We start from the raw sequence: 99,869 nt of genomic DNA on the forward strand, positions 1-99,869 counted from the left end.
CGTTTTGGCACAGGCCATCGTCAAGGAAGGTCTGAAATCGGTTGCCGCCGGCATGAACCCGATGGATCTCAAGCGCGGCATCGATCTGGCAACAACGAAGGTCGTCGAAGCGATCAAGGCCGCGGCGCGCGACGTCAGCGACAGCGCCGAAGTCGCCCAGGTCGGCACCATCTCGGCCAACGGTGAAGCGGAAATCGGTCAGCAGATCGCCGACGCGATGCAGAAAGTCGGCAACGAAGGTGTCATCACTGTCGAGGAAAACAAGGGTCTGGAAACCGAGACCGACGTCGTCGAAGGTATGCAATTCGACCGTGGTTACCTGTCGCCCTACTTTGTCACCAATGCCGACAAGATGACCGCAGAGCTCGAAGACTGCATGATCCTGCTGCACGAGAAGAAACTGTCTTCGCTGCAGCCGATGGTTCCGCTGCTCGAGTCGGTCATCCAGTCGCAGAAGCCGCTGCTGATCATCGCAGAGGACGTCGAAGGTGAAGCGCTGGCAACCCTGGTTGTCAACAAGCTGCGTGGCGGCCTGAAAATCGCTGCTGTCAAGGCACCCGGATTTGGTGACCGCCGCAAGGCGATGTTGCAGGACCTCGCCATTCTGACCGGTGGCCAGGTGATCAGCGAAGACCTGGGCATGAAGCTGGAAAACGTCACTGTCGACATGCTGGGTTCCGCCAAGAAGGTGTCGATCACCAAGGACGAAACCACCGTTGTCGACGGCAATGGCGAAAAGGCCGAGATCGAGGCACGTGTTGCCCAGATCCGCACCCAGATCGAAGAAACCACCAGCGACTATGACCGTGAGAAGCTGCAGGAGCGCGTTGCCAAGCTGGCAGGCGGTGTTGCCGTGATCCGCGTTGGCGGCATGACCGAAGTCGAAGTGAAAGAGCGCAAAGACCGTGTTGACGATGCTCTGAACGCGACCCGTGCGGCCGTTCAGGAAGGGATCGTCGTCGGTGGCGGTGTTGCCCTGGTTCAGGCCGGCAAGGTGCTGGATGGGCTGGAAGGCGCAAATAACGACCAGAACATCGGTATCCGCATCGTTCGCAAGGCTCTGGAAGCACCGCTGCGCCAGATCGCCGAGAACGCCGGTGTCGACGGATCGGTTGTTGCCGGCAAAGTCCGCGAAAGCGACGATGCCAAGTTCGGTTTCAACGCTCAGACCGAAGAATACGGCGACATGTTCAGCTTTGGCGTCATCGACCCTGCCAAGGTTGTCCGCACCGCGCTGCAGGACGCAGCCTCGGTTGCCGGTCTGCTGATCACCACCGAAGCGATGGTCGCAGACCGTCCGCAGAAGGAAGGTGCTGGAGCGGGCGGCGGCATGCCCGACATGGGCGGCATGGGCGGCATGATGTAAGCCAACGCCGTTCGTCTTCTTGACGACTTTGAAAGGGGGGCCATCCGGTCCCCCTTTTTTGCGTCGCCGGGCGAGGGAGGGCCGCATTGGTCGGTCACGCCCGCAAACGGGAGTGTTGTTTTTTCGCGCGTTAAGGTTATGGGAGAGCCATGCGCCTGTTTCTTCTCACGACCATTACCATGATCGCCTTCGCGGCGAACTCCATCCTGAACCGGCTGGCGGTCGACAGTGGCGCCATCGACCCGGCGAGTTTCGCGATCCTGCGCATATTGTCCGGGGCAGTCGTCTTGACCGCGATGGTGCTGTTGCGCGGGCGGCGGGTGCCGATCCTGGCGCCACGTCGGCTGATCGGGGCCGGTTCGCTCACGCTCTATATGATCGGATTTTCATGGAGCTATTTGACACTCGAGGCCGGATTGGGGGCGCTGGTCTTGTTCGGGGTGGTGCAATTGTCGATCTTTGCGATTGCCGCGCTCACCGGCACTCCACCGCTTGGTCGGCAACTGGCGGGGGCGGCAATCGCTTTTGCCGGTCTCGTCTGGGTTCTCTGGCCTTCAGGGACTGTTGCGGTCGATTCCACGGGCCTGCTGCTGATGGTGCTTGCCGGTATCGGATGGGCGATCTACACGCTTGAGGGCCGCAATGAGAGGGATGCGCTCGCGGGGACGGCGGCGAATTTCTGCGTGGCGTCACCTCTGGTCGCCCTCGGAGCGCTGATGATTCCCGTCGCCACCACGATCACCGCACCGGGCATCGCGCTCGCCGTTCTCTCGGGCGCGGTGACGTCGGGGATGGGCTATGCGCTCTGGTACAGCCTGGTGCCGCGCTATGCGCCGTCTCTCGTGGCAATCATCCAGCTCGCGGTGCCGGTGATTGCGCTGATCGCAGGTGCGGTGCTGCTTGGCGAGCAGGCGAGCGTGAAACTGATTTTCGGAACGGTTCTGGTGCTTGGCGGTATCGCGCTTGCAGTCAGTACATCACACGCGACGCGGAGGAAACGTGCGACGTCACCGTGACATGATGCGATTGGCGGCGCTGTTGCTGCTGCTCGTGCTGGGCGCGCCGCTCAGGGCGGATTGCGTGGTGCTGCTGCATGGGTTGGCCCGCACCGAGACGTCGTTCGCGCTGATGGAAGATGTCCTCGTCAGGCGCGGCTATGACGTGGTGCGGCCTGGCTATCCCTCGACCGATCTGCCCATTCCGATGCTGGCGCAGGGGACGATCCCGGCGGCCATCGACCAATGCGGCCCGCAGACCGTGCATTTTATTGCGCATTCGATGGGCGGCATCCTGATCCGCTATGCGTTCCAGCGCGGCAAACCGGAGAACCTTGGGCGGGTCGTCATGCTCGGCCCACCGAACCAGGGCAGCGAACTGGTCGATGTGCTGGGTGATCTCGAGGTTTTCGGCCTGCTCAACGGCCCCGCAGGGATGCAACTGGGCACGGGTCCCGACAGTCTGCCGAGACGGTTGCCGCCGGTGAATTTCCCGCTCGGGGTGATCGCCGGCGACAGTTCCCTGAACCCGCTTTTCTCGTCGTTGATCGAGGGGCCGGACGATGGCAAGGTATCGGTCCGCTCGACCGAGGTCGCGGGAATGGCGGATCATATTGTATTGCCGGTGACGCATACTTTCATGATGAACAACCCGAGGGTCATTGCAGAGGCGCTTCATTTCATCGAACAGGGCCGTTTTGACTCGGACATCTCGTGGCTGGATGGTGTGTTCGGACTGATCGACGATATCTGCGGGGGCGGAACCTGCGAGGATACCGGGACAGGAGAACCGGACAGATGACCACCCTGACGCTGGACCTGACAGGGGCCGACGTGTTGTTTGCTGACGGCCTTCGCCGGGAACGGCTGTCGTTAGAAGATGGATTGATCACATCCGAACCGACCGGTCGCACGGTGGATCTTGACGGGTTTCTCGTGTTGCCCGGCATCATCGATCTGCATGGAGACGGGTTCGAACGGCATCTCGCTCCGCGCAGGGGCGCCATGAAAGAGATGACCGAGGGGGTCGTGGCGGCGGAAGCGGAACTGGCCGCCAACGGCATCACCACCGCGGTGATGGCACAGTTCTATAGCTGGGAGGGCGGACTTCGCGGTCCGGAATTCGCGGCCAGAGTGTTTGAGGCGATCCGCGATGTACGGGTCGAGGTCGTGACGGACCTGATCCCGCAATTGCGTTTTGAAATCAACCTGCTCGATCACTATGCTGGGCTCCCCGCCAAGGTGGCGGAATGGGGGGTCGATTACGTGGTCTTCAACGACCACCTGCCGCATGACCGGCTGGCGGAAGGAAAAAGGCCGCCCCGTCTGACCGGCCAGGCGCTGAAGGCCGGGCGCAATCCGGAACGTCATTGGGCGTTGCTGCGCGCGTTGCACGGGCGCAGCCGGGAGGTGCCCGCCGCGCTGAACGAACTGATCCCGGCATTGGCCGCAGCGGGCATCCGCATGGGCAGCCATGATGACCATTCGGCTGCCGATCGCGAGGCTTGGCGGGCGCGTGGCGTCACCATTTGCGAGTTCCCCGAGACACGTGAAGCCGCCGAAGCGGCACGTAACGCGCGTGATAGCGTTATCCTGGGCGCGCCGAACGTTGTGCGCGGCGGCTCGCATAAGGGAAACGCCAGCGCCGTGGAGCTCATTTCGATGGGGTTGGGAGACGCGGTGGCATCCGATTACCACTACCCAAGCCCGCGCCGTGCAGCACTCATGTTGGTTCGGAGCGGGATATGCGGTCTGCCTGACGCATGGGGATTGCTGTCGGATGGACCGGCGCGAATCCTCGGATTGACGGATCGGGGTCGCCTTGCGCCCGGGATGCGCGCAGATCTCGTGATCCTGGAAAAGCATACGCAGCGGGTCGCCGCCACCATCGCTGCGGGCCGGTTCAGCTACTTGCGCGGAGATATCGCAACGCGCCTGATCCGTTAGGCGACGGCGCCTTTCCTCGGGCTCGACGAGCCTTCGTCAAGCCGCGTGAACGCCCTTCGGACCCTCACCCCGCCACCTATCGAACCGCCGCTTCTATCTCGGAACCGAAAAATCCACTTTTTCCTGCTCAAAATATCCCGGGGAGCGCGAGGGGCAGAGCCCCTCGCATCAGGCGACGCCGAAGGCGGCGCAAACCCTTTCCCCATAGTCAGCTGAGCTCTCAGTCTTTCCGAACGATGCGATTGACATGCCCCATCTTGCGGCCTGGCTTGATCTCCGTCTTGCCGTAGAGGTGCAGCGCCGTCATCGGCTGGCGCGAGAGCACGGGCACCTGTTCCATGTCGTCACCGATCAGGTTTTCCATTACCACGTCTGCGTAGCGCTGACCGTCTCCGAGCGGCCAGCCGATGACGGCGCGGATATGTTGCTCGAATTGATCCACGGTGCAGCCGTTTTGTGTCCAGTGGCCGGAATTGTGCACGCGCGGGGCAATCTCGTTCACGATCAGCCCCTGAGACGTCACGAACAGTTCGACGCCGAGCACGCCGATATAATCGAGCGCATTCAGGATGTTGGCGGCCAGAAGGACCGCATCGGTGCGTTGCGCCGACGACAGTCGCGCGGGGACGGTTGTCGCGCGCAGGATGCCGTCGCGATGCAGGTTCTCGCCGGGATCGAAACAGGCGACCTGGCCATCGGTGCCACGTGCCGCGATGACGGAAACCTCGTGGCTGAAATCCACGAACCCTTCGAGTATCGCAGGCGCGCCAGCCATCTCGGCAAAGGCGGCTTCGGCGTCCGCCGGTGCGGCGATCCGGGATTGTCCCTTGCCGTCATATCCAAATCGCCGCGTCTTGAGGATCGCCGGGGTGCCGATCTCGTCGACGGCACGGGTCAGGTCTTCAAGGGATGCGATGTCCGCAAAGGGTGCGGTGCGCAATCCCAGACCCTGCAGACAGGTTTTCTCGGTCAGGCGATCCTGGCTGATCCGGAGCGCTTCTCGTCCGGGGCGGATCGGTCTCTTTGTTTCCAGTATGTCGAGCGCTTCGGTCGGAATATTCTCGAACTCGTAGGTGATGACATCGACCGAGGCGGCAAATGCGGTCAGGGCCTCGCGGTCGTCATAGGCGGCGGTGGTGACCCGGTCGGCGACCTGGCCCGCTGGCGGGTTTGCACCGGGCTCGTAGATATGTGTCAGGAAGCCGAGGCGGCTCGCCGCGACCGAGAGCATGCGGCCCAATTGTCCGCCGCCGAGGATTCCGATGGTTGCGCCGATCGGCAGGGGCCCGGGAGTTTCTACCATGACGACGAGGTCCTTTTTGATATGTGCGGGTCGGTACGCGGCCGGTTCGGATGGGTCAGTCGACCGGTCGTTCGGGAATCGAGGCAGAGAGCGCCGCGCGCCAGTCGTCCAACCGGGCGGCGAGGTCCGAATCCTGCAAGGCGAGGATGCCGGCAGCCATGAGACCCGCATTGGCCGCGCCCGCTGCGCCGATTGCCATTGTCGCCACCGGAAAGCCGCGCGGCATCTGAACGATGGAATAGAGCGAATCGACCCCCGAGAGCGCCCGTGTCTGGACCGGAACGCCGATGACCGGCACGCGTGTCTTGGACGCCATCATCCCGGGGAGGTGCGCTGCGCCGCCCGCGCCGGCAATGATCACGCGCAATCCACGGGCGACCGCGCTCTTGCCATAGTCCCACAGCCGGTCTGGGGTCCTGTGAGCGGAAACGATGCGGGTTTCGTGCGGGACATCAAGTTGCACGAGAATGTCGGCCGCTTCCTTCATGGTGTCCCAATCGGATTGGCTTCCCATGATGATGCCCACCTGAATGTCGGCCATTGCCTACCCCTGCCCAGCAAAAAGAGCGCGCACTATAGCCGGATCACCGGGCGAGGCAATGCGCTTGCCACCGGATTTCAGGCGATGATGTCCGGTGTAAGCCGATCTTCGATGAGCGCGATCATGTCCTTGAGCCGCAGTTTCTGTTTTTTCAGACGTTTGAGAGTCAGCTGGTCTGCCGTCCCGCGTTCGGTCAACGCGGTGATCGCTTCGTCAAGATCGCGATGTTCGCGGCGAAATACCTCGAGTTCGACGCGCAAGACGTCATCGGTTTTCATCGAGAGATCGGATTGGACGTTCATGTGTGCGATCCAGAATCGGGACAGTAATGCTGCCCAGAGTATGCGCAGAAGATGTTTTCGCCTAGACCTTGTTAATCTGCGTGTTTGAGCCCATGTATATCGGGCACGGTTGCCGAAACGGGACCGTGCGCACCGTCGCTTTTCATGTCAAAGGACGAAGTACGTGTCAAAACTCACTCTGGCTTCATACCCCCACCTGCTGGGGTTCGAGCAACTGGAACGCCTGCTTGAGCGGTCTTCGAAGACCGGCAACGAAGGGTATCCCCCATTCAATATCGAACAGACGTCCGAACGGTCCTACCGGATCACGCTGGCGGTTGCAGGCTTCGCCGAATCCGATCTTTCGATCACGGTCGAAGACAGGCAGCTGGTGATTCGCGGGCGGCAGTCCGATGACAGCGAAGGGCGCATATATCTGCACCGTGGCATCGCCGCGCGACAGTTTCAGCGCATGTTCGTGCTGGCGGACGGGGTCGAGGTCGGTGAGGCGATCATGGAGAACGGGCTGTTGCACGTGGATCTGACCCGTGCCGCCCCCGAGACCGTGGTTCAGACGATCAGTATCAGGAAAGGGTAAGTTATGAATACGCCATATGAATTCGACCAGTCCCGGAATCGCATCGTGTATGTCAAGACCGTGGACGTCACCGATCTGCCGCAGGAAGTGCGCGCAGAGGCCGGGGAACTCGAGCATCTCTATGCGGTCCACAGCGCCGATGGCCAGCAGCTTGCGCTGGTCTCCGATCGCAAGATGGCCTTTGTCCTGGCTCGACAGCATGATTATTCCCCTGTAGCGGTACACTAAGCCTGATGGCAGCCCAGGCTGCCATCAACGGGGGCCGCTATGGCAACTTATGAATTCGACTGGGTGGATGCGTTCACCGATACCCCGTTCTGCGGCAATGGCTGTGCCGTTGTGCATGGCGGGGCCGGTCTGAGCGACGCGACCTGCATGGCCTATGTGCGGGAGACATCGCTTGTCGAATGTACCTTCACCGGTCCCTTCGACGTCGCCGATATCCGCGTGCGTTATTTCCTTGCCAGTCGGGAAATCCCCTTTGCCGGGCACCCGACAATTGCCACCGTAGCGGCGATGCGGTCCCGCGGTCTGATCACTGGCGACAGTCTGCGGCTCGAGACCGGGGCCGGGGTGGTCGAGGTGCATCTCGATGGCGCGTTGATCGAGATGACGCAGGTTGCCCCCGTGTTCGGTGCCACCCCGAGCGCTGCGCGGGTGGCCCACACGATAGGATTGATGCCCGAGGCCATTGTCGCCCAGCCTCAGGTTGTTTCAACCGGCCTCCCTTTCTGCGTCACCGTCCTGCGAGACCACGGCGATCTGCGCGCCGCGCGGCTGAATATCGACGCGCTGCGAGACATGACGGCCGATCTCGGTTATAATGGCGCTGATTTTATGGAGCCATTTCTTGTGACATTGACCGGTGCAACAACCGCCGGAGATACATTTTCGCGCCTGCTGCTGGCCCCGCCCAGCCCGCCCGAAGATCCATTTACCGGGTCGGCGACCGGGGCGATGGCGGCCTATCTGTGGCATCACGGTCTGATGGACAAGGACAGTTTCGTCGCGCAGCAGGGGCACTGGATGGGACGCCCCGGACAGGCGCGGGTCACCCGCGTGGGACCGCGCGATGCGATGACCGGTATCCGGGTTGCCGGGCATGGGCATATACTGATGCGCGGCGAGGTTGACATGCCCCATGGCTGAGGCGCCGGCAATCGCGATCCTGCCCTACGGGAAGGCGCTTGGCCCCGGCCTTGCAGCGCGGCCCGTCACCGACCTGATCTGGCCGGAGGGATGCCCCGTGCGCTATGTCGGGGCCAGCATCGGGGAATTGCGGCCTGACGATCACCTGATCGCTTTTCCGCGCACGAGCATGCATTTCCGGCGCAACTGGGGCACGCGGGCGCGGGTCACGCTGCTGATGGGCGAACCATCCTTCATCCATGCCAAGCACATTCGCCTGCTGTGGCTGACCTATCGGCGGTTCTTTCGCGTTTTTACCTTCAGCCAGACCTTGCTCGACACGATCCCAAATGCGGTGATGTTCCCGCTGGGCGGAACATGGGTGCCCGATTGGCGCGCGCGCGACCTGACCAAGGTCAGGACATGTTCGCTGATCGCATCTGCAAAGAAAGACACGACGGGTCACAAACTGCGTCATGCGGTGGTCGATCAGGTCCGGGTGCGCCGTCTGGATGTTGATGTGATGGGCGGCGGCTATGCTCCGTTCCGCGACAAGGCGGATGGTCTTGCATCCTATCGCTATTCCGTCGTGATCGAGAACATGCGCGAGCGGAACTATTTTTCCGAGAAACTGCTGGATGCGGTGTTCTGCGGAGCGGTTCCGATTTACTGGGGGTGTCCGAACCTGCCCGATTTTCTCGACCCCGAAGGCATCATCCAATGCACGAGCGAGGCGGATATCCTCGCGGCTCTGAATGACATGTCTGAGGCGGATTACGAGTCGCGCGTGCCGCAGCTTGAGCGCCTCAAGGAGCAACTGATCCCCTATGCCGACATCCAGGCGCGCGCCGTCGCCACCCTGCGCCGGCAGATCGCGGCCCAGTGATCGGGTTTCCCTGCGCCACAAGGAAATTACACGCCGCGTGTCCCCCAAGGGTTTCCGCGCACCGGCACGCGCACTAACGTGCCATTCATGGAATCGGCAATCGATCATCACACCGCCCGCGCGCTTCTGGAGTGGCAGTTCGAACTCGGCGTGACCGACGCGATCGGTGACGATCCGGTCAATCGCTATGATTTGCCCGGCGCTGCTCCGTGGCAGCAGGAAAAACGGGTGGACAAGCCGGATGCCCCCGACATGCCCGTGGCCCGACCCGCGGAGGATCCGGTTGCGGTGGCCGAAGCGGCCGCGAAACGGGCGGACACGCTGGAGGCGCTGCGCGCGGCGCTGGCGAGGTTCGAGCATTGCGAACTGAAAAAGGGGGCGCGCAACCTCGTGTTCTGCGACGGAGTCGCGGGCGCACGGGTGATGATCATCGGCGAAGCGCCCGGACGCGACGAGGATCGCGAAGGGCGCCCCTTTGTCGGACGCGCGGGACAGTTGCTCGACCGGATGCTGGCGGCGGTGAACCTGAGCCGCGAAACATCGGTCTATATCACCAATGTGCTGCCGTGGCGGCCGCCGCAGAATCGCGATCCGAGACCTGACGAGATCGCGATGATGCGCCCGTTCCTGCGACGGCACGTGGAGCTCGCCGAACCCGATTTCATCATCGCGATGGGCAACATCAGCTGTGATGCGGTTCTGGGGCGGCGTGGCATCACCAGGTTGCGGGGCAACTGGGGGCAGGGCTTTGGGCGTCCGGTCCTGCCGATGTGCCATCCGGCCTATCTGTTGCGCCAGCCTCTTGCCAAGCGCGAAGCCTGGGCGGATTTGCTGAGCCTTCAGGCGCGATTGAAAGGAAATACATGAAGATTCTGGCCTTTTCCGACCTGCACGGGGCACGCAGCCGTGCGGCGTTGATCGTCGAGGCAAGTGCCGAGGCCGATCTCGTGATCGGGGCCGGGGATTTCTGCAACATGCGGCGGGGACTGCCAGAGGCGATGGCGATGCTGTCGGGGATCGCTGCGCCGCTGGTCCTTGTGCCGGGCAATTCCGAGAGCCGCGACGAATTGGCTGCCGCCGCGCCGGAGGGGGCGACTGTCCTGCACGGTCAGAGCGCCGAGATTGCGGGTCTGCGGTTGTTCGGCCTCGGCTATGCCGTGCCGGAAACGCCTTTTGGTGATTGGTCCTGCGACCTGTCGGAGACGCAGGCGGAAGACATGCTTGCGGCCTGTGATGCGGCGGACATACTGGTTTTGCATTCCCCGCCCAAGGGTATCGCCGATCTGACATCCAGGGGGCAATCCGTCGGGTCAGAGGCGATCCATGCCGCAATCGCCCGGATCCAGCCGCAACTGGCGGTTTGCGGCCATATTCATGACAGATGGGGCGAACGTGGGGTCATCGGTGCCAGCGCGGTGGCGAATCTCGGCCCCACGCCCAACTGGTTCGATATTGTACCGCGCGAGAGGTGAAACATGTCACGTATCGATGACAGCAGGGCATTCATCCCGGTGCGGATTGCGGTCCTCACGGTATCAGACACACGCAGCCCGTCGGATGACCGCTCCGGGCAGGTTCTCGTCGAGCGACTGACCGGTGCGGGCCACGTTCTTGCGGATCGCACGATCGTCCGCGACGACCGCGACGCCATCGCGGCGCAGCTGCGCAAATGGATCGCCGACCGTGCAATCGACGTGGTGATCAGCACCGGCGGCACCGGCCTGACCGGGCGGGACGTCACCGTCGAGGCCCATCGCGATGTCTATGAAAAAGAGATAGACGCCTTTGGCACGGTGTTCACCATGGTGTCGATGGCCAAGATCGGCACCAGCGCCGTGCAATCGCGCGCAACCGGCGGCGTTGCGGGGGGCACATACCTCTTCGCGTTGCCGGGAAGTCCGGGCGCTTGCAAGGATGCGTGGGACGAAATCCTGTCGCTGCAACTGGACTATCGTCACCGCCCCTGCAATTTCGTGGAAATCATGCCGCGACTGGACGAACATCAGCGACGGAAATAGCATCGCGCTGCGTAACACCCTTGTGGTTTGGTATTTTCCGGCGTCGCGCTACATTGGGGCGTGGGCGTGACAACCGCCCCAAGGATGTGTGTTGATGCGATTTTTGCGACAAAGCCTGGTTGGTCTGCTTCTGGCGTCCGTGACGCTGGCATTGATGATCTATGCCGCGGCCACCGTGTTGTCGGCGGTACAATCGCGGATGAACAACGACAGGACCCCTCCGCAGACGCAAGAGCGGGTTTTCGCGGTGAACGTGGTCACGGCCAAGACCGAAACGATTGCGCCGGTGTTGCAGGCGTTCGGACAGGTTCAGAGCCGCCGCCTTCTGGAACTGCGAACGGCAGTGAGCGGCCGGATCGTTTCATTGGCCGACAGCTTTGAAGAGGGGGGCGAGGTTCGCGCAGGCGATGTGCTGGTCGAGATCGACCCCGCCAATGCGCAGGCCGAACTGGACCGGTTGCAAAGCGACAGGCTCGATGCCGAGGCCGAGCAGCGCGATGCCGAGCGGGTGCTGGTGCTGGCGCGTGATGAGCTGGCCGCTGCCGCGGATCAGGCCGCGCTGCGCGAGCGGGCATTCGAGCGGCAAAGGGACCTGCAGGCGCGGGGCGTCGGCACCGCCGCGACGGTCGAGACGGCGGAATTGGCCGCCGCGTCCGCGCGCCAGGCCGTGTTGTCGCGGCGTCAGGCGGTGGCGCAGGCCGAGGCGCGGGTGGATCAGGCGGGCACCGCGCTGGCGCGGGTGCGCATCGCGATTGCCACGGCAGAGCGCGATCTCGCCGAAACCACGATGCGCGCGCCGTTCAAGGGCACGCTCAGCGAGGTCAGCCTCGTCGAAGGGCGGCTTGTCTCGGCGAATGAGAAACTTGCGATGCTGGTGGATCCCGATGCGCTCGAAGTGGCGTTCCGGGTGTCGACGGCGCAATATTCGCGGTTGCTGGACACGGATGGTGACTTGCTCACTGCGGATGTGACGGCAACGCTGGACGTGACCGGTGCAGAGTTGATGGCGCAGGGGCGGATAAGTCGTGACAGCGCCATTGCCGGCGAAGGGCAATCCGGTCGGATGATCTTTGCGCGGCTCTCGACGGCACCGGGTTTCAAGCCCGGCGATTTCGTCGCCGTCACGGTGCAGGAGCCACCGATTGCAGGGGTCACACGGCTGCCGGCCTCGTCGCTGGACGCTGCGCGGACGGTTCTGCTGCTCGGACCCGAGGACCGGCTCGAGACCCTTTCTGTCGAACTGGTGCGGCGGCAGGGAGACGATGTGCTGGTGCGCGCGCCCGCTCTTGAAGGGCGCGAGGTCGTGGTGGGGCGCACTCCGTTGCTTGGCGCGGGGATACGCGTGCGCCCCCTGCGCGAAGAGGCGCGCGCCGAACCGGAACAGGCCATGCTCGAACTGAGTGAGGACCACCGTGCGCGGCTGGTTGCGGTGGTGCGGGCCAATGACCGTATGCCGGCCGAGGCCAAGGCGCGGGTGCTGGCCCAGCTGTCAGAGGCGCGGGTGCCGTCCCGGCTGGTCGAACGCATCGAAGCCCGCAGCGGCGGGTAACCGGAGATGGCGCGCGAGATCCCCAAGGCGGCCGGCGGCGTGCTGTCCTATTTCACCCGGCATCGCACCGTCGCGAACCTGCTGCTGTTGCTCATGCTGGTTCTGGGCGCGGCATCCATCCCGAACATGCGTGCGCAGTTCTTTCCCGATGTGATCGTCGACGAGGTAACGGTCCGTGTCGAATGGGAAGGCGCCGGGCCCGAAGATGTCGACGGGGCAATCGTGCAGGTGCTTGAACCGACCCTGCTGGCGGTGGATGGCGTCGAAAGCGCGTCCTCCACATCGCGCGAGGGGATCGCGACCATCGTGCTGGAGTTCGAACCGGGCTGGGACATGGCGCGGGCCGCGGATGATACCCAGGCGGCTGTGGACGCGGTGACCACCCTGCCGGACGAGGCGGAAGAGCCCAGCGTGCGGCGCGGCGCCTGGCGCGATCGGGTGACGGATGTGGTGATCACGGGCCCGATTGCCGCAAAGCAACTGGCGCTGTTTGCCGACGAATTCGTCAATCGGCTCTTTGCGGCCGGAGTCACGCGCACGACGATCCGGGGCGTTGCCGCGCCGCAGACCCTGATCGAGGTGCCGTCGGTCAAGCTGATCCAGAACGACATCAGCCTGACCGAAATAGCCCAGGCCGTGGCCGCAGAGGTCGAGACCAGTCCGGCAGGCGATGTCTCCGGCGCCAATGCACGCGTGCGCACCGGCACGCAAAAGCGCGCGCCGGAGGATATTGCCGGGATTGTTCTGCGTACAAACGATGACGGCTCGAACCTGACGGTGGGCGATCTCGCGACGATCCGGGTCGAGGGCGTGGACCGCAATCGCAGCTATTTCGTCGGCGACAATCCTGCCATGTCGATCCGCGTCGACCGCTCGGACCAGGGTGATGCCATCCGCATCCAGCGCCAGGTCGAAGAGGTCGCCGCCGACATGCTGCTCAGCCTGCCCGCAGGGGTGACCATCGACCTGATCCGCACGCGCGCCGAAGCGATCAGCGGGCGGCTGAACATCCTTGTGGACAATGGTATCATGGGGCTCGCGCTGGTGGTCGCCCTGTTGTTCCTGTTTCTGAATGCGCGCACGGCCTTCTGGGTTGCGGCGGGCATACCGGTGGCGATGTTTGCCGCGATCGCGCTGATGTATGTCGGTGGCCTTACCATCAACATGATCAGCCTTTTTGGTCTGATCATCACGCTCGGCATCGTGGTGGATGATGCCATCGTTGTCGGTGAGCACGCGGATTTCAGGGCCCGGCGACTGGGCGAGCATCCGGTCGCTGCCGCAGAGAATGCTGCGCGGCGCATGTCGATGCCGGTCTTTGCCGCAACGCTGACGACGGTGATCGCCTTTTTCGGTCTGACGGCGGTTGGCGGACGGTTCGGCGATCTGATCAAGGATATCCCCTTTACCGTGATCGCCGTGCTTGCCGCGTCGCTTATCGAGTGTTTCCTGATCCTGCCCAATCATATGTCCCATGCCATTGCCCATTCCGCGAGGGACCATTGGTATGACTGGCCCAACCGGATGGTGAATCGCGGTTTCCGCTGGGTGCGGGACCGGTTGTTTGCGCCATTCATGGGCTGGGTGATCGCCGGGCGTTACGTGGTATTGGCAGCCGCCGTGGCGATCCTTGCCAGCCAGATTGCGGTGTTCATCCGGGGGGATGTGCAATGGCGGTTCTTCAATGCGCCGGAACACGGTTCCGTGACGGGAAATTTCGCGATGGTCGAGGGGGCGACGCGCGCCGATACCATGGCGATGATGCGCGAGATGCAGCGCGCGACCGAGGAACTGGGCAGGGAGTACGAGGAGCGATACGGCACGAACCCGCTGCAATATGTGATGGCCGAAACCGGTGGCAATTCCGGGCGCAACCTGCCCGGCGCGGACACCAAGGACAACGACCTGCTGGGCGGCATCGCCATTGAGCTGATCGATGCGGATCTGCGCCCCTATTCGAGTTTTGCCTTTGTCGCCGAGCTTCAGGACCGCGTTCGCCGGCATCCGCTTGCCGAGGTTGTATCGTTTCGCGGCTGGCGTTCCGGGCCGGGCGGCGATGCTCTGGACGTCCAGTTTCATGGCGCGGATGTGCAGACGCTGAAAACCGCGAGCGAGGATTTGCAGACGGCGTTGCTGCGTTATCCGGAAGTCTCTGCTGTCGAGGACAATCTGGCCTACGACAAGGAGGAACTGATCCTTGATTTGACGCCACAGGGACAGGCGTTGGGTTTTACCATCGACACGCTGGGGCGGGCGCTGCGCGCGCGGCTGAACGGGATCGAGGCGGCGACCTATCCGGATGGTCCGCGCAGCGCGACGATCCGGGTGGAACTGCCCGAGGGCGAACTGAGCGCCGATTTCCTTGAGCGCACCTATATGCGCACACCGGGGGGAGTCTATGTGCCCCTGTCCGATGTGGTCAGCGTCGAGCAGCGCACAGGTTTTTCCACCGTGCGTCGCGAAAATGGCCTCCGGCTGATTTCGGTCACCGGCGACATTGCCGAGGATGACCCGGCCCGCGCCGCCGAAATCCAGACAGCACTGGAAACCGAGATCCTGCCGAAAATCGCAAGTGAGCGGCAGGTCGACTGGCGCCTGTCCGGCCTGAGCGAGCAGGAAAGCGATTTTCTCACTGATGCGCGCAACGGTCTTATCCTGTGCCTGACCGGGATCTACCTTGTGCTGGCCTGGGTCTTTGCAAGCTGGACGCGCCCGCTCGTCGTCATGGCGATCATTCCCTTCGGCCTTGTCGGAACGATCTGGGGACATCACCAATGGGATGTTCCGCTCAGCATGTTCACCGTTGTCGGTCTGTTGGGGATGACGGGAATCATCATCAACGATTCCATTGTCCTGGTCACGACGATTGACCAATACGCTCGCGAACGCAATCTCAAGCAAGCGATCATCGAAGGCACGACCGACCGTCTGCGACCGGTGATGCTGACCACGCTGACAACGGTACTGGGGTTGGCGCCGCTGCTTTTTGAACAAAGCCAGCAGGCGCAATTCCTCAAGCCCACGGTAATCACGTTGGTTTACGGGCTGGCCGCCGGCATGGTGCTGGTGCTGCTCGTCGTGCCGGCCCTAGTGGCGGCGCAGCAGGATATTGCCCGACCACTCGCAGCGTTGCGCCGGGCCCTGCGTAGCCCAGCGCGCGGCCTGCGCGGCGTCATCTGGTCAACCGGCATCGTGCTGATCGCATGGCTGGCGGCCACGCTCGGAGCGACAGCGGTAACCGGCGCGTTGCCCGCACCTCTGGCGGTTCTCGTACCCGCGCTGCGAGACATGGTGGCGATGCGTGCCGCCTTCCTGGCCTTTTTGCCCGGAGCCATGGTGATCGTGAGCCTGGCCTGGCTGGGCGCGTTTCTGGTCTACCGACGCAGGGCGATGGCCTGATTAATCACCTCGATCACGCGGTCGCTCATCGGGATGTCGCCACGCCTGACATGGTCAAACGGAACCCACGCGGCCTCTTCGACGTCATCGGCCGGGCAGGGGGTCCCGCCGACATACTCACACAGCACCACAGCCAGCAGGTATTGCACGGCCGGGTTGCCATCCGCATCCCACAGGATCACGTCGATATTGGTGATATAATCAACGGGTGTGGCGACGATGCCCGTTTCTTCTTTCAATTCCCGTGCCGCAGCGGCAAGCGCGGTCTCGCCGTACTCGACATGGCCGCCGGGGAATCCCCACAGCCCGGCATCGGGCGGGTTCCTGCGCCGCGCCAACAGCACATGGCCGTCGGACATCACAACCGCGATCGCCCCAAGCCTTGGACCCGGCTTCGTCACCTCAACCCGGGGCGCAGCCACGGATATCCACCGCGTGCCGCTGGCCAAGGACGGTGATACGTATTGCCGACCGGTCAACCGCGAGCGGCCCGTTTGTGACCGGGATGAACTCGCTGGTGGCAACCAGCGTGCCGCCATCCCGCCGGCTGTCGGTCTGCGATGCCCAGATTCGCGGACTTCCGGGTTCGATCACCGCAATCTCGGGTCCACCGGCCGAGGGCATGGCAATATGCGCCTCGATCTGCATTCCGCCCGCAACCGGTGCCAGACGACATGTGGCCGAGGTCACTCCGGCCTCTTTGCGGCTGAACGGGCGTTGCGCCAGCGCCGCGACGATGGCAGGATTGCGGCCGGCCCCGGCATCAAGCTCGTGATCCACCACAAGCGTTCCGGGAACGCAGATGTCCTTGCAGATGCCCAGTTCGACCTTGCCCCGCAACCGGACGGGACGATCGGGATCGGCGGGCGTGATCTCGACGGGCAGGACCAGTTGGGTCTCGTAACCGATACTCTGCATGCCGTTCTGGTCGAACACGCGCGGCGTCGGCCAGGTAATCTGGATCTGCCCGAGATTCTGCGACCTGCCCCAGTCGAATTGCGGTGGAATGCCCGCATCCCCCGGTGCCCGCCAATAGGTCTTCCACCCGTCCGACAAGGTCAGTCGAAGCGCACTGATATAGGTGCCGCGCGGTGTCAGACCGCCATCCAGTACATCGGCCTGCACCAGATCATCCACTCTGACCTGCGCGGCAGGCGGCATGGCGACGAGCGCAAGCGCGGTGGCAAGGCCGAGGAGGGATGCAAAGCGTGGTCTCATGTGAGATAAATGCGCGTTCGCCACCAAAATGCCAAGTCACGTTCCGGTCAATAACGTGACAACCGGGCAATTCGATCAACTGACTCTTGCACCGCGCGGGGGCTGGGGCCATGTTGAAACCATGGGCACGTCTGACACCAAGGCTCGACATCATATGGACCTGACCGGAAAGCTGCTGATCGCGATGCCGGGCATGGGGGACATGCGGTTCGAGCATGCGGTGATTTTGATCTGCAGCCACGGTGTCCGGGGCGCGATGGGCCTGATCGTGAACAAACCGGCCCAGGACGTGCGGCTGTCGCACCTGCTGGAGCAGCTCGACATCACGCCGGACCCGCCCGCGCAGGACATGACCGTCTATTTCGGAGGCCCTGTCGAGGGCGCAAGGGGCTTTGTCCTGCACTCGCCGGATTACCGGTCTGATCTGCAATCGCTGTCGATTTCCGACGCATTCAGCATGACCGCGACGCTCGACATACTCGAAGACATCGCCACCGGCCAGGGTCCGGAACGCGCGCTCATGTTGCTTGGATATGCCGGTTGGGGCCCTGGCCAGCTCGAAGGCGAGATCTCCATGAACGGCTGGCTGACGGCGGACGCGGACGCAGACCTTGTCTTTGGCAGGGCGGATGACGAAAAATGGGGCGCCGCCCTGCATTCCTTCGGCGTCGATCCGCTCAGCCTGTCGGCAAGCGCGGGTCATGCCTGATCTTCATCTTTGGTCAAATACTCCGGGGAGTTTGAGGGGCAGCGCCCCTCATCCCTCAAAATCCTGCACATTCCGGGCATCGCGCGGCGCGGCTGCGCGTCTCAGCCGGTCATTGATCGCCACGCCAAGCCCGTGCTCCGGCACCGGTGCCACCGCGATGGGACGGTCGAGCTGGTCCAGTCGGTGCAGATGCCCAAAGAGATTTGCCGCGGCTTCCGCCATATCTCCATCCGGCGACAGGTTCAGGTCTCCACCGACAGCGCCGAAGCCGAGCATGACCTCGCCCGCGTGCGCGGTGTCGGCATTCAGCCTCAGAGAGGCCCGGGGCGCGTAATGCGACAGCAACTGGCCCGGCGCGACGGGCGCGTCGGCTGTCGCATGCTGTTGCAGGGCCTGGCCGATGACCTGCTCGATCCGTTCCGTCGCCAGGCCACCGGGGCGCAGCAGGCGCGGGATATCGTCGATGAGCCCGACGATTGTGGATTCCAGCCCCACCGCACAGGCTCCGTCATCGACCACGGCGGCGATATGCCCGTCCAGCCCCGCCAGCACGTGGGCGGCAGTGGTCGGGCTGATTCGGCCTGACGGGTTTGCCGACGGCGCGGCAAGCGGGCCGCCGAACCTGCGCAGCAGGGCCTGTGCCGTCGGGTGCGCCGGCACCCGTACCGCCAGGGTCTCAAGCCCCGCGGTCACCAGCGAGGCAATGCCGTGACCCGCGCGCAAGGGCAGAACCAGCGTCAGCGGCCCCGGCCAGAAGGCCTGCGCCAACCGCTCCGCAAGGGGGGACCAGATGACCAGCTTTCGTGCGGTTTCGACATCCGGAACATGTGCAATCAGGGGGTTGAAGGCCGGCCGGCCCTTGGCGGCATAGACCTGTGCCACCGCCGGACCCGAGCGCGCATCCGCGCCCAGCCCGTAGACCGTCTCGGTGGGAAAGGCGACCGGCTCGCCCCGGGCCAGCAGTTCGGCGGCACGCGCCAGATCCGCGGACGAGGGGGACAGCTTCAATGTGGATTTTTCGGACATTTCCGTGACGCGGCGTTTTGGTTGCGCCCGGAGGCGCGCTGGTTTGCAATAGGGTCTACCCCGTCCCATAGTGGCGACACCCGGCAATGCCAAGCCCGTCGCCCGCCATTCAAGAGGTTCTTCATGCCGTACCGAGCGCCTGTCCAAGACTACGAATTCCTGTTTCGCCATGTTGTCGGCTTTGACCGGGTCGCCGGAACCGGGCGCTTTGAAGAAGCCTCGCCCGATCTTGTCAGCGCGATCCTCACCGAGGCCGGCAAGATGTGCGAAGAGGTCATGGCGCCGCTGCAACGCAACGGCGACCTGCACCCGGCGCATCTCGAAAACGGGGTGTTGCGCACGTCGCCGGGTTTTGCCGAGGGCTGGCGCGCAATCGCTGAAGGCGGCTGGATCGGGATGAGCGGCAATCCGGAGTATGGCGGCATGGGCCTGCCGATGACGCTGACCACCAGCGTCAATGAAATGATGAGCGCGGCCTGCCTGTCGCTGCAACTCGCGCCGCTGATGACACAGGGGCAGATCGAGGCGCTGGAACACCATGCGAGCGCCGCGCTGCGTGACCTGTACCTGCCGAAACTGATCAGTGGCGAGTGGGCCGGCACCATGAACCTGACCGAGCCGCAGGCCGGATCCGATGTGGGCGCGCTGTCCTCAAAGGCCGTGCCCAACGACGACGGCACATATGCCATCACCGGACAGAAGATCTATATCAGCTGGGGCGACAACGACTTTACCGGGAATGTCTGTCACCTCGTGCTGGCCCGTCTGCCCGACGGGGCACCGGGCACCAAGGGGATCAGCCTGTTCCTCGTGCCCAAATACCTGCCGGACGACGCCGGAAATGCCGGGGTTGCGAACAGTCTCAAGGTGGTGAGCCTTGAGCACAAGATGGGCCTGCACGGCAGCCCGACCTGCGTCATGCAATATGACGGGGCCACCGGATGGCTCGTAGGCAAGGAACATGGCGGCATGGCGGCGATGTTCACGATGATGAACAATGCGCGTCTTGGCGTCGGTGGACAGGGTGTCGGAGTGGCCGAGGGGGCCTATCAGCACGCGCTGGCCTATGCTCTTGAGCGCAAGCAGGGAAAAACCCCGAGCGGCACCATCATCGACCATGCCGATGTGCGCCGGATGCTGACCACGATGAAAGCCGACCTGTTCGCGTCACGCGCCATTCTGCTGGCCTGTGCGGTGGCGATCGACATGCAGACGGCCACGGGAGATGCGGACTGGGCGGCGCGGGCGGCCCTGCTGACCCCGATTGCCAAGACCTTCGGCACCGAAGTCGGGATCGAAACCGCCCAGACCGGCGTGCAGGTTCATGGTGGCATGGGGTTCATCGAGGAAACCGGCGCGGCGCAATTCTATCGCGATGTGCGGGTGACGGCGATTTACGAGGGCACCAATGGCATTCAGGCGATGGATCTCGTGGCGCGCAAGATGATGGATGGCGGCGAGGCGGCATCACGCTTGCTCGATGAAATCGAGGCACATGCCGAGGCGGCGCGGGCAACCTTCCCCGAGATGGCCGAGGCGGTGTGGCAGGCGACCGAATCCCTGCGCGAAACAACCGAATGGCTGGTGTCGCAGACCGACATGAACGAACGCTTCGCCGGGGCGGTGCCGTATCTGCGGGCCTTCGCGCGGGTTCTGGGCGGTCATTTTCACCTGGCGGCGGCCCTGGCCGACCGTGGCGGCGCCCGCGAGAAACTGGCCCGGTTCTACATCACGCGGATGTTGCCGGAACATGTGGGTCTGTTGGAACACGCCCAGTCCGGCGCATCGGGTCTCTTTGCGCTGGATGCCGACGAGTTGAGTGCATGAGCATGGATGGCGCGTCCGCGCCCGTCATCCGCTATCCCTGGTCGACCCCGCCCGGACGCGGAGAGGCGATCGAGGTGGCGGATGGCGTGTTGTGGATGCGCCTGCCGTTGCCGATGAAACTTGACCACGTGAATGTCTATGCGCTGGACGACGGTGATGGCTGGACGATCATCGACACCGGGTTCGACTCCAGGCTGACGCGCTGCATATGGACGGAGCTGATGGCCGGGCCACTCGGCGGCAAGCCGGTACATCGCGTGGTTGTCACCCATCATCACCCGGATCACGTCGGGCTGGCAGGGTGGTTTCAGAGCGAATACCGGGCCGAACTGGTCTCGACGCGCACGTCATGGCTGTTTGCCCGGATGCTGCTGCTTGACGATCAGCAAAGGCCGCCGCCGGAGACGATCGAATTCTGGCGCAGTGCTGGGATGGACGCGGCGATCCTCGCCCAGAGAAGCGAGGAAAAACCCTTCAACTACGCGGATATCGTCGCCCCCATGCCCCTTGGATTCCGGCGGGTGAAACAGGATGACACGATCCGCATGGGCGGGCGCTGCTGGGACGTTCATATCGGCAACGGTCACGCGCCGGAACATGCCACATTCTGGAGCCGTGACGACAACCTGGTGATTTCGGGTGACCAGATCCTCTGTTCGATCAGCCCCAATATCGGTGTCTACGCAACCGAGCCCGAGGCCGATCCGCTCGAGGGCTGGCTCGAGGCCTGCGAACGCTTGTTGCTGCTGGCGCGCGAGGATCATCTGGTGCTTGGCGGACACAAGCTGCCGTTCACCGGTCTGCCGTTCCGGTTGCAGCAACTTATCGAGAATCACCACGGGGCGCTTCGCCGGTTGCAGGAGTTCCTGAGCACGCCGCAAACCGCCGCCGCCTGTTTTCCGACCCTCTTCAAGCGGCGCATCGGCGCTGGCGAATATGGTCTGGCGCTGGTTGAAGCCGTGGCGCATGTGAATCATCTTTTTCACGCGGGCCTTGTCAGTCGCAGCCGCAGCGACGATGGTGCATGGTTGTACCAGGCGCGAGGTGGTTCAGATGGATGACGATATCAAGACAACGGCCGAAGCCGTCGAGGGCGATGTCCTGCCCCGGATGCATGAGGTCCACGCCGACCCCGAGAATTGCAAGACAGCGGATTGTGTCCCCGAGCGCCTGAAGCAGCCGGTGGCGGGCAAGAGCGCCGCGCAATGGGCCTATGAGCGTCTGATCATGTACATCCGCAACTTCGAAGAACAGCTCGACAACGAGCATGAAGTGGCCATGGGCTTTGTCGGCGGCGGAGCCGGGGTGCTGAGGATCGAGGGGCTGGGCTTTTACGATCCTGATATCGTTACATTTTACGGTCGGGACGGCACCGGCGCCCGCACGCAGTTGATCCAGCATGTGAGCCAGCTCAGCGTCATGCTGCGCGCCCTGCCCAAACCGAGCGCGGACGTTCCGGCAAGCCGCATCGGGTTTCGGTTGGCGGCGGATCTGGAAAACGCCTGACACGCCCTTGCACCTTGGCGGGGGCCGGGATTCCATGGCGCAAGCCCCGCACATGACAGGAGCCCCGCACATTACAGGAGCATTGTGCACATGAGCGCATTGACCACGGTGATTTCCGCCTATCGGGCCGCGTGGTCGCGCGGGCTTGTCATTACCGGTCTTTACCTGGTCTTGCGGCTGGCCATCTATGCGCTGCTGGCGCCTCTGTTGGGGGTGCTTCTCAATCTTGGGGTGTCGTTGTCCGATCAATCGGCGTTGACCGATCAGGATATCGCCGCATTCTTCCTGACGCCGGTCGGGTTTGCCGCCGCAGTGGTGGTTTTGGCGCTGTTGCTGCTGGTCGAGGTTCTGGACTTTGCGCTGATGGCGGCGCTCTGGCGTGCCGACAGAGGGGATCGCCTTGCCAGGGTACGTGCGGCCCTGGTGGCCGTGGCGCGACGCATGCGGCCACTGATCGTCTTTGCGGTCCTGTTCGTGCTGCGCGTGTTGGCGATTGTCATGCCTTTCGTGCTGCTGGGGTTGGGCGTGGCGTGGCTGCTGCTGTCGGATTACGATATCAACTATTACCTGACCGAGATGCCGTCGGAGATCTGGATCGCCGGCGGACTGATTGGCGGCCTGGGCCTGATCGCCGCGATCATATTGCTGGTGAAATTCACCGGATGCGCGTTGTCCCTGCATCTCGTGCTGTTCGAGAATGCGCCCCCGCGTCGCGCCTTTTCCATGAGCGCGACGCGCATGGCGGGGCAACGGATGCGGTTGCAGCGCGACATCGTGATCTGGCTGGGCATTCGGGTGTCATGCATGGCGCTGGTCGGGGTCATCGCGACCGGTATTCTCAATCTGATGCCGCTGCCCGTGGATGGCGGGTTGCGATTGGTTCTGGTGCTGACTCTGGCGATGGCGAGCCTGTGGGGGTTCGTCAACATTGTGATAGCCGCCCTGTCGCTCGGGGCGCTGGCCCATGTGATCAACGGGTTCTTCACCTACGACGTCCATCTGCAACCTTTGGCCCGGAGCGAGACGGTCCGGTTAAGACATAGGTTGAAATGGATCGCCGCCGGTCTGCTGGTCTTCGTCCTGCTCGGGTTCTGGTCTGCCGCCGAACTGCTCGACGAGATCTCGGCGCAGAACGATGTCGAGATCATCGCGCATCGCGGTGCAGCGGGGAGCAGGCCGGAGAACACGCTGGCCTCGGTCGAAAAGGCGCTTGATGACGGGGCCGACTGGATCGAGATCGATGTTCAGGAAACTGCGGATGGTCAGGTCGTGGTGATCCATGACAGCGATTTCATGAAGCTGTCGAGTGTCGACCTCAAGATCTGGGACGCGACCGTGCAGCAGCTTGCCGATATCGACATCGGCGGATGGTTCGATCCTGCCTATACCGATCAGCGGACCCCCTTGCTGCGCGATGTGCTTGAATTGGCAAAGGGTCGCTCCAAGGTCTTGATCGAACTGAAATATTATGGCCACGACGAGGATCTTGAAAACCGCGTGATCGCGATCGTCAAGGAAACCGGGATGGTCGGCGATATCGCGACCATGTCGCTGAAATACCCGGCGGTTCAGAAGATGTTGAAACTCGAACCTGACTGGCCGGCGGGCGTGCTTGCGGCAACCGCCGTGGGGGACATGACACGGTTGCAAGGTGATTTTGTCGCGCTGAGCAAGGGGCGCGCCACCCCGTGGATGGCGAGCAGCATTCAGGAGGCCGGCAAGGATCTCTATGTGTGGACCGTCAATGATCCGTTGGAAATGTCCAAGATGATTTCGATGGGGGTGGACGGGCTGATCACTGACGAACCTGCCTTGGCGCGGCAGGTCGTCGAGTTGCGCGCCGAACTGAACACTGCGGAACGCCTTGTGCTCTGGATGTCCGAAGAGCTTGGCCTGTCGATCAATACCGGAGAGTATCGCGATGCCTCGCCTTGATGTCTGTGTCCTGGTCATGCTTCTGCCGGGCCAGGCCGCGCTTGGCCAGACCGCGCAGGATGCGAGCGGCGGGATCGGTCGGGCGCTCGAAATGCCGGCCCATCGCGCCCTGATCGACAGGATCGCCGGTGACGGGGCCGGATTGGCTCCGTTTGAGACCGATGGCTGCAGCGGGGGTCTGTCCGAGGTATGGCGGCTGGTGTCCGCACAACTGCCGGATTTTGCCGCCGCTCATGACGATGCTCCGCCGTGGGAAGCCTGCTGTGTCACCCATGACCGGGCCTATCACGGGATCGCGGGGGCGCAGGATGCCGCGACCAGCTTTGACGCCAGATTGCAGGCCGATGCGGACTTGCGCAGCTGCGTCGTGCAAACCGGAGAGAGCCGCAAGGCCCGGCTTGCGGCACATTACGACGTGGATGTCGCCACCGTCGAGCAAGCCTACGAGATCATCGCCGAGAGCATGTATCTGGCCGTGCGCTTCGGTGGTGGGCCGTGTTCCGGATTGCCCTGGCGATGGGGCTATGGCTGGCCTCACTGCTCGATCCTGCAACGAGGCGGGGCCGAATGACGCGTATTTGCGCAACCGTGTCTGGTTGACGCGGTGACAGGGATTTGCGAATGCAATAACAAGAGATAACGCAACGCGAACAGGATTTCTGAGATGGCGGAATACAAGCACGGAGAGATGGACATCGAAGTTCAGACCAGGACATTCGAAGGGTTCATCCGGTACACCACCTGGGCCGTTGTCGCTATTCTGGTGGTGTTGATACTCCTCGCGATCTTCGCGCGCTGACGCACCCGTATCCCAGATGAAAACCGTCTTTGTCTGCCTGGCCCTGGCCCTGATCCTGGCCGGTTGTAGCAAGCCGCGCGTCTATGCCCCGGATGACGTGGTTGCGCGCGCCTCCTATCGCCACCCCGGTCCGCCGTCACTGACGCTTTACACCATGGTCAACAACCGGACGGGCAGCGGCGCCCATAGCGGGTTGCTGATCAACGCGTCCGAACGGGTGATTTTCGATCCCGCCGGATCGTTCTATTCCGAAGCGACTCCCGAGCGCCATGACGTGTTGTTCGGCATCACGCCCGCCATGGAAAAGGGGTATCGCAGCGCCCACGCGCGCAGTACATACCATGTGGTGAGCCAGACCATCGACGTCACCGCCGAGCAGGCCCAGATCGCCTATCAACTGGCGTTGCAGGCCGGGCCGGTGATGGACGCGCTATGCACCTCGTCTTTGTCGGAACTGCTGTCGCAGGTGCCGGGTTTCGAGTCGATTCGGCGTGTGATGTACCCGAACAAGCTGATGGCACAGTTCGAACAGATTCCCGGCGTCACGACCACGCGCTATTACGAGGACGACGACCCGGACCTGCAAAAGGCGCTGGAAGAGGGCGTAACCCCGCTAGCCGAATAGGTATAACAACCCGTATAGCGTCGTAGCTCCCGCCGCGATGGCGGCAAGGACGTTCTTCGTCCACAGTCCGACTGCCAGTGTCGCCGCGCCCGCTGCCATGCGCGGCAGATCGGGCGTGCCACCGGTTGCCGCAGGCCAGATGACAAGCGGTGTGACCAGCGCGGGCAGGATCGCCACGGCGGTATAGCGCAAGTGGCGCAGAAGCCAGGGCGGCAGAGGACGGTCGCCAACCAGCCCGATGAACACGAATCGCAGGGCAAAGCTGCCGATGGCGAGCCCGATGATGACGGTCCAGAGTGTGACCGGATCAATGTTCATGTCCACGATCCCCGCCGCTGGAGCCAGAGTTCGGTACGCGCACCGGCCATCATGGCGATGATCCCCGCGACCAGCAGCCCGGAGTTGTAGGGCAGGCCGGCAGCGGCGATTGACACGACGATCGACACCAGCGCCGCAACGATATGCGCGGGGGTGCGCAACATCGGGCCGATCATCGCCAGAAAGGCAATCGGCAATGCAAAATCCAGCGCCCAGCTTTCGGGGATTCTCGCGCCCATGAGTGCGCCGAGCAGGGTCGCGGCATACCAGAACGGTGCGACCAACGCGCAGGTGCCGGCAAAATAGCGAAGCCGCTCGGACAGTGACATGTCATGGTGCGTTTCAAATTGAGAAACGGACAACGCATAGGATTGATCGACGGTGAAATAGGCCACCAGAACCCGCTGCCAGATCGGCGCTGCCCCCAGATACGGGGTGAGCGATGCGGAGTACATCGCAACCCGCAGATTCACCGCGAGCGCAGAGGCAAGAACGATCAGGGTCGGCGCGTTTTCCTGCATCAGTTGCAGCGCCGCGAACTGCGCGGCGCCGGCGAAAACCGTCATGGTAAAGATCATTGTCTCTGTGACGTTCAGCCCCGCTTCTGTCGCCAGCACGCCGAACAGGAGTCCGAAGGGTCCCGCGACGAAGACGAAGGGTGCGCTGTCTCTTACCCCTTTCCAGAAAAACGATTTCGCGGTGGTGGATGACATGCGTTGACCCTAGACTATGCCCGACTGGACTAGCGACGAACGCAGAGGTTTGCAATTGGCCAAAGAGCAGGACATCTCGGGCTACCTGATCGCCCCGGACCCGGCGGCGCCCCGCTTGACGCGGGCGGTCGAGGGTGTTGATCAGAATGGGGAAATCAGCCGCATCAACGTGGTCGAGGAACGCCCCCTGACGATTTTCCTGAATGCGCAGGAAATCGTGACGGCAATGACGATCGGCGATTACCCGGAATACCTTGCGCTGGGGTTTCTCAGGAATCAGGGGATGCTGTTGCCGGACGACCGGATCACCGGGGTCGATTACGACGATGATCTGGAAACCGTTGTCGTGCGTACCGAACGCCAGACCAGCTACGAGGAAAAGCTCCGGAAAAAGACCCGTACGTCGGGCTGTGCCGTCGGCACCGTGTTCGGCGACATGATGGAGGGGCTTGAGGATGTGAACCTGCCGCAGACGCCTGTGCGCAGCAGTTGGCTCTATGCCCTGGCGTCCAGCATAAACCGCACCCCGTCGCTGTATCTCGAGGCCGGGGCGATCCACGGTACGGTCTTGTGCAAGCAGGATCGGCCGCTGGTCTACATGGAAGATGTCGGCCGTCACAACGCGGTGGACAAGATTGCCGGCTGGATGTTGCAGAGCGGAACGGCGGCTGCCGACAAGATTCTTTATACCACGGGGCGGTTGACCTCGGAAATGGTGATCAAGACCGCGATGATGGGCATCCCGGTGCTGGCATCGCGCTCGGGATTCACCGCCTGGGGCGTGGAAATCGCCCGTCAGGTCGGTCTGACCCTGATCGGACGGATGCGGGGGCAACGATTCATCTGCCTTGCCGGAGAAGACCGCCTGTTACGCGATATCGACCCGGCTTCGATTCCGGCGGAAGAAGGCAAACACCGCAGAAAGAGTGCGCGCGCATGAGCGCCCCGCCCGGCGTCATATTGGCCGGTGGGCTGGCAACCCGTATGGGGGGCGGCGACAAGGGATTGCTGTCGCTCGGGGGGCAGACCCTGTTGTCGCGGGTGATCGATCGCCTGGCGCCGCAGGTGTCGGGCATTGCCCTCAATGCGAATGGCGATCCGGCACGGTTCGAGTCCTATGGCCTTCCGGTGCTGGCGGACAGTATCGACGGGTTTGCCGGGCCGTTGGCCGGGGTGCTGGCGGGGCTTGACTGGGCGGCGGAGCAGGGCGCGGATGCGATCGTGACGGCTGCGGCGGATACGCCGTTCTTTCCCGCGGATCTCGTGGACCGGTTGCAGCAGGCGGGGCAGGGCATGGCGGCACCATTGGTGCTGGCGGCGACACCGGATGCGCGGCGCGGGCAGGTGCGTCACCCGACCTTCGGCCTGTGGCCGGTGTCGCTGCGCGCGGATCTGCGACAGGCGCTCAATGACGGGCTGCGCAAGGTGGTACTCTGGACCGAGCGACATGGCGGTCGCGACGCGGTGTTCCCGGTCGGCGATACCGATCCGTTTTTCAACGTCAATACCCCTGATGACCTCGCCCGTGCCGGGCAGATGCACGAGGCGTTGCGATGAAGGTTTACGGTGTTGTTGGCTGGAAGAACACTGGCAAGACCGGTCTTGTCGAGCGTTTGGTGCACGAGATCACCGGGCGCGGGATGACGGTTTCAACGTTGAAACACGCCCATCACACGTTCGACGTCGATCAACCGGGGCGGGACAGCCACCGGCACCGGGTGGCCGGGGCGCAGGAGGTTCTATTGTCGTCCGGCAAACGCTGGGCCCTGATGCACGAATTGCGCGACGCGCCCGAGCCGGGGATGCAGGCGCTGCTGGCGCGTTTGTCACCGGTCGATCTGGTGCTGGTCGAGGGATACAAGCGCGAGGGTCACGCCAAGATCGAAACCCATCGCGCCGAGGTCGGGCAGGAGCTGATTGCGCGCGACGATCCAAGCGTCCGCGCGGTGGCAAGCGATACGGCGATCACGCTGGATCGACCGGTCTTTGATCTCGACGATACTGCGGGGATCGCGGATTTCATTCTGGCCGAGGTGGGGTTGTGAACCGGTTGATCCGGGTCGCTTTTGGGCTGGTGGGGTGACAAAATGCGGATGACGGACACGCCGCAGAAGGGACGGATCATGAGGGCGGGACACCAAGACAAACCGACCGGCAAGGCGGGCGCACCGCTTGCGCCGCCGCCCCTGCGCAATGATTGCTTTGCCCTGCCGGCCGGTGTCGCCTGGACCCCGGTTGACGAGGCGCTGGACATGTTGCGCACCCGGCTGAGCCCGGTGACGGGTCAGGAAACCGTGCCCTTGCAAGAGGCGTTTGGCCGCGTGCTGTCGCAAGACGTTGTGGCCATGCGGTCGAACCCGCCACAGCCGAATTCAGCGGTCGATGGCTATGGCTTTGCCGGGGCGGTCGCGGATGGCGCGCATGTGCTGCCGCTGATCGAGGGGCGCGCCGCCGCCGGTGTTCCGTTTGCCGGATCGGTGCCACCCGGTCATGCGATCCGCATCCTGACAGGGGCGGCGGTGCCGCAAGGCGTCGATACGGTGATTCTCGAAGAGGACGTGACCTGCGACGGCCACCAGATCGCCTTTCGCGGGCCGCTGAAACAGGGGGCAAACACGCGCAAGGCCGGTGAGGATGTTGTCGCGGGAGAACGCGCATTGTCGACGGGACGCATGGTCACATCGGCGGACATGGCGCTGATGTCGGCAGTCGGAATTGCCGGCGTGCCGGTGCGCAAGAGATTGCGGGTTGCGGTTCTGTCCACCGGTGATGAGCTTGTCGAACCGGGGGATACGGCGGCGCCGGGCCAGATATTCGACGCCAACCGGCCGATGTTGCTGTCGATGGCGCGGGCCTTCGGATTCGAAACGCTCGATTTCGGACGGGTTGCCGATGATCGTGCGGCTCTGCAGGTTCGGCTGGACGAGGCGGCGAAGGCCGTGGATGTCATCCTGACCAGCGGTGGCGCTTCGGCGGGGGACGAAGACCACGTGTCAGCACTCCTGCAAGAGGCGGGCGCGATGCAGGAATGGCGGATCGCGATCAAGCCGGGACGGCCGCTCGCATTGGGCCTGTGGCACGGGGTGCCGGTATTCGGCCTGCCGGGAAATCCGGTGGCGGCGATGGTTTGCACGCTGGTCTTTGCGCGCCCGGCCATGTGCCTTCTGGCCGGGGCCGAATGGCGCGAACCGCAAGGTTTTGACGTGCCTGCGGCGTTTTCAAAGCGCAAGAAACCGGGGCGTCGTGAATACCTGCGGGCGCGGATGCGCGATGGCCGGGCCGAAGTTTTCGCCTCGGAAGGATCGGGACGGATCAGCGGGCTGAGCTGGGCCGAGGGGCTGGTCGAACTTGGCGATGGTGAGCGGCATATCCGTCCCGGCGATCCGGTGCGGTTCATTCCCTATGGCAGTTTCGGGCTATAGCACCTGTTAGCCGATGTTCCGACATTCCGGCACCGGCGTGATGGTGGTGCCATCCCTGAACCACTGGCTGAGATTGTCGCAGGTCAGATCGCCCATCGCTTGCCGCGTCTCGTGGGTGGCGCTGCCCACGTGAGGTTGCAGAACCACGTTATCCATGCCGAAAAGTTCGGCAGGCACACGCGGTTCCTCTTCGAACACGTCGAGACCCGCCCCGCCCAGACGCCCGTCTTGCAGCGCCTGGACCAGGGCCGCTTCATCGACGACCGAGCCGCGTGACACGTTGACCAGAATACCCTCGGGACCAAGCGCGTCGATCACGTCCTTGTCGATCAGATGTTTCGTCCCGGCCCCGCCCGGCGTGATGCAGATCAGGACATCGCTGTCGGCGGCCATTTCGGACAGATCGGCGTAATAGCGATAGGGCACGTCCTTGGCGTTGCGCGAGTGATAGATCACCGTGCTGTCGAAAGCGGCAAGCCGATCGGCAATCGCCTGTCCGATACGGCCCAGCCCGACAATGCCGACTGTGCGCCCCTGAACCGAACGGGTCAACGGGGCGTTGCCTTCGGCTTGCCAGCGGCCTGCGCGGACATAGGCGTCATGCGGCACCAGCCGGCGGCTGACCGCGAACCAGAGCAGCAGCGCCGTATTGGCAACCTCGTCATTCAGCACGTTGGGCGTGTGGGTCACGACGATGCCACGGTCTGCGGCAGCGGTCGCGTCGATGGCGTCGTACCCGACGCCATAGCTGGACACGATCTTCAGGTTCGGCAGTGCCGCCATCAGACCAGGGCGCAGGCCGTCATGTCCATTGGTCAGGACCGCGGTGATCGCGGCGCCGTGCGCGGCCAGGAACGCCGCCTCATCCGGCTGGTCATAAAGCGCATGAATGGTGAATTCGGCGGTCAGCCGATCCATCATGCGCTCCGTGACGCCTCCGATCACCAGAAGATCGGGTTTTCCGGTCATCTCAGCGGTCCTCGGTCACGGTCTGGGTTTGTTGACCCAGTCCCTCGATCCACACATCCATCCGGTCCCCGGATTTCAGATAGACCGGCTCGGGCTTCATGCCCATTCCGACGCCCGGAGGCGTGCCGGTCGAGATCACGTCGCCCGGATGCAATGTCATCAGCCCCGAGAGATGTTCGATGATTTCGGCAACGGTAAAAATCATGGTGCTGGTATTGCCGGTCTGCATCCGCTTGCCGTTCACGTCGAGCCACATGTCGAGTTTCTGCGGATCCGGTATTTCGTCGCGGGTTACCAGCCACGGACCGGTCGGGCCGAAGGTGTCGCAGGATTTGCCCTTGGTCCACTGGCCGGACAATTGGGTCTGGAAGTGCCGTTCGGAGACATCGTTGATCACACAATAGCCCGCAACGTGGTCCAGCGCGTCGGCGGCGCTGACGTATTTCGCGGTTTTCCCGATCACCACGCCCAGTTCGACCTCCCAATCCGTATGGGTCGAGCCGCGCGGCATGCTGACGGTGTCGTGCGGGCCGACCACTGCCGAGTTGGCCTTGAAGAAGAGGATGGGATGCGCGGGAATATCGGCACCGGTTTCCTCGGCATGATCGGAATAATTCAGCCCGATACACAGGAATTTGCCGATATTGCCGACGCAGGGGCCAAGACGCGGATTGCCCTCGACCTCGGGCAGGTCTGCGGCATCGAGCGCGCGCAGCTTGCCGATCGTGTCATCGCCCAAATTCGCGCCGGAGATATCGGCAATCTTGCCGGACAGGTCGCGCAGTTTGCCCTCCGCATCGATCAGACCGGGTTTTTCCGCGCCCGGCGTGCCGTATCGTACCAGTTTCATGTCAAAGTCTCCTGTCAGTGATTGTCCCGCGGCAGCGACCTGCGCGCGATGTCTTTGAAATCGGTGGCCCCGTCCAGCACCATGCCTTCCGAAAAGGGACGGACCTTTTCGCGGAACAGGTCTTGCCAGGGGGACTGGCTGGGTGGGGCAAAGGGGTGTTCGGGCAGCGCGGCGCGGCGACGTTCGAGTTCGGCCTCATCCACCAGCATGTTGGCCGAGCAGGCCCGCAGGTCGATACGCACCCGGTCGCCGGTTGCCACCAATGCCAGCCCGCCGCCATCCGCCGCCTCGGGCGATGCGTTGAGAATCGACGGGCTGCCCGAGGTGCCGGACTGACGACCGTCGCCGACGCAGGGCAGGGCGTGAATGCCGCGCTTGAGCAGATAGGCCGGTGGGCGCATGTTCACCACCTCGGCCCCGCCGGGATAGCCGATCGGGCCGGCGCCGCGCATGATCAGGATACAATGTTCGTCGATGGCGAGGCTCTCGTCGTCGATCCGTTTGTGAAAATCCTCGGGTCCGTCGAACACCACGGCGCGGCCCTCGAATGCGTCCGGATCGTCGGGGTTCGACAGATACCTGTCGCGAAATTCCTGCGAGATCACGCTGGTCTTCATGATCGCACTGTCAAACAGGTTGCCCGACAGGTTGATGAACCCGGCCTCGCCGGTCATCGCATCGGCAACGGGCCTGATCACGTCCGGTGTCTCGCTGCGCTTGTCGCCGCAATTTTCGGCCATGGTCCTGCCATTTGCCGTGATCGCGTCGGGATGCGGCAGCAGCCCCGCGCCAAGCAGTTCGCCGATCACCGCCGGCACGCCACCGGCGTGAAAGTAATCTTCGCCCAGGTAGGCCCCCGCCGGTTGCAGGTTGACCAGCAACGGCACCTTGTGACCGAGCCTTTGCCAGTCGTCATTGACGAGTTCGACACCAAGGTGGCGGGCAATTGCATTCAGGTGAATCGGCGCGTTGGTCGAGCCGCCGATGGCCGAATTGACGACGATGGCGTTCTCGAATGCCTTGCGCGTCATGATGTCGGTCGGGCGCAGGTCGTCATGCACCATCTGCACGATCCGCTTGCCGGTTTCATAGCTGATCTGTCCGCGTTTGCGATAGGCGGCGGGGATGGCGGCGGAACCGGGCAATTGCATGCCAAGCGCCTCTGCCAGCGAATTCATCGTGCTCGCCGTGCCCATTGTGTTGCAATAGCCGACCGAGGTGGCCGAGGACGAGACCAGCTCCATGAAACCGTCGTCATCGATATCGCCGGCGGCCAGCAATTCGCGCGCCTTCCAGACGATGGTGCCGGATCCGGTGCGCTCGCCACGGAACCAACCGTTCAGCATCGGACCAACCGACAGCGCAATGGCCGGAATGTTCACCGTGGCCGCCGCCATCAGCAATGCCGGCGTGGTCTTGTCACAGCCGATGTTCAGCACCACGCCGTCGATGGGATAGCCGTGCAGCGTTTCGACCAGTGAAAGATAGGCAAGGTTTCGATCCAGCATCGCGGTCGGGCGTTTGCCTGTTTCCTGTATCGGATGCACGGGAATCTCGATCACGGTCCCGCCCGCGGCAATCACACCGTCGCGCACGCGTTTGGACAATTCGATGTGGTGGCGGTTGCAGGGGCTGAGATCGCTGCCGGTCTGGGCAATGCCGATGATCGGTTTGCCCGACTGCAATTCCTCGCGGGTCAGGCCGTAATTCAGGTAGCGCTCGAGATAGAGCGCGGTCATTTCCGGATCATCCGGATTGTTGAACCATTTTTGCGACCGGAGCAGAGGCTTCTTGTCAGACATGTGGCGCTCTCCTTGAGTGATATGTTGAAATCAGCCGGACCAGCCACCATCGATGATGTGTGGCTGACCGGTGGTAAACCCGCTTTCGTCACTGGCGAGATACACCACGAGTGCGGCGATTTCCTCGGCCCTGGCGATACGGCCCATCGGCTGGCGTGCGACGAAATCCTTCATCGCCTTGTCATAATCTCCGGTGGCGCGCAGGCGATCATGCAGCGACGGGCTTTCAACCGTGCCCGGGCAGATGGCGTTACAGCGGATGCCGCGGGTAATGTACTCGATTGCCACCGATTTCGTCAGGCCGATCACCGCTGCCTTGGTCGTGCCATAGACGAAGCGGTTTGGCGCACCGATGATCGACGAGCAGGCCGACGACATGTTGATGATCGATCCACCGCCCCGTTCGAGCATTCCGGGGAGTGCTGCGCGAATGGTGCGGAACATCGATTTGACGTTCAGGTCGAGCGCGAAATCCATTTCCTGGTCCGTCGCGTCGAGAACCGAGCCCGCATGGACAAATCCGGCGCAGTTGAACAGCACGTCGGGTTGGGATTGTGCGACGCCCGCGACCACGGATTCCGTATCGAGGACGTTCATGGAAAAGGTTTCGATTTTCCCGTCCGCTTCCTGTGCCAGCGAGGCCAGCGCGTCGTCGTTGATGTCGGTTGCAAAGACATGCGCCCCCTCTGCGGCCATGGCAAGCGCCGAAGCTTTGCCGATGCCCTGTCCCGCGGCCGTGATCAATGCGCGTTTTCCGTCCAGTCGTGCCATGTTCCCTCTCGTTTAACGGGGCGTTGCGAAATCTATCGGCACCTTCATCGCGCGCGAGCGATCTCCGGCCATTTCAAAGGCTTGCACGGCCCCTCCAAGGGATATCGTCCGCTGGGCAACGGTTGCAGTTCGAGCGTGCCGGTGTTGATCGGCGATACCGCCTCGGCAAATGCCGCCAATTTTGAAGCGTCGCCTGATCTGATCGGGAGAGCCCATATCACAAACATATGATTCTATGCGCAAATCCTTTGCCGCATGGATGACCACAGCTTTCATTTATCCCCCCGGAACCGGCCCTGAAAAGCGCCGTTTTTTATGGCCTAGTCGAAAGCGATTCAAAATACTAGGGTCCAGTTCCGCCAGGTCAACGGCGTATCAGCACCGGGGGAGAGAGCGTTTTGGGGAAGAACTATTTTGATCTTTCGGGCAGGCGGGCGCCGGTCACCGGGTCCAGCCTGGGGATCGGCCGACCTTTACAGAATAGCTTGAAGAACGCGCGCCTGCCGGGGCGTAATTTCGTGCCGGGCGGGCTCTCAGGGTTCCAGTTCAAGGATCTGACCAACCTGCTTGGCGAGGCGGAAAGCCTGGGGACTGTCGCTTACGATCTCACAGCATACCCGCGACCGGTTCGCGCATTTCTGCGATGAGATGGTGGGCGGCGAGATGGATCATTCGGGTCTTTTTCTCGAATCATGAGCACGAAACAACCTGAAGATGGACTGAACGATGACAAAGATCCTGATCCTTGGCGGCGGCGGCATGATCGGCCAGAAGCTGGCTCACCGGTTGGCGGCCGAGGGCTGGCAAGGTGGGGAGGCCGAGGTGATCCTGCACGACATGGCGTTCCCGCCCTCGGGCGCCGGGGCCGCGCAGCGGTTGACAGGCAGCCTGACCGACGCCGGGACAACCGAACGGCTGGCCGCCATGCGCCCCGACGTGGTGTTTCACCTCGCCTCGATCGTGTCGGGCGAGGCCGAGCAGAATTTCGACAAGGGATGGGAGGTGAACATGTTTCCCACCTGGAACCTGTTGTCGGCGTTGCGGGCCGAACACGCGGACAGCGGTGGCACATATCGGCCCCGCGTGGTGTTTTCGTCGTCTATCGCGGTGTTCGGCGCACCGTTTCCCGACAAGATCGGTGATGATTTTCTGGCGGCGCCGCTCACCTCCTACGGCGCGCAGAAAGCCTGTTGCGAGACGATGATCGGTGACTTCAGCCGCAAGGGTTTCATCGATGGCGTATCCATTCGGCTGCCGACGATCTGCGTGCGTCCGGGCAAGCCGAACAAGGCCGCGTCCGGCTTCTTTTCCGGTATCATCCGCGAACCGCTGAACGGTCAGGAGGCAGTGTTGCCGGTGCCTGACACGGTGCGTCACTGGCACGCGTCGCCGCGCTCGGCGGTGGGCTTTCTTCTGCATGCGGGCAGCATGGACCTCGATCCGCTCGGGGCGCGGCGCAGCCTGAACATGCCGGGCCTGTCCTGCACCGTTGCCGAACAGATCGAAGCCCTGCGCGAGGTGGCCGGCGCGGACGCGGTCGGGCGTATCCGCAGAGAGCCGGACGCGGCGATCATGCAGATCGTCGCCGGCTGGCCACGTGATTTCGATACGGCACGGGCGCGGGCGCTTGGGTTCGTGGCGGAATCTGAGTTTTCCGAGATCATTCGAACCTATATCGCCGAGGAACGGCTTGCTGGCCGAGTGTCGAGGAGATTGCGTGACAGGTGATCTCGAATTGCCTGTCGCAGCGCCCTGGCGTCCCCCGCGGGCGCCCACTCAACGATGCGCGCATGTTCTTCGACATTGCGGGGAAAATAGCGGGCATAACTGCCTGGACCCACAGGGTGATGCCTTCGCGGCCAGAGTTCTGCAACAACGCTTTTACGAAGTGATCATGCGCTATGTTGTCGTGCGTCCCACACTGTGGATGACCGAGGCGTCGCTCTGGATCAGCCGAACGGTCTATCCGTTTTACCGTCTCCACGCGGTCCAAGGAGCCCAACCTCACCCTGTATGAGGTTACGCCACCTGCTTGATGTTCTGTCGACGCTGGCGATCATCATATTTTGCCTTGCGTTGATCTGTTGCGTGTTTAGCAGTTTAGTCGCAGGTTGAGGGTATGAGAACACATCGCTGATCCGGTCCGTGCGGCTATTTCGGTGAGTGCACGCTGTCAACGGTTCCATTGATCGACCCGCACTGCGACAAAGAGGAAGAAGAGAGATGAGAGATTTCATCCGCCTTGACCCAGACGACAACGTCGTGACCGCGACCCATGCGTTGCAGGCTGGCGTGCAGATAGAAGAGGTGACCACGACCGGGCTGGTTCCCTCGGGTCACAAGATCGCCACACGCCCGATCCGCAAGGGCGATCAGATCCGCAAATACGCGCAGTTCATCGGTCTCGCGTCGCAGGACATTGCGCCGGGCGAGCATGTGCATACGCATAACGTGGCCTTTCGCAACACCGAGACGTCTTATGAATTTGGCACCGATTTGCGCCCGGTCGTTCCGGTTCCCGAGGCGCAGGTGGACAGGTTCATGGGGTATCGGCGTGCGAACGGCCGGGTCGGCACCCGTAATTATATCGCGGTGGTGACATCGGTGAACTGTTCCGCAACGGCCGCCCGCCGGATCGCGGATGCGTTCGGGCCTGATGAGATGGCGCATTATCCGAATGTCGACGGGGTTGTGGCCTTTGTGCACGGAACCGGTTGTGGCATGGGCGGCGATGGCGAAGGGTTCGAGGCCCTGCAACGGGTGATGTGGGGCTATGCACGTCATCCGAACCATGCCGGTGTTCTCATGGTTGGGCTGGGCTGCGAGATGAACCAGATCGACTGGCTGCTTGACGCCTACGGATTGCAACAGGGGCCGCTGTTTCAGACCATGAACATTCAGTCGGTCGCCGGACTGCAACGCACGGTCGACATGGGCATCGAAAAGGTGCGCGCGATGTTGCCGCTGGCCAACGAAGCGCGGCGCGAGCCATGCCCGGCGTCGGACCTCATGGTGGCGCTGCAATGTGGCGGGTCCGACGCCTGGTCGGGCATTACCGCCAACCCGGCGCTTGGCTACGCGAGTGACCTCCTGGCGGCGCAGGGCGGCACCGGTGTGCTCGCGGAAACGCCCGAAATCTACGGGGCCGAGCATCTCCTGACGCGACGGGCGGCGGATCGCGAGACCGGCGACAAGCTCGTGGGGCTCATTCGTTGGTGGGAAGATTACACTGCGCGCAACCGGGGCAGCATGGACAACAACCCCAGCCCGGGAAACAAGAAGGGCGGGTTGACGACCATTCTCGAAAAATCGCTTGGCGCGGCGGCCAAGGGGGGCACCAGCCCGCTGATGGGGGTTTACAAATATGCCGAACCGGTGACGGCGGCGGGTTTCACCTTCATGGACAGCCCCGGCTACGATCCGGCCAGTGTAACTGGGCAGATCGCGGGTGGGTGCAACCTCGTCGTGTTCACCACGGGGCGCGGATCGGCTTTCGGCTCGAAACCGGCCCCGACGATCAAGGTGGCGACCAACAGCGAGATGTATGCCCGCATGATCGACGACATGGACGTCAACGCCGGTGACATGCTGACCGACGGTATCACGCTCAAGCAGAAAGGTCGCGAGATTTACGAGCTGATCCTGCGGGTCGCTTCGGGCGAACCCAGCAAGTCAGAGGCCCAGGGACTCGGGGATTACGAATTCGTTCCCTGGCAGATCGGCGCCGTGATGTAACACCTGTCGCGGACAATCCGGAGGGTCCTGCTGGAGACATCATCGTTTCGATGATCCGTTTCCTGCGGTGACGAACAGGCCGATGGCCTTCACCACGATTTGAAGACCAAAGCGCGCCCATGGACAGGATACCAAAAAATTGCTGTAGTTTGCCGAGGGCGGGATGGGAGCGGTTTGGCAGGCGATTTCGCGGATGCGATATTGGTTTAGCGTTAAACCATATGTTATGCGTCAGGCGCAGGGAGGATATGCGCTCAGTGGGCTACGCGACGTAAACGGGGCATGTTAGGCACCGCGCAATCTATTGGATCGATCGATCCGGTTGGTTCTGACTATGGGTGAAGGTTGATGATTTTAACCATAGTTTAATTTTAAACTAACGCCGCAATCATGCGGGGCAAGGGAGAGGGCATATGACAGACCACGCTCAGGATATCGATCCTGTCGAATCCCAGGAATGGCAGGAAGCGATCGAGGACGTCATCGAACGCGATGGCGCGAACCGGGCGCATTTCCTGTTGGACAAGGCCGTGCAGCAGGCGCGCGCCGCCGGGGCCAATCTGCCGTTTTCGGCAACCACACCCTATCAGAACACCATCCCGGTCGACGACCAGGAACCGTTTCCGGGCGATATGGAAATGGAGTGGCGGATTAGGACGATCAATCGCTGGAACGCCATGGCCACCGTCGTGCGCCGCAACAAGGAGAGCAGCGAATACGGCGGTCATATCGCCTCTTTCGCCAGCTCGGCGGCGATGTATGACATCGGGCTGAACCATTTCTGGCGCGCCAAGTCTGCGGTGCACGGTGGCGATCTGGTGTTCTTTCAGGGGCATGTGATCCCCGGCATCTATGCGCGCAGCTTCATGGAAGGCCGGATCAGCGAGGAAGAACTGGAGAATTTCCGCAGCGAGGTGAACGGCAAGGGGCTGTCATCCTATCCGCATCCGTGGCTGATGCCCGATTACTGGCAGTTCCCGACCGTCTCCATGGGGCTTGGCCCGCTGATGGCGATCTACCAGGCCCGGTTCATGAAATACATGCACAACCGGGGCCTGATCGACATGGCGGATCGCAAGGTGTGGTGTTTCCTGGGTGATGGCGAGATGGACGAACCCGAAAGCCGGGGCGCCATCGACCTGGCCGCGCGCGAGGGGCTGGACAACCTGATCTTCGTGATCAACTGCAATCTGCAACGCCTGGACGGGCCGGTGCGCGGCAACCACAAGATCGTGCAGGAACTCGAAGGCGACTTCCGCGGCGCGGGCTGGAATGTCATCAAGCTGTTGTGGGGCAAGGGCTGGGACGAGTTGCTGGAGAAGGATTCGACCGGCCGGTTGCGCCAGTTGATGGATGAAACCGTCGATGGTGACTACCAGACGTTCAAATCCAAGAACGGCGCGTATATCCGCGAACATTTCTTTGGCAAATATCCCGAAACCGCCGCGCTGGTCGAAGACTGGACAGACGACCAGATCTGGGCGCTGCGCCGGGGCGGACATGACCCGGAGAAAGTGTATACCGCCTTCAAGCGCGCGACCGAGACCAAGGGGCAGCCGACCTGCCTGCTGGTCAAGACCGTCAAGGGACACGGCATGGGCAGTGCGGGCGAGGGTCAGAACACCACGCACCAGCAGAAGAAGCTGAACGAGGACCAGTTGCGCGCCTTCCGCGACCGCTTCCAGATCCCGGTGAGCGACGAGGACGTGGGCAAGGCGCCCTTCGTGACACTGAACAATGCGCAGAAGGCGTATCTCGCGGATCGTCGCAAGGCGCTTGGCGGAGCATTTCCGCAGCGTCAGGCCGCCAGCGACAAGCTGGACATTCCCGGCCTCGACAAGTTCTCGACCCAGCTCAAGGGGACGGGGGATCGCGAAATCTCGACCACCATGGCCTTTGTGCGCATCCTGACCACGCTGTTGCGCGACAAGAAGATCGGCAACAACGTGGTGCCGATCGTTCCGGATGAAAGCCGCACCTTCGGCATGGAGGGTCTGTTCCGCAGTGTCGGCATCTATAACCCGCTGGGGCAGAAATACACCCCGCAGGATGCCGACCAGATGTCCTATTACAAGGAAAGCACCGACGGGCAGGTGCTGCAGGAGGGCATCAACGAAGCCGGTGCCATGGCCGACTGGATCGCGGCGGCGACCGCCTATTCCAACCACGGCGTGCCGATGATCCCGTTCTTCATCTATTATTCGATGTTCGGGTTCCAGCGGATCGGCGATCTGGCCTGGGCCGCCGGAGACAGCCGGGCGCGGGGCTTCATGCTGGGTGGCACGGCAGGCCGCACGACGCTGAACGGAGAGGGGTTGCAGCACGAGGACGGGCATTCCCATATCCTCGCGGGCACGATCCCCAACTGCATCAGCTATGATCCGACCTTTCAGTACGAGGTGGCGGTGATCGTGCAGCACGGGTTGCAGCGCATGTATGTCGATCAGGAGGATGTGTATTTCTACCTGACCCTGATGAACGAGAATTACAGCCATCCGGACATGCCGATGGGCGTCGAGGATGACATCATCAAGGGGCTGTACCGGTTCCGTGAAACGCCGAAACCCGGTGACAGGCATGTGAATCTGATGGGGTCCGGCACGATTCTTGTGCAGGCGCTCAAGGCGGCGGAGATGCTCGAAGAGGATTTCGGCGTGACCAGCGACATCTGGTCGGCAACGTCCTTCAACGAGCTGGCGCGCGAGGGGCAGGACTGCCTGCGCCACAACCGCCTGAATCCGCTGGCCGAGGAGAAGGTTCCGTTCGCGACCCGTCAGCTTTCGAGGGCCAAGGGGCCGGTGATTGCGGCGACCGATTACATGAAGAACTATGCCGAGCAGATCCGGGCCATGGTCCCGGCGGACTACACGGTGCTGGGCACGGATGGCTATGGCCGGTCCGACAGCCGGGTCAACCTGCGGCGGTTCTTTGAGGTGGACGCCAACCATATCGCCGCGGCGGCGATGGAGCGGCTCTACCGCGCCGGTCATGTCAGCCGCGAGGACATGGAATCCGCCCTGAGCAAATACGACATCGACGGCGCCAAGCCGAACCCCCGCCTGGTCTGAGTGCGGGCACGAGGAGACAGAATTATGGCAACTGAAGTAACCGTGCCGGATATCGGCGATTTCAACGACGTTCCGGTGGTGAGCGTTCTCGTGAGCGTGGGCGATGTGGTCGCGCAGGAAGATCCGCTGATCGAACTGGAAAGCGACAAGGCGACGATGGAAGTGCCGAGCCCCGCTGCGGGCAAGGTGACGGAGATCAAGGTCAGTGAAGGCGACAAGGTGTCCAAGGGCAGCGTGATCATGATGGTCGAGGCCGAAGAGCAGGAAGACGAGGCAGGGGGGGCGTCCGAACCGGCCGTCGAGGCCGCTTCGGACGCTGCCGCCCCTCCAGCCGCTGCGCCCGCGGCACCGGCCGCGCCGCCGGCGGCTGCGCCTGCCGTGACGGATGCGGGATTCGGCAAGGTGCATGCCAGCCCGTCGGTGCGCGCCTTTGCCCGTCAGCTCGATGTCGATCTCAGCAAGGTCAACGGCACCGGGCGCAAGGGACGTATCCTGCGCGAGGATGTGACCAAGTACCTGAAATCATCGGCTGCGCCTGCAGCCGCTGCGGGCGGGGCGCAGGGTGGGATGGGTATCCCGCCGATCCCCGCCGTGGACTTCAGCAAGTTCGGCCCTGTCGAGGATGTGGAGATGCCGCGCATCAAGAAGCTCTCCGGACCGGCATTGCACCGTTCATGGCTCAACATTCCGCATGTCACGCATAACGAAGAGGCCGACATCACCGATCTTGACGGGTATCGGCGCGAGCTGGATGCGCAGGCCAAGGAAGACGGCTATCGCGTGACGCTGTTGAGCTTTGTCATCAAGGCGTCGGTCTCGGCGCTCAAGAAACACTGGGAGGTGAATTCGTCGATCCACCCGGACGGAGACAAGCTGATCAGGAAGGATTTCTACAACATCGGATTCGCCGCCGACACGCCGAACGGTCTGGTTGTGCCGGTGATCCGGGATGCGGACCGCAAGGGCATCATCGAGATTTCCAAGGAGTTGGGCGCGTTGTCGGCCAAGGCCCGCGAGGGCAAGCTCAAGGGCGACGACATGTCGGGGGCGACTTTCACGATCTCGTCGCTGGGCGGCATCGGCGGCACGTCGTTCACGCCGATCGTCAACGCGCCGGAGGTGGCGATCCTGGGCCTGACGCGCTCCAAGATGGCACCGGTCTGGAATGGCGAGGATTTCGTGCCGCGCAACTTGCAGCCCCTGAGCCTGTCTTATGACCATCGGGCCATCGACGGCGCGCTGGCCGCGCGCTTCTGTGCCACGCTGAAACACCTGCTCGGCGATGTGCGCCGATTGATGCTTTAGGGAGGGCGCAGGGATGGATGTCAAAGTACCCGATATCGGTGATTTTTCCGAAGTGCCCGTCGTCAGCATTCTGGTTGCTGTGGGAGATGAGGTGTCTGCCGAAGATCCGTTGATCGAGCTTGAAAGCGACAAGGCCACGATGGAGGTCCCGAGTCCGGCGGCTGGCAAGGTCGCCGAGATCAAGGTGGCAGAGGGTGACAAGGTCTCGAAAGGCAGCGTGATCCTTGTGCTGGAAGGAGCGGACTCGGACGACGCGGCCGGGCAGGGCCGCGAACCGGCAGCCGCCAAATCTGCGCCCGCTGCCGCCGCTGCGACCGGAACCGCCAGCGGTGAGGGTGAGCATCACGCAGAGGTGGTTGTGCTCGGCTCCGGGCCCGGCGGCTATACGGCCGCGTATCGTGCTGCGGATCTTGGCAAGTCGGTCATCCTGATCGAGCGCGAAGACCGTCTGGGTGGTGTTTGCCTGAACGTGGGCTGTATCCCGTCCAAGGCTCTGCTGCATGCGGCAAAGGTCATCACCGAAGCCGAGGAAATGGGTGAACACGGCATCAGTTTCGCCAAGCCCAAGGTTGATCTGGATGCGCTGCGCGGCTGGAAGGACGGGGTAGTCAGCCAGCTGACCGGCGGTCTGGACGGGCTGGCCCGCGCGCGCAAGGTCAAGGTGGTGCGCGGTACGGGAACCTTTTCGGGGCCGAACATGATCGCGGTGTCGGGCGGAGAAGACGGCGACACGACAGTCAGTTTCGACCAGTGCATCATCGCCGCCGGTTCCGAACCGGTCGAACTGCCCTTTGTCCCGCATGACGACCCGCGCGTGATGGATAGCACCGGCGCACTGGAACTTGCCGAGGTCCCGAAACGCCTGCTGGTGCTGGGCGGTGGCATCATCGGTTTGGAGATGGCCTGTGTCTATGACGCGCTGGGTTCCAGGGTTACGGTTGTGGAGTTCATGGACCAGCTGATGCCCGGTGCGGACAAGGACATGGTCCGACCGCTGCACAAGCGCATCGAAGGCCGCTATGAGAAGATCATGCTCAAGACCAAGGTGACCGCGATGGAGGCGCTGAAAAAGGGCCTGAAAGTCACCTTTGAAGATGACAAGGGCGAGGTCACGACCGACATGTTCGACCGGGTTCTGGTTTCGGTCGGGCGGCGGCCCAACGGCAAGCTGATCAATGCCGAAGCGGCGGGCGTCGCGGTGGACGAGCGTGGTTTCATCGCGGTCGACAACCAGCAGCGCACCGGCGTGTCGCATATCTTTGCCATCGGTGACGTGGTCGGACAGCCGATGCTGGCCCACAAGGCGGTGCACGAAGGCAAGGTCGCGGCAGAGGTTGCTGCGGGCCACAAGCGGGCGTTTGATGCGATGGTCATCCCCTCGGTTGCCTATACGGATCCGGAGGTTGCCTGGGTCGGGCTGACCGAAACGCAGGCCAAGGAAAAGGGGATCAAGGTCGGGAAAGGCGTATTTCCCTGGGCCGCGTCGGGCCGGTCATTGTCGAACGGGCGCAGCGAAGGCATGACCAAGATCCTGTTCGACCCCGAGGATGACCGCGTTGTCGGCGCGGCGATCGTCGGGACCAATGCCGGCGATCTCATCGCCGAGGCGGCGCTCGCCATCGAGATGGGCGCGGATGCCGTCGATCTTGGGCACACGATCCACCCGCATCCGACGCTCAGCGAAACGCTGAACTTTGCGGCGGAGATGTTCGAGGGCACCATTACCGATCTGATGCCGCCGAAAAAGCGCAAGAAGTAAGCGGTCATTCCGCAAGGTTATAGCATTTCGCGATATACCTGAATCACCTAACGCTGCCTGAAATCAAAGATTTCAACGCGTTAGGTGACGCCAGATGTTTCAAGTTAATCGCGAAACGCTTTAAACAATCTATCGGGGGCGCGTCAGGCAAAGTGGCGCGCCCCGGGGTCATCGCCGCCAGAGGCACGGCATTGTTCAGAGCCGAGCCGGTTCAGCCAACAACGTCGCCGATGAGGATTTGCGGCTTTACATCGGTGAAGTTGGGAATATCCGCCATTACCGGGGCAGAGGCCTTCATCGCCGCGTTCATCGCATCCTGATCCGCGAATACGATTGTGGCGATCGCATAGATCGAAGGCGGCGTGTCGGGGCCGCCTGCATTGCCGCGGGTGACGAGGGTGCGCTCGATATGCGGACCCATGTGTTCTGCGACCACGTTCATGTGGGTCGAGAGGTAATAATCATAATCAAACCGTGTGCCATCCGTGATCGGATAGAGAACCTGCAAGGATTTGGACATCGTGAAACTCCTGAAAATGATGCGCTGTGCCGGGGCCATTAAGCGGTGGCAGGGCGGGGCTGTCAAAACCTGATTGTGGTGCGTGTAGCGGAAGGCGGAATTGACGGCCGGCTTCAATCCTCTTGAGTAAACCGACGCTTTTGCGCTTAACTTGACCCAAGGTCATTTGTCAGAGTGGGTTTGATGCGGGAAAAGAAATTGCGGTGTTTCGATGTGTCGGGTTGCCCGTCGCTGCCCTCTGCGCGGCCCTGTCGCGCAGGGTCGGGGCGCTGACCCGATGCCGACACAGCTTTATCGTCACGGGGCCATCTATGCCAAGTCATTGGCGGAATACCTGCTGAGCCACGGCTATAGCCAGAGCCAGGTGTTCTCGGGCACGGCCTTTGGCGCTGATCTGCTGGCGCAGGAGCGCCCGTTCGCGGAATTTCCGGATATTGCCGATTTTTTCGAGCACGCGGCGCAATTGACAGGCAATGATATTCTCGGGTTTACCGTCGGCACCGAGTTTGACATGCGGCGCACCGGCTTGCTCTGCTATGTCGGGTTGTCTTCGCCGACGGTGCGGGATTTCATCAAGAACTTCGCGCGCTATCGCCGGGTGTTCTCGGATGTGGTGGAGCTCGATGAATCCCAGCTTGAGCAGTCAAGCGTGCTGTCGTGGTATTTTCGCGTTCCGGCGAGGGTCGAACGGCGGCAACTGGTCGAATTCGGTGCCACGGGCATCCTGTCGGGGCTGGAACGCGCGGCTGGTCAGAAATTGCAATTGCGACGGGTTTGCTTTCGACATCTGCGCAAGACGCACATCGACGTTATCGAACGCTATCTGGGCTGCCGTGTGGTATTCGGTGCGGCCACCAACACCTACTTTTTCGAACCCGCTACACTGGATCTTCCGTTGGCAACGGCGGATCACGAGCTTTATTCCGTCCTGCGACAATACGCAGAAGAGGTTCTGGAGCGGGAACGCTGCAACAGTTCCATGTTTATCGTGGATGTGGAACGCGCCATCGCCGCGCGGCTGTCAGCGGGCGAGGCGCGGCAGGAACTGGTGGCGCGTGACCTCGGGCTCAGTTCGCGCACGCTCGCGCGGCGGCTGGCGCAAGAGGACACCACGTTTTTTCGTACGCTCAGCGATCTTCGTGAAAGCCTTGCCATCAGCTATCTCAGGAACAGCGATCTCGGGCTTGGAGAAATCGCGTATTTGCTGGGCTATTCCAACATGAGCAGCTTTGCAGATGCCTTCAAACGCTGGGTCGGGATGAGTCCGGGCAGATATCGGGCAACGACAGAAACCTGAATTGTTGATCGCGGTCCGGTGGTTCTCTTCTCGGGGGACCGCCGCGTCGCTGCCTGATCCGCAATTGGATCTGGTCAGGTGGGGCAACCGGTGCTATTGCGATGTTAGCGCTACCACAAGTCTTAACCATAGGCAAAGCTCCTATAGGAAGGAGAAAGAAAATGTCTGCGAAACTCGCAATCAACGGTTTCGGTCGCATCGGACGCTGCGTTTTGCGCGCGTGGATCGAATCCGGCCGCACCGATGTCGAAATCGTTGCCATCAACGATCTGGCCCCGATCGAAACCAACGCGCACCTGCTTCAGTTCGACTCGGTTCACGGCGCGTTCAACGCGGATGTGCGCGTCGAGGAAGACGTTCTGGTGATCAACGGCCGCAGCATTCGCGTGACCCGGGAGCGGAGCCCGGCGGACCTGCCCTGGGGCGATGTGGATGTCGCGCTGGAATGCACAGGCGTGTTCACCAAGCGGGACAAGGCGGCGGCATATCTCGAAAACGGGTCGGACCGGGTTCTGATCTCGGCACCGGGTGACGGAGCGGACAAGACCATCGTGTATGGCGTCAACCATGAGGGGCTGACGGCAGATGACCGGATCGTATCGAACGCGTCCTGCACGACCAACTGCCTGTCCCCTGTGGCCAAGGTGCTGGACGACGCCTTTGGTATTCGCACCGGATACATGACCACGATCCATTCCTATACCGGAGACCAGCCGACGCTGGATACCGCGCACCGCGATCTTTACCGCGCCCGCGCGGCGGCTCTGTCGATGATTCCGACTTCAACGGGTGCGGCGCGGGCGGTGGGGCTTGTGCTGCCGCAACTTAAGCGCAAACTTGACGGATCGGCCATCCGCGTGCCCACCCCGAATGTATCGGTGGTGGACCTCAGCTTCATGCCGGAGCGCGAGACAACGGCGGAATCGGTTAATGACGCGGTTCGCGCGGCGTCGGCGTCGGGTCCGTTGAAAGGTGTTCTGGGGGTCAGCGATCTGCCCTTGGTGTCGTCGGATTTCAATCACAACCCGCTGTCGTCGATTCTTGCTACCGCGCAGACCCATGTCGGCGATGGTGGCATGGTGCGGGTGCTCGCCTGGTATGACAACGAATGGGGCTTCTCCAACCGCATGCTTGATACGGCCCGGGCGATGCAGGCCACGGCGGGTTGAACCGATCGTGTCTGCAATGCGCGGGATCCTGCGCATCGCCCCTGTCCCGACTTCCGGAAACAGTTTGTCAGATCTTCATTTATTGTTTCTGGCCGCTTCGTGAAAACGAACCAAATCTGCCCAATTTTAGACTTAAACAAAGTGTCTTTTATACAAACCCGAGCGGATGTCGCCCACGGTGATGTCCACCCTCCCACGGCTAATGTTGTTGATAGTGAGTGTGTGTTGGTTTGCGTGTGAGTTCGGCCTGGTGAAAGGAACCCGTTAGGGCCTCCTTTCACCGCTTGGGTCACGGAGTATGTCGTGACCCTGGGGGGCAGCTCGGGACGGTTTTTTGGCAATTTTGCCAGTGTAGATTGCGAATGTTGGAGTAACGAATGCAAAACCCTTTTGAGACGCGCATCGCGGCGACAGCATTGGTCAGTGTCCAGCAGCGCGCATTTACCCCGAAAGAGATTTTGATGCAGCCCAATTCGGTTTTCAGGTCCGGCCCCGTCGCGGGTGATTTCAAACGTCCGACGCATGTGCGCCGTGATCGAAACCTGCGCCCCGGCAATTTTTATCTTGGCTGGGGCAAGCGTGCGCTGGACGTGACACTTGTCGTCTTGTTCCTGCCGTTCGTGCTGCCGTTGGTGCTGTTGTTTGCCCTGCTGCTGTGGTTCGAGAGCGGCAACCCGTTCTATCGCCAGGCGCGTATCGGCAGGAACGGCAAGGAATTCTCCATGCTCAAACTGCGCAGCATGGTGAAAGATGCGGATGCGCGTCTTGCGCATGTTCTCGAAAGCGACCCCGCGTTGCGCGAGGAATGGGAAACCACGCAGAAACTGCGCAAGGATCCGCGCATCACGCCGCTCGGTGCCTTGCTGCGTCAGACATCGCTTGATGAACTGCCGCAACTCTGGAACGTCCTGATCGGCGAGATGAGCCTCGTCGGGCCGCGTCCGATGCTGCCGGAGCAACTGTCTCTTTATGGCGACAGCAAGGATTACGTCGCATTGCGTCCGGGTGTCACCGGCATCTGGCAGGTTTCGACCCGTAACGAGAGCCACTTTTCCTACCGCGCCACGATCGATGCCGAGTATCGTCGCACAGTGTCGCTGAAAACCGATCTCGGTCTGCTGCTCAAGACCATCAGCGTCGTTATGCGCCGCACCGGCTGCTGAGATCGAAGACGAATTTGTAACGAGTGTGATTTCTGGTGACCTGACTGGACCTGGGTGTTTGCGCGCCTAGGTCCTTTTTACATGTGTATCCGAACCCACCTCCCCTTGTTTGCCCTGCTGCTCTCCGCAGGATGTGACGACTCCCGAAAGAACCTGCCGGCCCCGCCCGTCTCCACGGATGCGCTCGCTGAATGCGTCGAACTCGGATTCGTGCCGGACACATGGGAGATGGGCCGCTGCCTCGCCGCAGACACGCGGGTGCAACGTCTCGTTTTGGTCGATCAGGCAACATACGGCACTTTCTGATCGGTCTCACCGATCTTGTTTTCGTTTTCTGCCAATGTCTTGACCGAGAATTTGCAACACCCTCGCTGCCCGCGTCCGGTTTAGTTTGACACGAGAATTAAATGCGGGAACACTCCGGACCAGACTTCGTTTGGGGGAGCACATGTTTATCGGCCTTGACCTCGGCACGTCGGGATTGCGTGCCTTGCTGGTGAACGACATGGGCGAGGCGGTTCACAGCGCCGAAGCGGCCCTGACCGTGGCGCACCCGCATCCCGGATGGAGCGAACAGGACCCGGCGGACTGGATTGCCGCCGCGACCAAGGTTCTGCGCCGTCTTGTCGAGGATAAGCCGGCTGAAATGGCGCAACTCCGAGGTATTGGCCTGTCGGGACATATGCACGGGGCGACCCTGCTCGGCGCGGATGGCGATGTGCTTCGGCCCTGCATGCTGTGGAACGATACCCGCAGCAGCGCACAGGCGCGCCGCCTTGATGCAATCGCCGGCATGCGTGAGATTTCCGGCAATATCGTGTTTCCCGGATTTACCGCGCCCAAGGTTGCGTGGCTTGCGAAAAATGAACCGGACGTCTTTGCGCAGATCGCGAAGGTGCTGCTGCCCAAGGATTATCTCACCTACTGGCTTACCGGGCAGCTGGTTTCCGACATGTCCGACGGCGCCGGGACGTCATGGCTGGATGTCGGCGCAAGGGCATGGTCGCCGCAGTTGCTGGGTACGACCGGAATGCGGGTGGAACAGATGCCGCGCCTGTGCGAGGGCAGCGATATTGTCGGGCCGCTGCGCCCCGGTTTGGCGGGTGATCTCGGGTTGCCAACGGCGGTGCAGGTCGTGGCGGGCGGTGGTGACAACGCGGCCGCAGCCTGCGGCGTCGGCGCGCTCGCGGAAGGGGATGGTTTCGTGTCGCTGGGCACATCCGGGGTTTTGCTGGCGGCGCGCGACGGGTTTGCTCCGCGCGCGGAAAGCGCGGTACATACGTTTTGCCATGCCATCCCCGGCGCATGGTATCAGATGGGGGTGATCCTGGCGGCAACGGACAGCCTGAACTGGTTGTCACAGATTGTCGGTGCGTCACCCGCCGACCTCACGCAGGAATTGGGCGACACCATCGTCGCACCCGGCGCATTGCGTTTCCTCCCTTACCTGTCGGGCGAGCGGACGCCGTATAATGACAGCGTTGTGCGCGGAGCGTTTGTCGGGCTGGATATCGCATCCGGACGCACGGATTTGACCCGAGCGGTCGTCGAGGGTGTAAGCTTCGCATTGCGTGACAGTCTCGAAGCCTTGCGCCTGACCGGCGCCAACCTGTCGCGGGTGCTTGCGATCGGGGGCGGGGCGCGTTCGCGGTATTGGCTCGAAGTGCTGGCAACGGTGCTGAACATGCCCGTCGATCTGCCGGAAAAGGGCGAATTCGGTGCGGCTCTGGGCGCGGCCCGGTTGGCGATCTGCGGCGTGACCGGTGCTGCCCCGTCCGATGTCATGACAAAGCCGCCCATCGCCGGCACGATCCTGCCGCGCACCGAGCTTTGCGCCGCCTATGAGCAGGCATATGCCGCCTATGCGGCCTCATATCCATCCCTGAAAGCCATGCCATGACCCAGTCGTTTTTCACCGATATTCAACCGGTTCGCTATGAAGGTACCGACAGTACCAATCCGCTGGCCTACCGCCACTATGATCCCGACCGGATGATCCTGGGCAAACGGATGGAGGATCATCTGCGTTTTGCCGTTGCCTATTGGCACTCCTTCGCGTGGGAAGGTGGCGATCCCTTTGGCGGGCAGACATTCGAGCGTCCCTGGCATCCGCAGGACGATATGGTGCGGGCCAGGATCAAGGCCGATGCCGCCTTTGACATGTTCGACATTCTCGGGGTGCCCTATTTCTGCTGGCACGATGCCGATATTCGCCCGGAGGGCGCAAGCTTTGCTGAATCGCTCCGTAATTTCGAGGAGATCATCGATTACTTTTCGGCAAAGATGGAAAGCCGGAGAGTGGCGCTGCTCTGGGGCACTGCCAACATGTTCAGTCACCGGCGCTGGATGGCAGGAGCCTCGACCAATCCTGATCCGGACGTCTTTGCCTGGTCGGCGGCAACGGTGAAGGCCTGCATGGATGCGACCCATCGTCTGGGGGGCGAGAACTATGTGCTCTGGGGCGGGCGCGAGGGCTATGAGACGCTGCTGAATACCGATCTCTCGCGCGAACTGGATCATATGGGCCGGTTCCTGAACATGGTGGTGGACTACAAGTACAAGATCGGGTTTCAGGGCACGATCCTGGTCGAGCCGAAACCACAGGAGCCGTCCAAGCATCAGTATGATTTCGACGCGGCAACCTGCATCGGGTTCCTGCGCAAATACGGGCTTGAGGGCGAGGTGAAGCTGAATCTGGAACAGGGGCACGCCATTCTCGCGGGGCATTCGTTCGAACATGAAATCGCGGTTGCCGCTGCCGAGGGCATGCTCGGCAGCATCGACATGAACCGTAATGACTACCAGTCAGGCTGGGACACCGACCAGTTTCCAAACAACGTACCCGAGGTGGCGCTGGCCTATTACCATATTCTCAGGGCGGGAGGGCTCGGCACGGGCGGCACCAATTTCGATGCCAGGCTGCGCCGGCAATCGCTTGAGGCCCGAGACCTGATCGCGGCGCATGTCGGCGCCATGGATGTCTGCGCGCGGGGGCTGATGGCAGCAGCTGCGATGATCGAGGATGGCGGGCTGGAGGCGGCGCTGACTGCACGCTACGCGGGTTGGGATACCGCGGCTGCGCAGGCGATGCTGGACAGCGATTTCGACACCATTTTCCAGTCGGTTCTCGCGGGAGAAATACTGGCAGAGCCCCGTTCCGGACAGCAGGAGCGGCTGGAGAACTACGTCAATCGTTTTGTCTGATCCGGTTTTGCAGGCTGCGCCCGGTTGGTCCTGGTTTCGCCGAAGGAAAAAGCGCGTCTTTCAGTTACAAAATCCGGGCAATCTCACGCCGCATTGTCGTTCAAGCCCGCCAGCGCAAGTTCGGTCACATTGTCGAGCGCATAGGCGGCGGCGCCTTTCGCCCACATCAGGTTGCCCCATTTGTGGATCACCACGTCCGGTGGCGGCTTGTCGATCTGCACGATGGACGTCCGCATCGCGGCGATGACCTCGTCGGCAAAGAGGTGGTCGAACTGCATCTGTTCGCCCGCGAGGATGATCAATTCGGGGTCGAATATGTTGACGAGGTTGGCAAGGCCGAGGGCGAACATCCGTCCGGCCCGATCCAGAATGCTGCGCGCGGTGGCGTTTCCTTTGCGCGCCGCGTCCAACAGGGCCTCGATCCGCATTGCTGGTGGCGCGGTGGGGTCGTCCCCCGGCAAGGACTGCGCCTCGCGCAAGAGCGCATAATCGGCGACATAGGCCTCAAGACACCCGCGTTGCCCACAGCGGCAAAGCGCGCCGTCCAGATGCACCTTGGTGTGGCCGAACTCTGCGCCGCATCCGCGCGTGCCGCGATACAATTCGCCACCGAGCACGATACCCATGCCGACACCGCTTTCGATGGTCACCACGATGAAATCGGAATGCGACTGACCAAGACCAAAGCTCCGTTCCGCCAGCGCGACAAGGTTGGCGTCGTTGTCGATGAAGACCGGGCGCCCAAGTCGGCGTGTCAGGATTTCGCCAAGGGCGACGTTGCGTTCACTCAGCGAAGGCGACCAATAGACGATTCCCTCGGCGGCCTGCACGACACCGGCGATACCAAGACCGGCGCCCGAGATTTCATTCGCTGTCAGCCCCGCACCGCGTGCGAGTTCGGCCACCGCATCCGCGAACAGGTCGGCCAGTTGCCCGGGGGAAAAGGTTTCCGCGGGCAGTTGACGTTCCAGTTCCGCAAGCTCCTCACCTTCGAAATCGAGCAGAACCAACGAGAGTTGGCGACAGGAAATCTTGGCCCCGACGATGGTATGGGCACCGCCGCGAATCTTGAGGTCGACCCGGGGTCGGCCCCGGCGTGTATCGGGTGTGGTGTCGGGTCTGGCGATTTCTTCGATCAGGCCGGCCTGCAGCAATTCGGCGGTTATCGTGGTGACGGTGGCGCGGCTCATCCCGGTTTTATGGGCCAGCTCGATACGCGGTACGCGCCCGGCTCGCCGGATCTGATGCAGCAGGCGGCGGCGTCCGTATTCGCGTGGCAAAACAACCATTTGAATTGCTCTCCCGGTTCTGTGCCCTGTCGTGTCTGAGATCAATGATCAGCAGACCCGCGCCCGCGTCAGCCTGGTTCTCCAAGGTAATCTTCACAGCTTAGACAATTTAATTTGATTTTCAAATTAAAATGCCGCACCATCAGGCGCTGCGCCGGAGATGATCATCCCGGACGATACCCGCGCGCAGCGTCGGTGCAGATGATGAACGGGCAGGACGGATGACAATTCTTGTGGCCGATGTGGGCGGCACCAACACGCGACTGGCGCTTGTCGACGGGTCGGGTTCGGTTGGCGAAACAATCCGGTTCCTGAATGATGATTTCGCGACCTTTCCGGCGCTGCTGGCGGCCTATGCGGCGCGCTGCGCGCCTCCGGTACTCTCCGGGTGCTGCATCGCAATCGCAGGTCCGGTCACCGAAGAAATCGCGCGGTTGACCAATCGGGACTGGCATTTTGACCGGTCCGACATCGCGGCGGCCCTGCCCGGTCTGCTTCCCGGTTCTGTGCGGCTTATCAATGACCTCGCGGCGCTGGGCCATGCATTGCCGGCCCTGACGTCCTTGCAATTGGCGGACATTCGGAAGACGCCTGCGACAAAGGCCGGAAATGGTCAGGCGGTCGTGATGGGGCTCGGGACCGGGGTCAACATCTGCCTCGCCAAGACGACCGCGCTCGGCAACGTGGTGATCGAGGCCGAGCTTGGTCATGCCAGCCTTCCCCAAAGCGTCTCTGACACGCTAAGTGCCGCGATTGGCATCAGGGTGGCGGATTTCCCGACGGTCGAAGAGCTGTTTGCCGGGCGCGGCCTTTCACGGCTCTACGGAATTCTATCCGGTCAAACCCAGAGGGCGGGGCAGGCGATATTGGCGGAGTATGACCGGGGCGCCGCCGGAAAAACGGCCGAAACGGTCGACCTGATGGCCGGGTTGCTCGGGCGCATGGCGCGCGAACTGGTCTATATGTATCAACCGTTTGGCGGCATCCATTTTGCCGGCAGCGTCGCGCGCGGAATTCTCGGCTCCGCTGCCCGGGCGCGCTTTCTCGCATGTTTCGAGGCTCCGGGCCGGTTCGACGATCACATCGCGCGGGTGCCGGTTCGGGTCATTGTCGATGATGCGGCGGCCCTGACCGGGGCCGCCCAGGTATGCGTGGCCGAGTGAGGTGCCGTCGGCAGCCGCACTGCTTCAGTAGTCCCGTTCAAAGAACAGGCCGATGCCGGTGTCGCCTTCCCGATCGACCGTGCCCTTGACGGTCAGATTCTCGGACACATCGAGATTGAGGTTGACTTCGGTATCGCCCTGGGTGTTCACGGTGATGTCCGTATAGACCCCGTCGGCCAGATATTTGCCCGCGCCGAACTGTGCCCTGCCATCATCGTCGGTGCCGATGTCGAACGTATCGACACCCAGTCCGTCGCGCGCCTTGGCATTGGCTCCGCCACCTGCGCCGCTGAGCGTCGCGAGCGACGCGGCGAGCTGCGCGACCTTGATCGGCGAAAGTTCCGAATACTGGTTGCCAAACAGCAGCATCGCCAGGGCCTCTTCACTGGGCCGTTCCGGGTCGGACTCGACCTTGACCTTGGGTTTGGTGAGTGGGCCGGATATTTCCAGCGTCGCGTCACCGTCAGATGTTGTCGTGGTGGCGGCAAACTCCATATAGGGTTCCAGATCGCCCTGCAGCGTCACCAGCCCCTTTGAGAGCTTCAGCCGCCGTCCCAGCAAGTCGAGATTGCCCCGGATCAGACCGATCTGGCCCGATGGGGCCGGATTCGCGACGGTGCCGCGGATCTGGATGTCGCCGCCCAGTTCGGCCTGCAGACCGCGGCCCCTCACGAAGACCTTGTTTTCGGCGACGAGCCGGATATCGAGCGCGATATCGGGACCACCGCCACCGCCGCTGTCGGTCTTGATCAGACCGGCCCGGTCGCGCGTTGTCCGCTGGGCGGCGGTTTCGCCGGTGTGAATGATCTCGGGGATCGGCGCCGCGCCCAGTGAACCGGAAATCGAATTTATGTCTATATTGGTCTCGCCAAAGCGGATATCTCCGGCGAGGCGGCCGCTTCCGGCAAGCGCGCCGGTATAGGCAACACGTCCATTGGCAGACGACTCGAAAATCACGTTGTCGGTCAGGACAAGCTGTTGCAGCTCGGTCACGATCGACGCATCAAACGGGGGTTTCAGGCTGACCGGTCCGTTGATGACGATGCGCCCGCCCGCGCGCGCAGCGGCAGAGACGGAAATATTGGCCGAGCCGTTCGCCAGCACGATTTCAGCATCCAGATCATCTATTGCCTGTCGCACCGAAGGGATGGCGACCGTGGCATTGCTGGCGCTGATGCGCCCGCTCAGAGATTCGGGCTTGAGCTCGCCCCTGAGCGCGAGATCAAAGCGCGCGGCCCCGCGCACCGAGTTCGGCTCGATGATGCGGTTCGCAAGGGCGAGTTGCAACTGTCCCTTGGCGGTGACGTCCGACTCGAGCGTGGTTTGATTGACCGTCCCGCCGACCTCGGCCGAAAGCCCGCCGGGTCCGGTGGCATTGCTGGCAATGGTCCAGAGGTCGGCGTCGCGCGATGCGGTGCCCTTGGCGGTGATCTGCCCCGGGAAATCGGGCGCAAAGCGTTCGATGCGCACGATTGTCGCATCATAGCTGGCGTCGATTTTGCCGTTCGGATCCATGCGCCCGTTCACTGTTACGACAGAACCCGCCGGACCCTTGGCATCTGTCGCGACCTGCCATGTGTCATCGTTGCGCTTGGCGGTGCCATTGAGATCGAGCGACCCGACGAGTTCCGGGACAAAGCGTTCGAGCCTGGCCACCGTTGCGTCGTATTGCGCGTCGATGTCCCCGTCGGGTGTCATGCTTCCCCGCAGCTGTGCAACCGAGCCAGCCGGCCCCGTGACGTCGCTTTCCACCTGCCAGGTATCGGAGATTCGCGACGCCGTGCCCTTGGCCTCGAGCGCGCCGACCAGTTGTGGAACGAAGCGTTCCATTTTGGCCACGGTTGCGTCGTATTGCGCCCTGATATCCCCTTCGGGCGTCATGCTGCCCCGCAGTTGTGCGACCGAGCCTTCCGGTCCCGTGACGTTGCTGTCCACCTGCCAGGTGTCGGAGATGCGTGATGCGGTGCCCTTGGCGTTGACCGCGCCGACCAGCTGCGGAACGAAGCGTTCGATACGGGCCACGGTTGCATCATAGCGCGCGTCGATGTCCCCCTCGGCATTCATGTTGCCCCGCAGCCGGGCGACCGAACCCTCCGGCCCCGTGATGTCGCTGGCCACTTGCCAGGCGTTCTCGACGCGCTGCGCGGTGCCTTCCGCCTGGATCGAGCCGGTCAGTTGCGGAATGAAGCGTTCAACCTGCGCGATCGTGGCGTCATAGCGCCCGTCGATCTCGCCCTCGGGGGTCATGCTGCCAGTGAGTTTGACAAAGGACCCCTGCGGCCCTGTCACGTCGCTGGTCACCTGCCACCGGTCATCCTCGCGCAATGCGCGCCCTTCGGCCCGGATGCTGCCGACGATCTGCGGGATGAAGTTATCGACACCGTTGAGCACTGCCGCATAGCTGACGTCGACCGTTCCATCGGATGCGAGTTCACCATCCAGATCGGCAAATGACTCTTGTGGTCCGGTGACACGAAGCTTGCCGTTTGCTGTCTTGCCGCGCTGGACCATGTCGCCCGTTATGACGACCGGACCGCTCATGTCGGGGACGACGCGGCCGAGGTCGTCCAGTTTGGCGCTGAACTCCAGATTGGTGTCGCCGCTGCTCACGTTCCCCGTGGCCTCTGCCGTCAATGCCGTGCCATCGAGTGTAAACCGCTCGATATCCAGCCCGTCTTCGTCGCGTTCGGCTTTCAGAGCAATCGTGGTCTGTCCGGTGATCAGCGGATCAACCTGCGCGATGCCGCTCTCGAGATCCTGCGCCTCGACGTTGAGGTCAAAATCGAACATGCCGCTGAGCGGGGTGCCGATGCCGGTGATCGTGGCGGTGACCGCGCCACCGAGATCCCGGCCCGCAATCGCCGAAAAACGGGACAGGTCCGAGGCCGTCACCTTGGCCGTGCCATCGACGCGGAACCCGCTTTCGAGCCCGTCAACTTCGGCATCGATATTTGCCGCATAATCCGTGCCGCTCAGCGTAAAATCGCTGAGCTTCAGGACCGAGCCGGATTCCGTTGCAAAATTTCCGAGCAGTTCGACATCGCTCCCGACGGCCTCGTCAAGCCGGTTGTCGGCAAAGTCTATGCCCCGGATCGCCGCGTTGAGTTTGCCATCTAGCTGCATGCCGCCATCCTGCTCCAGCATGCCGTCGGCGTTGATCTGGGCGCGCGACACCACCAGGTCGGGCCGGTTCACGCCATCGACGCCCAGCAGGAGCGTCCACCGGTCGTCGCGCTCGGCGTCGAACTGTGCGGAGAAGGTCGCGCCCTTGATCGCGGTGCGGGGTTCGCCCATCGGCAGGACGACTTCGTCGCCGTTCGGCGGAGAAATGCGCCCGTCAAGCGCCACGCGTTCGAGCTGTCCCGACCCGGCGACGTCCAGCGTTCCGTTCACCATGAGCGCGTCCGAGAGCACGTTGAGCCGCCGGATCGCGAGCCGCCCCTCCGGACCGGATTGTCCCGACAGTTGCAGCTGGGTATCGGTGCCAAAGAACTCCTGGTACTGTGGCGCAAGCAGGGGGCTGATGTCGCCGGCAAGCGTCGCATCGAACCCGGTTCCGGGCTGGGCGTTCGCGCCCGCATCGGGATCGGTCACGCTTTGCAGGCGCACCTGACCGCCCAGACGCTCGACCTCGTCCGAGGCCAGCGCGATATCGGCAGTAAAGTCGCTGACCGGCCCTTCGCCCTTGGCGGTCAGAGACAGCGACGGCCGGTCCGGAATGGACAGCAGTTCTGAGACCAGCCCGCCCTGGGCTTCGGCGAGGGTCACATCCACCACGATCTGGCTGGTTTCATTGTCGAACCCGGCAACCAGATCGAGCCTGTCGGTATCGCGGTCGAGCCGGATGACGCCGAGATCGGTTCTGAGGCTGCCATCCGCGAGGCTGAGCGCACCGGCGACCGACAGTTCGGCGGCAATACCCACCAGCGGTTTGCCCAGTTCGACGCGGTCGACCTTCAGCTCGCTCAATTCGATCGCAACCGGAAGTTCCGGCAACTGAAACGGCGTCGCCTCGGCTTCGGGCAGCGGCTCTTCCGTCTCGGTCGGGGTGGGTTTGCGGGCCAGGATGATCTCGCCCGCGCTCAGCGTATTGACCGAAAAGCGTCCGCGAATGAGCGCGAGCCGGTTCCAGTCGAGCACGACATCCGAAACCGTCAGCCAGACGCCGTCATCGTCCGAAACCGTCAGCTTTTCGATACTGGCCCGCGAACTGAATGCCCCGTCCAGTCCGGTGACCTTGATATAGCGATTTTCGCCCGACAGGTTATCCTGCAACAGGTTGACGAGAAAGCCGCCGCTTTCCTCTTCCTCCTGCGCATGGGCGAATGTGGAAAAGCACGTGAATGCCACCAGTGCACATGTTCGGATACGCATCAGAATGCCTGCCCAATGCCAAGATAGAATTGCAGCCCGTCATCGGTGGTGCCCTCGACCGGCATCGCAAGATCGAGCCGCAACGGTCCGAGCCCGCCCAGATCGTAGCGCACGCCCAGACCAGCGCCGGAATGATACGGCGAACCGGAGGTGACGAATTGGTCCTGGCCGACGGCGGCGATGTCAAAGAAACCAACCAGCGAAATCGCATCCGTGATCCGGCCACGTATTTCTGCGGAGAGCCCCAGCAGCGAACGTCCGCCCGAGATCCCGCCGTTGACCGCGACGCCGAGCGATTCATAGGGCTGGCCGCGTACCGTGCCGGCTCCACCCGAATAAAACAGGAACTCGGGCGAAATGTCCGAAAGGCTCGGGCCGATCACCGTGCCCAGTTGCAGACGACCGGCGAGAACGATCGATGCGCTTGAGGTCAGGCTCAGGTAGCCACGCGCGTCGAAATATCCGTACACGCCGGATTCGGTGTCGTTAAGCCCGAGAAACGGGGTCACGAACGAATCGAGGAAATAGCCCTTGTTGGCGCTGACCTTGCTGTCGCGCTCGTCCCAGTTCACCCGCAGCGGAAAGGTCATCAGATAGAAATCACGTTCGCCGAACACATCGTCTGCGCGGCTGAGCCCGGCATTGACGCCCAGCTCGGCATACAGGGTGTCCGAGAACACGCGGCGCACGCCGCCACCGAGGTAAAAGCGGGTCAGGGTATAGTGTTCCTGATTGTCGGTGCCGATCTGACCCAGGTAGAAGATGCTGTCATCGGGGCCGAGCTTGGCGGGTTGGTCCAGCCGGATCGACAGGCCGCCATCAATCGGTTCCTCGCCGCCGATATTGCTGACGCTGCCTTCGATCTGGAATCGCTCTGCGTTGCCAAAAAGGTTGCGGTGCATCCAGCTGGCCGACAGTTCCACTCCCTGGCTCGACGAGATCGAGGCACCGAACGACACGCGCCGTGGCACCTGGTCAACGACGACCGCATCGAAATCCAGCGTGCCATCCGGGTTCGGCGTTTCCGCTTCGCTCAGCGTGACGGATGAAAACGATCCGGTCCGGCGCAGGCGGGTGCCGACCAGTTGTACCTTTTCGGGGTCATAGACCTCGCCGGTGGGAAAACCCGCGATCTTGCCGATTGCTTCGGGGCGCACATAGGAATCCTGCGGAATATTCAGCTTGCCAAAACGCAGCTTTGGCCCCGGTGCCAGCGTGATGTCCGCGTCGAGAACCGCCTGGCGGTTCCTGGCAACGATACGCTGCTGGCCGACATTGGCCTTGGCATGGCCGACATTGCGCCATTGCTGGACCCCGGCCGAGGCGGCATCGCGGATCGCCCCGGTTGTCGCGATCTGACCACTTGCAAAATTCTCGGGCAGTTCGGTATCCGGTGCCAGCGGGGCAATCCGGGCCTGACCAAATGTAAAGGCCGGTCCCGTCTGCACGGATATCGCGACGCTGTTGACGGTGCCGGGCGCATCCAGCACGGGGATGGTCGCGGCTTCGCGCCCGTTGACGCGAATATTGACCACCGGGCTGAAATAGCCTTCGTCATACAGAATCTGCACCAGCGTCGCGTAATCCGACAACGATGCAGCCAGAAGCTCCTGCGCGTCATCCAGCCCGTTGGCCTCTGCGTTCATGATCGAAGATGCTTCGATCAACCTTTCGCGCACCTCGTCGGACGCACCGGGGGCGGTCAGGCTGGTGGTCAGTGCTGCGGCAAGGCCGGGGGCGATGGCAAAACACGCGGCAACCAGGGTTTGGTTCAAACCGGTCCTGCGACGGACATGCTGCATTACGAGATCTCCGGATCGTCACTCTTACTGACGCGGCTACCCTATGTGACCTCCGCGCGTTGTTCAGCAATACCTAACATGATCGTGTCTCAAGAAAACCGTAAACTGCGCTGCCTGTCGGTGTTGTGAAACGCTACTGCGCCGCATCCTGCTGGGCGGTGCGATACCATTTCACGATGGCGGCGCGATCCTCCGGTTCCATGAAGGTGACATTGGCGGGCGGCATTGCGTGGCTGACCCCCGCCTGAAGGTAGATGGCCTTGGCGTTGCGCGCGATGTCGGCCTCGGTTTCCAGCAATACGCCTTTGGGGGCCCATAGCATGCCGTCCCAGACAGGTTCGCGCGCATGGCACATCGAGCAACGTCCCATGACCACGTCGTGCGCCGCCTCGAAACCCTCTGCCGCCGCCATGCGGGTTTCATAGACGGTCAGCGGTTGTGCTTCGGCTGTTTCCACATCCCTGTACATCGGCGCGGTTGACAGCCAGATGATCGCGATGAAGAGCAGTGCGGTCACCAGCCATGTCCAGGTCGGATTGCCGGTGCCGGCGTGGCGGGTGTTGAAATAGTGCCGGATCGTGACCCCCATCAGGAACACCAGCGATGCAATGATCCAGTTATACTCGGTGGCGAAGGCCAACGGGTAGTGGTTGGACAGCATCAGGAAGATGACCGGCAAAGTCAGATAGTTGTTATGGGTCGAGCGCAGCTTGGCGATCTTGCCGTATTTCGGGTCTGGCGTGCGTCCCGCCTTGAGATCAGCGACGACGATCCGCTGGTTGGGCATGATCACGAAAAACACATTTGCCGTCATGATCGTTGCGGTGAACGCCCCCAGGTGCAGCATCATCGCGCGGCCGGTGAAAATCTGGTCATAGCCCCAGCCCATCACGACCAGCATCACGAACAGCAACATCATCAACAGGGTCGGGCGCTCGGCCAGCGTAGATTTGCAGAGGAAGTCGTAGACGATCCAGCCGATGGTCAGCGATGCGGCAGAGATCAGGATCGCCTGCCAGACCGCGAGATCCGCCTTGGCGGCGTCGATGAGATAAAGTTCGGCCCCGGCCCAGTAGACCACCATCAAGAGCGCCGCTCCGCTCAGCCAGGTGGTATAGCTTTCCCATTTGAACCAGATCAGGTGTTCGGGCATCTGCGCCGGCGCAACCAGGTATTTGCGGATGTGATAGAAACCGCCGCCATGAACCTGCCATTCCTCGCCATGCGCTCCGGGTGGCAGGTCGGGCGCCTTGCGCAAGCCAAGGTCAAGCGCGATGAAATAGAAGGATGACCCGATCCAGGCCATTGCCGTGATCACGTGCAGCCAGCGCAGGGCAAAGGCTGCCCAGTCCCAGAATGCGAGAAAGTCATACATGCCGCGTCTCCCGATAGATTGCGGACAGCCTATGCAAACCCGCCTTTGTTCGGTATTCCGATATAGTACCAAGCTGTATCAAAAATTCTGGAACAATGTCCTATCTCGACAACATCAGAACCTTTGTCCGTGTCTATGAATTGGGCAGCATGTCCGCCGCGGGGCGCGATTTGCGCATCTCTCCTGCGGTGACGTCGGCCCGGATATCGCAGCTTGAGGATCATCTGAATGTGCGGCTGTTTCAGCGTACCACCCGCAACCTGACGCCGACAGAACAGGGCCGCGCGTTTTACGATGGGGCGTGCCAGGTGCTCGACACGGTCGAACAGGCCGAGGCGCGGGTGATCAACCTGACGGAAAACCCGCGCGGTTCGCTCTTCGTTGCGGCGCCGCTGGGTGTGGGGCGACGGCTGATTGCGCCGCAGGTGCCGGAATTTCTCGGACAATATCCCCAGATCGACATGCGGTTGCGATTGACGGATCGCTCGGTCGACCTGACGACCGAGGGGCTCGATCTCGCATTTTTTCTCGGGCAGCCCGAAGACAGCAACCTTCGTATTCGCAAGATTGCAGATTGCCAGAGGGTGATGGTGGCCGCCCCGTCCTATGTCGCTGCGCGTGGTCATCCCGATTCGGGGACGGATCTGGTGAAGGACAAGCATGAATGCCTGAACCTGCGCTTTCCCGGTGCAACCGAGTTTCAATGGCGGCTGATGACGGCAGACGGCCCGCAACGCTTTGCCGTCTCGGGGCGCTATGAATGTGACGATGGCGATGTGCTGACCGACTGGGCGCTGGGCGGGCAGGGCGTTGCGATGAAGCCGGTTTTCGAGGTGGCGGAACATCTGCGAAGCGGCGCATTGTTGCCAGTGGCGCAATCCACCCCACCGGTTCCCGTGCAGATGGCGTGCCTGTATACCCATCGCCGCCACCAGGATCCCAAGACACGGCTGTTCATGGAGTTCATCGCCGAACGTGTCGGCGACGCCGTGACAGGAGCCGAGGCCGGGGTTCAACTGCCGCGATAGGTGGAATAGCCAAACGGCGAAAGCAGCAGCGGCACATGGTAATGCGCCGCTTCCGACATGCCAAAGCGCAGCGGGATGACGTCGAGGAAACGCGGTGTCTCGGGAGGTGTGCCGGTCGCATCGAGGTAGTCGCCTGCGTGAAACAGCAACTCGTATTCGCCAAGGGCGAATTCGCTGGCGGGCAAAATCTGTTCGTCGGTGCGCCCGTCCGAATTGGTCGTCAGGGTCTTCAGAAGGGTGCGTTCGGATCCGTCGATACGAAACAGCTCGATGCGGATGCCCTGGGCCGGGCAGCCCCGGGCGGTGTCCAGAACATGGGTGGTGAGATATCCGGTCATCAATCGACTCCTGAATTTGGTTAAGGTGTGCCGCAGGCATCGATTCTGTGCAAACACCGCCTTGCTGATAGTGTTGTTAGATTTTTTTGAAAAACACTGGCATTGTTCTGATTTACAAGGGGGAAAACCCGGAGGCACATGATGACACGATACCCGCGCGACATGATCGGTTACGGAGCGAGCACGCCGGATGCGCAGTGGCCGGGCGGTGCCAGGATCGCGGTTCAGATCGTCATGAACTACGAAGAAGGCGGCGAGAACTGCATCCTTCACGGCGATGCCGCATCCGAGGCGTTCCTGTCGGAAATTGTCGGCGCCGCGCAGTGGCCGGGGCAACGGCACTGGAACATGGAGTCGATCTATGAATACGGTGCCCGGGCCGGGTTCTGGCGGCTGCATCGCCTGCTTCGCGACGTGCCCGTGACGGTCTATGGCGTTGCGACCGCGTTGGCGCGCTCGCCCGACCAGGTGGCGGCGATGAAGGACGCGGGCTGGGAAATCGCCAGCCACGGGTTGAAATGGGTTGAATACAAGGACGCGGCCGAGGCCGATGAACGCGCCGACATGGCCGAGGCGATCCGCCTGCATACAGAGGTTGTCGGCGAGCGCCCGCGCGGGTGGTATACTGGGCGATGTTCGGACAATACCGTGCGACTGGCCGCCGAAGAGGGCGGTTTTGACTATGTCGCCGATGTCTACGCCGATGACCTGCCGTATTACGTGCGCTTTGGCGACCGCGATCAGCTTTTGGTGCCCTACACGCTGGACTGCAACGACATGCGGTTCGCCACGCCGCAGGGGTTCAATTCGGGCGATCAGTTCTATGCCTATCTCAAGGACAGTTTCGATGCGCTTTATGCGGAAGGCGCAGAGGGGGCTCCCAAGATGTTGTCGATCGGGCTGCATTGCCGCCTGATCGGCCGACCGGGCCGGATCATGGCGCTGAAACGGTTCCTCGACTACGCCCGTGGCCACCAGGACGTCTGGTTCGCCACGCGTCTGCAGATCGCGCAGCACTGGGCCAGCATTCACCCGCCGCAAGAGCATCCGCGCCCCTCTGGAATGGACCGGGCCACGTTTGTCGCCGCCTATGGCAGTGTATTCGAGCATTCGCCCTGGATTGCCGAGCGTGCCTTTGATCTGGAACTGGGCCCGGCGCATGACACGGCGGGCGGATTGCACAATGCGCTGGCGCGGATGTTCCGCTCGGCGAGCGAGGCAGAGCGGCTGGGCGTGCTCAAGGCGCATCCGGATCTGGCGGGCAAGCTGGCGGCAGCGGGCAAGCTGACTGCCGAGAGCACCGCGGAACAGGCAGGGGCCGGGCTGGATATGCTGACCGATGAGGAACGCGAGAGTTTTACCCGGCTGAACGCGGCCTATGTCGAGAAACACGGGTTTCCCTTCATCATCGCGGTGCGCGACAATGACAAGGCGTCGATCCGTGCCGCGTTCGAGCGCCGCATCGGCAACGACCGCGACACGGAATTTGCCGAAGCCTGCCGACAGGTCGAGCGTATTGCCGAACTGCGCCTGCGCGACATGCTGCCCTCATGAGCCGGGACATCACGATCCAGCCCATCAACGCCGAGGGTTTCGCCCCCTTTGGTAATCTGATCGACTGTGCCGGCGAGCCGGACAAGATCATCAATCAGGGCCAGTGCGGCCGCTACCACGACCGGGCGCAGCTCGATTTTTCCGGCGGGCGGGCGGGCATCAGCCTGTTCAATGCCAACCCCCGTGTCCTGCCACTGTTGCTGGATATGGTCGAACGCCACCCGGACGGGAGCCAGGCCTTCGTGCCGATGACCCACGCGCCATTCCTGGTGGTTGTGGCTCCGGACGAGGGCGGGGTGCCCGGACGGCCATTGGCGTTTCAAACCGAACCGGGACAGGCCGTCAATTTTTACAAGGGTACGTGGCATGGGGTCCTGACCCCCCTGCATGCGCCGGGTCTGTTCGCGGTGGTTGACAGGATCGGCGCGGGTGCGAACCTGGAAGAGCATTGGTTTGCCGAGGGTTACCGGATTATCGCCCCCGGTGAGCGGCAGGGTGCGCCGGATAAGGATCGCTGATCCCGCCCAACGGAAATTTTTGAAACTGCTTTTCCTTTTTGCTGATTTCCCGAAAGGTATGGCTGGGCTAGTCTTTTTGAAAGGCAATCGGAGCTGGCTCGCCGCCAGCCTTGTTCACAGCAACCTGCAGGCCCGGAATGGGGCGCGTGATCCTGCCGCCGCCCCGGTCCGCGCAGGCCCGGACGACACCCGAAGCCGCCACAAGACGCGGTACAAGACCCCAATGACCAACCGGAGAGAGAGACATGGCTGACACTTCGCTAGGGACCGCAGAGCAACTGCGCGACCCGAACTATACACCCGCCATCCACAAGGCGATCCCGCTGGGGATTCAGCACGTATTGGCGATGTTCGTGTCCAACGTGACCCCGGCGATCATCGTGGCCGGCGCCGCAGGTTTCGGCTTTGGATCGAACTCGCCGGATTTCCCCGAACTGCTCTACCTGATCCAGATGTCGATGTTGTTTGCCGGCATCGCGACATTGCTGCAGACCATCACCATCGGACCGGTCGGGGCGGCGCTGCCGATTGTTCAGGGCACGTCGTTCGCCTTTATCCCGATCATGATCCCGCTGGTTGCCGGCAAGGGGGTCGACGGGTTGGCCGCATTGTTTGGCGGCATCATCGTCGGTGGTATTTTCCATACTGTACTGGGCACCTTCATCGGCAAGATCCGGTTTGCGCTGCCCCCTCTGGTGACCGGGCTGGTGGTCACCATGATCGGTCTGGCTTTGGTCAAGGTGGGCATCGAATACGCCGCCGGGGGTGTTCCGGCCAAGGCGCGCAACCTGCCGGAATATGGCAGCCTGCTGAACTGGTCGGCGGCGTTCGTGGTGATTTTTGTCACGCTCGGGCTCAAGTTCTTTGCCCGCGGGATGCTGGCGGTTTCTGCCGTCCTGATCGGTATCATCGTCGGCTATTTCTACGCGCTTCTGACCGGGATGCTGACCTTTGAAGCGATCGGCAGCAGCTGGAGCAATGCCGCCGCCTTTGCCCTTCCGCAGCCCCTGAAATACGGGTTCGAGTTCAGCGCGGCGGCCATCATCGGATTCTGCCTGATGGCCTTTGTCTCGGCGGTCGAAACCGTCGGCGACGTGTCGGGCATCACCAAGGGGGGCGCGGGGCGCGAAGCGACCGACAAGGAAATCACCGGCGCGACCTATGCCGACGGGCTTGGCTCGGCGCTGGCCGGTATCTTTGGCGGCTTTCCCAACACCTCGTTCAGCCAGAATGTCGGGCTGATCGCGATGACCGGGGTGATGAGCCGCCACGTCGTCACCTTCGGTGCGCTGTTCCTGATCTTCTGCGGTCTCGTACCGAAGGTCGGCGCGCTGATCCGCACGGTTCCCATCGAGGTTCTGGGCGGCGGTGTGATCGTGATGTTCGGCATGGTGGTGGCGGCAGGTATCTCGATGCTGTCCGACGTGAACTGGAACCGGCGCAACATGGTGATCTTTGCCGTTGCGATCTCTTTCGGTCTCGGGCTGCAGCTCGAGGTTATGAACGTCGCGCCGGGGGCGGCAAACGCGTTGCAGAAACTGCCCGACTCGCTGCGCATCCTGGGTGCGTCTGGCATTCTGCCCGCCGCCCTGATCGCGATTGTCCTGAACCTCGTGCTGCCCGAGGAGCTTGCGGATGAGGCGACCGAGGAAGTTTCGGGTGGGCTGGCCGGGCATGGCCGGGGATCACTGGCAAAGGACGACCACGTCTGAGCAGTCGGGGCCGGGGGGCTAAATGGCCTCCCGGTTTGCCATCCGGGCCGCGACATCGAGCATACGCGCCGAGAATCCCCATTCATTGTCATACCAGCCAAAGACCCGCGCCTGGCGTTGATGGACGATCCGGGTTTCCGGACCCGCGATGACGAGCGATTCAGGGCGGCCGCGCAGATCGGAAGAAACCAGAGGCAAATCGGTCCAGCCGAGCACCGGCTGCTCTTCGACTTTCGCGCGCAACGCCTGTGCAAAGGCGTCTGCATCCATCACGTCCCGCATCGTCAGGACGAGATCGACCGCCGACACGCTGGCCGTCGGCACGCGGACCGCCGAGCCGCTGATCCGGCCCGCCAGGTTTGGCAGGACTTCGTCAATGAGATGGGTGGCGCTTGAGGTCGTGGGCACCATCGACAACGCGCCCGCCCTGCTGCGTGCCATGTCGCCGCGCGGTGCGTCGACCATGGGCTGGCTGTTGGTATAACAATGGATCGTTGTCATGTGGGCGGTCTCGACCCCGCAGAGACCGTCAAGCAGCCCGAGCAGCGGGGCCAGCGCATTGGTTGTGCAGGAGGCGTTCGAGACAACCCGCGCATCACCGAGCCTTTCCTCGTTCGCGCCCAGCACGACAGTCACCTCGGCGGCCGGTGACGGGCCTGAAATCAGGACCGATCTCGCCCCGGCCTGTAGGCCACGGCGGGCCACGTTGGTTTCCCGCGCGATGCCGGTGCATTCCAGAACCACGTCGACCCCCGACAAATCCAGTCGCGACAGATCGTCTTGCCGGGTCAGCGCGATGTGATGCCCGGCGACCGAGAGGGTTTCGCCCTGAATCGCGACCTCATGCGGCAGCGGGCCAAAGGTACTGTCATACCGGAACAGGTAGCCGAGCATGTCACCCGGAGCGATGTCGTTGATCAGCGCAACCTGCACGCCATTGGCGTCCGGCAGGTTCAGGACCTGCCGGAGAATAGTGCGGCCGATCCGGCCGAATCCATTGATCGCGATACGCATGGACGAGATATTGCAGGGTTGTACGCCAAGCTCAACCACGCTCGGAGAGCCGATGCGGGTTTACACCGGGCAGACCATGTCCGCATGGTACTGCGCTGTCGTATCCTGCCAGATGCGACCGGGGATGACCTTGCATCCCGTCGCGGTTTCCAGTGCCTTGACCGCCTGCGGGGTACGCAGGGCTGCGGGACGGCCGAAAGGGTTGAGATTGTTGTTGTCGCGCGATGCGACAAAGGCGTTCGGCCGCTCGGGTACGCTGGACACCGTCCAGATGCGTCCGAGCACCTCGACCTGCCTGACTTCGGGTGCGGCCAGAACCGGACCTTCCGCACAGCCCGCCAAGAGGAACATCATGACCGGAATTACAGGGAGCAATCTTTTACATATCATCATCTGCCTCCGGGTTGGCGCACGACACGCAGGGGTGGATGCGCTGCGCTTGCGGACAACCTTGGCGCAATCCGCCCGCTTGGGCAAGCGTGTCAGCGCTGCGACAGGCGCAGGGGCATGTGACGGTTGACGTCCTTGTAAAGCAGGTAGCGAAACGGGCCGGGACCGCCGGCATAACAGGCCTGCGGACAGAACGCGCGCAGCCACATGTAATCGCCCGCCTCGACCTCGACCCAATCCTGATTGAGCCGATAGACCGCCTTGCCTTCGAGCACGTAAAGCCCGTGCTCCATCACATGCGTTTCAAGGAAGGGGATGACGCCGCCGGGTTGAAAGGTGACGATGGTGACATGCATGTCGTGCCGCATGTCGGCCGGGTCCACAAACCGGGTCGTGGCCCAGCGTCCTTCGGTGCCCGGCATGGGCGTCGGCGCCACATCCGCGTCGCATGTCACGAAAGGGTCGGGGGCATCAACGCCGGATACGGGTTGATAGGCCTTGCGGATCCAGTGAAACCTTGCCTCGCCACCAGCATGGTTGTGCAGGGTCCATGTGCATCCGGCGGGCAGATAGGCAAAGCCGCCGGCATTCATCACATGCCGATCCCCGGCGATGGTCAGCGTGATCGCACCCTCGACAACGAAGATGACGCCCTCCGCTTCCGGATCGCTTTCGGGCGTATCGCTGCCGCCACCGGCGGCCACCTCCATGATGTAATGCGAAAACGTTTCGGCGAACCCGGTCATCGGTCGGGCAATCACCCAGAGCCGCGTTGCCGTCCAATGGGGCAGAAAGCTCGTCGTGATGTCACGCATGGTGCCCTTGGGGATCACCGCATAGGTATCGGTGAACATCGCGCGGTCGGTCAGGAGCTGTTCCTGCGGCGGGTGCCCGCCGGTCGGGGCGAAATATCTGGATTGGGGCATCCGGTTCCTCGCTGAATGGATGCCGGTAGAATGCGGCAGGTGACAGACCAAACCAACCGGGTTAGGCCAAGTAGGATATATCGTCTTTTTTTGAAGATTGACCGCGCGGAACCGGTTTCGCCGTAGACTCGGGGGTGCCTGCTTTGGCAAGGTTGCACGAGAGCCTGAAACATGCCGCAAACCGGAGGTCGGAGCATTGGCCCGAACGATCACGAGACATGCAATCAAACTCATGCTGGTGCTGGCCGTTACATTGGCCGCGCCAGCGGGCGCAATAGCGAAGCCGCTGAGCAAGATGCTCGCGGATTCCGGGCTGAGTCCGCAGGATTTCGACATGCTGTTGGCCAAGGAAAAAGAGCTCTACATACCGAAGGTGCGCAAGACCGGCACGACGCTGACGTGGTCGAATCCCGCGACGGGCGCGCGCGGTGATGTCAAGCTGGCTTCGGTGCGTGGGGATTGCGTGGTCATTGCACATTCGATCTATCCCAAGGACGTGGTCGAGCCGATCCTTCTGGAGCCGAAGATGTGCAAATCTGCAGACGGGCGCTGGCTGCTTGCGCCATAGGGGCCGCATGCTGCGTGCGCTCACCGGAGTCTTTGCGTTTGCCCTCGCGGTTCAGGTCGCGGCGCAGACACCGGAATGGCAGTTCCGGTCATTCGACGACGGGGCGTATTTCACCGGGCTGATTTCACCAAACACGGATCAGGACGTGATGTTCCTGTGTGGCGAGCGTTCGCCAAAGGGTCTCACCGCGCAGCAGACCGGCAATCTGGAGCCCGACATCACGCCCCGTGACAGCCTGCGGCTCTACATCGGAGACGCTGTGCTCGGGAGGTACGACGGCGTCACGCAACGGCGGCGGGACGTGATGCTGATCGTCGGGGCAACGGGGTATCGTCTGCCGGTTGTAAACAGGAATTCGCTTTATTCGTCGTGGGAGGCCGATCTTCCCGCGACGGATGCGGTTTTTGCCGCCATCGCGGCCCGGCCCGACTTTGAAATCCGAAGCGATACCGGCGCGCGGGTCGTGACGTCGCGCGGGTTTCTTGCGGCGCATACCGCATTGACCCGGCATTGCCAGTCGATGTTCACGGCAATTGGCGAACCCTGGACCTCGGTGCCCGCTGCCGCAACCCCCGTGGTGTCCATGCGTGAAGTGGCCGAAGCATCGATAAGCTCAGGTTGCGGCGGCCCGGCCACGCTGGAGCCGGAGGCCTTGCACAGCGGTGACATTGACGGTGACGGCCTTGAGGATGTGGTGGTGTACTGGAACGGGATCACCTGTTCCGCCGGGTATCCACGCCCCTTCTGCGGTGCCTCGGCGTGTTCGGCGAAGTTCTTTGTCAGTTCGCTGCACGCGCGGGGCGTGCCGCCAAAGAACCTTCTGACGCAGGGGGTCCGAATGCAACCTCTCAGCAATGGCAATACCGGTGTCGTGACCACCGGCAGCTTGTCGAGCTGCCAGAATCGCGCAACCTGCGACTTCATCTGGTACTGGAACGGCCGCGAGATCACGCTGCTGAAATAGCGCGTCTCGCGGGCGATTCAAAATAGGTCAGGGCCGAAACAGGTCAGGCCGGGGCATCTCCGGCCCGTGCCTGCACCTTGTGAAAGATGTGGGTAAAGGTTGCCGCGCCGAGGATTGGTATCAACAGGTTGATCAACGGGATCGACAACGGGATCGCCATCAGCGTACCGGCCACCCAGATCGTCGTGCTGTATTGGGCGCGAAGCTGTTTGGCCCGCGTCCGACCGACCCTGCGCATGGCGGCGAGCATGAAATATTCCCGTCCAAGCAGAAACCCGTTCAGCGCCCAGAAGATGAGCGGTGCCAGTGGCGGGAACATGACATAGAGCAACAGCGCAACGATATTCGCCCCGATCAGCACTCCGAGAAAATTCACCGTGTCGCGCAGCGCATCGCCAAAGGGCACGCCGGGCACGTCGGGCAGGCCGGGATAATGCTTGTCCTCGACCGCCTGCGCGACCTCGTCAAGAAACATCGAGGTGATCGCAGACGCCACCGGCACCATCAGAAACACCGACAGAACCATCATCACGACAAGCGATGTCCAGCTCGCCAGATCCCCGAGCCATGTCACCTCTCCGATAAGGGGAAGTGTGGCATCATCGCCCACCAGAAAGCCGATCAGCCAGCCGAAACCGGCGGTTGCCGCGATCAGCAAAAGGATGGTCAGCGCCAGCCCGAGCAGCAGGACGCGACGAAAGCGCGGGTCGCCAAGTTGGCCGAGCGCCAGTGAAAACGATTGAAGGATCATGTGTCGCGCCATTCCGTGATGCTGTCGATATCGGGGCGGGGCCGCTCCGGAGGGGCCGAGCCTTCGGTCCCGATATGGATCAGGCCCGCAATGGATTCGTTCGGCGCGAGGTCGAACCCGTCTTCGCAGAAGGTGCGGTCATGGCTGACCCATCCGCTCAGCCAGTTGGCACCCCAACCCGAGGCGAGCGCCGCATTCAGCAGGGCCAGACACACCGCGCCCGCCGAATAGGTCTGTTCGATGGGTGGAATCTTGTCTGACGGTTTCTGTATCTCGATCACCGCCACCGCGAGGTGCCCCTGATCGAACTGGTTCCGCGCCTTTTCGATGTCTTGCGGTGCCTTGCCAAGGGCAATGCCGCGGGCTTCGGCCAGGTCCGCCAGACGCGTCATGGCGGCGCCTTCGATGACGATAAAGCGCCACGGTTCCATCTTGCCGTGATCAGGGCTGCGCGCCGCTGCGGTCAGAATCGGGCGCAGTTGCGTGCGGGTGGGGACCGGCGGAACCAGGGTCTTGGCCGGTCGGGACCTGCGGGACAGCAGGAAATCGAGCGCGGCGGCATTGGGATCGGGCATGGCGGTACCTTGTCTTGAAATCTGCCTGACATTTCGGCGTTCAGGCCACGGGTTTCAACCCGAAAACCGAGCCTTGCCTAGCCCACCGGCACGCGCAGAACCTCTGCCGCATCGCGAACGACCTCGCGCAGGAAGGCGTCGAACCGAGGTGACGGCTGGCGAATGTCAAAGGTTTCGGCCATCGGATCCGGCGCGGTGATAGCGCTCCCCGAGAGCGCTTCGATCGTGGCGTGGCCGCAGAACGGCACGTACATTTCGGAATACCCGCCCTCGTGTACAAGCACCAGTTTGCCATCGCAGAGGTCGCGCGCGGCGTCTTTCATCCGCAGCGTCATCTGCCGGAACGTATCGGCCGTGGCCAGCATGCGGGCCAGCGGATCACAGGCCGACGCGTCAAAACCGCAGGCGACGATGATCATGTCCGGTTCGAATGCATCCAGAGCCGGACGTACGATTTCATCCATCACCGCGAGATACGCGGTATGTCCCGCGCCGGCCGGAAGCGGCACGTTCAGGTTGAAGCCTTGGCCGGCGCCACGCCCACGATCACCGATCGCTCCGGTATCCACTGGATAATTGCCCTCCTGGTGAACGGAGATCGTCAGCACGTCGTCGCGGTCATAATAGATCGCTTCGGTGCCGTTGCCGTGGTGAACATCCCAATCCAGCACCGCGACCTTGCCCAGCCCATGACGGGCCTTCGCGGTTTCGATGGCGATGGCGATATTCGCGAGCAGACAGAAACCGTTCGGAAAATCAGGCAGGCAGTGATGTCCGGGCGGGCGCGACAGTGCATAAGCGTTTTCCAAACCACCGGTCAGAACCGCGTCTACCGCCGCAATCGACAGGCCCGCCGACAGCGCGGCAATCTCGAACCCGCCAGCGGCAAAGGGCGTGCGGAGGCCGAGCTCGCCACCGCCGGCATCGGACAGACGCTTGAACTCGGTCAGATAGCTCTCCGGGTGGACCCGCAGCAGATCATCCCATTCGGCGGGGGACGCGCTTTGTGCCGCCAGCTCGGCAGTCAGCCCGGTCACGTCCATCAGGTTCTTGAGACGCCGTTTGGTCTCGGGGTTTTCGGGCAATCCACCGGTGACCTGGGGCTGCACCAGCCCGCCGACGGGCAGCGTAAAGACATAATTGCCGCCAGCGTGCCAGAAACACCGTTCGTCCCAGAAAAACCCCGTGGTCATAAGAATGGCTCCCTTTCTTTGTCGATTGCCGGAACTCTATGGTGCTTTGCGTGCGGATTGGCGAAGACTGTACACATGGCACGACCGAAATCCAGAGACCTTCCCGACCTGGCCGATCTGGCGCAGCCGGGGCGGCAGATCACCGTTCGCGTAACGCCCAAGGCGGCGGGCCTTCGCCTGACGCGCGAGGGCGACGACCTGCGCGCCGCCGTTACCGCGCCGCCGGAAAACGGCAAGGCCAATGCCGCGGTGCGCGCCCTGCTGGCCAAGGCGATGGGGGTTGCACCGTCTGACCTCACCCTGCTGCGCGGGCAAACGTCGAGGCTCAAGGTCTTCATCTATTCCGGTTCGGGTACTTCCCGTAGCTGATAGACGCCCTCGGGCAGATCGAGCGCCGCCGCCAGATCGCGCAATTGCTCGGGTGACAGGGTGATCTTCTGGACACGATCCGTGCGCGGATCCAGTTGTTCGAGCGTCACACATTCTGCAAAGCTGTTGATCGTGATGTCTTCCTGCAACGGAGCATCGCCCTCGTCTATGAGGGTGATCACCGTGGCGTCGAATTCATGCTCTATCGTAAACATGCCTGCACCCTGACGCGGCAATCGGGACTTGGCAAGCACCCCGTGGCAGAAGCGTGAACATCCTCTACTGGCGGTGCCGCACTGCGGTGATTATGTTGGGATTTGTATCGTTCCGACCCGTGCCAAAGGATTGACTCCGACCATGCGCATCACTGCCCTGTTGTTTGCACCGGCCCTGTTCCTGGCCGCATGTGATGTGACTTTCCCCACCGGACAGGTTTCCGAAGAATGGGTGCTGACCCCCGAGGAGGCCGCGCAGAGCTTTGTCGAAGTTGTACGCGCGGTCGAACCGGTGGCCGAGCGCGAGTGCAGACGATACGGAACGGCACGCAATTGCGATTTCCTGATTGCGGTCGACCCGAATCCGCGGGCGCAGCCCAATGCCTTTCAAAGCGTTGACGAACAGGGGCGGCCGGTTCTGAGCTTTACCGCGTCGCTCATCGGCAGCGTTCAGAACGCGGATGAACTGGCCTTTGTGATGGGGCACGAGGCGGCACATCACATCGCCAACCATCTGGAGCGGCAACGCCGGTATTCTGCCGACGCGGCCGAGATTTTCGGCGGATTGGCAACGCTGACCGGCGGCGGCTCGGATGATGTCGTGCGAGCGCGGGAGATCGGCGCTGTCGTCGGCGCGCGCAGCTATGCCAAGGAGTTCGAGCTGGAGGCGGACAGGCTTGGCACCGTCATTACCTGGCGCGCGGGCTATGATCCGCTGGTCGGGGCGCAGTTCTTTACGCGCCTGCCCGATCCCGGCGACAGGTTCCTGGCCAGCCACCCGCCCAACAAGGCGCGCATGGACATGGTGGCCAGCACCCTACAATCGCTGGGCGGATAGCGGCGCGAAAACCCCCCGCAGCCGTTGGAATCGACATGCCGACCTGTCACAACGGGATCGAAGCGACCGATGGTGACTGAACGTGCAGATTTTCGATGGAATCGTGACCGATCGCGGCAGCAAATACGCTGTTTCGGGCGGCCCGGTAAGCAGCCGCGCCGAGGCGCAGGAGTTCATCAGCAGACTTTGCAAGGACCGGAAATTCGCCAAGGCGACACACAACACCTGGGGTGTCGTCCTGGAGGGCGAGGGTCCGGTCAAGAACGATGATGGCGAAAGCGGTGCCGGAATGGTGATCCTGCGCATGCTCGAACGTGCGGAATTGCGCGATCATATCGTGGTGGTGACGCGCTGGTATGGTGGCAAGAAGCTGGGCGGAGACCGGTTTCGGCGGGTGCAGGATGCCGTTCGCTATTATCTCGACAATCGTGCATGAGCCTTTGACCGGCAGGACAGGTGCAGGTCTCTGTGACCAGCGTGTCAGTCAGGCAGACCGGAGTGCGTTCCGTCGCAGAGTGGTGCTTTGCCCGTGTGCTTGCATCCACAGAAAAAGACTTTCTTGTCGGACTCGGCCGTATATTTCACTGGCACGAGACCGGTGCCCTTGTGGCTGCCATCGCAAAAGGGCTGGTTTTGCGAACGCCCACAGGCGCACCAGAAATAGCTTTTTCCTTCCGCCACGTCGACCCGATAAGGGGTTTTCCGCGCGATGATTGGTGCGTCTGACATGGCTGGGTCTCCCTGGCTGTGTCAGCCAAGGATAGCGTGCCGGGGGCATGAGGCAACAGATTTGCGTGTATCGCCCCGCGCGGTTCGGCGTCAGCGCCGAAGCTGGCCCCAAAGGTCGTACTCTCCCGCTTCGTCAACCGTGACATCAACGATGTCGCCGGGTTTCAACATGTCGAACCCTTCGTCGATGAACAGGTTGCCGTCGATTTCCGGCGCGTCCGACATGGTGCGGCAGGTCGCGGCGTCGTCGTCGACCTCGTCGACGATGACCTGCAGGGTCTGGCCTACCCTGGCGGCGAGCTTGGCTTCGGAAATCGCCTGCGCCTTTTCCATGAAGCGGTTCCATCGATCCTGTTTCACATCATCCGGCACATGGTCGGGCAGATCATTGCTGCGCGCGCCGTCGACGTTTTCGTATTGAAAACAGCCGACACGGTCGAGCTGCGCCTCGTCCATCCAGTCGAGCAGCGTCTGGAATTCGGCCTCGGTCTCGCCCGGATATCCGACGATGAAGGTGCTGCGCAGGGTGATGTCGGGGCAGATCGCCCGCCACGCAGCGATTTCATCAAGCGTGCGGCTGGCAGCGGCGGGGCGCGCCATGCGCCGCAGGGTGTCCGGATGGGCATGCTGAAACGGGATGTCGAGATAGGGTAGCACACCGTTTGCCGGATCGGCCATTAAAGGGATCAGGTCGCGCACGAACGGGTAGGGATAGACATAGTGCAGACGCACCCATGCCCCCAGCGAGCCCAGATCGCGGGCCAGCGGGATGATCGGATGCCTGACGTCTCTCTCCCGTGTATCGGTGCCATATGCCGAGGTATCCTGCGAGATGACGAGCAACTCGCGCACACCGTTCTCCACCAGCTTTTCGGCCTCGCGCAGCACCGCGCGGGCGGGGCGACTGGCCAGTTTTCCGCGCATGTCGGGGATGATACAGAACCTGCACTTGTGGTTACAGCCTTCGGAAATCTTGAGATAGCTGTAATGCCGGGGGGTCAGGGACACGCCACTGGCCGGCAACAGGTCGATGAACGGATCCGGATCCGGCGGCACCGCCACATGTACCGCATCGAGCACCTGTTCATATTGATGCGGGCCGGTGACTGCGAGAATTCGCGGGTGGTGTTCGCGAATATAGTCTGGCTCCGCCCCGAGACAGCCGGTCACGATGACCCGCCCGTTTTCGGCAAGTGCCTCTCCGATGGCATCCAGGCTTTCGGCCTTGGCACTGTCCAGAAAGCCGCAGGTATTCACGATCACCGCATCCGCACCGGCATAATCGGGCGAAATGCCATACCCTTCGGCGCGCAACCGGGTCAGGATGCGTTCGCTGTCGACCAGCGCCTTGGGACACCCGAGGCTGACCATGCCAACGGTGGGCTGGCCGGGGCGGGGCGCGTCGGTGAGACGCGCGCGTGGGGCGAGATCGGGGCGCAAATCGGGCGGGTTGGTGCTCATTCCCGTGCATATAGAGATGCCGTGACGCGATGCCTAGCCCCGACGATTGCGTCGCGCCGTACCGGTGATAGACTCGTCGCATGTGACGGAGGGTGCGGGTATGCGGTGGATTTTTAGAATAGCGGGTGCGCTGGTGATCGCGATCCTGTTCGGCGTGATCGGGTTGCTCCTGTTGCCGGATGAACGGATCGTTCGGATCGCCACCGAACAGATCGAGTCGCGGACCGGGCGGGAACTGACCGTTTCGGGCGATGTGTCACTGTCTTTCTGGCCGGTCCTGGGCGTGACAACCGGGCCGGTGACGCTGGGCAACGCCGAATGGGCCGGGCCGGAGCCGATGCTGAGCGCAAGCGGACTGTCGATCGGCGTGTCTGCCAGCGACCTGTTGACCGGCGCGGTGCGGGTAACGGGAATCGTCGCCAGGGATCCGATCCTGCGGTTGCAGACCGCGCCGGATGGGCGCGCGAACTGGGTGTTCGATGCCGCCCCTTCGCAAGCGAACGCGACGGCGGTCGAAGTCACCACGAATGATCAGGACCGGGAGACGCCGATCGCGCTCGATCTTCTGGAACTCAGAAACGGCACGTTGATCTATATCGAGGGTGGGGCCGCGCCGGTGACGGTTTCGGGTCTGGACCTGGATCTCGCATGGCCCGATCCGACAGGTCCTGCGACGATCAAGGCGGCACTGCGACCGGTCGGCGAAGAGATCGTACTGAATGCGGAATTCTCCGATCCGGCGGGTTTGATTCAGGGCGCGGTATCGCCGGTATCGATTGATGTGAAGATGCCCTCGGGCACGATTGCATTTGAAGGCCGGGTCAATACGGCAGGCGAACTGGCCGGTCGTGCCGATCTGAGCAGCGAGAATATCGGCGCAGGTTTCGCGGCGCTTGGTCTGCCCGCCATCGAACTGCCGGCGGGATGGGGCCCGGCGGTGCGGGTCGTTGCCGATGTCACCCACACTGCGGACGGTCGGCTGTCGCTGCGCGAGTTGCGCAGCGAACTGGGGCAGAACCGGCTGAATGGCGTCGTTGATGTCGTGTTGGGCGACGTGCCGCAGGTCACAGCCAAATTGTCAGCCGATGTTCTAACCTTTCCCGCGTCCCCGGCGGGCAGCGCAGGGGGTGGTGCCGGGGCGGCGCCAGGTGTTGCGGGCGACGGCTGGTCGCGTGATCCGATCGATGCCAGCGCCCTTGCCCTGGTGAACGCATCGGTGCGGCTGACCGCACAGGGCATCAAGACACCTGACCTGACCGTGGGGAAAACGCGGCTGCTGCTCGAGATCGACCGGGCGCGCGCGGTTCTGCATCTTGAAGATGTCTCGGTGTTCGACGGCCAGTTGCTCGGGCAACTGGTGGCGAACAACCGCAATGGCCTTTCGGTCGGTGGCACTCTCACCGCAGCGGATATCGACATCCTGCAGATACAGCGCGATCTGCTCGGCATGGAGCGGATACGCGGCAAGGCCGGAGGCGAGCTTCAGTTTCTGGGCGTCGGACAATCCGTGGATGCCATCATGCGGTCACTGTCGGGCAAGGGTGCGCTGCGCATGGGCCGGGGCGTGATCCTGGGCCTTGACCTCGACCGGCTGATGCGCGGAGACACGTCCAGCGGCGGAACCACGGTTTTCGACAGTCTGGGCGCCAGCTTTACCATGAGTGAAGGCAATGTCTTCAACGACGACCTGCTGCTCCAGCTCAGCAATTATCGCGCGGATGGCAAGGGGCGGATCGGGCTTGGTGCCCGGGATATCGATTACACCTTCACGCCCATCGCCCTGCGCGCACGCGGCGGGCAGGGATTGTCGTTGCCGATCCGGATCAGGGGGCCGTGGGGCAGTCCGCGAATCTGGGCCGATCTCGAAGCTGCCGCCAAGGCGAATGCTGATGCCAAGCTCGAAGAGCTCGAGGACGAGGCCAAAGCCAGGTTGACACGGAAACTTGCCGAAGAGCTGGACGTCGAAATCAAGGAAAATCAGGATGCGGAAGAAATCCTGAAGGACAAGCTCGAGGATGAGGTCAAGGACCAGCTCTTCAAGCTGCTTGGCCGGAACTGATCCGCGCATAAAGAAACCCGCCGGGGCAGTCACGCGGCCCCGGCGGGTGAGAGATATCGGTTCCGGGTGTCAGATCGTCTGGTCGTACTCGCCAACCGACGGTTCGGTGCGGATCACCGCGTCAAGATCGGCAAAGATCGCGCGCAATTCCGCCTCGCTCTCGGGGCTTTCGCAAACCACCACCAGATTGGGCGTATTCGATGAGGCGCGGACAAGACCCCAGGCGCCGTTATCGAGGATCAGGCGGGCGCCGTTCACGGTGACCACGGTGTCGATCTTGCGCCCCGCGATTGGCGTGCCCGCATCCGCCATATCGGTCAGCCTGGATACGATCCGTTCCAGCACCGCGTATTTTTCGGTGTCGGAGCAGAAAGGCGACATTGTCGGTGTCGAAAAGGTTTGCGGCAGCGCCTTGCGCAGATCGGACATGGATTTGCCCGGATTGCGGTCCATCAGCTTGCAGATTTCCACGGCGACGCGCATCCCGCAATCATAGCCCCGGCCTATGGGTTCGGCGAGAAAGTAGTGGCCCGATTTCTCGAACCCGGCCAGCGCGCCAAGTTCCTTGACCCGCCGCTTCATGTGGGAATGACCGGTTTTCCAGTAATCCGCCGTGATGTCGTGTTTCCGCAATTCAGGATCCGAAGCAAACAGCCCGGTCGATTTCACATCCGCCACGATGGTCGCTCCCGGATGCAAACGGGCCAGGTCGCGTGCCATGATGACGCCCACCTTGTCGGCAAAAATCTCTTCGCCTTCATCATCCACCACGCCGCAGCGGTCGCCGTCACCGTCAAAGCCGAGCGCGAAATCCGCACCCGACGCCTTGACCGTGTCGGCCATGTCGTGGAGCATCTCCATCGCTTCCGGGTTGGGATTGTAGTTGGGAAAGGTGTAGTCGAGGCGATTGTGGCTTGGCACGACCTCGACACCGAGGCGTTCGAACAATTCCGGCGCGAATGCGCTGGCGGTGCCATTGCCCGTGGCGCAGACCACCTTGAGCGGACGGGACATGCGGAAATCACCCACCAGATCGTCCAGATAGGCCTCGCGGACGCCATCGACAAATTCGTAGCTGCCGCCGGGCCGTGGTTCACCAAGCCCGCCAAGCACGATGTCGCGCAGTTCCGCCATCTCGTCCGGGCCATGGGTCAGGGGACGATCGAACCCCATCTTGACGCCGGTCCAGCCATTCGGATTGTGGCTGGCCGTAACCATCGCAACCGCGGGCACGTCCAGGTGAAACTGGCTGAAATAGGCCATCGGCGACAGCGCCGGGCCGATATCCCTGACCTGGATGCCGGCCTGCATCAATCCCAGGATCAGCGCGTTCTTGATGCTGAGCGAATAGTCGCGGTAATCGTTCCCGACCGCGATTTCCGGCCTGATCCCGCGCTTCTGCATCTGGGTGCCAAGGCCGAGGCCAAGCGCGGTCATTCCCGGCAGGTTGATTTCGTCCGGATACTTCCAGCGGGCGTCATATTCGCGAAAACCGGTGGGTGCGATCATCGGATCGCGCAGGAATTCCCAGGTGTTCGGCGTCACCGTGGCGGCAGGTCTGGTCATGAAATAGGTCCGGGTGCTGGTTCAAATTACGACTGGGTTTGCCTTAGCAACCCTGTCCAGTTGCATCAACGTATCAATCAGCGCTGGCATCTGGTCGAGATAGATCATGTTGGGTCCGTCGCTGGGCGCGTTGTCGGGATCCTGATGCGTCTCCATGAAGATGGCGGCGACCCCGATAGACGCCGCCGCGCGGGCCATGACCGGGGCAAATTCACGCTGGCCACCGGAACTGCCGCCGCGCCCGCCGGGTTGCTGCACGCTGTGGGTGGCATCCATCACGACAGGATAGCCGGTCTGCGCCATGATCGGCAGGCTGCGCATGTCGGCCACAAGCGTGTTGTAGCCAAAGGAAACGCCGCGCTCCGTAAGAAGGATCCGCTTGTTTCCGGTGCTCTCGATCTTGTCGACGATGTTGCCCATTTCCCAGGGCGCCAGAAACTGACCCTTCTTGACGTTGATGGCCGCACCGGTGTTGCCGGCGGCCAGCAGCATGTCGGTTTGCCTGCACAGAAACGCCGGGATTTGCAGGATATCCACGGCCTCGGCGGCGGGGGCGCATTGCGCTTCGGTATGCACATCGGTCAGCACCGGGACGCCGATGGAGGTCTTGATATCCGCCAGCACTCCAAGACCCGCATCAATGCCCAACCCGCGTTTGCCCGCAAGGCTCGTGCGGTTGGCCTTGTCGTAACTGGCCTTGAACACGTATTGCGCGCCGGCGGCCTCGCAGGCTTCTTTCATGCGGCCGGCGATCATCTGGGCGTGATCCGCGCTTTCAAGCTGGCACGGTCCCGCGATGATCGTAAGCGGGCAATCGTTGCCGACAGTCAAACCGGCGATGTCAATCTGTGTCATGTTTAGGATGCTACCTGTTCGCGCAAGATGGATGCAGTAAGGGATACCATCAGATAGATGCCCGAGAAAATCAGGAATGCAAGGAGCGTGTTCTCGAACCCACTCGGGTAGCTGGGCGATTCGCTGGGTACCGGTTCGACCGAGACCGTCAGATATCGGACCTGCCGATTGGCTTCCATCCGGGTCTGTTCGACCTGTTGCAGCGCGGATTGCAGCATCATGTCCCGCGCCGCGAGGTCGGCCTGCGCCATCTGGATGTTCACAGAAAGCTGCGCCAGCGAGTTTTCGCCCTTGGAGGCATCGATCATGCGGGCATTGAGCGACGCGAGCAGGTTCTCCAGCCGCCGGATATCGCCATTGGTACCTTCGACCTTGGCCTGGTTCGGGCGGGCATTGTCCATAAGTGCGGCAAGTTGCAGCTGTTTTTCCTGTAGCTGGACTTCCACATTGTTGATCTGACCGCGCAGGCTGGCGATCACCCCCTCCGGATCCAGCAGAGCGCCCTGCTGCTGCAATTCAACAAGCGCCTCCTGTGCCTTGCGGCGCTCTTCCTGCGCGGCCTCGAAACCGTCAATGGCATCTTTCATCTGATCGCCACGCTTTTGCTGGGACAGGCTGTTGACCCGCGCCTCGGCATAGGAAATCAGGCGTGTGGAGAATTCGGTGCTGACCAGCGGGTCGGGCGACGACACCTCCATCCGGACGACGCCCTCGGTCGGATCATAGCCGATTTTCACGTATTTCTTGTAGGTCTTGTAGGCCTCTTCGTTGGTGGCGTCGGGGCTCAGCCGCTGGATCGGATCTATCCAGTCCTGGTTGAACTGATCCTTGAATCCGACATCACGATCCAGCCGCAGCATTGCATCCTTGGATTGCAGGTAGGACTGTACCGCGATGGAATCCTGGGTGGTGGCGAATTGCGTGCCCGACAGCAAACCGCCAAGTCCAGAGCCACCCGAATTGTCGGCTTTCAGGATCAGGAATTCAGATTTTGACGAATAAATCGGCGTCGCATAGTGGAAATAGTAGAGGCCCGCCAGCAGGGTTGGCAACAGAACGAAAAAGCTCAGCCGCCCCATCAGATACAGCAGCTTGCGCCGCCTGCGCCGCATCATGTCGCGCTGGATCTTGCCAATTTCATGTTCGCGCCGCTCGGCCGGGCTCAGTTCGACCGAAGGCAATGACGGTGCGTCGCCCGGCACGGTTTGCGGCAGCTGGACACGCGGTGCAGTGTCGTTGCCCTCTGCGTCCTCTGCCTGTGGCACGACGAGTTCGAGCATGTTCGAGCGCTTGAACGGATCGATACCGTTTTGCCGCAGCAGGCGCACGGCATCCAGGTCAGAGGCGGCTTGCAGGTTATGTTTCTGGGCGACGCGGCGCGCCATGCGCAACTGGCGCCCGGTCAGCCCCTCGGCCTTGATCGCTTCGATCTCGGCCTCATCCGACAGCGACGGCGCGGCGTCTTCCCCTGCCGCTTCACCGGTTGTGCCGTCCCGATGATTGGCGGCGGCCTCGGCAAGATCCGGTGGCGGCAGATCGTCAGGATTGCCCTGGCCGGTATCGGCGGCATTTCGCCGGTTACGGTATTTGTTAGCCTTGGGTTTGGTAGTCATAAAGCTGTTTCGCCTCTTCCAAGGTTTCGAACATGTGAAGGCGCCCGTCCATCAGCACTGCGGCAGAATGGGCAAATTGCTCGAGCACCGCAGGCTGGTGCGATACGATGACGATCGTGGTGGTCGCCAGCCGCTCCTGCAGAATATCGCCCGCTTTCCTGTTGAATTCCACATCGGTGCTTCCCGGCATGCCTTCGTCGATCAGGTACATATCGAAATCGAGCGCCAGCATCAGCGCAAAAGACAGCCGGGCGCGCATTCCGGACGAATAGGTGCCCAGAGGCTGGTCGAAATACTCGCCCAGGTTACAGAGCCAGCGGCAGTAGGATTCAACATAATCCGGATCGATTCCATAGATTTTCGCGATGTAGCGACAGTTTGCCAGCGCCGATACCCGTTTTTCGACCCCGCCCATGTATCCAAGGGGAAAAGATACCCTGCATCGGCGTCTGATCTCGCCCTCATCCGGCTTTTCTATCCCCGCCATCATGTTGATCAACGTCGTCTTGCCGGTGCCGTTCGGCGCAAGGATGCCGAGCGAATTTCCCAGATCGACGCGAAAGGTCGCCTGATCCAGGATCACCTTGCGACGGGTGCCGGTCCAGAAGGATTTGCTGACATTGTCGAATTCGAGCATCGATTTGCTGTTCCCGCGACCGGCGCCGCATGCTGCATGAGTTTGTCGTCTTTTCCCAGCGTACCGGGTGAACCTTAACGTTATATATGCGCGAGTTAGGCCATTTTATGTCGAACTGCGATAGAATTGTCGCTGTCTTGCGCGCGGGTGACGGGTTTCGGGTGAACGGTTGACAATCGCGGCGCCTGATCGTTCGGATGATCCATGACCTCTTTTGATGCCCCCGGTTGCGAACCCGCACCGCTCGCCGAACGGATCGCGCGATGCAGACTCTGTGCCGACAGGTTTGCCGCCACCGCAACGGCGCATCGGCCGCGCCCGGTGGTCTGGTTCCGCCCGTCGGCGCGTATTTTGATTGCCGGGCAGGCACCGGGCGCGCGCGTTCACGCATCGGGACGCCCGTTCACGGACCCGTCAGGCGATCGTCTGCGTGAGTGGCTGGGGCTGGACGAGAGGGCATTCTATGATCGCGACAAGGTCGCCATTGTTCCGATGGCCTTCTGTTTTCCGGGCTACAACGCGCGCAATGCCGACCTACCGCCGCCGCCGATATGCGCGCGGACCTGGCGCGGCGAGGTGATGTCAGAACTGAGCGCGGTAAGATTGACCGTCCTCGTGGGTGGATATGCGCAGAAATGGCACCTTGGCACCCGGCGGCCCGTGACCGAGGTTGTTCAGGGATGGCGCGACCATGCGCCCCGCGTGTTCCCCTTGCCTCATCCGTCCTGGCGCAATAGCGCTTGGTTGAAACGAAATCCCTGGTTTGAATCCGAGTTGTTGCCGGTGTTGCGCAGCCGGGTGCGCGAGGTACTGCAATGACCGAGACAACACCTTTGGACATGGCCCATGCCGCCATGACGGAACACCCGGATGACGACTCGGCGCGTCTGCGATTTTACGAGCGGCTGGGCGATAACGAGTTGTTTCTGCTGCTGATCGAAGAGGCGAAGGGCGACTCGCTGTCGCCGGAAGTGTTCGACGTGGCCGACGGTCAGTTCGTGCTGGCCTTTGACCGCGAGACCCGTCTTGCCCGGTTCACCGGATGCCCGGCGCCCTATGCATCGCTGTCCGGGCGGGTCCTCGCACAGATGCTGGCCGGGCAGGGGATCGGTATCGGTTTGAACCTTGATGTCGCGCCATCCTCGATCCTGATCCCGTCCGAGGCGCTGGCGTGGCTGTCTGAAACGCTGGGCCATGCACCGGATGAGATCACCTCGCGGATCGCCGAAGTGTCGCCGCCAACGGGTCTGCCCGAGGCGGTGATTACGGCGCTGGATACCAAGCTTGCCATGGCGGTTGGTTATGCGCGTGCGGCCTATCTTGTCAGCGTGGTTCACGAGAACGGATCGCACGGTCACATGCTGGGTTTCGTTGCGGCCCGTCCGGAAGCGCAGGCTGCCCTGGCACGGGCTGCGGGCGAGGCGCTGACCTTTTCCGGAATCGAGGCCGGCTCGATTGACGTGGCGTTCTTTGCGGAAACGGATGGCATCGCGGCAAAACTCGACCGGTTCGGATTGCGCTTTGACCTGCCAGTGCCTCCGGAGTCCGAAACAATCGAGCTCCGCGCGCCGGGCTCCGACCCGGACAAGCCGCCGATCTTGCGATAATCCGACGTCGATTGAAACATTTCACAGGGTTGCAGTCACGGCATATCCGGTTTGCTCACAGCCGCGCGAGGGGGACTGCGCAAGCTGAAACCCACATCCTAGGTTGGCGTCACGCGGATGGCACTGGGCCGGCGCGACGCATGAAAGGACTTGCAATGAAACGTTTCGCCTTGGCCATTGTCGCCGCCACGACCCTCGCACTTCCGGCCTTTGCCGGAGAGCAATATGTGGACAACACCGGTTTTGCGGTATCCGGCTATGACGTGGTCGCCTATCGAAGCCTGACCCAAAGCCCGGTCGGCACGAAGCAGCCTGCGGGCGTACCGGGTCGCGCGGATATTACCGCCGAATACAATGGTGCCACCTTTGCCTTTGCCAGCGAAGAAAACCGGGATCAGTTCCTGACCGACCCGGCGAAATTCGCGCCGCAATATGATGGCCATTGCGCTTTCGGCGTCAGCAAGGGCGGCAAGGTGCCCGGCAACCCGAACCTGTGGCGGATCGTTGACGACAAGCTTTACCTGAACATCACCGAGAACGTCGTGGGCTTCTGGGAAGAGGACATTCCGGGCAATCTCGATCTGGCCAATGGCAACTGGCCCGAGATCGAACCGGCTGCCGCGTCGGAAAACCCGATCCCGAACTTCACGTCGTCCGCGCCGGCGTCGAACTGATCAAGCCACCCGGTCATGCGCCTGCTCCGCTGATGCGGGCAGGCGATTATGGCGGTTTTGATCGTTAAAGCGTTTCGCGATTAACTTGAAACATCTGGCGTCACCTAACGCGTTGAAATCTTTGATTTCAGGCAGCGTTGGGTGATTCAGGTTTATCGCGAAATGCTATAGGGGTGGGGCAGGTGAAAGTGTCTGGAAAAGACCATTTTACCTGCACCCTGCTCTTGTCGTTGCCGTGCAGGTGCCTGGCAACGACATGCGGCTTATCTCCGGCGATCGCGCCGGGCACTCATCGGTTGGAACGCGACGCCGACATGCGCCTCACAATAGGGTTTCCCGGCCTGGACCGGCAGGCCGCAGAACCAGAAATCTTCTGTCGCCGGATCGCCGACGGGCCACTTGCAGGTCCGTTCGGTCAGTTCCATCAGGCTGATCTTTTTCGATTTCTTCTCGACTTCGTTGACCTTGGCGAGCGCCTCGGGGCTGATCTCGTTGGCAGAGGGTTGCGGCGGCAGCGGCTGGCCTGCGGGAATGATCTGCTTGCGGGCCGGCACCGCCGGCTTGGCCTCTGCCGCCGGTTCCTGTACCGCTGCCGGTCGCGCGGCTTCGGTCTTGGGCATCGGGCGCGGCTTGGCCTCGGGCTTGGGAGCGGCGGGGGCAGGCTTGGCCTTGACCTCGGACTTGGCGGCCGCCGGGGTGCCTGAATTGCGGTTGGACAGGCCAAGGCGATGCACCTTGCCGATTACCGCATTGCGGGTCACACCACCAAGTTCCTTTGCGATCTGGCTGGCCGACTGGCCTTCCCCCCACATTTTCTTGAGTGTCTCGACGCGCTCGTCAGTCCAGGACATTGGCAACCTTTCCAGCTAAAAAGCGGCCTCCGTAGGACAGGCCGCTTTAGATATCTCATGCCGCGCTATTTTAATCACTGTGACCCGAGTTACAAGGTATCTTGCGTCGGAACGGGCCGTATGCGTGCCTCGCGAAGCGCAAGCAGCAGCGCCCCGGCGATGATGGTCATCGCCCCGATCAGGGATATCGTATCTGGCACGACACCGAATCCGATGAAATCGTAAACCGCCGCGGCAATCAGCGTGGCATAGCTGAAGGGCGCGACAAAGCTGGCATCGGCGCGGGCCATGGCGTTGACGAACAGGGTCTGTGCGCAGGCCATGAGAATACCCAGTCCGGCCAGCGCCGCCCATTGAAGCGACGTCGGGGGCACCCAGACAGGCAACACCGCAAGGGTGGCAATGCCGAGTCCTATCATGTTGTTGACCAGCAGGATCTGAAAGATCGGCTCGCGCCCCGAGAGCTTCTTGATGAAGATCAGTTCCATCCCCATAAGCGCCGCCGCGGCAAGGGCCAGGAGCGCGGCAGGCTGGAAGCTTTCGGGTGTCGGCCGCAGCAGGATCATCGCCCCGATCAGGGCGATGATGGCGGCGGTCCATCGGACCGGGCCAACCCTTTCACCCAGCAGCGGTATGGCCAGCACCATTGCAAAGACCGGGTTCAGAAAGGAAATCGCCGTGGCATCCGCCAGCGGAATATAGGCGACCGACGCGAACATCATGGTGACACCCAGCCAGCCAAAGGTCGTACGCCCGAAATGCAGGCCCCAGTGCGGGCGCCCCAGACGCGGGCGCATGATCATCGCCACGCTGATGAGGGCTGCGAGCGCAAACAGGAAACGGCCATGGCTGATCTGCAGCGGATGCAGAGCGGGACCGAGCACATTCGTGCCCAGAGCCTTGGCAAACAGCGTCGTCGCCGCGATGAAGGCCGTCGCGGTCAGGATAAGCGCGGCGGCGAGCGCGGGGTTCTGTGACTTGGGCTCGAACATGGCGCAGCCTTGGAGCCAAACGCGCGGCAGTGCAAGGGGATTTGATCTTAATCCCACCAAAGCCGCAGCCGACCGTATTGCACGCCCCGGCTTATCCCCAGCCCTCAACTTGCATTCAAGACCCGCTTCCGATCCCGTGCTGCGCGTAGATCAGCGTGCCGTCGTCAAGGTCGGCGGCGGGCAGGGTTTCGCGGTCATCGAAATAGTCCTGCGTCATCACCCAGGGTTGCCGATCACCCTGTCTCGGCATGATGTCGAGACCTCTCAGGATGTACCCCGCGTTGAAATTCTCCGGCTCGATCCACGGGCGGGCGGGCATCGCCAGTTCCTCGTCCCGCAACGCGGGCACAACCGAGGTTGCCCGGCGCTCTGTCATATGCGTGAGCAGTCGGCAAACATAATCCGCTACCAGATCGGCCCGCAGCGTCCAGCTGGCCCGAAGATAGCCGAACACCATTGCCATGTTCGGCACGCCGCTCAGCATGATGCCGCGATGGGTCCAGCATTGTGAAATATCGACGGGCCTGCCGTCGACCCGCACTGAAATGTCACCGAGCGCGTTCAGCACCAATCCTGTCGCTGTCACGATGATATCGGCCTCCAACATCTCGCCCGAAGCCAGTTCCAGCCCGCGCGGCGTGAACCGCCGAATGTGATCGGTGACAATCGACGCGCGCCCGGACCGGATTGCGGTGAACAGGTCGCCATCGGGCACCACTGCAAGCCGTTGACGCCAGGGGCGATAGCTCGGTTTGAAATGGGTTTCGATGTCGAAATCTTCGCCCAGATAGGCCCGTACCCCGGCGATCAGGTCGGCGGCAAGCGCCTCCGGTTCCTCGAATGATCGACGCGTCACCACCTGCTGTTCATGCAGGAACTTGCGCCGCAGGATTTCGTGCTGCCATTCGGCGGGCAGGTCGAGCGCGCGCAGGGTCTCGATGAACTGGTCTGTCGCGGGCCGCGCATAATAATAGGTTGGCGACCGTTGCAGCATCGTTACATGCGCCGCGGTTTCGCACAGGGCCGGAACCAATGTCGCAGCGGTGGCACCCGAACCGATGACGACAATCCGTTTCCCGTCGTGATCCAGATCGGCGGGCCACTGCTGCGGATGTACGACAGGGCCGCTGAAATCTTCCATGCCCGGCCAGCGCGGCTGGTATCCCTCGGAATGGCGGTAATAGCCTGCGCACATCCAGAGAAACCGGCAGGTCAATGTCTCGGTCCCCGTTGAATTCCGCACCGTCAGGGACCAGACCGCTTTCTCGCTGTTCCAGTCGGCGTTTTCAACCGTGTGGCCGAATCGAATGTGTCGGCGCAGGTCATGCTCATCGACCGCCTCGTTCAGATAGGCCAGTATTTCCGGCGCGGTGGCAATCGGCACTCCGGTCCAGGGTTTCCAGCTGAAGCCGAATGTAAACAGATCACTGTCCGAGCGGATGCCGGGAAACCTGTGCGTCTGCCAAGTGCCGCCAATCCCGGACTTGGCGTCCAATACCGCAAATCTCTGTTCGGGCAGGTTTGTCGCCAGGTGATAGGCGGCCGCGATCCCCGATATCCCCGCGCCAATGACGACCACGTCAAGATCGGGCATGCGCGGCGTCTGGATCATGTGGGTTGAAGATGGCATGGCGGTCTCCCCGGTCTCGTTCTGGCGGACTATGTCAGAAATCGCTGAGCCGGGGAACGCTTCCGGCGTTCAGGCCACGCAACGGACCGATGTTCTTTGCCATCCCCACCGTCACATTGGGGCTGGTCATGCCGGTGATCCTTGGCTAAGAGACGTTCCATGAATAAACGCGCTGACACCTTTCTGCTGCGACGCCGACGCATCTTTGCGTAACCGGCCTGTTTGTTCCTGTGCCCGCTGATGGGCGCTCCCAATCCACAAAATCGTTGACGAAACCGCCCATTGTGAGTCACTCACAGGGCTTCTTGCCTGATAAGGATGATCCAATGATCCCGTCCGTCCTGCCGACCTATAACCGTGCACCGCTCAGCTTTGTCAAAGGCGAGGGCATTTGGCTGATCGAGGCGGACGGGCGACGCTTTCTCGACCTCGGTGCCGGCATCGCGGTGAACGCCCTTGGTCATGCCCACCCCGCATTGGTCGACGCGATAACCCGGCAGGCGCAGAATCTGTGGCACGTCTCCAACCTCTACCGGATCCCCGAGCAGCAGGCGCTGGCCGACAGGCTGGTCGCAGCGAGTTTTGCCGACACCGTGTTCTTCACCAATTCCGGCACGGAATCCTGTGAACTCGCCGTCAAGATGGCGCGCAAGTACTGGTTCGACAAAGGCCAGCCGCAAAAGACCGACATCATCACCTTCGAAGGGTCCTTCCATGGGCGCTCAGCCGCGGGTATCGCCGCCGCCGGTTCGGAAAAGATGACGAAGGGCTTCGGTCCGCTGCTCCCCGGTTTCATGCACCTGCCCTGGAACGATCCCGACGCCCTGCGCGCGGCCATCACCGATACCGTGGGCGCGATCCTGATCGAGCCGGTGCAGGGCGAGGGCGGCATTCGCCCCTTGTCCGATCAACAGCTCAAGGACATTCGCGCGCTGTGTGACGCCCATGACCTGCTGCTGATCCTTGATGAGGTGCAGTGCGGCGTCGGGCGCAGCGGTCGGCTCTTCGCACATGAATGGGCCGGGATCACACCGGACATCATGATGGTCGCCAAGGGGATTGGCGGCGGTTTCCCGCTCGGCGCCGTGCTGGCAACCGAAGACGCGGCCTCGGGCATGACCGCCGGAACCCATGGCTCCACCTATGGCGGCAATCCGCTGGCCTGTGCCGTGGGCTGTGCCGTCATGGATATCGTCGCAACCCCCGATTTCCTCGCCGACGTGAACCGCAAGGCGGGCCAGCTGCGCCAGGCGCTCGAGGGGCTTGTCGCCTCCCATCCGGACACGTTCGAAGAGGTGCGCGGCGTCGGCCTGATGCTCGGACTCAAATGCCGCAAGACCAATAGCGACGTGGTCAATGCGGCTTACGAAGCCGAGGTGATCACCGTCCCGGCGGCGGATAATGTCATCCGCCTGCTGCCCCCCCTGAACATAAGCGCGGATGAAATCGCAGAGGCCATAACCCGCCTGGACCGCGCCGCGACATCGCTCGAAGCCGCCTGAATTTCATCTTTGCGAAATACTCCGGGGGTGTGGGGGCTGGCCCCCACCGGTCCCGCCCCGGCGAAACACAAGAAAAGTACATGATATGAACCATTTTCTGGATATTCACCAAACCGACCCGACGGCATTGCGGCAGATGATCGAGAATGCGGGGCGTATGAAACAGGCGCGCCTGAACCGTCCCAGGGGCGCGCCGGATGACGAGCAGCCCCTCGCCGGACGAATGGTGGCGCTGATCTTCGAAAAGCCGTCTACCCGCACCCGTGTCAGCTTTGATGTGGGCGTGCGCCAGATGGGCGGTCAAACCATGGTTCTGTCCGGAAATGACATGCAGCTTGGCCATGGTGAAACCATCGCCGATACCGCCCGCGTCCTCAGCCGCTATGTCGACATGATCATGATCCGCACCTTCGACGAATCCGTGTTGACGGAAATGGCGGACTACGCCGATGTCCCTGTGATCAACGGGCTGACCGACCGCACACATCCCTGCCAGATCATGGCCGATATCATGACCTTTGAAGAGCATCGCGGCCCGATTGCGGGTAAAAAGGTGGTCTGGACCGGCGATGGCAACAATGTCTGTGCCTCGTTCCTGCATGCGGCCGGACAGTTCGGTTTCGACTTCACCTTCTCCGGTCCGCCACAATTGGACCCCGAGCCCGAGTTTGTCGGTTTCGCCCGTCAGAAAGGGGTGAGCGTCACCATCGAACGCGATGCGCGAGTCGCCGTGCAGGGCGCTGACCTGGTGGTGGCGGATACCTGGGTGTCCATGCACGATGCGCAATCTGCGCGCGAACGCCGCCACAACATGCTGCGGCCTTACCAGGTCAACGCCGCGCTGATGGCCGAGGCCAAGCCCGATGCGCTCTTCATGCATTGTCTGCCGGCCCATCGCGAAGAGGAGGTTACCTCCGAAGTGATGGACGGCCCCAATTCCGTGATTTTCGACGAAGCGGAGAACCGCCTGCACGCACAGAAGGCGGTGATGCGCTGGTGCCTCGGGGTCTGATCCGGGTCTGACGGAACCCGCGCGTCAGAGTGTTTTGGGTGGGGCAGGCGTGGCGACCGTGTGCGCCTGCCTGCCGCTGTCGCAATCCACCGCAGACGATCGGCATGACAAGAGGCTGACACCGCGAAATAAAATCAGGAAAATCGCCGTTGCGCGGGATGCCCGGCGGGATCGCGATGTCAAAAAGCCCCCGCCAGCGGCGAGGGCTTCTTCGTCGTGTTGGTCCTGACCCTCAACAGGCCGGGCCAGAGGTCACAGTTTTTCAGTGAGTTCCGGTACGGCTGTAAACAGGTCGGCGACGAGGCCGAAATCGGCGACCTGGAAGATCGGCGCTTCCTCGTCCTTGTTGATGGCGACGATGATCTTGCTGTCTTTCATGCCGGCGAGGTGCTGGATGGCACCCGAGATGCCGACCGCGACATAGAGATCGGGCGCGACCACCTTGCCGGTCTGGCCCACCTGCCAGTCGTTCGGGGCATAGCCTGAATCGACCGCTGCGCGGCTGGCGCCGACGGCGGCCCCCAGCTTGTCCGCCAGTTTCTCGATCAGGGCAAAGTTCTCTTCCGAGCCGACGCCGCGCCCGCCCGAGACGACCACGCCCGCCGAGGTGAGTTCGGGGCGATCGCTTTCGGCGACCTTGTCCTCGACCCATTCCGACAGGCCGGGATTCTCCGCCGCCGAGATCGTCTCGACCGAGGCCGAACCGCCATCGCCCGCCGCGTCAAAGGTCGAGGTACGGATCGTGACAACCTTTTTCGCGTCGCCGGATTTGACCGTCTGGATCGCGTTGCCCGCATAGATCGGACGTTCGAACGTGTCGCCGTCGACAACGCCGGACACGTCGGAAATCACCATCACGTCCAACAGCGCGGCCACCCGCGGCATCACGTTCTTGGCGTCGGTCGTGGCCGGCGCAACGATATGTTCGTAATCTCCGGCCAGGCTGGCAATCAGCGCCGCCGTCGATTCCGCCAGGCGATGGCCCAGGCTGGCATCCTCGGCCACCAGAACCTTGGAAACGCCGGCAATCTTTGCGGCCGCTTCACCTGCGGCAGCGGCAGAGCCGCCACAGCACAGCGCGGTCACATCGCCCAGCTTGGTCGCGGCGGTCACCGCCTTTGCGGTCGCGTCCAGCGCCAGTTCACCATCCGTGACTTCGGCAAGCAAAAGAACAGCCATTATACAGCCCCCACTTCCTTGAGTTTCGCAACCAGCTCGTCCACCGAACCCACCTTGATCCCGGCGGCCCGTGCTTCGGGCTCGGCGGTCTTGACGATCGTCAGGCGCGGTGCGACGTCGACGCCGTAGTCGGCGGCGGTCTTTTCATCCAGCGGCTTTTTCTTGGCCTTCATGATATTGGGCAGGCTGGCATAGCGCGGCTCGTTCAGACGCAGGTCGACCGTGATGATCGCCGGCATCTTGACCTTGATGGTCTGCAATCCGCCATCGACCTCGCGGGTTACCACGGCATTGTCGCCATCGATGTCCAGATCGGAGGCGAAGGTGCCCTGGCTCCAGCCCAGCAATGCCGACAGCATCTGGCCGGTGGCGTTCATGTCGTTGTCGATTGCCTGCTTGCCGCAGAGCACCAGCCCGGGCTGTTCTTCGTCCACGATCGCCTTGAGGATCTTGGCGACGGCGAGCGGTTCGATATCGGTGTGCACATCATCGGCGGCCACCACCAGGATTGCCCGATCCGCCCCCATTGCCAGCGCGGTTCGCAGTGTCTCCTGGCACTGCTTCACGCCAATGGATACGGCCACGATCTCGTCTGCCTTGCCGGCTTCCTTCAGACGGATTGCCTCTTCCACCGCGATCTCGTCGAACGGGTTCATCGACATCTTGACGTTGGCGAGATCAACACCGCTCCCGTCCGCCTTGACGCGAACCTTTACGTTATAGTCAATCACGCGCTTGACAGGCACCAATACCTTCATATGCGTCTCTCTCCTCAATTAAAACCGAGCCGGTCATCGACTCGGTTCAGTGCATCACCGCAGTTGATAGCGGGGCGAAGCCGTGGAAAACAGGGTAAAATCGTCACGTTTTCCGGGTGGAACGTCGCGTTTTCTGTTTTCCTATGGGGGGTAGCGCAATTTTCGGTGCCTCAAAGAGCCTCAGCGGTTGGCCCCCGGCACCCACAAGACATCACCTGCGCCGTTGTCATTCGCCGCGCGGGACGCGACAAAAAACCAGTCGCTCAGCCGGTTCAGATATCTGACGGCGGCCGGATTGACCTCTTCTGCCGACGACAGTTCCACGGCCAGGCGCTCGGCGCGGCGCGAGACGGTTCGGCAGACATGCAACTGCGCCGCCAGAGGCGTTCCGCCGGGCAGGACAAAGCTGCGAAGCGGGTTCAGGTCGGCATTCATCGCGTCGATTTCCGATTCCAGCCGGCTCACCTGGGAATCGACCATCCGCAACGGCGGGTACTCTGCCTCGGCGTCCTTGTCTATGTCCGGCCGGCAGAGGTCGGCGCCGAGGTCGAAGAGGTCATTCTGGATGCGTGACAATGCGGTGTCCAGTTCGCCTTCGGCATGCAGCCGCGCGACGCCGACAAAGCTGTTGAGTTCGTCCGAGGTGCCATAGGCAGATACCCGCAGCGCATGTTTGGCGATACGTTCGCCATTGCCAAGGGCGGTGTCGCCGCCGTCGCCGGTACGGGTGTAGATCTTGTTCAGGACAACCATGCCGTCAGCCCCCGCTTCCGCGCAGCCAGACAAAGAGCACGATCAGGCAGACCGCGACGAACTGGGCGATGATTCGCAACTGCATCATCTTGTTTCCGTGCTTCTTGTTGAACGCGCCGCCCTTGGCAAACCCGCCGATGCCGATCATCAGGATGACCACCACCGCGGCCATTGCCACGAGGATTGCGGTGAAAAGAAAATCGCTCATGTCGTCCCCAAGTCTTTGTCGCCTGCGCCGTCAGATAGCGTCATGTTGCACAAAAGCGAACCGTTAAATCTAGATCCGCGACACGATGCGGTCGGTCATCCGGCTTGAAACCACCCGTTTCAGGTATCCGCCGATATAGGTGGCGGTGGTCACGTAGTATCGCGGGTTGGGCGAACGGTTGTTCAGGGCCCGGACCAGTTTCGCGGTAACCGCACTCGGCGGCAATTCGAATGTATCGGGCGCCCCGCCTTGATACAGGCGCGGCAACAGGCGGCTTTCATAGTCGGCTCGTCGGGGCGAGTTTCGCCAGTCGATGTATTTCTCGAAATAGGGAATGCCCTTTTCGCGGAACAACGTGGTGATCGGGCCGGGTTCGATCAGGACAACATGGATGCCGGTGCCACGCAGTTCGGCGCGCATCGTATCGCTCAACCCTTCCAGCGCGTGTTTGGTGGCGGTGTACGCACCGCGCCACGGGATCGCGACCAGCCCGAGGATGGACGAGCATTGCACGATATGTCCGTGTCCTTGCTGCCGCATGACCGGGATAACCTGCCGCGTGAGATCGTGCCAGCCGAACAGATTGGCCTCGAAAATTGCGCGCAGTCCGTCGGTCGGCAGGTCTTCGACCAGCCCGGCAAGCTGATGGGCACCGTTGTTGAAGAGCGCATCCAGCGTGCCGTTCGTGGCCGCAAGCACAGAGTGCAGGGCGTCGCGGATGCTGTCCTGGTCGCAGTAATCGAGACGCGGGCTGTCGAACCCTTCGGCGATCAGCCGGTCGCAGTCGACCTGCTGGCGGCAGGCGGCAAAGACGCGCCAGCCCTGTGCCCGCAAGGTTTGCGCCGCGTCAAGACCGATACCCGACGAACACCCGGTGATCAGGATGGATTTCTGCATGAGCGACGCCCGCTGGTGATCCTTGGACGAAACCTATGCCTGCTGTCGCGGCCTACTGCAACCGACCTGCGATATTCCGACGTGTCAGCGGCTGCGCTTGCTGACCAGGGATGCCGAGATCCAGCCAATCTGACGCCCGGGGATCGTACGCAGGCGCAACCAGCCGGTCCCGCTTTCGCTCAGGACTTCGACGGACTGGCCGATGTTCAGGCGGGTGATGATCGGATAGATCGTGCCCGGACCATCGCGCATGTTCACCCTTGTTCCGATGATTTCGCGCAGGTCGGCCTCCTGCGCCGCGATGAGATCGGTGCGATCGACGTCGACCGTTTCGACAGTCGAGGCGGCGCGCAGGCCCGAAGCTCCGAGCTCCAGAGAGGCCAGCGACAGGGCATTGGCCGGGGTGTCATCCGAAACGAGTGTCAGGCCCTGCGAAAGGCTGGCGCGGACTTGCTGCAATTCCGGCGAGGGCGCACGGGCGACTGTTTCGCTGGCCGCAGGCTGCGCGACCGCCGGTTTCGGGGTCGGCGTTTGCGTGACCAGTGTCGCGGGCGCGACGCGGACCGGCGCGCTGGCCCGGCGCGGGGCGGGGTCTGTTCGGGGCTTCACGGTGTTTTCGGCCACTGCTGGGGGCTCGGGCGGCTGGAAGTCGGACCCTCCGCTCAATTCGTAGAAAACCAGTGCCATGATGGCGAATGAAACAATAACCAAGCGCATTGGACGCCCTCCAGTGCAAAATCACAATAAACAAGAAGCCGGTACCAAACCAGACGAGCGCCCCAATCATAGCGAGCGCGCCGATTCGTTGCAGGGGGAAGAGTCGAGAAAGTTTGTCATTCCGTCAAATTTGCACGCTCGCGGGCAAAAGCGATACGGGTCGCTTTACCCGGCTCGATCATGGGCGTATCACAGCATCTATGAGTGATCTTGTTGATGACCCCAATATGAAGCCCGAAAACAGCCTTGGCGAAGTGGCCGAGCCCCTGCGCCGCGCGATCGGCGATCGTTATCTCACGTATGCGTTATCGACCATCATGCACAGGGCGCTGCCCGATGCGCGGGACGGTCTCAAGCCGGTTCACCGGCGAATCCTCTACGCGATGCGCGAGTTGCGGCTCTCGAGCACTGGCGGATTCCGCAAATCCGCCAAGATCTCGGGCGATGTGATGGGCAACTACCACCCACATGGGGATGCCGCGATCTATGATGCGATGGCGCGGCTGGCACAGGATTTCAACGTTCGGTATCCACTGGTCGACGGGCAGGGCAACTTTGGCAATATCGACGGAGATAATCCGGCGGCGAGCCGATATACAGAAGCCCGCATGACCATCGTTGCCGAGGCTCTTCTCGAAGGGCTGAACGAAGACGCCGTCGATTTCCGCGACAATTACGACGGCACGCTGACCGAACCGGTGGTGCTTCCCGCGCAGTTTCCGCACCTGCTCGCCAACGGGGCCAGCGGTATCGCGGTGGGCATGGCGACCAATATTCCGCCACACAACATAGCCGAGCTTTGCGATGCCTGTCTGCATTTGGTCAAAACACCCGAGGCCCGCGACGATACGCTGCTGAAATATGTGCCGGGCCCGGATTTCCCCACCGGTGGCGTGATCGTCGAACCGCCCGAGAACATTGCCAATGCGTATCGCACCGGGCGTGGTTCGTTCCGCTTGCGCTGCAAGTACGAGATCGAGGACCTGGGGCGCGGCCAATGGCAGATCGTGGTCACGGAAATTCCCTACCAGGTGCAGAAATCACGGCTCATCGAAAAGATTGCCGACCTGATCCAGACCAAGAAGGTTCCGATCCTGGCCGATATCCGCGACGAAAGCGCCGATGACATCCGGATGATCCTCGAACCGCGGTCCAAGAACGTGGACCCCGAAGTCCTGATGGGGATGCTCTATAGAAACTCGGATCTCGAGGTGCGGTTCAGCCTGAACATGAACGTATTGATCGACGGGGTTACGCCCAAGGTCTGTTCGCTCAAGGAGGTGCTGCGCGCGTTCCTCGATCACCGTCAGGACGTGTTGCTGCGCCGTAGTCGGCACCGGCTGGCCAAGATCGATCACCGGCTCGAAGTGCTGGAAGGTTTCATCGTCGCGTTCCTCAATCTCGACCGGGTGATTGATATCATCCGCTATGATGACGATCCGAAATCGGCGCTGATGCGCGAGGACTGGTCGCGCAGCTTTTCCCGCGCGACCTCGGAAAGCGACTATGAGACGCCGCCGCCGGGCGATGGCGAATTGTCGGAAGTTCAGGTCGAAGCGATTCTGAACATGCGCCTGCGCAGCCTGCGGCGGCTCGAGGAGATGGAGCTTCGCAACGAATACGACGCGTTGATGAAGGAGCGGGCCGACATTGAGGACCTGCTCGGCGATGCGGGGCTGCAATGGGCCAGGATCTCCGAGCAACTCAGGGAAACAAAGAAAACCTTTGGCAAGGATTACGAGGGCGGCGCGCGGCGCACGCTTTTGCAGGAAGCCGCGGAAATCGAAGAGGTGCCGCTCGAGGCGATGATAGATCGCGAACCGATCACCGTTGTCTGCTCGCAGATGGGCTGGATCCGCGCGATGACCGGCCATATCGATCTCAATCGCGAGCTCAAGTTCAAGGATGGCGATGCCCCGCGTTTCATTTTCCACGCGGAAACCACCGACCGCCTGCTGGTATTCGGCTCCAACGGGCGTTTTTACACGCTGTCCGCTGCCAACCTGCCCGGTGGGCGGGGGATGGGCGAGCCGGTGCGGCTGATGGTGGATTTGCCGAACGAAGCCGAGATTGTCGATCTGTTCATTCACATGCCCGATCGCAAGCTGCTGGTGGCGTCGTCTGCGGGCAACGGCTTTGTCGTTGCCGAATCCGATGTCGTCGCGCAGACCCGGAGTGGCAAGCAGGTCCTGAATGTCGGAGATGCGGCGCGGGCCAGCATCTGCCGACCGGTGCAGGGCGACCATGTCGCGGTGGTGTCGCAGAATGGCAAGTTCCTGGTCTTCCCGACCGATGAACTCCCCGAGATGGGGCGCGGCAAGGGCGTGCGGCTGCAGAAATACAACATGGCCCGAGGCAAACAGGGCTCGCTGGAACTGGACGGCGGGTTGTCGGACATCACCACCTTCAACTGGTCCGACGGGCTGAGCTGGGAAATGGGCGGCGGCAAGACCCGGCACGAACAGGACCTGACCGAGTGGCTGGGCAAGCGGGCAGGGGTTGGCAAGCGCCCGCCCTACGGCTTCCCGCGCAACAACCGGTTCGGCTAATTGGTCCGGGCGGCGTGATGCGTATCACATTGGCGGCAATCGGCCACGCTTGGGTTTGCACCCTCGCTGCGGCTGGTCTATCTGCACTGGGACACGAGGCTGACGAGAGAGCACAATGATCCGTATTCTGACATTGCTGGCGGGGCTCGCCCTGTTGGCGGCCTGCAACACGGGCCCGCAGGACCGCACCCCCGAGTCACTCGGCGAATTCAAACTTGGCCATAACGTCGTGGTCGCGTCCAAGATGCGCAAGGGGCCGATTTCCCGCGATGCCACGGCGGAGGAGTGGGAAACCACGATCCGTGACGCCGTACAGGCGCGATTTGGCGGGTTCGACGGCGATCAGATCTATCATTTCGGCATCAGTGTCGAGGGCTACATGCTGGCGCCGGAGGGCTTCATCTACAACCCGCGCTCGATGCTGGTGATCAATGTCACGGTCTGGGACGACCAGGCGGGCAAGAAGCTGAATGACGAGGTGCACCAGATCACCGTGGTCGAGGATTCGACGACAGCGACCTTTTTCAAGGGCTCGGGTCGTGAGCGCACCAAGCAGGAGCAGATGGATGGCCTGACCGCCAATGCGCTCGACCTTCTGGGCGACTGGCTCGCCGAGCGCCACAGAGAGGATGGCTGGTTCGACAAGCGATCGGAAACACCGGCCCCCGTCGCCGCCGTGACCGAGTGATCCCGGACGTGCAGGTCAGGCTTGATTTTCTGTCCTGAACCTCATATGTCGCGCCCGCAATCGACGTAAATTCGGGCCGGTTTCGGCCCCCCAATTCAAAAAAGGCGCCCGAGAATGGCAAAGGAAAAGTTTGAGCGTACAAAACCGCACGTCAACATCGGCACGATTGGCCATGTTGACCACGGGAAGACGACGCTGACCGCGGCAATCACCAAGTATTTCGGTGACTTCAAGGCCTATGACCAGATCGACGGC

At 62.4% G+C, this 99,869-nt stretch carries 94 protein-coding genes (1 of these 94 running past the window's edge); 54 read left to right on the forward strand and 40 right to left on the reverse strand.

Going from position 1 to position 99,869, the window contains the following annotated elements:
• The 4 genes from groL to AB9K34_RS13530 all read left to right on the forward strand — a co-directional run.
• Positions 1-1,366: the 3' portion of a chaperonin GroEL gene (gene groL / locus AB9K34_RS13515; protein WP_369954952.1), read on the forward strand. The gene continues 278 nt to the left of window position 1, outside the view; only the last 1,366 of its 1,644 coding nucleotides appear in the window; its start codon lies off the left edge, out of view; the stop codon is at positions 1,364-1,366.
• Between the two features lie 149 nt (positions 1,367-1,515).
• Complete coding sequence (locus AB9K34_RS13520) at positions 1,516-2,382, forward strand: DMT family transporter (RefSeq protein WP_369954953.1); 867 nt, start codon at positions 1,516-1,518, stop codon at positions 2,380-2,382.
• A 4-nt stretch (positions 2,383-2,386) separates the two neighbouring features.
• Positions 2,387-3,163, forward strand: a complete 777-nt coding sequence (locus tag AB9K34_RS13525; protein ID WP_369955046.1) for an esterase/lipase family protein — start codon at positions 2,387-2,389, stop codon at positions 3,161-3,163.
• Positions 3,160-4,308, forward strand: coding sequence for an alpha-D-ribose 1-methylphosphonate 5-triphosphate diphosphatase (locus tag AB9K34_RS13530; RefSeq protein WP_369954954.1), 1,149 nt, complete (start codon positions 3,160-3,162; stop codon positions 4,306-4,308). Before AB9K34_RS13525 ends, AB9K34_RS13530 begins: the two co-directional genes overlap by 4 nt.
• 220 nt (positions 4,309-4,528) lie before the next feature.
• Here AB9K34_RS13530 and AB9K34_RS13535 read toward each other — a convergent pair whose 3' ends face one another.
• The 3 genes from AB9K34_RS13535 to AB9K34_RS13545 all read right to left on the reverse strand — a co-directional run bounded on the left by AB9K34_RS13535 (position 4,529) and on the right by AB9K34_RS13545 (position 6,454).
• The gene (locus AB9K34_RS13535) at positions 4,529-5,611 is read right to left on the reverse strand and encodes a 5-(carboxyamino)imidazole ribonucleotide synthase (protein ID WP_369954955.1); all 1,083 of its coding nucleotides are present in this window, start codon (positions 5,609-5,611) and stop codon (positions 4,529-4,531) included.
• A 55-nt stretch (positions 5,612-5,666) separates the two neighbouring features.
• Positions 5,667-6,152: a 5-(carboxyamino)imidazole ribonucleotide mutase gene (gene purE / locus AB9K34_RS13540; protein ID WP_369954956.1), complete on the reverse strand. Its 486-nt coding sequence runs from the start codon at positions 6,150-6,152 to the stop codon at positions 5,667-5,669.
• A gap of 77 nt (positions 6,153-6,229) precedes the next feature.
• Positions 6,230-6,454, reverse strand: coding sequence for a YdcH family protein (locus tag AB9K34_RS13545; protein ID WP_369954957.1), 225 nt, complete (start codon positions 6,452-6,454; stop codon positions 6,230-6,232).
• Between the two features lie 163 nt (positions 6,455-6,617).
• Between AB9K34_RS13545 and AB9K34_RS13550 the strand changes: the two genes are divergently transcribed.
• The 9 genes from AB9K34_RS13550 (at position 6,618) to AB9K34_RS13590 (ending at position 16,011) form a co-directional block, all read left to right on the forward strand.
• The gene (locus AB9K34_RS13550) at positions 6,618-7,031 is read left to right on the forward strand and encodes an Hsp20 family protein (RefSeq protein ID WP_348446069.1); all 414 of its coding nucleotides are present in this window, start codon (positions 6,618-6,620) and stop codon (positions 7,029-7,031) included.
• Positions 7,032-7,034: 3 nt separating this feature from the next.
• Entirely contained in the window at positions 7,035-7,259 is a 225-nt protein-coding gene (locus AB9K34_RS13555) for a DUF1150 family protein (protein WP_369954958.1), read from the forward strand.
• A 39-nt stretch (positions 7,260-7,298) separates the two neighbouring features.
• Positions 7,299-8,180 carry a PhzF family phenazine biosynthesis protein gene (locus tag AB9K34_RS13560; RefSeq protein ID WP_369954959.1) on the forward strand — a complete coding sequence of 294 codons (882 nt, stop codon included), beginning with the start codon at positions 7,299-7,301 and terminating at the stop codon, positions 8,178-8,180.
• Entirely contained in the window at positions 8,173-9,045 is an 873-nt protein-coding gene (locus AB9K34_RS13565; RefSeq protein WP_369954960.1) for a glycosyltransferase family 10 domain-containing protein, read from the forward strand. Before AB9K34_RS13560 ends, AB9K34_RS13565 begins: the two co-directional genes overlap by 8 nt.
• Before the next feature lie 87 nt (positions 9,046-9,132).
• The gene (locus AB9K34_RS13570) at positions 9,133-9,912 is read left to right on the forward strand and encodes a uracil-DNA glycosylase family protein (RefSeq protein ID WP_369954961.1); all 780 of its coding nucleotides are present in this window, start codon (positions 9,133-9,135) and stop codon (positions 9,910-9,912) included.
• The gene (locus tag AB9K34_RS13575; protein ID WP_369954962.1) at positions 9,909-10,517 is read left to right on the forward strand and encodes a metallophosphoesterase family protein; all 609 of its coding nucleotides are present in this window, start codon (positions 9,909-9,911) and stop codon (positions 10,515-10,517) included. The genes AB9K34_RS13570 and AB9K34_RS13575 overlap by 4 nt, the downstream gene beginning before the upstream one ends.
• A 3-nt stretch (positions 10,518-10,520) precedes the next feature.
• Complete coding sequence (gene moaB, locus AB9K34_RS13580; RefSeq protein WP_369954963.1) at positions 10,521-11,063, forward strand: molybdenum cofactor biosynthesis protein B; 543 nt, start codon at positions 10,521-10,523, stop codon at positions 11,061-11,063.
• A gap of 94 nt (positions 11,064-11,157) precedes the next feature.
• Entirely contained in the window at positions 11,158-12,612 is a 1,455-nt protein-coding gene (locus AB9K34_RS13585; protein ID WP_369954964.1) for an efflux RND transporter periplasmic adaptor subunit, read from the forward strand.
• Positions 12,613-12,618: 6 nt separating this feature from the next.
• The gene (locus AB9K34_RS13590) at positions 12,619-16,011 is read left to right on the forward strand and encodes an efflux RND transporter permease subunit (RefSeq protein ID WP_369954965.1); all 3,393 of its coding nucleotides are present in this window, start codon (positions 12,619-12,621) and stop codon (positions 16,009-16,011) included.
• Here AB9K34_RS13590 and AB9K34_RS13595 read toward each other — a convergent pair.
• Positions 15,987-16,433, reverse strand: a complete 447-nt coding sequence (locus tag AB9K34_RS13595; RefSeq protein ID WP_369954966.1) for an NUDIX hydrolase — start codon at positions 16,431-16,433, stop codon at positions 15,987-15,989. The two genes, AB9K34_RS13590 and AB9K34_RS13595, sit on opposite strands and share 25 nt — an antisense overlap.
• Positions 16,414-17,229 (reverse strand): protein-disulfide reductase DsbD domain-containing protein, encoded by an 816-nt coding sequence (locus AB9K34_RS13600; RefSeq protein ID WP_369954967.1) that lies wholly within the window; start codon positions 17,227-17,229, stop codon positions 16,414-16,416. The genes AB9K34_RS13595 and AB9K34_RS13600 overlap by 20 nt, the downstream gene beginning before the upstream one ends.
• Before the next feature lie 121 nt (positions 17,230-17,350).
• Between AB9K34_RS13600 and AB9K34_RS13605 the strand changes: the two genes are divergently transcribed.
• The gene (locus AB9K34_RS13605) at positions 17,351-17,938 is read left to right on the forward strand and encodes a YqgE/AlgH family protein (RefSeq protein ID WP_369955047.1); all 588 of its coding nucleotides are present in this window, start codon (positions 17,351-17,353) and stop codon (positions 17,936-17,938) included.
• Between the two features lie 48 nt (positions 17,939-17,986).
• Here AB9K34_RS13605 and AB9K34_RS13610 read toward each other — a convergent pair whose 3' ends face one another.
• Positions 17,987-18,964 carry an L-threonylcarbamoyladenylate synthase gene (locus AB9K34_RS13610; RefSeq protein WP_369954968.1) on the reverse strand — a complete coding sequence of 326 codons (978 nt, stop codon included), beginning with the start codon at positions 18,962-18,964 and terminating at the stop codon, positions 17,987-17,989.
• 123 nt (positions 18,965-19,087) lie between these two features.
• On the opposite strand from AB9K34_RS13610, the gene AB9K34_RS13615 reads away from it, so the two are divergent.
• The 7 genes from AB9K34_RS13615 (at position 19,088) to AB9K34_RS13645 (ending at position 25,656) form a co-directional block, all read left to right on the forward strand.
• Positions 19,088-20,791, forward strand: a complete 1,704-nt coding sequence (locus AB9K34_RS13615) for an acyl-CoA dehydrogenase (protein WP_369954969.1) — start codon at positions 19,088-19,090, stop codon at positions 20,789-20,791.
• A gap of 2 nt (positions 20,792-20,793) precedes the next feature.
• Entirely contained in the window at positions 20,794-21,852 is a 1,059-nt protein-coding gene (locus AB9K34_RS13620; protein ID WP_369955048.1) for an MBL fold metallo-hydrolase, read from the forward strand.
• Positions 21,845-22,297 carry a DUF6173 family protein gene (locus tag AB9K34_RS13625; protein WP_369954970.1) on the forward strand — a complete coding sequence of 151 codons (453 nt, stop codon included), beginning with the start codon at positions 21,845-21,847 and terminating at the stop codon, positions 22,295-22,297. Before AB9K34_RS13620 ends, AB9K34_RS13625 begins: the two co-directional genes overlap by 8 nt.
• A gap of 90 nt (positions 22,298-22,387) precedes the next feature.
• Positions 22,388-24,232 carry a glycerophosphodiester phosphodiesterase family protein gene (locus tag AB9K34_RS13630; protein WP_369954971.1) on the forward strand — a complete coding sequence of 615 codons (1,845 nt, stop codon included), beginning with the start codon at positions 22,388-22,390 and terminating at the stop codon, positions 24,230-24,232.
• A complete protein-coding gene (locus AB9K34_RS13635; RefSeq protein WP_369954972.1) occupies positions 24,219-24,803 on the forward strand; it encodes a hypothetical protein in 585 nt (194 codons plus the stop codon). Before AB9K34_RS13630 ends, AB9K34_RS13635 begins: the two co-directional genes overlap by 14 nt.
• A 93-nt stretch (positions 24,804-24,896) precedes the next feature.
• Positions 24,897-25,031 (forward strand): aa3-type cytochrome c oxidase subunit IV, encoded by a 135-nt coding sequence (locus tag AB9K34_RS13640; protein WP_369954973.1) that lies wholly within the window; start codon positions 24,897-24,899, stop codon positions 25,029-25,031.
• A gap of 16 nt (positions 25,032-25,047) precedes the next feature.
• Positions 25,048-25,656, forward strand: a complete 609-nt coding sequence (locus AB9K34_RS13645; RefSeq protein ID WP_369954974.1) for a hypothetical protein — start codon at positions 25,048-25,050, stop codon at positions 25,654-25,656.
• Here the strand turns inward: AB9K34_RS13645 and AB9K34_RS13650 are convergent.
• Entirely contained in the window at positions 25,645-25,974 is a 330-nt protein-coding gene (locus AB9K34_RS13650; protein WP_369954975.1) for an AzlD domain-containing protein, read from the reverse strand. The two genes, AB9K34_RS13645 and AB9K34_RS13650, sit on opposite strands and share 12 nt — an antisense overlap.
• The gene (locus AB9K34_RS13655) at positions 25,971-26,687 is read right to left on the reverse strand and encodes an AzlC family ABC transporter permease (protein ID WP_369954976.1); all 717 of its coding nucleotides are present in this window, start codon (positions 26,685-26,687) and stop codon (positions 25,971-25,973) included. The genes AB9K34_RS13650 and AB9K34_RS13655 overlap by 4 nt, the downstream gene beginning before the upstream one ends.
• A 16-nt stretch (positions 26,688-26,703) precedes the next feature.
• Between AB9K34_RS13655 and AB9K34_RS13660 the strand changes: the two genes are divergently transcribed.
• From AB9K34_RS13660 to glp, 4 genes are all read left to right on the forward strand, one after another.
• Positions 26,704-27,627 (forward strand): formate dehydrogenase accessory sulfurtransferase FdhD, encoded by a 924-nt coding sequence (locus tag AB9K34_RS13660; protein WP_369954977.1) that lies wholly within the window; start codon positions 26,704-26,706, stop codon positions 27,625-27,627.
• Positions 27,624-28,244, forward strand: a complete 621-nt coding sequence (gene mobA, locus AB9K34_RS13665; RefSeq protein WP_369954978.1) for a molybdenum cofactor guanylyltransferase MobA — start codon at positions 27,624-27,626, stop codon at positions 28,242-28,244. Before AB9K34_RS13660 ends, mobA begins: the two co-directional genes overlap by 4 nt.
• The gene (mobB, locus tag AB9K34_RS13670) at positions 28,241-28,732 is read left to right on the forward strand and encodes a molybdopterin-guanine dinucleotide biosynthesis protein B (RefSeq protein ID WP_369954979.1); all 492 of its coding nucleotides are present in this window, start codon (positions 28,241-28,243) and stop codon (positions 28,730-28,732) included. Before mobA ends, mobB begins: the two co-directional genes overlap by 4 nt.
• Positions 28,733-28,810: 78 nt before the next feature.
• Positions 28,811-30,109, forward strand: a complete 1,299-nt coding sequence (gene glp / locus AB9K34_RS13675; protein ID WP_369954980.1) for a gephyrin-like molybdotransferase Glp — start codon at positions 28,811-28,813, stop codon at positions 30,107-30,109.
• Positions 30,110-30,115: 6 nt separating this feature from the next.
• On the opposite strand, the gene AB9K34_RS13680 is transcribed toward glp, so the two are convergent.
• Genes AB9K34_RS13680 through AB9K34_RS13695 form a run of 4 tightly spaced genes read right to left on the reverse strand, consistent with a single transcriptional unit; the run spans position 30,116 to position 34,501 of the window.
• Positions 30,116-31,078 carry a 2-hydroxyacid dehydrogenase gene (locus AB9K34_RS13680; RefSeq protein WP_369954981.1) on the reverse strand — a complete coding sequence of 321 codons (963 nt, stop codon included), beginning with the start codon at positions 31,076-31,078 and terminating at the stop codon, positions 30,116-30,118.
• A 1-nt stretch (position 31,079) separates the two neighbouring features.
• On the reverse strand, positions 31,080-31,928 hold the full coding sequence (locus AB9K34_RS13685) for a fumarylacetoacetate hydrolase family protein (protein ID WP_369954982.1): 849 nt from the start codon (positions 31,926-31,928) through the stop codon (positions 31,080-31,082).
• 14 nt (positions 31,929-31,942) lie between these two features.
• Positions 31,943-33,730, reverse strand: a complete 1,788-nt coding sequence (locus AB9K34_RS13690; protein ID WP_369954983.1) for an IlvD/Edd family dehydratase — start codon at positions 33,728-33,730, stop codon at positions 31,943-31,945.
• A gap of 30 nt (positions 33,731-33,760) precedes the next feature.
• Positions 33,761-34,501 (reverse strand): SDR family oxidoreductase, encoded by a 741-nt coding sequence (locus AB9K34_RS13695; protein WP_369954984.1) that lies wholly within the window; start codon positions 34,499-34,501, stop codon positions 33,761-33,763.
• Positions 34,502-35,227: 726 nt separating this feature from the next.
• On the opposite strand from AB9K34_RS13695, the gene denD reads away from it, so the two are divergent.
• From denD to lpdA, 5 genes are all read left to right on the forward strand, one after another.
• Positions 35,228-36,229, forward strand: a complete 1,002-nt coding sequence (gene denD / locus AB9K34_RS13700; RefSeq protein ID WP_369954985.1) for a D-erythronate dehydrogenase — start codon at positions 35,228-35,230, stop codon at positions 36,227-36,229.
• A gap of 495 nt (positions 36,230-36,724) precedes the next feature.
• Positions 36,725-38,236, forward strand: a complete 1,512-nt coding sequence (locus AB9K34_RS13705; RefSeq protein ID WP_369954986.1) for a UxaA family hydrolase — start codon at positions 36,725-36,727, stop codon at positions 38,234-38,236.
• Between the two features lie 413 nt (positions 38,237-38,649).
• On the forward strand, positions 38,650-41,304 hold the full coding sequence (gene aceE / locus AB9K34_RS13710; protein ID WP_369954987.1) for a pyruvate dehydrogenase (acetyl-transferring), homodimeric type: 2,655 nt from the start codon (positions 38,650-38,652) through the stop codon (positions 41,302-41,304).
• Between the two features lie 24 nt (positions 41,305-41,328).
• Entirely contained in the window at positions 41,329-42,609 is a 1,281-nt protein-coding gene (gene aceF / locus AB9K34_RS13715; protein ID WP_369954988.1) for a dihydrolipoyllysine-residue acetyltransferase, read from the forward strand.
• Between the two features lie 13 nt (positions 42,610-42,622).
• The gene (gene lpdA / locus AB9K34_RS13720) at positions 42,623-44,368 is read left to right on the forward strand and encodes a dihydrolipoyl dehydrogenase (protein WP_369954989.1); all 1,746 of its coding nucleotides are present in this window, start codon (positions 42,623-42,625) and stop codon (positions 44,366-44,368) included.
• A gap of 211 nt (positions 44,369-44,579) precedes the next feature.
• Here lpdA and AB9K34_RS13725 read toward each other — a convergent pair whose 3' ends face one another.
• A complete protein-coding gene (locus AB9K34_RS13725; protein WP_369954990.1) occupies positions 44,580-44,888 on the reverse strand; it encodes an EthD family reductase in 309 nt (102 codons plus the stop codon).
• 277 nt (positions 44,889-45,165) lie between these two features.
• Here AB9K34_RS13725 and AB9K34_RS13730 point away from each other — a divergent pair, with 277 nt between their 5' ends.
• The 5 genes from AB9K34_RS13730 to xylA all read left to right on the forward strand — a co-directional run bounded on the left by AB9K34_RS13730 (position 45,166) and on the right by xylA (position 51,721).
• Complete coding sequence (locus tag AB9K34_RS13730; protein WP_369954991.1) at positions 45,166-46,185, forward strand: AraC family transcriptional regulator ligand-binding domain-containing protein; 1,020 nt, start codon at positions 45,166-45,168, stop codon at positions 46,183-46,185.
• Positions 46,186-46,346: 161 nt separating this feature from the next.
• Positions 46,347-47,354, forward strand: a complete 1,008-nt coding sequence (gene gap, locus AB9K34_RS13735; protein WP_369954992.1) for a type I glyceraldehyde-3-phosphate dehydrogenase — start codon at positions 46,347-46,349, stop codon at positions 47,352-47,354.
• A gap of 377 nt (positions 47,355-47,731) precedes the next feature.
• Positions 47,732-48,517 (forward strand): sugar transferase, encoded by a 786-nt coding sequence (locus AB9K34_RS13740; protein ID WP_369954993.1) that lies wholly within the window; start codon positions 47,732-47,734, stop codon positions 48,515-48,517.
• 448 nt (positions 48,518-48,965) lie between these two features.
• Complete coding sequence (xylB, locus tag AB9K34_RS13745) at positions 48,966-50,417, forward strand: xylulokinase (RefSeq protein WP_369954994.1); 1,452 nt, start codon at positions 48,966-48,968, stop codon at positions 50,415-50,417.
• On the forward strand, positions 50,414-51,721 hold the full coding sequence (gene xylA, locus AB9K34_RS13750; RefSeq protein ID WP_369954995.1) for a xylose isomerase: 1,308 nt from the start codon (positions 50,414-50,416) through the stop codon (positions 51,719-51,721). Before xylB ends, xylA begins: the two co-directional genes overlap by 4 nt.
• A gap of 83 nt (positions 51,722-51,804) precedes the next feature.
• On the opposite strand, the gene AB9K34_RS13755 is transcribed toward xylA, so the two are convergent.
• Positions 51,805-53,010, reverse strand: coding sequence for an ROK family protein (locus AB9K34_RS13755; protein WP_369954996.1), 1,206 nt, complete (start codon positions 53,008-53,010; stop codon positions 51,805-51,807).
• A gap of 221 nt (positions 53,011-53,231) precedes the next feature.
• Between AB9K34_RS13755 and AB9K34_RS13760 the strand changes: the two genes are divergently transcribed.
• Positions 53,232-54,173 carry a glucokinase gene (locus tag AB9K34_RS13760; protein ID WP_369954997.1) on the forward strand — a complete coding sequence of 314 codons (942 nt, stop codon included), beginning with the start codon at positions 53,232-53,234 and terminating at the stop codon, positions 54,171-54,173.
• Positions 54,174-54,197: 24 nt separating this feature from the next.
• On the opposite strand, the gene AB9K34_RS13765 is transcribed toward AB9K34_RS13760, so the two are convergent.
• From AB9K34_RS13765 to AB9K34_RS13775, 3 genes are all read right to left on the reverse strand, one after another.
• Positions 54,198-58,547 (reverse strand): translocation/assembly module TamB domain-containing protein, encoded by a 4,350-nt coding sequence (locus tag AB9K34_RS13765; protein ID WP_369954998.1) that lies wholly within the window; start codon positions 58,545-58,547, stop codon positions 54,198-54,200.
• Positions 58,547-60,349, reverse strand: coding sequence for an autotransporter assembly complex family protein (locus AB9K34_RS13770; RefSeq protein WP_369954999.1), 1,803 nt, complete (start codon positions 60,347-60,349; stop codon positions 58,547-58,549). The genes AB9K34_RS13765 and AB9K34_RS13770 overlap by 1 nt, the downstream gene beginning before the upstream one ends.
• 133 nt (positions 60,350-60,482) lie before the next feature.
• Positions 60,483-61,724 carry a urate hydroxylase PuuD gene (locus AB9K34_RS13775; RefSeq protein ID WP_369955000.1) on the reverse strand — a complete coding sequence of 414 codons (1,242 nt, stop codon included), beginning with the start codon at positions 61,722-61,724 and terminating at the stop codon, positions 60,483-60,485.
• Positions 61,725-61,819: 95 nt separating this feature from the next.
• On the opposite strand from AB9K34_RS13775, the gene AB9K34_RS13780 reads away from it, so the two are divergent.
• The gene (locus tag AB9K34_RS13780; protein ID WP_369955001.1) at positions 61,820-62,752 is read left to right on the forward strand and encodes a LysR family transcriptional regulator; all 933 of its coding nucleotides are present in this window, start codon (positions 61,820-61,822) and stop codon (positions 62,750-62,752) included.
• On the opposite strand, the gene uraH is transcribed toward AB9K34_RS13780, so the two are convergent.
• Positions 62,737-63,090 (reverse strand): hydroxyisourate hydrolase, encoded by a 354-nt coding sequence (gene uraH / locus AB9K34_RS13785; protein ID WP_369955002.1) that lies wholly within the window; start codon positions 63,088-63,090, stop codon positions 62,737-62,739. The genes AB9K34_RS13780 and uraH overlap by 16 nt on opposite strands.
• A 141-nt stretch (positions 63,091-63,231) precedes the next feature.
• Here uraH and puuE point away from each other — a divergent pair, with 141 nt between their 5' ends.
• From puuE to AB9K34_RS13800, 3 genes are all read left to right on the forward strand, one after another.
• On the forward strand, positions 63,232-64,644 hold the full coding sequence (gene puuE, locus AB9K34_RS13790) for an allantoinase PuuE (RefSeq protein ID WP_369955003.1): 1,413 nt from the start codon (positions 63,232-63,234) through the stop codon (positions 64,642-64,644).
• Positions 64,641-65,162, forward strand: coding sequence for an ureidoglycolate lyase (locus tag AB9K34_RS13795; RefSeq protein WP_369955004.1), 522 nt, complete (start codon positions 64,641-64,643; stop codon positions 65,160-65,162). Before puuE ends, AB9K34_RS13795 begins: the two co-directional genes overlap by 4 nt.
• A gap of 245 nt (positions 65,163-65,407) precedes the next feature.
• On the forward strand, positions 65,408-66,874 hold the full coding sequence (locus AB9K34_RS13800; protein ID WP_369955005.1) for a uracil-xanthine permease family protein: 1,467 nt from the start codon (positions 65,408-65,410) through the stop codon (positions 66,872-66,874).
• An 18-nt stretch (positions 66,875-66,892) separates the two neighbouring features.
• Here the strand turns inward: AB9K34_RS13800 and AB9K34_RS13805 are convergent, their stop codons facing one another.
• The 3 genes from AB9K34_RS13805 to AB9K34_RS13815 form a co-directional block, all read right to left on the reverse strand.
• Complete coding sequence (locus AB9K34_RS13805; protein WP_369955006.1) at positions 66,893-67,888, reverse strand: type I glyceraldehyde-3-phosphate dehydrogenase; 996 nt, start codon at positions 67,886-67,888, stop codon at positions 66,893-66,895.
• Between the two features lie 60 nt (positions 67,889-67,948).
• Positions 67,949-68,263, reverse strand: a complete 315-nt coding sequence (locus AB9K34_RS13810) for a hypothetical protein (RefSeq protein ID WP_369955007.1) — start codon at positions 68,261-68,263, stop codon at positions 67,949-67,951.
• A 107-nt stretch (positions 68,264-68,370) separates the two neighbouring features.
• The gene (locus AB9K34_RS13815; RefSeq protein WP_369955008.1) at positions 68,371-69,204 is read right to left on the reverse strand and encodes a bifunctional allantoicase/(S)-ureidoglycine aminohydrolase; all 834 of its coding nucleotides are present in this window, start codon (positions 69,202-69,204) and stop codon (positions 68,371-68,373) included.
• 196 nt (positions 69,205-69,400) lie between these two features.
• On the opposite strand from AB9K34_RS13815, the gene AB9K34_RS13820 reads away from it, so the two are divergent.
• Both AB9K34_RS13820 and AB9K34_RS13825 read left to right on the forward strand, forming a co-directional pair.
• Positions 69,401-69,772 (forward strand): hypothetical protein, encoded by a 372-nt coding sequence (locus tag AB9K34_RS13820; protein WP_369955009.1) that lies wholly within the window; start codon positions 69,401-69,403, stop codon positions 69,770-69,772.
• A gap of 7 nt (positions 69,773-69,779) precedes the next feature.
• A complete protein-coding gene (locus AB9K34_RS13825; RefSeq protein WP_369955010.1) occupies positions 69,780-70,736 on the forward strand; it encodes a hypothetical protein in 957 nt (318 codons plus the stop codon).
• A 43-nt stretch (positions 70,737-70,779) separates the two neighbouring features.
• Here AB9K34_RS13825 and AB9K34_RS13830 read toward each other — a convergent pair whose 3' ends face one another.
• The 3 genes from AB9K34_RS13830 to AB9K34_RS13840 all read right to left on the reverse strand — a co-directional run bounded on the left by AB9K34_RS13830 (position 70,780) and on the right by AB9K34_RS13840 (position 73,255).
• Positions 70,780-71,487: an EI24 domain-containing protein gene (locus AB9K34_RS13830; protein WP_369955011.1), complete on the reverse strand. Its 708-nt coding sequence runs from the start codon at positions 71,485-71,487 to the stop codon at positions 70,780-70,782.
• Positions 71,484-72,062 (reverse strand): nitroreductase, encoded by a 579-nt coding sequence (locus AB9K34_RS13835; RefSeq protein ID WP_369955012.1) that lies wholly within the window; start codon positions 72,060-72,062, stop codon positions 71,484-71,486. Before AB9K34_RS13835 ends, AB9K34_RS13830 begins: the two co-directional genes overlap by 4 nt.
• 77 nt (positions 72,063-72,139) lie before the next feature.
• Entirely contained in the window at positions 72,140-73,255 is a 1,116-nt protein-coding gene (locus tag AB9K34_RS13840; RefSeq protein ID WP_369955013.1) for a class II histone deacetylase, read from the reverse strand.
• Between the two features lie 75 nt (positions 73,256-73,330).
• Here AB9K34_RS13840 and AB9K34_RS13845 point away from each other — a divergent pair, with 75 nt between their 5' ends.
• Positions 73,331-73,624 carry a DUF167 domain-containing protein gene (locus tag AB9K34_RS13845; RefSeq protein ID WP_369955014.1) on the forward strand — a complete coding sequence of 98 codons (294 nt, stop codon included), beginning with the start codon at positions 73,331-73,333 and terminating at the stop codon, positions 73,622-73,624.
• On the opposite strand, the gene AB9K34_RS13850 is transcribed toward AB9K34_RS13845, so the two are convergent.
• Entirely contained in the window at positions 73,594-73,839 is a 246-nt protein-coding gene (locus AB9K34_RS13850; RefSeq protein WP_369955015.1) for a hypothetical protein, read from the reverse strand. The two genes, AB9K34_RS13845 and AB9K34_RS13850, sit on opposite strands and share 31 nt — an antisense overlap.
• Positions 73,840-73,981: 142 nt before the next feature.
• Here AB9K34_RS13850 and AB9K34_RS13855 point away from each other — a divergent pair, with 142 nt between their 5' ends.
• Together AB9K34_RS13855 and AB9K34_RS13860 are read left to right on the forward strand one after the other, a co-directional pair.
• The gene (locus AB9K34_RS13855; RefSeq protein WP_369955016.1) at positions 73,982-74,677 is read left to right on the forward strand and encodes a M48 family metalloprotease; all 696 of its coding nucleotides are present in this window, start codon (positions 73,982-73,984) and stop codon (positions 74,675-74,677) included.
• A gap of 82 nt (positions 74,678-74,759) precedes the next feature.
• On the forward strand, positions 74,760-75,113 hold the full coding sequence (locus tag AB9K34_RS13860; protein WP_369955017.1) for a YigZ family protein: 354 nt from the start codon (positions 74,760-74,762) through the stop codon (positions 75,111-75,113).
• A gap of 44 nt (positions 75,114-75,157) precedes the next feature.
• Here the strand turns inward: AB9K34_RS13860 and AB9K34_RS13865 are convergent, their stop codons facing one another.
• Together AB9K34_RS13865 and rimO are read right to left on the reverse strand one after the other, a co-directional pair.
• Complete coding sequence (locus tag AB9K34_RS13865) at positions 75,158-75,406, reverse strand: CDGSH iron-sulfur domain-containing protein (protein ID WP_369955018.1); 249 nt, start codon at positions 75,404-75,406, stop codon at positions 75,158-75,160.
• A 90-nt stretch (positions 75,407-75,496) separates the two neighbouring features.
• Positions 75,497-76,867: a 30S ribosomal protein S12 methylthiotransferase RimO gene (gene rimO / locus AB9K34_RS13870; protein WP_369955019.1), complete on the reverse strand. Its 1,371-nt coding sequence runs from the start codon at positions 76,865-76,867 to the stop codon at positions 75,497-75,499.
• Positions 76,868-76,967: 100 nt separating this feature from the next.
• Between rimO and AB9K34_RS13875 the strand changes: the two genes are divergently transcribed.
• Entirely contained in the window at positions 76,968-78,926 is a 1,959-nt protein-coding gene (locus AB9K34_RS13875) for an AsmA family protein (protein ID WP_369955020.1), read from the forward strand.
• A 69-nt stretch (positions 78,927-78,995) separates the two neighbouring features.
• On the opposite strand, the gene AB9K34_RS13880 is transcribed toward AB9K34_RS13875, so the two are convergent.
• Genes AB9K34_RS13880 through AB9K34_RS13895 form a run of 4 tightly spaced genes read right to left on the reverse strand, consistent with a single transcriptional unit; the run spans position 78,996 to position 83,597 of the window.
• Positions 78,996-80,492 (reverse strand): phosphomannomutase/phosphoglucomutase, encoded by a 1,497-nt coding sequence (locus AB9K34_RS13880; protein WP_369955021.1) that lies wholly within the window; start codon positions 80,490-80,492, stop codon positions 78,996-78,998.
• Positions 80,493-80,513: 21 nt separating this feature from the next.
• Positions 80,514-81,347, reverse strand: coding sequence for a 3-deoxy-8-phosphooctulonate synthase (gene kdsA, locus AB9K34_RS13885; protein WP_369955022.1), 834 nt, complete (start codon positions 81,345-81,347; stop codon positions 80,514-80,516).
• Positions 81,348-81,349: 2 nt separating this feature from the next.
• Positions 81,350-82,960: a capsule biosynthesis protein gene (locus AB9K34_RS13890; protein WP_369955023.1), complete on the reverse strand. Its 1,611-nt coding sequence runs from the start codon at positions 82,958-82,960 to the stop codon at positions 81,350-81,352.
• Complete coding sequence (locus tag AB9K34_RS13895) at positions 82,938-83,597, reverse strand: ABC transporter ATP-binding protein (protein WP_369955024.1); 660 nt, start codon at positions 83,595-83,597, stop codon at positions 82,938-82,940. The genes AB9K34_RS13890 and AB9K34_RS13895 overlap by 23 nt, the downstream gene beginning before the upstream one ends.
• 204 nt (positions 83,598-83,801) lie before the next feature.
• Between AB9K34_RS13895 and AB9K34_RS13900 the strand changes: the two genes are divergently transcribed.
• From AB9K34_RS13900 to AB9K34_RS13910, 3 genes are all read left to right on the forward strand, one after another.
• Entirely contained in the window at positions 83,802-84,416 is a 615-nt protein-coding gene (locus AB9K34_RS13900) for a uracil-DNA glycosylase family protein (RefSeq protein ID WP_369955025.1), read from the forward strand.
• Positions 84,413-85,204: an SseB family protein gene (locus tag AB9K34_RS13905; protein WP_369955026.1), complete on the forward strand. Its 792-nt coding sequence runs from the start codon at positions 84,413-84,415 to the stop codon at positions 85,202-85,204. The genes AB9K34_RS13900 and AB9K34_RS13905 overlap by 4 nt, the downstream gene beginning before the upstream one ends.
• A 155-nt stretch (positions 85,205-85,359) precedes the next feature.
• Positions 85,360-85,878, forward strand: coding sequence for a YHS domain-containing (seleno)protein (locus tag AB9K34_RS13910; protein ID WP_369955027.1), 519 nt, complete (start codon positions 85,360-85,362; stop codon positions 85,876-85,878).
• Between the two features lie 263 nt (positions 85,879-86,141).
• Here the strand turns inward: AB9K34_RS13910 and AB9K34_RS13915 are convergent, their stop codons facing one another.
• The 3 genes from AB9K34_RS13915 to AB9K34_RS13925 all read right to left on the reverse strand — a co-directional run bounded on the left by AB9K34_RS13915 (position 86,142) and on the right by AB9K34_RS13925 (position 89,351).
• Positions 86,142-86,729 carry a GcrA family cell cycle regulator gene (locus AB9K34_RS13915; RefSeq protein WP_369955028.1) on the reverse strand — a complete coding sequence of 196 codons (588 nt, stop codon included), beginning with the start codon at positions 86,727-86,729 and terminating at the stop codon, positions 86,142-86,144.
• An 89-nt stretch (positions 86,730-86,818) separates the two neighbouring features.
• On the reverse strand, positions 86,819-87,721 hold the full coding sequence (locus tag AB9K34_RS13920; RefSeq protein WP_369955029.1) for a DMT family transporter: 903 nt from the start codon (positions 87,719-87,721) through the stop codon (positions 86,819-86,821).
• A 115-nt stretch (positions 87,722-87,836) separates the two neighbouring features.
• On the reverse strand, positions 87,837-89,351 hold the full coding sequence (locus AB9K34_RS13925; protein ID WP_369955030.1) for a flavin-containing monooxygenase: 1,515 nt from the start codon (positions 89,349-89,351) through the stop codon (positions 87,837-87,839).
• 326 nt (positions 89,352-89,677) lie between these two features.
• Between AB9K34_RS13925 and AB9K34_RS13930 the strand changes: the two genes are divergently transcribed.
• Both AB9K34_RS13930 and argF read left to right on the forward strand, forming a co-directional pair.
• Positions 89,678-90,853, forward strand: coding sequence for an aspartate aminotransferase family protein (locus tag AB9K34_RS13930; RefSeq protein WP_369955031.1), 1,176 nt, complete (start codon positions 89,678-89,680; stop codon positions 90,851-90,853).
• 85 nt (positions 90,854-90,938) lie between these two features.
• Positions 90,939-91,865, forward strand: a complete 927-nt coding sequence (gene argF / locus AB9K34_RS13935) for an ornithine carbamoyltransferase (protein WP_369955032.1) — start codon at positions 90,939-90,941, stop codon at positions 91,863-91,865.
• Between the two features lie 252 nt (positions 91,866-92,117).
• Here the strand turns inward: argF and AB9K34_RS13940 are convergent, their stop codons facing one another.
• The 6 genes from AB9K34_RS13940 to AB9K34_RS13965 all read right to left on the reverse strand — a co-directional run bounded on the left by AB9K34_RS13940 (position 92,118) and on the right by AB9K34_RS13965 (position 96,377).
• Positions 92,118-93,044 carry an electron transfer flavoprotein subunit alpha/FixB family protein gene (locus AB9K34_RS13940; protein ID WP_369955033.1) on the reverse strand — a complete coding sequence of 309 codons (927 nt, stop codon included), beginning with the start codon at positions 93,042-93,044 and terminating at the stop codon, positions 92,118-92,120.
• Entirely contained in the window at positions 93,044-93,802 is a 759-nt protein-coding gene (locus tag AB9K34_RS13945) for an electron transfer flavoprotein subunit beta/FixA family protein (RefSeq protein ID WP_369955034.1), read from the reverse strand. The genes AB9K34_RS13940 and AB9K34_RS13945 overlap by 1 nt, the downstream gene beginning before the upstream one ends.
• A gap of 180 nt (positions 93,803-93,982) precedes the next feature.
• Positions 93,983-94,555, reverse strand: a complete 573-nt coding sequence (locus AB9K34_RS13950; protein WP_369955035.1) for a cob(I)yrinic acid a,c-diamide adenosyltransferase — start codon at positions 94,553-94,555, stop codon at positions 93,983-93,985.
• Between the two features lie 4 nt (positions 94,556-94,559).
• On the reverse strand, positions 94,560-94,763 hold the full coding sequence (locus tag AB9K34_RS13955; protein ID WP_369955036.1) for a twin transmembrane helix small protein: 204 nt from the start codon (positions 94,761-94,763) through the stop codon (positions 94,560-94,562).
• A 69-nt stretch (positions 94,764-94,832) separates the two neighbouring features.
• Positions 94,833-95,660, reverse strand: coding sequence for an SDR family NAD(P)-dependent oxidoreductase (locus AB9K34_RS13960; protein WP_369955037.1), 828 nt, complete (start codon positions 95,658-95,660; stop codon positions 94,833-94,835).
• An 84-nt stretch (positions 95,661-95,744) separates the two neighbouring features.
• Entirely contained in the window at positions 95,745-96,377 is a 633-nt protein-coding gene (locus AB9K34_RS13965) for an SH3 domain-containing protein (RefSeq protein ID WP_369955038.1), read from the reverse strand.
• 200 nt (positions 96,378-96,577) lie between these two features.
• Between AB9K34_RS13965 and AB9K34_RS13970 the strand changes: the two genes are divergently transcribed.
• From AB9K34_RS13970 to AB9K34_RS13980, 3 genes are all read left to right on the forward strand, one after another.
• The gene (locus AB9K34_RS13970) at positions 96,578-98,926 is read left to right on the forward strand and encodes a DNA topoisomerase IV subunit A (RefSeq protein ID WP_369955039.1); all 2,349 of its coding nucleotides are present in this window, start codon (positions 96,578-96,580) and stop codon (positions 98,924-98,926) included.
• 115 nt (positions 98,927-99,041) lie between these two features.
• Positions 99,042-99,614: a hypothetical protein gene (locus AB9K34_RS13975; protein ID WP_369955040.1), complete on the forward strand. Its 573-nt coding sequence runs from the start codon at positions 99,042-99,044 to the stop codon at positions 99,612-99,614.
• Between the two features lie 114 nt (positions 99,615-99,728).
• On the forward strand, positions 99,729-99,869 hold a 141-nt coding region (locus AB9K34_RS13980), incomplete at its 3' end, for a GTP-binding protein (protein ID WP_263615882.1).

Source organism: Sedimentitalea sp. XS_ASV28 (assembly GCF_041224545.1).
Lineage (GTDB): Bacteria > Pseudomonadota > Alphaproteobacteria > Rhodobacterales > Rhodobacteraceae > Sedimentitalea.

Excerpts from the sequence above, each read along its gene's own strand:
- rimO (WP_369955019.1), bottom strand. The coding sequence starts at position 76,867 with ATGAGCACCAACCCGCCCGATTTGCGCCCCGATCTCGCCCCACGCGCG.
- AB9K34_RS13905 (WP_369955026.1), top strand. The coding sequence starts at position 84,413 with ATGACCGAGACAACACCTTTGGACATGGCCCATGCCGCCATGACGGAA.
- AB9K34_RS13960 (WP_369955037.1), bottom strand. The coding sequence starts at position 95,660 with ATGCAGAAATCCATCCTGATCACCGGGTGTTCGTCGGGTATCGGTCTT.
- AB9K34_RS13930 (WP_369955031.1), top strand. The coding sequence starts at position 89,678 with ATGATCCCGTCCGTCCTGCCGACCTATAACCGTGCACCGCTCAGCTTT.
- AB9K34_RS13650 (WP_369954975.1), bottom strand. The coding sequence starts at position 25,974 with ATGAACATTGATCCGGTCACACTCTGGACCGTCATCATCGGGCTCGCC.
- AB9K34_RS13775 (WP_369955000.1), bottom strand. The coding sequence starts at position 61,724 with ATGTATGACTTTCTCGCATTCTGGGACTGGGCAGCCTTTGCCCTGCGC.
- glp (WP_369954980.1), top strand. The coding sequence starts at position 28,811 with ATGAGGGCGGGACACCAAGACAAACCGACCGGCAAGGCGGGCGCACCG.
- lpdA (WP_369954989.1), top strand. The coding sequence starts at position 42,623 with ATGGATGTCAAAGTACCCGATATCGGTGATTTTTCCGAAGTGCCCGTC.
- AB9K34_RS13940 (WP_369955033.1), bottom strand. The coding sequence starts at position 93,044 with ATGGCTGTTCTTTTGCTTGCCGAAGTCACGGATGGTGAACTGGCGCTG.
- AB9K34_RS13770 (WP_369954999.1), bottom strand. The coding sequence starts at position 60,349 with ATGCAGCATGTCCGTCGCAGGACCGGTTTGAACCAAACCCTGGTTGCC.
- AB9K34_RS13725 (WP_369954990.1), bottom strand. The coding sequence starts at position 44,888 with ATGTCCAAATCCTTGCAGGTTCTCTATCCGATCACGGATGGCACACGG.
- AB9K34_RS13765 (WP_369954998.1), bottom strand. The coding sequence starts at position 58,547 with ATGCGTATCCGAACATGTGCACTGGTGGCATTCACGTGCTTTTCCACA.
- AB9K34_RS13835 (WP_369955012.1), bottom strand. The coding sequence starts at position 72,062 with ATGCCCGATCCCAATGCCGCCGCGCTCGATTTCCTGCTGTCCCGCAGG.
- AB9K34_RS13955 (WP_369955036.1), bottom strand. The coding sequence starts at position 94,763 with ATGAGCGATTTTCTTTTCACCGCAATCCTCGTGGCAATGGCCGCGGTG.
- AB9K34_RS13525 (WP_369955046.1), top strand. The coding sequence starts at position 2,387 with ATGCGATTGGCGGCGCTGTTGCTGCTGCTCGTGCTGGGCGCGCCGCTC.
- AB9K34_RS13830 (WP_369955011.1), bottom strand. The coding sequence starts at position 71,487 with ATGATCCTTCAATCGTTTTCACTGGCGCTCGGCCAACTTGGCGACCCG.
- argF (WP_369955032.1), top strand. The coding sequence starts at position 90,939 with ATGAACCATTTTCTGGATATTCACCAAACCGACCCGACGGCATTGCGG.
- AB9K34_RS13780 (WP_369955001.1), top strand. The coding sequence starts at position 61,820 with ATGTCCTATCTCGACAACATCAGAACCTTTGTCCGTGTCTATGAATTG.
- xylA (WP_369954995.1), top strand. The coding sequence starts at position 50,414 with ATGACCCAGTCGTTTTTCACCGATATTCAACCGGTTCGCTATGAAGGT.
- AB9K34_RS13910 (WP_369955027.1), top strand. The coding sequence starts at position 85,360 with ATGAAACGTTTCGCCTTGGCCATTGTCGCCGCCACGACCCTCGCACTT.
- AB9K34_RS13945 (WP_369955034.1), bottom strand. The coding sequence starts at position 93,802 with ATGAAGGTATTGGTGCCTGTCAAGCGCGTGATTGACTATAACGTAAAG.
- AB9K34_RS13970 (WP_369955039.1), top strand. The coding sequence starts at position 96,578 with ATGAGTGATCTTGTTGATGACCCCAATATGAAGCCCGAAAACAGCCTT.
- AB9K34_RS13880 (WP_369955021.1), bottom strand. The coding sequence starts at position 80,492 with ATGACCAGACCTGCCGCCACGGTGACGCCGAACACCTGGGAATTCCTG.
- aceF (WP_369954988.1), top strand. The coding sequence starts at position 41,329 with ATGGCAACTGAAGTAACCGTGCCGGATATCGGCGATTTCAACGACGTT.
- AB9K34_RS13795 (WP_369955004.1), top strand. The coding sequence starts at position 64,641 with ATGAGCCGGGACATCACGATCCAGCCCATCAACGCCGAGGGTTTCGCC.
- AB9K34_RS13530 (WP_369954954.1), top strand. The coding sequence starts at position 3,160 with ATGACCACCCTGACGCTGGACCTGACAGGGGCCGACGTGTTGTTTGCT.
- AB9K34_RS13600 (WP_369954967.1), bottom strand. The coding sequence starts at position 17,229 with ATGAGACCACGCTTTGCATCCCTCCTCGGCCTTGCCACCGCGCTTGCG.
- AB9K34_RS13690 (WP_369954983.1), bottom strand. The coding sequence starts at position 33,730 with ATGTCTGACAAGAAGCCTCTGCTCCGGTCGCAAAAATGGTTCAACAAT.
- AB9K34_RS13570 (WP_369954961.1), top strand. The coding sequence starts at position 9,133 with ATGGAATCGGCAATCGATCATCACACCGCCCGCGCGCTTCTGGAGTGG.
- denD (WP_369954985.1), top strand. The coding sequence starts at position 35,228 with ATGACAAAGATCCTGATCCTTGGCGGCGGCGGCATGATCGGCCAGAAG.
- AB9K34_RS13640 (WP_369954973.1), top strand. The coding sequence starts at position 24,897 with ATGGCGGAATACAAGCACGGAGAGATGGACATCGAAGTTCAGACCAGG.
- AB9K34_RS13800 (WP_369955005.1), top strand. The coding sequence starts at position 65,408 with ATGGCTGACACTTCGCTAGGGACCGCAGAGCAACTGCGCGACCCGAAC.
- mobA (WP_369954978.1), top strand. The coding sequence starts at position 27,624 with ATGAGCGCCCCGCCCGGCGTCATATTGGCCGGTGGGCTGGCAACCCGT.
- AB9K34_RS13755 (WP_369954996.1), bottom strand. The coding sequence starts at position 53,010 with ATGGTTGTTTTGCCACGCGAATACGGACGCCGCCGCCTGCTGCATCAG.
- AB9K34_RS13610 (WP_369954968.1), bottom strand. The coding sequence starts at position 18,964 with ATGTCCGAAAAATCCACATTGAAGCTGTCCCCCTCGTCCGCGGATCTG.
- uraH (WP_369955002.1), bottom strand. The coding sequence starts at position 63,090 with ATGACCGGATATCTCACCACCCATGTTCTGGACACCGCCCGGGGCTGC.
- AB9K34_RS13705 (WP_369954986.1), top strand. The coding sequence starts at position 36,725 with ATGAGAGATTTCATCCGCCTTGACCCAGACGACAACGTCGTGACCGCG.
- AB9K34_RS13815 (WP_369955008.1), bottom strand. The coding sequence starts at position 69,204 with ATGCCCCAATCCAGATATTTCGCCCCGACCGGCGGGCACCCGCCGCAG.
- AB9K34_RS13915 (WP_369955028.1), bottom strand. The coding sequence starts at position 86,729 with ATGTCCTGGACTGACGAGCGCGTCGAGACACTCAAGAAAATGTGGGGG.
- aceE (WP_369954987.1), top strand. The coding sequence starts at position 38,650 with ATGACAGACCACGCTCAGGATATCGATCCTGTCGAATCCCAGGAATGG.
- AB9K34_RS13760 (WP_369954997.1), top strand. The coding sequence starts at position 53,232 with ATGACAATTCTTGTGGCCGATGTGGGCGGCACCAACACGCGACTGGCG.
- AB9K34_RS13975 (WP_369955040.1), top strand. The coding sequence starts at position 99,042 with ATGATCCGTATTCTGACATTGCTGGCGGGGCTCGCCCTGTTGGCGGCC.
- AB9K34_RS13560 (WP_369954959.1), top strand. The coding sequence starts at position 7,299 with ATGGCAACTTATGAATTCGACTGGGTGGATGCGTTCACCGATACCCCG.
- AB9K34_RS13605 (WP_369955047.1), top strand. The coding sequence starts at position 17,351 with ATGGGCACGTCTGACACCAAGGCTCGACATCATATGGACCTGACCGGA.
- AB9K34_RS13685 (WP_369954982.1), bottom strand. The coding sequence starts at position 31,928 with ATGAAACTGGTACGATACGGCACGCCGGGCGCGGAAAAACCCGGTCTG.
- AB9K34_RS13840 (WP_369955013.1), bottom strand. The coding sequence starts at position 73,255 with ATGACCACGGGGTTTTTCTGGGACGAACGGTGTTTCTGGCACGCTGGC.
- mobB (WP_369954979.1), top strand. The coding sequence starts at position 28,241 with ATGAAGGTTTACGGTGTTGTTGGCTGGAAGAACACTGGCAAGACCGGT.
- AB9K34_RS13535 (WP_369954955.1), bottom strand. The coding sequence starts at position 5,611 with ATGGTAGAAACTCCCGGGCCCCTGCCGATCGGCGCAACCATCGGAATC.
- kdsA (WP_369955022.1), bottom strand. The coding sequence starts at position 81,347 with ATGACACAGATTGACATCGCCGGTTTGACTGTCGGCAACGATTGCCCG.
- AB9K34_RS13865 (WP_369955018.1), bottom strand. The coding sequence starts at position 75,406 with ATGTCAGACGCACCAATCATCGCGCGGAAAACCCCTTATCGGGTCGAC.
- AB9K34_RS13565 (WP_369954960.1), top strand. The coding sequence starts at position 8,173 with ATGGCTGAGGCGCCGGCAATCGCGATCCTGCCCTACGGGAAGGCGCTT.
- AB9K34_RS13575 (WP_369954962.1), top strand. The coding sequence starts at position 9,909 with ATGAAGATTCTGGCCTTTTCCGACCTGCACGGGGCACGCAGCCGTGCG.
- AB9K34_RS13555 (WP_369954958.1), top strand. The coding sequence starts at position 7,035 with ATGAATACGCCATATGAATTCGACCAGTCCCGGAATCGCATCGTGTAT.
- AB9K34_RS13695 (WP_369954984.1), bottom strand. The coding sequence starts at position 34,501 with ATGGCACGACTGGACGGAAAACGCGCATTGATCACGGCCGCGGGACAG.
- xylB (WP_369954994.1), top strand. The coding sequence starts at position 48,966 with ATGTTTATCGGCCTTGACCTCGGCACGTCGGGATTGCGTGCCTTGCTG.
- AB9K34_RS13805 (WP_369955006.1), bottom strand. The coding sequence starts at position 67,888 with ATGCGTATCGCGATCAATGGATTCGGCCGGATCGGCCGCACTATTCTC.
- puuE (WP_369955003.1), top strand. The coding sequence starts at position 63,232 with ATGACACGATACCCGCGCGACATGATCGGTTACGGAGCGAGCACGCCG.
- AB9K34_RS13625 (WP_369954970.1), top strand. The coding sequence starts at position 21,845 with ATGGATGACGATATCAAGACAACGGCCGAAGCCGTCGAGGGCGATGTC.
- AB9K34_RS13825 (WP_369955010.1), top strand. The coding sequence starts at position 69,780 with ATGCTGCGTGCGCTCACCGGAGTCTTTGCGTTTGCCCTCGCGGTTCAG.
- AB9K34_RS13925 (WP_369955030.1), bottom strand. The coding sequence starts at position 89,351 with ATGCCATCTTCAACCCACATGATCCAGACGCCGCGCATGCCCGATCTT.
- AB9K34_RS13845 (WP_369955014.1), top strand. The coding sequence starts at position 73,331 with ATGGCACGACCGAAATCCAGAGACCTTCCCGACCTGGCCGATCTGGCG.
- AB9K34_RS13890 (WP_369955023.1), bottom strand. The coding sequence starts at position 82,960 with ATGACTACCAAACCCAAGGCTAACAAATACCGTAACCGGCGAAATGCC.
- AB9K34_RS13965 (WP_369955038.1), bottom strand. The coding sequence starts at position 96,377 with ATGCGCTTGGTTATTGTTTCATTCGCCATCATGGCACTGGTTTTCTAC.
- AB9K34_RS13900 (WP_369955025.1), top strand. The coding sequence starts at position 83,802 with ATGACCTCTTTTGATGCCCCCGGTTGCGAACCCGCACCGCTCGCCGAA.
- AB9K34_RS13895 (WP_369955024.1), bottom strand. The coding sequence starts at position 83,597 with ATGCTCGAATTCGACAATGTCAGCAAATCCTTCTGGACCGGCACCCGT.
- AB9K34_RS13920 (WP_369955029.1), bottom strand. The coding sequence starts at position 87,721 with ATGTTCGAGCCCAAGTCACAGAACCCCGCGCTCGCCGCCGCGCTTATC.
- gap (WP_369954992.1), top strand. The coding sequence starts at position 46,347 with ATGTCTGCGAAACTCGCAATCAACGGTTTCGGTCGCATCGGACGCTGC.
- AB9K34_RS13545 (WP_369954957.1), bottom strand. The coding sequence starts at position 6,454 with ATGAACGTCCAATCCGATCTCTCGATGAAAACCGATGACGTCTTGCGC.
- AB9K34_RS13855 (WP_369955016.1), top strand. The coding sequence starts at position 73,982 with ATGCGCATCACTGCCCTGTTGTTTGCACCGGCCCTGTTCCTGGCCGCA.
- AB9K34_RS13655 (WP_369954976.1), bottom strand. The coding sequence starts at position 26,687 with ATGTCATCCACCACCGCGAAATCGTTTTTCTGGAAAGGGGTAAGAGAC.
- AB9K34_RS13645 (WP_369954974.1), top strand. The coding sequence starts at position 25,048 with ATGAAAACCGTCTTTGTCTGCCTGGCCCTGGCCCTGATCCTGGCCGGT.
- AB9K34_RS13520 (WP_369954953.1), top strand. The coding sequence starts at position 1,516 with ATGCGCCTGTTTCTTCTCACGACCATTACCATGATCGCCTTCGCGGCG.
- AB9K34_RS13620 (WP_369955048.1), top strand. The coding sequence starts at position 20,794 with ATGGATGGCGCGTCCGCGCCCGTCATCCGCTATCCCTGGTCGACCCCG.
- AB9K34_RS13680 (WP_369954981.1), bottom strand. The coding sequence starts at position 31,078 with ATGACCGGAAAACCCGATCTTCTGGTGATCGGAGGCGTCACGGAGCGC.
- moaB (WP_369954963.1), top strand. The coding sequence starts at position 10,521 with ATGTCACGTATCGATGACAGCAGGGCATTCATCCCGGTGCGGATTGCG.
- AB9K34_RS13850 (WP_369955015.1), bottom strand. The coding sequence starts at position 73,839 with ATGTTTACGATAGAGCATGAATTCGACGCCACGGTGATCACCCTCATA.
- AB9K34_RS13615 (WP_369954969.1), top strand. The coding sequence starts at position 19,088 with ATGCCGTACCGAGCGCCTGTCCAAGACTACGAATTCCTGTTTCGCCAT.
- AB9K34_RS13730 (WP_369954991.1), top strand. The coding sequence starts at position 45,166 with ATGCCGACACAGCTTTATCGTCACGGGGCCATCTATGCCAAGTCATTG.
- AB9K34_RS13660 (WP_369954977.1), top strand. The coding sequence starts at position 26,704 with ATGCCCGACTGGACTAGCGACGAACGCAGAGGTTTGCAATTGGCCAAA.
- AB9K34_RS13740 (WP_369954993.1), top strand. The coding sequence starts at position 47,732 with ATGCAAAACCCTTTTGAGACGCGCATCGCGGCGACAGCATTGGTCAGT.
- AB9K34_RS13950 (WP_369955035.1), bottom strand. The coding sequence starts at position 94,555 with ATGGTTGTCCTGAACAAGATCTACACCCGTACCGGCGACGGCGGCGAC.
- AB9K34_RS13635 (WP_369954972.1), top strand. The coding sequence starts at position 24,219 with ATGCCTCGCCTTGATGTCTGTGTCCTGGTCATGCTTCTGCCGGGCCAG.
- AB9K34_RS13590 (WP_369954965.1), top strand. The coding sequence starts at position 12,619 with ATGGCGCGCGAGATCCCCAAGGCGGCCGGCGGCGTGCTGTCCTATTTC.
- AB9K34_RS13585 (WP_369954964.1), top strand. The coding sequence starts at position 11,158 with ATGCGATTTTTGCGACAAAGCCTGGTTGGTCTGCTTCTGGCGTCCGTG.
- purE (WP_369954956.1), bottom strand. The coding sequence starts at position 6,152 with ATGGCCGACATTCAGGTGGGCATCATCATGGGAAGCCAATCCGATTGG.
- AB9K34_RS13630 (WP_369954971.1), top strand. The coding sequence starts at position 22,388 with ATGAGCGCATTGACCACGGTGATTTCCGCCTATCGGGCCGCGTGGTCG.
- AB9K34_RS13875 (WP_369955020.1), top strand. The coding sequence starts at position 76,968 with ATGCGGTGGATTTTTAGAATAGCGGGTGCGCTGGTGATCGCGATCCTG.